Here is a 115,343-nt window from a genome sequence, read left to right as displayed (position 1 = left end):
TAGCCGTTGCTTAAATACAGCCTTTTTTTACCTTCCCCTGTTTTGGGGCTGTTTTTCATAAAACAGCCCCAAAACAGGGGATTTTATTTAAGTGGCTTCGCTTTTATACCCAAACTGTTCTGTAACAATTGCTGTCTCTGCCCTTCAGCAGAATATGATACAGGAATCCCGTAGAAGCAATTTATCTGACTTAGTGCACAGAAAGTCAGCTTTTTAAAACCTAAATGTTGAATTTTTGGCTGGTTCTGCTGAAAAAAGGCTCCTTTTTCTCCAGACCGTTAAAAAATGGCCTCTGGGGAGCTAAGATTTTTTCGCCCTGCTTTTTCACAAATTCAAAATTTAAGCATTCAAAAAGATCAATATTTTATTAATGTAACAGCACAACCCTTCTGACTATAATATATTATCAACCTAACAAGCGTTTTGGTATCATTATTAAAAATTTAAACTTGTTTCTTTAGGAATTTATTTTCAAATTACTCTTTCACCCGACTACAAACAAGACAAGAAAGAGTAAATGAATCAGGCTGATGAGTTGAAAAAAGGGCTGTATACGCCCGAATTAGAGCACGACGCATGCGGGGTTGGATGTGTGGTAAACCTGGATGGGCAGAAGTCTCACGCCACCGTGAAAGATGCGCTCACCATGCTCAAAAACATGGAGCACCGCGGTGCCACCGGCAGCGACCCTGAGACGGGAGACGGCGCCGGAATTCTGGTGCAGTTACCGCATGAGTTTTTCAGAAAGGAACTGGCGGAGTTTGCCATTACCCTTCCGGCTGAGGGCAGCTACGGTGTGGGCATGGTTTTCTTTCCGGCGGTGTATGAGGTACGCGAGAAATCAAGGAAGATCCTGAACAACTGCCTCCGCAAGCTTGGCCTGAGTTTGCTGGGGTATCGTCTGGTGCCGGTAAACGGCCAGGTGCCCGGCCACGGGGCCAAAGCCGTGGAGCCGTATATTGAGCAGGTGTTTGTGCAGCCGGTAGACCCTACCATCAAAGGCGAAGACCTGGAGCGCAAATTGTTTGTGCTGCGCAACCTCATCAGCAATGAAACCAAGAAAAACGTGCGCGGTGAAAACGGCCTGTTTTACATTGCCTCTTTCTCCAGCCGCACCATTATCTATAAAGGCCAGCTCAAGACTGATCAGTTAGAGAAATATTACCACGACCTGCGCCACCCGGAGTTTAAATCGGCGATAGCGGTGGTGCACTCACGCTTCTCTACCAACACCTTCCCTAACTGGCGACTGGCCCAGCCGTTCCGGTTTATTGCCCACAACGGCGAGATCAACACCATACGCGGGAACGTGAACAAGATGAAGTCAAAGGAAGCGCTTATGTCTTCCCCCCTCTTCACCCAGGAGGAGATGCAGTGGCTCATCCCTATCACCAACCCCGAAGACTCTGACTCGGCCAATCTAGACGCCTTGGTAGAACTGCTGACCTTGTCTGGAAGGCCGTTGCCGCATGTGATGATGATGCTGGTGCCAGAGGCCTGGCAGAACAATTCCCACATGGACACCTATAAAAAGGCGTTCTATAAATTTCATGCGTCGTTGATGGAGCCCTGGGATGGCCCCGCCGCTCTTTTCTTCACAGACGGCACCCAGATTGGCGCCACCCTTGACCGTAACGGCCTGCGCCCAGTGCGCTACTGCCTCACCAAGCAAGGCCGCCTGATTATGGCCTCAGAGGCGGGTGCGCTGAGTGTTGACCCCAAAGATGTAGTCAAACGCGGCCGTCTGCAACCGGGCAAGATGCTGTTGGCAGACATTTCTGAAGGGCGTATCTATGAGGACGAGGAAATCAAAGCCAAAGTCTGTAATGACAAACCCTACTTTGACTGGATTCAGAAGAACCGGGTCAAACTGCGTCTTCGGCCAGAGCCCAAGGTGTTGTTGGAGCCCTGTTCCCCAGAAGAACTGCGCCAGCGCCAGAAAGCCTATGGCTACACCCGGGAAGACCTCAAAATGATTGTGGAGCCCATGGCCGCCACCGGGTATGAACCGGTAGGCAGTATGGGATCAGACACACCGCTGGCGGTTCTCTCGCAGCAGAGCCAGCACGTTTCCAGCTATTTCAAGCAGTTCTTCGCGCAGGTGAGCAACCCGCCTATTGACTCTATACGGGAGCGGTTGGTCATGTCTCTGTTCACCCGCGTGGGCGAGTCTCTGAACATCTTAGATGAAAGCGAGGCGCACACCCACCAGATCCATATCTCCCAGCCCGTGCTGGACCCGGTAGAGTTCCAAAAGCTGGTGTTCCTGAAAGAGGAAGGCTTTGAGCACCAGACCATAGACGCCACCTTTTCTACAAGAGAAACCGGCAACCTGCAGCGGGATATTGACCGCATCTGTGCTGAGGCTGAGGCCGCCGTACGGGCGGGCAAGAAAATCCTGATCATCTCCAACCGCAATGTGCAGGAGCAGCGCGCGGCTATCCCTTCACTATTGGCCGTGGGTGCCGTACACCACCACCTCATTGAGAAGCGCATCAGAACCAAGGCGGGTCTGGTGGTAGAGGCCGGTGACGCCTGGGAAACCCACCACTTTGCCACCATCATTGGCTACGGGGCCAGCGCGGTGTATCCGTTTTTGGTGTATGACACCATCAAGAGCCTGCATGACCAGCAGAAGCTGGACAACACGCAGCCGTACACCCACTACTTCCAGAACTTTATCTACGCGGTAGACAACGGCTTGCTGAAAATCCTTTCTAAAATGGGAATCAGTACGCTGCAGTCTTACCAAAGCTCTCAGATTTTTGAGATTCTGGGGTTAGGTCAGGAGGTGATTGAGAAATGCTTCAAAGGCACCACCAACCGCTTAGAAGGCTTGAACTTTGAGGACCTGGAGCGTGAGGCTCTGACCAAACACCAAAGCGCGTACCCAGACCTGGAGAACCTGCTGGAATCTGGCGGTTATTACCAGTGGCGCCGTGACGGCGAAGAGCATTTGCTTACGCCCAAGGTGATTCACCTCCTGCAGAAGTCTACCCGTCTCAATGATTACCTCTTATATAAGGAGTATTCCAAGTCCATACGGGAGCACCAGCAGCAGACCACCATCACTCTGCGTAACCTGTTTGAGTTCCGTAAACGGCAGTCAGTGCCGCTGGAGGAGGTGGAACCGGTTTCGGCCATCTTGAAGCGGTTTGCTACGGGTGCCATGTCGTTCGGGTCCATCTCGTATGAGGCACACAGCACGCTGGCCATTGCCATGAACCGCATTGGAGGCAAGAGCAACAGCGGCGAGGGCGGCGAAGACGAGGCCCGTTACATCAGAAAAGCCAACGGTGACTCTGAGATTTCACGGGTGAAACAGGTGGCCTCCGGCCGATTTGGCGTCACCAGCCATTATTTGGCCAATGCCGATGAAATACAGATCAAAATCGCCCAAGGGGCGAAACCTGGTGAGGGCGGACAGTTGCCCGGCCACAAGGTAGACCACTGGATTGCCCGTGTGCGCTGCTCTACACCCGGCGTAGGCTTGATTTCGCCGCCGCCGCACCATGACATCTACTCCATTGAAGACCTCAAGCAGCTGATCTTTGATCTGAAGAATGCCAACCCAAAGGCGCGCATCAACGTGAAGCTGGTGGCGGAGGCTGGGGTGGGAACCATCGCCTCGGGCGTAGCCAAAGCCAAGGCAGATGCCATCATGATCTCAGGTGCAGACGGCGGAACGGGCGCCAGTCCGTTGAGCTCCATCCGGCACACCGGGTTGCCCTGGGAGATTGGCTTGGCGGAGGCGCACCAGACCTTGCTTAAAAACAACCTCCGTAGCCGCGTGGTCTTGCAAACCGATGGTAAGATTCTCACCGGCTATGATCTGGCGGTTGCCACGCTTTTAGGCGCCGAGGAATACGGCGTAGCCACGGCGGCCCTGATTGTGGAAGGCTGTATTATGATGCGCAAATGCCATCTGAATACCTGCCCCGTAGGCATTGCCACCCAAAACCCCGAGCTGCGCAACCTCTTTACCGGAGACCCAGACCACGTGGTGAACCTGTTTACCTTCCTGGCCATGGAGCTGCGCCAGATCATGGCCTCTCTGGGCTTCAGAACCATTAATGAGATGGTGGGTCAGTCACAGGTGCTGAAAATCAGAACCGATCTGAACCACTGGAAACTCAAAAATCTGGACCTGTCGCCTATTCTGCACCAGGAGTACATCCCCAGAAATGTGGGTACCTACAAGCAGATTGAGCAGGACCACGAGATTGCCAAGGTACTGGACAAGAAATTGATCAGGGACCTCAAGAAGGGCAACACTGAGACAGAGTACCGCATCATCAACGTGGACCGCTCGGTGGGCACCATGCTGTCGTATGAGATCTCCAGAAACTTCGGGAAACATGGCTTGCCTGAAGATTCTTTCAAAACCACGTTCTATGGTTCTGCCGGGCAGAGCTTTGGGGCGTTCCTGGCTCCGGGTGTCACGTTCAGATTATTCGGCGAAGCCAATGACTACTTAGGCAAAGGACTTTCTGGCGGAAAACTGATCCTGCAGCCGTTCAAAGAAAGTGAGTACCTGGCGCACGAGCACATCATCACCGGCAACGTGGCCTTGTATGGCGCCACCTCAGGCAAAGTCTACATTAACGGCATGGCGGGAGAGCGCTTCTGCGTGCGCAACTCCGGCGCTGAGGCGGTGGTGGAAGGCATTGGCGACCATGGCTGTGAATACATGACCGGCGGCAAGGTGCTGGTGCTGGGTGAGATTGGGAAGAACTTTGCGGCCGGTATGAGCGGCGGACAAGCCTACCTCTACGCGCCTGAACCTAGCCACGTGGAGCAATGCAACCTGGACATGGTGGCACTGGAAGAACCAGACACTGATGATCTGCTCTGGATTGTGCAGAAACTGCAGGAGCATGTGTCCTACACCGGCAGTGTGCTGGCCAGAGAGTTCCTGGATAACTGGGAAACCCACCGCCACCACTTTGTGAAAGTAATGCCGCATGACCTCAAGAAGGCCCTGCAAGTAAAAGAAGCTGAAACCGAAAAAGCCTTGGTATAATGGGAAAGCCAGATGGATTCTTAAAATATAACCGTGAGGTGCCTGGCACCCGCGACCCGAAAGCACGCATCAACGACTCAAACGAGATTTACCTTCCGTTTCCGGAAGACAAGACCAAACAACAGGCTAGCCGCTGCATGGACTGCGGCATTCCGTTCTGCCACAACGGCTGCCCGCTGGGTAACCTGATTCCGGATTTTAATGATGCGGTGACAGAGGGGGATTGGGAACGGGCGGTACGCGTACTGTACAGCACCAACAACTTCCCGGAGTTTACCGGCCGGGTCTGCCCCGCGCCCTGCGAAAGCAGCTGCGTACTGTCTATCAACAAACCGGCCGTGGCCATTGAACACATAGAAAAGTCTATTGCAGAGAAGTCGTTTGAATTGGGCTTGGTGAAACCGCAGCCACCAGCCTACCGGACAGGTAAGAAAGTAGCCGTAGTGGGTTCCGGCCCCGCCGGACTGGCCGCCGCAGCCCAATTAAACAGAGCCGGCCATAAGGTAACCGTCTATGAGAAAGACGAGAAAGCGGGGGGCTTGCTGCGCTACGGCATTCCTGATTTCAAGCTGGAGAAATGGACCATTGACCGCCGTTTGGCTATTCTGGAAGAGGAAGGCATCAAGTTCAAGCTGAACCGCCGTATTGGCGAAGATACTACCTTAAAGAAACTGTACCGCAAGTATGACGCGGTGCTGCTGTGTATTGGCTCTTCTAAACCGCGCGCCATTGCCATTCCGGGTAACCATTTGAAAGGCATCCATTTCGCCATGGATTATTTGGGTCTGCACAACCGCCGGGTAGACGGCACGCCCATTGCCCCAGAAACAGACATTAACGCCTTTGGCAAGCACGTACTGGTGATTGGCGGCGGTGACACCGGTTCTGACTGCGTGGGTACCGCCAACCGTCAGTTCGCCAAATCTATTACACAGCTGCAGTACCGGTACATGCCCAGCACAGAGCGGCACCCTACCAATCCGTGGCCTGAGGTAGCTACTACCCTCTCTTCCTCCTCCTCGCATGAGGAAGGCTGCGAGCGTAGCTGGGGCTGGCTGAACAAAGAATTTATAGCGGATGAAAACGGGAACGTAAAAGGGCTGCGCGTGGTGGAACTGGAGTGGAAAAACCAGTCTGAGTACACTGAGAAACCTAACAGCGAGAAAATACTGCCGTGTGATCTGGCCTTGATCGCCATTGGCTACGAGCGCCCGGAGCATGATGCGTTTACCGCCAATTTCAGGTTTGACCTGGACCGCCGCGGTAACTTTAAGCTGAATGACTGGCAAACCAATGTGCCCGGTATCTTCTCGGCGGGTGACGCCTGCCGCGGTCAGTCACTGGTGGTTTGGGCTATCTCTGATGGCCGCGAAGCCGCCCGTGCCATTGATGTCTATCTGATGGGGGATTCTGAACTTCCGTCTAAAGAACTGTCAAAGTACCAGCTGTTTTAGAAAAACTAGTGCCCAGAGACTGGCACTACAAGACTCTCCTTAGTTGCTTGAGCCCCGTTCTTACCATAAGGTGAGGCGGGGCTTACTTTTTAGCCGCCTCCTCGGCAGTATGGCACTGCAGCCACTGTTCCATCTCATCAATAGACTTGAAACAGGTCACCTTCTCTGGGAGCGCGTCTGCCGGGAAATATTGCAGCATGGCCCCGCAGACCAGAACCTGGCGCAAGGTTGTTTTCTCCACCAGCTCCTCCAGGTATTCTGAAATGGGCACTTTAAACACAGGCGTGGTGAAGACTGAAAACACGTAGTCGGGCTTAAACTGCTTCACCGCCCCCAGCAGGTCACAGAACGGCAGGTGCTGCCCCAGGTACAGCGTAGAGAAACCCGCAGACCTGAACAGGTAATGCCCAAAGAGGAGCGCCACCTCATGCAGTTCCCCCTCCGGCAGGTACAGCACAATTCTGGGCGCCGACTTGTCCTGCTGAACCGGCAAGGCATCTATGGCCACCAGCATCTTCTGCCTGATCAACTGGCTCATAAAATGCTCATGGGCGGGCGTAATGTTAGCGGTCTGCCAGAGCAGGCCAATCTTACTCAGGAACGGGTACACCACCAGCCGCACTGACTGTTGAAACCCCAACTGCAGAATGGCCCGGCTCAGCACGCGCTCAAACAGCACCTCGTTCAACTCCACCATGGCCACAATGAGCTGGTTGATGAACTGCTCCTGCCCCAGCTCGTTCTCCGTGAGCTTCAATACCTCCTCGGCTACCTGCGTGGGCGGCAGCTGCGCAATTTTAGAGATTTTATAGCCTTCCTGGTACAGCAGCGCCACGTTGAGCAGGTTCTTCAGGTCAGCGTCATCATAGTAGCGTATGTTGGTGGCCGTGCGTTTAGGCTGCAACAGTTGGTAGCGCTGTTCCCAGATGCGTAATGTGTGGGCTTTGATGCCCGAAAGATGTTCCAACTCTTTGATGGAGTAGTGCGCCACAGGAGAATGGTTAGAAAGAGAATGTAAAGTTAACGCTTCCGGCGGGCAATGTGAAAGAACTTGGGGTGAACCCACAGCATCCCGAAGGATTCTGAGCCATCTTTCCCCTTTGTTTTATGGTGCACCTTGTGCGCTATGTCCAGGGCGCGCAGGTACGTGTTGGAGGCCTTTCTGAAAATCTTGACCCTGCGGTGAATCAGCAGGTCATGCACCAGAAAATACGCCGCCCCGTACATCGAGATGCCCACCCCAATCCAGAACCGGTAATCAAACGTCTCTGAACCGTAGATAAAGCAGAGCGCCGCAATCACCCCATAAAAGCAGAAAGACAGGTCATTGAGTTCAAACACATGGTTGTGCGGTTTGTGGTGCGACTCGTGAATGCTCCACAAGAAGCCGTGCAACACATATTTGTGCACCGCCCACGCCACCAGTTCCATGGTTACAAAAGTCCCTAATACAATCGCCGTGTTCGTCAGCATACTCATTCAACCAACAGGTTACGGTAATGTTTAAACGGTTTGCCTATTTTTCATCGGCCTACAGGCAAAAACTCCCCAGAAGAGATTAACGTACGCCTCACAGTTTCTGTTTCCGGCCTGTTTTCTGCAAAACAGCTCCAAAACGGCAACTGAGCAACAGGTCGTCTTTCTATCCTTACTTCCCAATTCTTACTTCCTCTTGCAGGTGGGGCGTGCCCCTGCGGGTCGGGCTATGCGCTGCAAGTCCTCGCTCACGCTGCGGGCTTTCCGCTGCTATCCCTCACGCATGCTCGGCAGGGCGCATTTCTGTTTTCGGCCTGTTTTCGGAAAAACAGGCCGAAAACGCAACGCCTTTGCCCGGGCCACGGTCTACTGCGGCACCGGGCAAGTACACGGCAGCTGCGCCTAAACACGTGCGGGTGGCTACACCGGTAGCAGGAACTTTAAGTTCCTGCCGGTTTCTATCACAGCATAAAGGCAGCGGGGGTTATACCTGCTTCAGGGGGAGCAATATTCCAGTTTCACCACGTTAACGGCTGCTTGTCCAGGAACGACTGAATGCCCCGCTGGCAGTCATCTGTGGCCCGGGCAAAGGCGTTGCGTTCAGCGGCGTAACTGAGGGCGTCTTTCAGCGGCAACTCCTGCACGCGGGCTATCATTTCCTTGGTGACTTCCATAGACTGCCCCGAGTTCTGCACGCACAGCTTGTGGGCCAGGTCTTTCACCGTCTGCGCCAGTTCCTCTTCTGGCACCACCGCATTCACCAACCCAAACTCCCGTGCCCGCTCCGCAGAAATGAGGTCGCCGGTCAGGAGCAGTTCCTTCGCGCGGGCCTCGCCTATTTTCCGGAGCAGAAAAACCTTGACAATGGCGGGCAGAAACCCAATCTTCACCTCTGTGTAGCCAAATTTGGCCCCGGGCACGGTATAGGTGAAATCACAGACGGTGGCCAGGCCGCAACCGCCGGCAATGGCATGCCCGTGCACCTGCGCAATGACTACTTTCTTGAGCGTGTAAATCTGGTAAAACAGCTGCATGAGGTGCGTAGAGTCTTCCAGGTTCTCCTGAAAGGTATTCTTCTGCAGTTGCTGCAGGTACTCCAGATCTGCGCCCGCACAAAAGACCGGCCCCACCGCCTTCAGAATGATAACCTTGCATTCCTCATCATTCTCTGCATGGTCAAACGCCTTCTTCAGCTCGGTGACCACCTCGTCATTCAAGGCGTTCCGTTTCTCAGGTCGGTTCAGGGAGATATAGGCAATCCGGTCTGTGCATTCATAGGTGATGTACCGGAGCGGGAGCATTTGGGCAGTGGTGGTGGTTGTGGCTGTCATAGTTCTTTGTACGTCTGGGTAGCATTGAAAGATAGAAAAAGATCCCCGCATTTGGTTCATACCAACCGCCAGGGAAATTAAAAGTCACAGCAGGTATGGCACACACGCAGGTTCTGCTTTACCTGGGAGACGGCACCAAATTTCTGTTTTGGGCCTGTTTTTTCAAAAACAGACCCAAAACGGGTAGGGCAACGGTTTCATCTGGAGCCAGTAAACCGGCAGGTACGCCATATTCCCTCTGGTTCTAAGTGCCGGGAAAAGCAAGCTCAGGTTGTACTTATACTTCTCTGCCCTGCTGGCTATCTTCAAGCGAGACAAAACTATACATAAATGGTCATTGCCACAGGAAACCTCAATCTTATTGGACCCTCCGTGCCTGGAAAACTGCCCCACATTCCTCAATTTTCCTCCCCAAATTGGGGAATTTATCCACAGATTCAAAAACAGAAGCTCACCTCAACCCCCTTCATAACCACCTCATAAACAATATCTTACATCACACCTTGCTGTTTTGGCACGGCAATGGCAACAAAGGAGGCAAGATCATTCATCAAACCTTACTTAACCACGATTATGAAAAAAGTTATCTTATCAGCCTTCGGACTTTTTGTTTTTGCCACTGTATCTGCCAATGCCCAGACCGCCCAAACCGCTGCAGCCGCGCAAACTACTACTGCAGCCCAGGACAACAAGACCCCGGTAAAAGTAGAAGAGCTGCCTGAGGCGGTTAAAACGGTGCTTTCCTCAGACGCATCCCTCAAAGAGTGGACCCCTACCACCGCTTTCCTGGTGAAAGAAGGCGAAGGCAAAGAGTATTATGCCATTGAGATGCAAAAAGGCCAGGAGAAAGGAGCCATTAAACTTGACAAGGAAGGAAACCAGGTAAAATAACCTGCCCTTGCTTACGTTAGACAGATAAAACTATGAAATAAAGAAAGCCGGTAAATGTCCGGCTTTCTTTATTTTTGCTGTTTTAGGACAAGAAGCAGGCATGGCGCACATTCTACTGGTAGAAGATGATCTTACGTTCTCCCTCATTCTGGAAGGGTTCCTGAAGAAACAGAACTTTCAGGTAAAGGTTACGCACCGGCTCAAGGATGGACTCAAAGCCCTGCAAGAACAGCCCTATGACCTGCTGCTGGTTGATTACCGGCTGCCAGACGGCATTGGCCTTGACCTCCTGAAAGAATGCAAAGCCACCGCCCCCTCCCTGCCGGTGATCATGATGACCAGTTTTCAGGATGTGGGCACTGCCGTGCGGGCTATGCGGCTGGGTGCCTTTGACTACATCACCAAACCGGTGAACCCAGATGAGCTGTTGATGGTGCTCCAGGAGGCGCTGCAGGCTAAAACGTCAACGGCCCCTTCCTCCCCTTCTCCTGTCACGCCAGCCCCTTCTTTCATCACAGGCACCAGTGAGGCCGCCCAACGCCTGCAAGAGATGATACAACTGGTGGCCCCCACAGATATGTCAGTGCTGATACAGGGGGAAAGCGGCACCGGGAAAGAGTACGTGGCCAGAACCACCCACCAGTACAGCAAGAGGGCAGACGCGCCTTTTGTGGCCATTGACTGCGGCGCCATCTCAGGTGACATTGCCAACAGTGAGCTTTTCGGGCACGTGAAGGGCGCGTTTACCGGGGCGCTGCAAGACAAGCAGGGCCTCTTTGAGGCCGCGCAAGGCGGCACGCTTTTCCTGGACGAGATAGGCAACCTGAGCTATGAGATCCAGATGAAGCTTCTGCGGGCGCTGCAGGAGCGGGTGGTGCAGCCCCTGGGCTCTACCGTGTCTGTGCCGGTGAATGTACGCGTGATTGCCGCCACCAATGATGACTTGCAGACCAGCGTCAGAAACGGCGATTTCAGGGAGGACCTTTTTCACCGGCTTAATGAGTTCAGCTTGAAAGTACCGGCCCTCCGCCACCGCGGCGAGGACCTGTTTTTGTTTGTGAACTACTTTATTGAGCAGGCAAACCGGGAGCTGGACCGAAACGTACAAACCCTGTCTGAGGGCGTGACGGCTATTTTCAGCCAATACCCTTGGCTGGGAAACCTAAGGGAGCTTAAAAACGTGGTCAGGCGGGCAGTGCTGCTCTCACCAGATGAGGTCATTCACAAACAGGCTTTGCCAGATGAGATGCACCTGCTCTACCCCCAGTCTGCTCCCAAGCCAGAAGGCCCGGACCTGAAAGCCTTACAGGAGGCCAATGAGCGGGAACTGATTCTGAAAACCCTGCAGGAGGTACGCTATAACAAGTCAAAAGCCGCCCGCCTCCTGAACATTGACCGCAAAACCCTTTACCATAAGCTGGAAAAGTACCACCTGCTGGGGTAGTGCGTTTTTGGCCTGTTTTCAGAAAAACAGGTCAAAAACGCCCCTCACCTCCTGTAGCCAATGTAAGGTGCACGCCCAGAGACGTCATCTATCAGGAAACCGCTTCTTGTGTCGCCCCCAGTTGCCGCCGGGCGGCGTCTTTCAGGCCTAACACCTTCTGCACCAGTGCATGAATGCGGGGCTGCAACAGGGGCAATGGCTCCTGTTGCTGGAGCGCCCCTTCCAGCTCCCTGAGCTGCCGGGCCAGTTCTTCGCCTCCCAGTTGACCGGCCCGCCCGGCCAGCCGGTGCAGCTGCTCCCGCACCGGCTCCCGCTCCTGGGCGGCCAGCGCCGAAACCAGTAGCTGCACATCCTGTTCCGTCTCAGAGACAAACTGCTGCAAGACCGCCCGCAGGAGCGCCTCCTCCGGGCCCAGCATGTTGCGCAGCGCCTCCAGGTTAAGGGCGGTTTCGCCCACAGACGCCGCCTCTCGTTTAAAATCAAGGGAAAGCGGAAGGATTTTACTGCTCACCAGCGCCACCAGCTCCTGCTCCCTGAACGGTTTCATCAGCAACCCGTCAAAGCCCTGCGCCAGAATGGAGGCCCGCTCCTCTGGCAGCGCCTGCGCCGTAAGCGCGAAAATCTGCACGTCTGCTGGTATTCTCGCCCTCAGGCTCCGGCACAGGTCTATTCCGTTCAGGTGGGGCATTCTGATGTCAAGCAAAACCAGTTTCACGTCTTCCTCCCATTTCTGTTCCAGCAGTGCCTTGGACTGGGAGGTACAAAAATGCGGGAAGTGGTGCTTCTGCAAGATGGCGCCACACAGTTGCAGAATGAACAGATCATCATCTACCACCAGCACTTTGCCCGCTTTTGCCAATTGCTTTACTTCCTGAACGGGTGCGGCCTCTGCTACCGCGGCCCCCGCCGGTACCCCAACCAGTGGCAGCTGCACCCTAAAAGCGGTGCCTTCGCCCGCTACGCTCTGCACCTGCACGGTGCCCCCCTGCCCTTCGGTTAACGCTTTGACAATGCTTAAGCCCAGGCCGGTGCCGCCGTGGGTGCGGGCAACGGCGGCATCTGCCTGCCTGAAGGCATCAAAAATGGTCTCTAGCTTATGGGCCGGAATCCCGATGCCGGTATCTCTGACTTCAAAGCACACCATAGCCGCATCACCGGGATGGGTGCCGGACACGGTGAGTGTCACCTGGCCAGCCTCTGTGAATTTTATGGCGTTCCCCAACAGGTTAAACAGGATTTGCCGCAGGCGGAAGGGGTCTCCCACCAACTGCCTTTGGCCCTCCAGTTCATACACCAGCACAAGTTTTAGAAGCTTTTTACGCGCCGGCAACTGCATGGCTTCTATCACTTCTGTTACCAGCTGGTGCAGGTTGAACTCCCGCTGCTCAAAAGAGAATTTCCCAGACGAGATGCGGCTGTAGTCCAGTACCTCGTTCACAATGTGCAGCAGGTGCTCTGAAGACTGATGAATTGCCTCCACGGCCAGCTTAGAAGGTGTTTGCTGCGCTTTGATCTGTTCTGAAAACCCTAAGATGGCCTGGAGCGGGGTCCTGATCTCATGGCTCATATTGGCCAGGAAGCGCTGCTTCACCTGCCCCAGCTGCTCGGCTTCTTCTTTGGCGGCAATGAGTTGTTTGCGGTATCTGTTGCTGCGCGAGATGTCCAGGAAGATGAGAAAGACCAGCAGCATAGCCCCCAGCGAGAAGACTATCATAATATTGTCAATTCGGGCAATACTTTGATTGACCACGCCCATGGCGGCCTGGTTGGTACGGCGCACCGCGGCCAGCTCCTCTTCTTCCAGGGCGCGCAGCATCCCTAACAGCTGGGTATGCAGCTGACTGTTGGCGGTGAGCCATTCCATTTCCCGGTTCAACAGTTGGGTGGTGCGCTGATGGTGCTCCTGCTCCACCTTGCGCATCATTTTCTCCACCTTCCAGAGGGCGCCGTCTTGCCGGGCTATAGACAGCGTATCTACCTGCACCTGCAGTTCCTCTTCTACCTGCTTTAACGCCGGGGGCAGCCCCTCGCCTTTACGCCCGCCAAACAACCGGCTGAAAAATGACGGTTTCTGTTTTTTGGGCGCCGCCTGCCCTTCTTCAGTAGGCACCAGGGTGGTGGTGGTGATTTTCTTGCTGGCGGTGACCACCGTGCTGTCAATCTGTGGCTGGCTAGTGGCAATGACCTTGGCAATAGACCTGATGCGCCGGGAGAGGGCCTCGTTCTGAATCATCTCGGCCCGGAGTTGCAGGTACTTGCCGTACAGGCGCTCCCGTTCCAGCAGTTTGGCCTGCAGGGAGTCCAGGAGTTGCAGCTGCTGGGGGTTGCCGGTCCGGTAGTCTCTCAGGGAATCCAGCGTGCGCTGAATCTGGTCTACTTTCTTCCTGAACACCTCCTGCGGCTTTTCTGGGCTGCGGTTGGCGTGCGTGCGCTGTAACTGGTCTAACTGGGTAAGGCTTTGAAAGAGGGAGTTGACCGTGCGCAGCTTCTCATTGGGGGCTGATACTTCTTCAACGGTCAGTAGAATTTCCTGAAAGCCCTTTTGCGTAATGGTCCAGGACATGAGCACGGCCACCGCACCCAATAGCACCGCCGCAATTATTTTGCCCCTGATGGAGTGCAGGGAGAATGTTTCTTTTACGTTGGGCATGCTGGTGTTGGGTTAGTGAATGAGCCAAAACGGCCTGCCTAACCATAAAAGTACAAAATTTCTCCCAAACCGCCCGGCCAACCCACCCGTACGGGCGCTATGGCAGCCTGATGCACCATGCCCCATCCTGCTCCAGCACGTGCACCCGGTACCCCGCCTCCGTCAGCTCCTGTCTTCTGCGTTGCACATAGTTTCTGGAGTTGGTCTGATCCAGCACCACTACCCTGGTAGTCATCACAGCCGCCAGTTTCTCTACCGGGGCCCAGACGTTGTGCTGCAGCACCACAGCCTCTACGTTAACCGGTTGGGCCAGCGCTTTAGGTAATTTATTCAGCCAGAGCAGACGTTTCCCCTGCCACACCACCAGCCGGTTTCCGGGTGGGGTCACGTGTACCGGCACTTGCTGTTTTTGACCTGTTTTCTGGAAATCAGGCCCAAAACGCACCTCTTCCCGCACGTCCCGCGCCCACCACAGCGGCTGCACCTGGTACGCAAAATTCTGGGGCTGGGCATAGAAGCCCGAATCTGCCAAGAACGTCACCTGCCTGCCTTGCAGAATAGAGGTGGCACTGCTCTTTCTCACGCTATGGATCACCAACTCCTTCTTTCGGCGCAGCCGATGGGCCTCTGCCAATTCTGTACCGGAGAGGAACGCCAGGCAGAGGGTTGCTGCTGTGAGCCAAGACAACTGCCTGCGCAGAATAAATAACACCACCGCTAGAACCAGGAGGTAGAGGGCCAGCACCTGGCCGGGGGTAATGACAAATCCATCCAGCACAGCCGTGGGCCACTGTTCCACCAGATGCAGCCCTTCGTTCATGAGCCACAGGATTCCCTGCAACACCTTTGCCACCCATGTTGCCAGGCCAGGCACAGGCGAAAGCAGCAGCAAAAAGATTCCCACCCACAATGCCCCGGTGGCCAGGGGAACCGCAAACAGATTAGTGACCCCAAAGTACAGCGGGAACTGGTGAAAATAATAGAAGCCTAACGGTGCCGTTGCCACCTGCGCCGCCACTGACACCGTACCCAACTGCCAGAAAAACCGCACCACCCTGTTCCCCGGCTCCCAGACCCTGGTGAGGAGAGGTTGCAGAAGTACAATTCCGGCCACCGCCGAAAAGGACAATTGAAACCCTACATCAAAAAGCAAGTTTGGCTCCAGCGCCAGCAGAACCATGGCTGCCACACTCAGGGAATTCAAGACGCTGGCTTTTCGGTTGAGAAGCATCCCGGCTTCTACAATGGTGAACATGGTGACCGCCCGCAGCACAGAGGGGGCCAGCCCGGTAAGATAGGCGTAAAACCACAGAAACAGGATGAGCGCAAGCCCTACCACCACCCTCCCCTTCCGGCGTGTGCGCAGGGGCTTCAGCAGGAAGAACAGCAACGCATAGAAGGTACCCACGTGCAGCCCGCTAACGGCCAGTACGTGCATGGTACCCGTGCGGGAGTAGGTATTGCGCAAGGAGGGGTCCAGGTTATCTTTTACCCCTAAGACCAGGGCCTGGGCAATGGCCAGTTCCCGTTTCTGGGGAAGGTAAGTAGCAAACGCCTCTTCCATGGTTCTGCGTAAACGGTAGCTGAGTGCTTTGAGGGCAGATGGGGGATCAGAACCCGTAATGAGCAGCCGGTCTGGCGTCACATACACCTGCCATTGAATGTGCTTTCGGGCCAGGAACTGCTGATTGTCAAACTGGAACGGATTGGCGGGGGGTGCCGGCTCAGCTAAGGAGCCTTTCACCAGCAGCTGGTGCCCGTACCGCAGTGAGTCTGTCTGGGGGGAGCGGGCAAAAAACAACGCCACTTTCCCGTGGGCGGGCTCCCACTTCCCGTTAACCTTAATTGCCGACAGGCGGCCAACGGTACTCACGGTATTGGGCTTTACCGCCACTCCTTCTACCAAGGTTACCTGAGCGTGCGAAACAGCCTCAGGAGCAACAGGTAGCGTTTCTGGCCTGTTTTTGAGAAAACAGCTCCAAAATGAAAGCGCCGTTACCATTAGCAGGCCCGCCACCCCTGCCACCCGGCGGCGCCTTGTCAGTGGTTTCTTCTTCGCATACCACCAGGCCCCCAAGAACAGGAGCACGAAAAAAGCTGCCCCTATCCCCGCAAAGGGAACATGGGGACCTGTGGCCTGGTACAGGAGAATGCCCAGAAGAAAGGCCCCCAATGGGCGCATAGTTCCGGTGACAGCAATTCTAGGCATTAGACTTAGTACCAGTATGTTTCATGTCTCTGCAGCGTTGTTGCATTCTCTGCGGTGTACGTGCTGTGCCGAATTGGGATAATGAAATTTGGTTTGGGAGCGGGTTTGTGCTTTATAGATTTTGCGTGAAAGGAGTTTTTTGTACGCATTCCGTTCCCCTTCAAAGGGGGACGGAATGTGTATAATTTCCGCTGTTCAGGATTTGTAATCCTGAACGGAAGTATCTCGCGGACTTGTAATCCGCAGCGGTGGTGACCCAAAGGATACATAATGGGGATTACAAATTCCCACATACGTGTTTCCGGATTGCAAATCCGGGAGAGCGACTTCCCATTTGGTAGAACTTAACAGGTACTCATGCACCCTCGCCCTTGTAGGTGTTCTCATAAACAAGCAGAATAGCCACTTTTAATAGGTTTGTTAGTCATAACAACAGAAGAGCAGACAGTTTCTACAAGTGCTTCGTCTTTTGGATTGGGAAAGCCTTCCCCCAAAAGAAAAAGTGTGTTTTCAGCCTGTTTTCTGAAAAACAGGCTGAAAACACACTTTCTGTTCTGAGGCAGATTCGCTTACTGATTAATCTTCATGGCGTCTGAAGTTCTGGCGGCGGCGCGGGGCGTCCTGGTTGTCAAAGTCACCGTTCTTCTCCCGCTCCTCGCGTTCTTTCTGGCGCTTGTCGTCAAACTTGGTGTAGGCTTCCACAATGCTTTTCACCAGGCGGTGACGCACTACGTCCTCGGCCTGCATCTCTACAAAGCCAATGCCTTTGATGTCTTTCAATACAGTCATGGCCTCAATCAGACCTGAGCGCTGGTTGCGCGGCAAGTCAATCTGGGTGCGGTCACCGTTGATCATCACTTTAGACGTAGGGCCCATACGGGTCATGAACATCTTGATCTGCATGGGCGTGGTATTCTGTGCCTCATCCAGCAGCACAAAAGCGTTGTTCAGGGTACGTCCGCGCATGTACGCCAGGGGCGCGATCTCTATGATTTTGTTCTCATAGTAGTACTTGAGTTTCTCCACGGGGATCATCTCCTCCAGCGCGTCATAGATTGGCCGCAGGTACGGGTCTACTTTGTCCTTCATGTCGCCGGGCAGGAATCCGAGGCTTTCACCGGCTTCCACCACGGGGCGGGAAATGATGATTTTCTTCACCTCTTTGTTCTTGAGCGCGCGTACGGCCATGGCCACCGAGATAAAGGTTTTACCGGTACCGGCCGGCCCCAGGGCGAACACCAGATCGTTCTTAGCCACGGCCTCCACCAGTTTGTGCTGGCTGGGGGTTTTGGCTTTGATCACGCCTCCTTTGCTGCCGTACACAATCACGTCTGGGCTGGTGATGACCACATCGTCCTCAAAGTCGTTGTCGGCGGTCAGGAATTTATGGACGCTCTTATCGGTGATTTTGCCGTACTGGTGGTAGTGCTCAATCAGCGAAGAAAGGATCTCATGTATTTTGGTAATCTCAGGCGTCTGGCCCTGGATTTTAATCTCATTGCCGCGAGATATAATCTTGCTGCTGGGGAAAGCGGCGGCCAGTTGTTTTATGTTCTGGTTCTCCAGACCCAGGAAATCTATCAGGGAGATGTTCTCTAGGGTTATTGTTTTTTCTACCAAAGGCGAAGTTGTTTAAATCAGTTTGTGCGTGCTTCTACTGAAATTGTAGTAGTTTTGTTATGCGAGTTAATCCAAATTTGCCTTTTGCGCTGCAAAACGTCTCAAAGCATGTTTAAATTTGTCTTTTGCGCTGCAAACGGGTATCTAAAGAACCTGTCTTCGCCTTTTCCTCGCACCATAGCGCTGCTATGCTGCGAGAAAATCGCTATAGAAGAACCTTTCGCTCCCCGTTTTCGCTTGCAAAATCAAAATGTAAACAAGCTCTCAGCAAGAACCTGCGTTCACGCTTTTCTGGCACCGTAGCGCGTCTACGATGCTTTAAAAACCTTATGCGCAGAACCTTCCTTTGCCGTTTTGCGTCTGCAAAATCAGAATTTGCTCTACCTCTAAGACAAATATAGAAAAACTAAAGTTCTTTTGACTGACCGTTCCCCATGGGATTTCTCACCTTTTTATCTGACTTCGGGACCATTGACCATTACGTGGCAGCTGTTAAAGCTAAAATTCTGACGCTCAACCCTACCCAGGTCATTGTTGACATCTCGCACCACATAGATCCGTTCAACATTGCCCACGGGCTGCACGTGATCAACTCAGTGTACAGAGACTTCCCCGAGGGTACGGTGCACCTGCTGGCCGTAGACACCCATGGCAGCAAGAACGGCCGCTACCAGGTGGCCCGCTACAACGGGCACTACTTTGTCTGCGCAGACAACGGCCTGCTGTCTCTGTTAACCGACGGCGACCCGGAGCAGCTGGTGGACCTGCCGGAGCAGCCGGAGTCTTCTTCGCCCGCGCGGGATATCATGGCGCCTGCTGCCGTAGCGCTGGCCAACGGCGCCAGCATGGCCGAGGTGGGCGAACTCGCCGATGGCATGCTCCAACGCATTAACCGCCAGCTGCGCCTCAACGACCACAACATTATTGGCCACGTGGTGCACGTAGACCATTACGGCAACCTCATCACCGACATTACCCGAGACAGCGTTGACGCCATTGGCCACGGCCGAAAATCTTCTATCCATTTTAACCGGGAGGTCATTGACCGGATCAGTACCCGCTATAACCAACCCAACGAAGGCGACTGCGTGGCCCTGTTCAACCGTCAGGGCTTCCTGACTATTGGCATCAACAAAGGCCACGCCTCTGAACTGTTGGGCATGTACTTTGACTCACCCGTAGAAGTACGCTTTGCCCCAGACCCGGTGGAGTAATTAAGAATTGGGAAATAGGAATTGAGAATTTTTTCTTGCATTTCAATTCACGTTTTCGGCCTGATTTGGCCAAAACAGGCCGAAAACGCAAACTGCGGAGTTCCTTCTCCCTCTGGGAGAAGGGTAGGATGAGGGAAATCACGGCTCCCGTTGTAAAGACTACGGCTACGCCGAAGCAGAATGATATTTTAGGTTTGGGGAGGATGGGAATAGTTTTTGTTTCATAGCTCCTGCGGCCCCCTCACCCTAGCCCTCTCCTCCAGGGAGAGGGAACACTGCTTTTGCGTTTCCGGGCTGTTTTGGCCAAAACAGCCCGGAAACAGACGTTCAAGGAAAAACTAATTCCTAATTAAAAAATGTTGATACGAATAGTCAGAATGACGTTTCTGGAAGACAGGGTGCCGGCGTTTCTGGAAATCTTCAAAGCGTCCAGAGAGAAGATTGCCGCTTTTCCCGGTTGTCAACGGGTGGACCTGCTCCAGGATTACCACCTGCCCCACGTGTACAGCACCTACAGCCTCTGGGACTCTGAAGAAGCCCTGAACAACTACCGCAAATCAGAATTGTTCGGCTCTGTCTGGAAACCCACCAAGGCTTTGTTCTCTGAGCCCGCCCAGGCTTTTTCTTTCAAGCCCGCAGCCGTCTAGTTATTTATTTTTCAATAACACCGTCAGCAAATATGGGTTTCCGGCTTTTGCTGGCCGCTTTTCCCCTCTCTAATCATTCTCTAATCTGGCTCTAATCAACCTATAATACGGGTACTCTAGTTTTGGGCATTCTTCAAAAAAAGAATTACCCATGAGAGTACCCATTTTTCTATTTGCGCTGGTTTTGCTGAAGTGTCTGCTCCAGCCAGTTTCAGCGCATTCAACTGCAGGACGTACCGTTCCCGCCACCGCCCCTGCTGACTCCTTGCGCCTTACCCTGGCGCAGGCCGAGCAGCTGTTTCAGGAGCGCAACCTGCCGCTGCTGGCGCAGAAATCGGCGATTGAGGCTTCCCGGGCGGCTATTCTGCAGGCCAAGCTGTTTGAGAACCCGGTGCTGACGGTTGACCAGAGCGTGTACAACCCGGAGAACGGCAAATACTTTGATGTGAGCCGCAACGGACAGACGTTCCTGCAGTTGGAGCAGCTGGTGTACCTGGCGGGCAAACGCAACAAGCGGGTGCAGGTAGAACAACTGGAGACGCAACTCACCGAGCAGGATTTCTTTGATTTGCTGCGTACGCTCAGGTTCACGTTGCGCACCAACATGGTGGAGCTGTATTACCAGCAGCAGGGCCTGAAAATACTGCGGGAAAGAACGCAAACCGTGCAGCAACTGGTCACGGCGCTGGAGGAACAGTACCAAAAAGGCAATATTCCGCTCAAGGAAATCACCCGCCTGAAAGCCCTGCTGTTCCAGTTGGGCAACCAGCAGCTGAGCCTGCTCAATGAGATAGAGGAAACGCAATCTGAACTAAGGCTGCTGACCCGCACCCCCGCCACTACGGTGCTGGTCCCAACGCTGGAAGAGAACACCTTAAACGCAGCCACACCCACTCAGCTTACGTTCAGCAAATTGCTGGAGACGGCGCAGGAGAACCGCTATGACCTGAAAGCCGCCCAGACCGTGGTGCAGTTACAGGAGGCGAACCTGAAACTACAGAAAGCCATGGCTGTGCCCGACATCACCATCAGCGCCAACTATGACCGCCAGAGTAACTTCATCAGGAACTATACCGGCGTAGGTTTTTCGCTGCCGCTGCCCCTCTTTAACCGCAACCAGGGTAACATCAGAATGGCGCAGCACCAGATAGACCAAAGCCAGCACCTACTGGCACAGCAGCAACTGACCGTGGAGACCGAGGTGATGCAGGCGTTCAAAAAAGCACAGGAGGCTCAGCAATTCTACAACTCCTTTGACCCCAACTTCAGAAGTGATTTTGACCGGCTCTTAGATGGCGTTACCTCCAACTTCATGCGACGCAACCTCAGCCTCATTGAGTTTCTGGATTACTACGAGACCTACACCGAGAGCATGACCCAACTGCTGGAGCTCAGCACCAACCGCCTGCGCGCCCTGGAGGAAATAAACTTTGCCGTGGGCACCCCTGTCATCACCTATTAAACCTATCCTCTGTGAATACCATGAAAAATAAGATAACCACGCCGCTTCTGTTCTCTCTGCTCACGGGCTGCACCTTCTTCTTTGCCTGCTCTGAGGAAAAAAATCAAATTCCCAGTGCTGCGTTGGCAGATAAAGAGCTTTGCCTCACTGATACCCTTTCCCAATTGATTAAGCTGGATTCGGCCCGGATGCAGAACGTGAACAACCAGCTGCAGCTGGTAGGCAAGATTGCCTTAGATGAGAAGAAGGTCTTCAAGATTTTCCCGCTGGTGGGCGGCCATGTGCAGAGTGTAAAGGTAGAGTTAGGCGATTACGTGCAGAAAGGACAGACACTGGCCGTGATTAGAAGCAGTGAGATAGCCGAGTTTGAGCAACAGCGTATTGCGGCGCAGTCTGCGTTGCAGGTGGCCCAGAAGAACCTGGAGGTGGCCAAAGACATGGCCAAGTCTGGGTTAGTCTCTGAGCAGGATGTGCTGGCGGCGCAGCGGGAAAGAGACATCGCCCAGGCCGAGGCCCAGCGCATGAAACAGGTCTTCAGCATTTACAGCATTGGCAAAGGGTCTGAGTACGTGGTAAAGGCGCCCTCTGCCGGGTTTGTGGTGGAGAAGAACGTGAACGCCGACATGCAGATTCGCTCAGACAATGACACCAACCTGTTCACCATTTCCAGCATGAATGAAATCTGGGTCATGGCCAACGTTTTTGAGTCTGACATTGCCAAGGTGAAAGAGGGCTACGCCGCCGAGGTGACTACCTTAAGTTATCCTGACAAAGTCTTCCGGGGCAAAATTGACAAAATCTTCAATGTACTAGACCCCGAGAGCCGCACCATGAAAGTGCGGGTACGCTTGGATAATCCTGATTTCTCACTTAAACCCGAGATGTTCGCCAACATCAGAATTGAGTACCCCGAAGACAAACAGCTTATGGCCATTCCTGCCCATGCGTTGGTGTTTGACCAAAGCAAAAACTACGTGATGGTGTACCGTAAGCGCTGTGACGTGGAGCAGCGAGAGGTGAAACTATACCAGACCATGGGGCAAACGGCCTACCTCACCAGCGGCATTGAGGCAGGCGAGCAGGTGGTGAGCAAATACCCGCTGCTGGTCTACAATGCCTCCAAAGCAAAATAACTTTTCCTGCGCCAATTGGTGGGAGCGTTTTCGGGCTGTTTTCTGAAAAACAGCCCGAAAACAGAATAAAATAATGCTTGTGACCTTGACTTCTTTTCAGCTGGACTCAAGGCACTCATACAATCTGTAAAGACATTTTCCAGATGAATTCTTTTATCAAAAATATCATTGCATTCTCGCTTAAGAACCGGTTCCTGGTCTTTTTTATGACCATTGGCATTGTGGTGGCGGGGGTGATAAGTTTTATGCACACGCCCATTGAGGCGTTCCCGGATGTGACCAACACCCGTGTGCAAATTATTACCCAATGGCCCGGCCGCAGTGCCGAGGAAGTGGAGAAGTTTGTGACCATTCCTATTGAGGTGGAAATGAACGTGGTGCCAAAAAAGACCAGCCTGCGCTCCATCTCCCTCTTCGGGCTGTCGGTGGTGACCATGATTTTTGAAGACGAGGTAGACGATTTCCATGCCCGTCAGCTGGTGGCCAACCAATTGGCCACGGTAAACCTACCGGAAGGTGTAGACGCCGAGATGCAACCCTCTGCGGGGCCCACCGGCGAGATATTCCGCTACACCCTTGAAAGCAAGACCAAGGATGTACGCGAACTAAAAACCATTCAGGACTGGGTGATCGACCGCAAACTGAAGGGCGTGCCAGGCATTGCCGACGTAGTGAGTTTTGGGGGAGAAATAAAAACCTACGAGGTGAGCGTAGACCCCAGCCTGATTGGGAAATATAACATCACCGCCCCAGACGTGTATGAGGCCATTGCCAAAAGCAACCTCAACGTGGGTGGTGATGTGATTGAGAAAAACGGCCAGGCCTACGTGGTGCGCGGCATTGGGCAGCTCAACAACATTAATGAGATTGAGAACGTGATGGTCACAGACCGGCAGGGCGTGCCGGTGCTCATCAAGAACGTGGCCACGGTGGCAGAATCACACCTGCCCAACCTGGGCAACGTGGGCCGTGACGAGCAAACCAATCTGGTGGAAGGCATTGTGGTGATGCGCAAGAACGAGAACCCTAGCGAGGTGCTGGCGGCCCTCAAAAGCAAAATCACTGAACTGAACGATGTGGTACTGCCCGATGACGTGAAGATTGTGCCGTTCTATGACCGCTCTGACCTCATTGGTTTCACCACCACCACGGTGACCCACAACCTGCTGGAGGGCATTGTGCTGGTGACCGTGATTGTGTTCCTCTTCATGGCCGATTGGCGCACTACGCTCACCGTAGCCATCATTATACCGCTGGCGCTGCTCTTCGCGTTTGTGTGTATGCGCCTCAAAGGTATGTCGGCCAACCTGCTTTCTATGGGGGCCATTGACTTCGGGATTATCATTGACGGGGCGGTGGTGATGGTGGAAGGACTGTTTGTGGTGCTGGACAAGAAAGCGCATGAGCTGGGAATGCCCCGTTTCAACGCCTTGTCAAAACGCGGCATCATCAAGAAAACCGCCGTTGACCTGGGTAAGTCCATCTTCTTCTCCAAGCTTATCATAATCACCGCCTTGCTGCCCATCTTCGCGTTCCAGAAAGTTGAGGGGAAAATGTTTTCGCCACTGGCGTACACGCTGGGCTTTGCCTTGCTGGGTGCACTGCTTTTCACCCTTACGTTGGTGCCGGTGCTGAGCAGCATGCTGTTGAACAAGAATGTGCGGGAGAAGCACAACCCGTTTGTGAACTTCATCAACAAGTATGTGTTCAAAGGCTTCTCGTTCACCTACCGGAATAAAAAAGCCAGTCTGGTAGTGGCCATGGTGGTGATGGGTGTGGGACTGCACCTGTTCAAGTTTCTGGGCTCAGAATTTTTGCCGCAGTTGAACGAGGGCGCGGTGTACGTGCGGGCCAGCATGCCTATGAGTACCAGTCTGCAGCAGTCGGTGGAGATGACGGAGAAGATACGCAAAACCATCGGCGCCTTTGACGAGGTGAAACAGGTGATGTCGCAGACCGGTCGGCCGAATGACGGCACCGACCCTACCGGCTTCTTCAACATTGAGCTGCACGTAGACCTCAAGCCCAAGAATGACTGGCAGCGCAAGATTTCTAAGGAGCAGCTCATTGACGAGATGCAGCAAAGGCTGGCTTCATACCAGGGCATCAGCTTCAACTTCTCCCAGCCCATTATGGACAACGTGGAGGAGGCCGTGTCTGGGGTGAAAGGCTCCATGGCCGTGAAAGTCTTCGGGGATAACCTGCAGCGGTTGGAGGTGCTGGGCGACAGCGTGTACAGCGTGCTCAATAAGATTGAGGGAATTGACGACCTGGGCGTGATTAGCCTCATCGGCCAGCCCGAAATGCGGGTAGAGCTGGACCAGCAGCGCATGGCTTCTTACGGAGTCTCCCCGGCAGATGCCCAGGCGGTGATTGAGATGGCCATTGGCGGGAAAGGCGCCAGCAGCCTCTATGAGGGCGAGCGCAAGTTTGACATCAGAATCAGGTACCAGCAGGAGTTCCGGAACAATGAAGCACAGCTGGCGAACCTGCGGGTGCCCACCAGCCACGGCGGCAATATCTCGCTCAACGAGATTGCCAAAATCAGCACCGTCACCGGCCCCGCTTTTGTGTACCGCGAAGACAACGCCCGCTTTATTGCCGTTAAATTCTCGGTACGTGGCCGTGACCTGGGTAGCACCATCAAAGAGGCGCAGGAGAAAGTAAACCAGGCCATTCAGCTGGACAAAGGCATGCACCTGGAGTGGAAAGGCGAGTTTGAAAACCAGATACGCGCCACTGACCGGTTGATGCAGGTGGTACCGGTGAGTCTGGTACTCATCTTCCTGATTCTCTTCGCGCTGTTCGGCAATGGCCGTGACGCTGCCCTGGTGATTCTGAACGTGCCGTTTGCCCTCATTGGCGGTATTCTGGCCCTGCTGCTCACCAATACTAATTTCAGTATTTCGGCGGGGGTTGGGTTTATCGCCCTCTTCGGGATTTGCGTGCAGAACGGCGTGATTCTGATTTCAGTGTTCAAGAAGAACCTGGAGGAACAGATGCCCCTGATGCAGGCCATTAAAGAAGGCGTAGCCGAACGTACCCGTCCCGTAGTCATGACTGCCATGATGGCCGCCATCGGGTTGGTGCCCGCCGCCCTTTCCACGGGTATTGGTTCAGAAACCCAGAAACCGTTGGCCATAGTGGTGATTGGCGGCCTTATTAGCGCTACCATTCTGACCCTGCTTATTTTCCCGCTGCTCTTTGACAGCGTGTACAAGAGAACACTCAGACAGAAACAAACCAAGTACCGCAGGGTTCGGTTAGAAGAAGCCGTTCCTGCCTAGTTTTAACAGGTTGAACAGTTCCATTGTGTTTCAGCGCGTTTGTTTTGAGTGAAAGGAGGTGGTTTTTGGCCACCTCTTTTGTTTTCAGCCAACTCCTGTTTTCGGCCTGTTTTTAAGAAAACAGACCGAAAACAGGAAACTCTCATCCTTAACTTCTCCGAAGTTATGAGAAAGAAAAACGAAGCCTATTAACCCTGCAATGGCCACTTAGTGATAGTATAGCCTTATTAAGGAATTTTTAAAAAAGGCAAGGAAGTAACTTCCGCACCAGAGAGATTCCAGGAAATCTGAAATTGGAACAGCAACGGGAATTAGAGGCCTTTCTTACGGAATAAATTTGGAATAAACCTGAGAACTGTAAAAGTGGGAGCCAAAGGCTTCTGTTCTACAGTTAGCTGCCGTTTTCAGCTTGTTTTTCTAAAAACAGTCCGAAAACGGCAGCACCATTATATTCACCGAAAGAAGAAGCTGTTACATTGATGGCAACAGTAAAATAACGGTTGTTCCTTTACCTAAAGTGGAAGACACTTTCACTTCCCCGCCATGCAGCCGCAGCACCTTTTCTACCATGGTCAGTCCTATGCCGGTACCCATTCGGTCACGGGCATTCTTAGCACGGTAGAAAGGCTCCTTTACCCGGTCTATTTCGGCTTCCGGAATCCCGATCCCCTGGTCCTGCACGGTTACCGTTAGCAGCGTTCCCCGCCAGGACAGTGACACCTGAACCGGCTGGTGGTCTGAGAATTTTGAGGCGTTCTCCAGTACGTTTTTGAAGGCTATCTGCAGAAGACTCCGGCTGCCTAACACCGTCAACCGGTCTGCGTCTGGCGGTAACGTGGAGAGGTCAACCTGAATCTGGTTCTGCGGCAGGGAATAGGTCAGCTCCACTTTTACTTCCAGCAGGACTTCATCTACCCGAACGCGCTCTTTTCTAATCTCCTGTTCATCAAAGCCGGTCTGGGCCAGGAGAATCAAATCAGTGGTGAGTTTTTCCAGCCGGTCTGTCTCTTTCTGGAGCGTTTGCAGAGACGCTTTGTAGTCAGCGGGCGTTCGGTCCTGCATCAGGGTAACTTCCAGCTCGCCGCTGATGGCGGTTAACGGGTTACGGAGCTCATGGGAGGCGTTGGCGATAAAACTTTTCTGCATGTAAAAAGACGTATCCAGGCGTTCCAGCATCTGGTTGAAGGTATGGACCAGTTCACCAATTTCATCACGGGCGGGCCGCTCCTTCACCCGCAGGTGCAGGTTAGACGCCCTTATTTTGTTCACCTCCTGCACAATGGCAACAATGGGTTGCAGCACCCTTCGGGCGAAGAAATGACCGGCTGCCACCATCACCAGGCAACCCAGCAGCACACTGATGATTAACACCTCGCGCAGGTTCTGCAGTTTACCGGCACCGGTGATGTCCTGGGCAATGACAATGACATAGAAATCACCTTCATTGTCTTCATACCAGAGCCCCACCCCCTGCTGCCCCTGCTGCCAGAATTCGGTTTCGCCCTTGGTTTTTATCTGCTCAAAGACCTTAGGCGGAACCGCCAGACCGGCGCTATCTGAGGCCACGTGCAACTGCCGGTTATGGTCATAAATGGCGAACCGCTCCTCTGAGAGGCTTTGGAAGAACTTGCGGCGGGTTTTCTGGAGCCGCTGCGCACTGAATTCGTCCTGCTCCAGGTACATCTGCGCCGCCACAATGCCCCGGTCCATTAACCGCTGGAAATACTGCCGGCGGGTAAACTGCTCTGCCACCAGATAAATCACACTGATGATGACCACGAGAATGACCGTGGTGAGGCCGGCAAACGTGAGGGTGAGTTGGTTTCTGAAAGTCATACGTTCTCCGGCTCCTTCAGCATATAGCCCATGCCCACCACCGTGTGCAGCAGCTTAGCGGGAAAGTCTTTGTCTATCTTGTTGCGGAGGTAGTTCACGTACACATCTACCACGTTAGAGCCCAGGTCAAAGTTAAGGTCCCAGACGTTTTCCAGCAGGTCTACGCGGGAAAGCACCTTGCCCTGCTTTTTCAGGAAAAACTCCAGCAGGGCGAACTCACGGGCGGTGAGGTGGATGGGTTTTCCGGCCCGGGTCACTTCTTTGGTATCCAGGTTCATGGTCAAATCTCCGGCGTGCAGCAGATGACTGGTAGTCACTGGTTCTGCCCGCCGCGCCAATGCCCGCACCCGCGCCACCAGCTCTCTGAACTTGAAGGGCTTGGGTAAATAATCATCGGCCCCGGCTTCCAGACCGTCTACCACATCATCTGTGGTGCCCAATGCCGTGAGCAGCAGAATGGGCGTGCGCAGCTGTTCCTGGCGCAGCTGCCGGCACAGGTCCAGCCCGCTGAGGTGGGGCAAGATCACGTCCATGACAATGACCTGGTACTCGTTCTGCAGCGCCAGCTTTTTACCCGTGTTGCCGTCATAGGCCACCTCCACCTCAAACGTCTGCTCCTGTAAGCCGCGTTTGATAAATGCGGCCACGTTGGGCTCATCTTCAATGACCAGTATTTTCATGTTTTCTGATACGCTTGTTCTTTCCCCCTTATCCCACTCCCCTGCAAACCTGTAGCAAGCCCAAGGTAAAATTACGCAAATAAAGAGAGCAAATGGCTGCCTGTTAATGCACAGCCAGCAGGACGGCGACTCTTTTTCCTTTAAGTCTTTCTGTGCCATTGGGGTAGTGGGTAGGCCGCCAACCACATTGGATCAGAGGGTTGGTTATCTTCCGCAAGCGGATGGTTGCGCCTGCAGTAGCTGGTGTTTCCCTAGTATAGTCCTGATTTAAGAAAAACAGGCCGAAAACGGCAGCACAAGCAGATGCCTGCCCCAGAACCAACTCTTTAAGAACCTCTGGCGAAAACATAGCTAATGGTCCCTTATATCACAAGTCAACCAGCGCCTCCTTTGCTCCGCCGCAAGATTTTCAACCAGCCTCAAGGTTCTGCATCTATATAGTAAAGAACTAATTAAAACGCATCATCGTTTTTATCTATCATATCATCTTTATTATCGATTTGAACAATAAGCTTTAACCCGGCAATTTTGGGCCATGATTTATTTTACTAAACCCAAAATGCTTAGAAAACCCTTACTCTTATTAACCTTCCTGGCTGGTAGCCAGCTGGTTTTTGCGCAGAAACCCCTTACTACCAATACCGGCGCTCCGGTGGGGAACAACCAGAACTCCAGAACGGCTGGTGAGAATGGTCCGGTGCTGCTGGACGATGTGCATCTGATTGAGAAACTGGCCTCTTTTGACCGCGAGCGGATTCCCGAGCGCGTAGTACATGCCCGCGGGGCCGGTGCCTTCGGGGAGTTTGAGAACTACGCCGATAACTCTGCCTTCACCAAAGCTTCTCTGTTCAACACGCCGGGCAAAAAGACACCGGTATTTGTGCGCTTCTCTACCGTGGTGCACGAAGCCGGTTCTCCGGAAACTCTGCGTGACCCACGGGGTTTTGCCGTTAAGTTCTATACAGACCAAGGCAACTATGACCTGGTGGGCAACAACCTGCCGGTGTTCTTCATTAGAGACGCCATCAAGTTCCCAGACATGGTGCACTCGTTCAAGCCGTCGCCAATCTACAACCGCCAGGACAACCACCGCGTGTTCGACTTCCTGTCTAACCAGCCCGAAAGCACCAACATGCTCACTTACCTGTACCAGGATTTGGGTATTCCGGCCAACTTCCGGCAGATGGATGGTTTTGGGGTACACGCCTTCAAATGGGTGAACGCCAAAGGCGAAGTGACCTATGTGAAATACAAGTGGACCTCGCAGCAAGGCGTAAAAACCCTGACTTCGGCGCAAGCCGCCCAGGTGCAAGCCACAAACCACAGCCACGCCACCCAAGACCTGTACGCTGAGATCAACAAAGGCAATTTCCCCGCCTGGGAGCTGTCGGTGCAGATGATCAAGCCCGAGGACCTGGACAAGTTTGACTTCAACCCGCTGGACCCTACCAAGATCTGGCCAGAGAACATCGCGCCGAGCAAAAAGATTGGCAAGATGACCCTGAACAAAGTACCAGACAACTTCTTTGAGTCGGTGGAACAGGCTGCGTTTGCGCCCGGCACCCTGGTACCCGGCATTGAACCGTCAGAAGACCGTCTGTTGCAGGGCCGCGTGTTCTCGTATTTTGACACGCAGCGCTACCGTTTGGGCGGCAACTTCCAGCGTATTCCGGTGAACGCCCCTAAAGTAGAAGTGAACAGCTACAACCAGAACGGCGTGTTGAGCAACCGCACCACGGCATCAGACGTGAACTACCAGCCCAGCACGGCGCACCCGTCTTTCACAGATAATGCCCAGTTCCACTACTCTACCCAGAAGATAAACGCCGAGACCATGCAGCGCGCCATCAGCAAGCAGAACAACTTCCAGCAAGCCGGTGACCTGTACCGTTCCCTGTCTAAAACCGAGAAAGAGCACCTCATCAGCAACTTGGCCGGCGACATGAGCCAGATCAGAAGCAAAGAAGTGCTGAACAAAATGGTGAGCTATTTTTACCAAGCCGATGCCGATTATGGCACGCGCCTCATCAAGGCCTTGAAACTGGACAAAACCCAGGTACAGGCGCTTACTTCCAAATAATCTACTTTACCATACAGAACAAGCCGGGTGGTTTCTGCCCGGCCTGTTCCACGCTTTTCACCTAAGATGCAACACACGTGAACACACTGCAGGCCCTTTCCCTTTCGCACCAGACGGCTGCTGTCCAGTACAGAGAGGCGCTCCAGTTTACTGACGCAGAAGCGGCTGCCTTTCTGCAAAGCCTACAGGAAAAAGCGTTGGTGGCGGGAGCTGTCCTGGTGACTACCTGCAACCGCACCGAGGTTTATTTTGAGGCAGAAGGCCCCTCTACCGCGCAGGTGTTGGAGGAACTGTTGGCGTTCAAAAAGATTGGCAACTCAGAGGTTTATCTACCCCTGTTCCAGCACTTCACTCAAAGCCAGGAGACGTTCCGGTACCTGCTGGAAGTGGGCATAGGTTTGCGCTCGCAGGTACTAGGCGACCGCCAGATTATTGGCCAGCTCAAAGAAAGCTACGGGCGAGCCAATGAACTGAAGGCCACCAGCCCCTTGCTGCACCATGCTTTCCAGTCGCTGTTCAAAACGCACAAACGCGTGCACAATGAAACGTCTTTCAGAGCGGGCGCTTCCTCGGTGGGCTACGCGGCCCTGGAACGGGTCACCGATTTCTTCCCGCGCCAGAGCCTTGCCCAGAAGAACCTGCTTATCATAGGCTCCGGCCAGTTGGGCACCGATGTAGCCAAGTATGCCGCCTCCTTCGGGTTTACCCACATCACGCTTACCAACCGCAGCCAAGAGAAAGCCGAGGCTCTGGCCGCCACCGTCAATGGTCAGGTGCTGCCCTTTGAGTCATTGGAAACGGAGTTGGCCCGGTTTGAGGTGATGATCTCCTGCGTGAGCGGCGGTCAGGTGATTTCCCTGCCTACGCTGCAAAACCTTCCGCAGAAAAAACGCGTGCTGCTGGATTTGGCCGTACCGCTCAGCATTCCCGCCGAAGCGGAACTGGTACCCGGCATCTCCCTGGTGAACATGGACGACATCACCCGCCGAACCCAGGCCGTGCAGAAACTGCGTGAAATCTCCATTGCCGATGTGCAGCGGATCATAGAAGAAGAGGCGCAGGAATTTGAAGCCTGGCTGCAGGATATACCCGTGGCCCATACCCTGCAGGAGCTGAAACGCCTGTTGGCCCACGTGGTGGAAACCGAAGTGCAGCACCGAATCAACAGCTCAGGCGACAAAACTCCTTCCCCTGCGCTGGCGAGCACCACCTTGAACCAGTTGCTCCGCAGACCTGCCGGTATCCTGAAGAGCACCCAAGGCTCTGACAGAAAATTGCTGCTGGAATCATTGCAAACCTTGTTTCAACTTGCTTAAAGCGCAGTTCATCTTTAACTCAACAGAAGGCGGTTTGCCCAAGCCTCCATCTTCGCCACTTGATTTCTGTTTTTAACCTATTTTTAGAAAAACACCGTGAAAACGCTCATTTTAAAACTTTGCTTCTTCTTATTACCCGCGGCCGTCTTCGCCCAGAACACAGATTTGATCTCTGCCGCCAGAACCGGCGACGTAGCAGCTATTCAGCAACTGCTCCAGAACAAAGCCGATGTGAACGCCACCGATCCCAAAGGCTTTACTCCTTTGATTATTGCCGTCTATAATGGCCATGCCGAGGCCGCCGCTGCGCTGCTTAAAGCCGGGGCCAACGTCAACCACCAGGATCTGACCGGCAATACCGCTTTAATGGGAGCCGCTTTCAAAGGCGAACTGGCTATTGCCCAACTCTTGCTGGAGCACAAAGCCAACCTGAACCTGCAGAACGGCAACGGCGGCACCGCCCTCATGTTTGCGTCCATGTTCGGGCGCAATGAGCTGGTCAAGCTGTTCCTGCAAAAAGGCGCCGATGCTTCCCTCAAAGACCAGCGGGGCCTGACCGCCCTGGCCTTAGCTGAGCAACAAGGCAACGTAGAAGCGGCCGCTTTGCTGAAGAGATAAGCTTAGACCACTTAATAAAGCTTCAACAGAATGCCGCGGCTTATGCCCGGCATTTGTTGTTCATCTGTCATCAGAGGAAGTGATTTTCCGTTTTTGGCCTGTTTTTTCAGAATCAGGCCAAAACTGGAACAAATTGGCGGGAATGGAGTAATTTTACCCGGTGCCGCCCCAGTGTCACCTGTCTTTCACAACCTGTACCAAAACTGAGTAGCCCATGAACTACTTCCACTTCTATGACCTGCCGGAAAGCTTTCTGCCCGACGAGAAAGCCATCCAAACCAAATACTACGCCCTGAGCCGCGAATATCATCCCGACTTCTACACGCTGGAACCGCAGGAAAAGCAGCAGGAGATTCTGGAGAAGTCCACGCTCAACACCAACGCCTACCGCACGCTCTCCAATTTTGACCGCCGCATGCAGTACATTCTGGAGCAGCACGGCCTGCTGGAGGAAGGCGGCCAGAACGACCTGCCGCAGGATTTCCTGATGGAGGTAATGGAGCTGAACGAGCAGTTGATGGAGCTGGAGATGGACTATGACTCCATGACCTACAAAGTGGTGCGGGACCAAACCGAGCAGATAGAAGGCGAGCTGAAGGCTGAAATCTGGCCGGTGCTGGAATCTTACTCAACATTATCTCCTGAGGCACAGGCAGAAGCATTGAAGCAGGTAAAAAATTACTACCTAAAACAGCGCTACCTCTTGCGTATAAAGGAATCATTGAATAAGTTTGCATCCTCTTCTGACGAATAAAGCGTTTAGCGCCTCATTTTTCAGAATCTACCGAAAAGTAGCATTTGCCCAGGTGGCGGAATCGGTAGACGCGTTGGTCTCAAACACCAATATCTTCACGGATGTGCCGGTTCGACTCCGGCCCTGGGTACTCAGAAGCCTTGTAAACGAAAGTTTGCAAGGCTTTTTTGTTTTCAGATGATTTGATTGTAGCGTCGTTACCCTGTAACGACGTGGTTCTACACAGCAGTAACTGGATCTGCTTCATTGAACCGTACCATACATTTTTGCCCCTTTTTTGCTTTGGATATGGGCCTATTTTTGGATAACCGATTTTGTTGCATGGAGACACGTGGTTACAGGGTAACGACGCTACATTGCAGTTTCTATTCGGTATTAGGTTTATAGAACCGGTCTTCCTGCCATTTAGAAGGGTTATTCAAAATATAATTTTCAATGAGAAGTAGCTCTCGTTGATTTCTAATGATGCGGTCATGAAAACGAGGCTGCCACCCGAACGGCTCGGTACTCACACTCCTGATCATTTTAGTGCAGATGGATTTGTAAAAGCCTATAACATGGGAGATAGAACCTGCTTTAGGTGCTAAGTTGGCCATAAACTCGTTTTTACCGGTAATGCCATTATACGGCAAGGCCTTATTGTCCTCTAAGGTGGAACCATCACGTAGAATTCCCTCTAGTCCCACTATTCCATGCACATGGTTTGGCATCACTACAAAATCACCCAGAAATAGATGAGGCATATGCTTTGGCAGATCAAGCCAATAATCATGGGCAATCTGTCCCTCATCTGACAAAACCATTTCCCCGTTTACTACTTCGCCAAAATATGGATAACGGTCTTGCGTGCAAATCGTGATGAAATATAGTCCTTCCAACCGATAGTCATAGCCCTTTAAACGGCGGGCGCTTTTGCTGAACATATCAAATTTGGCCATAAAAGGATAAACGAAAAGGGCAACCAACCGTTTTCAGCCGCCTTTTCTAAAAGGGGCTCAAAAACAAAAATGTAGCGTCGTTACCCTGTAACGACGTGGTTCTACGCAGCGCTGACTGTTATATTTCATTAACCATTCTTTGAGATTGAAAACGTATTTTTTCCCATGATAAAGCAATGTTCAAAAAGAGATGGGTTTGTTTCATGGAACCACGTCGTTACAGGGTAACGACGCTACATTTATGGGAAGGGCACTTGTAGAATTATTATCCATATAGAATATTGCCGTATAAAGCAATAAACCATACACCCCTCCCATGAAAGAGAACGGCTTGCAAAGATACCTGAGCGCTCAGGAAAGAGACTACGAGGTGGCGCTGGCTGAGATCAGGAAAGGACGGAAACAAAGCCACTGGATGTGGTATATTTTTCCGCAGATACAGGGGTTGGGCTTTAGCGAGATGTCCAGATTCTACGCCATCAAAGACCTACCCGAAGCCGAGACATTTTTGCAGCACCCGGTTTTAGGCAGTCGGCTAGTGCAGATTTGCGAGGCCCTTCTGAAACTGGAAAGCAAAGACGCCCACCGCATCTTCGGGAGCCCTGATGACCTGAAACTCAAATCGTCCATGACGTTGTTCGCCTCTTTACCAGCTGCAAACCCTGTTTTCAGTGAAGTGTTGGAGAAATTTTTTAACGGAGGGAAAGACGAGAAAACGGTCCAAATTCTTCGCGCACAAGCTTAAGCCAAGAGATTCACTTCAACTAATTCTTAGGATAAAACTTTAGTAAGACCAATGTGGATTATCATTGCCCTTGCTGCGTGTTTTCACCAGCAAGCGGAAATTAGGTTACGTCTGGATGGTTGACCCTTAGGAACACCAACAATGGCGGCTGGCTTATCAATGATGCTGCTTTACTAAACAGGTGCAATGTTTCCTATCTCCGCCTGAAAGAATCTTGTGCGAATACCAGGAAAGCAATATCTGGCCTTCTTTGCTTTTCGCTACTATGATCAAACATGGCAAAAGTAATGGTATATTTAAATCCGCTTACTTAGGACGCACGTAATGGGCCTATCAATCTTTCATAAAGATGACTTCTTCACCTCTGCTACATTATCATTGAGGTTCCAATCAATCAGCAGGTGATTAGGGTCAATGCCCACCTGCGCGGGTTTCCTTGGTACCGTGACCGTTATGGTCTGCTTTTTAGAACGGATGAGGTGCTTCTGTAGGTAAAGCGGTTTGCCCAACTCCTCTCCTGCTTTGGCGGGTCCAAAAATTCCTATTTCTACCCAATCCTTTACAGGAAGTGCCTTCTCCAACCCTTTCTCATTTACTAACGTCTTATTCGCTTGCACGTTGATTGTCACTTCCCAAGCACCTTCTTTCGTCTGTTTCACAGTAGCCTGGTTCGCCTTAAGGTCCCAGAAGGTGTTGGCTTTGAAGAGGTCGTGGAGCAGGTACTGGAGCGAATCTGGGGTGGCCGCTTCCAATTCCTGGTAAAGGTCAAGGGAAGTGGCGAACGGAACTTTGCCTGGCGGGTGCTTTTGGAGCAAGCTTCGGAGCGCGCCGTTTACCCGGTCTTTGCCGATGTACTGGCTCAGCGCATACAGCGCCATAGGACCTTTGCGGTAATTTTGGTACCAATTATCAGCCTGCAGCAAAGGTAAGGCTGCTTTCGTTTTGGGATTTTCGTACTCCTCCGTCAAAAAGCTTATCAGCTTCTTCTGGTGCGCAGGCCCGTATTTTTCCTCCAGCATACCCATGGCAGAGTACCAGGCAAGGCTTTCGGTAATCAGGCCCGCGCCTTCCACATACGCTTGCTTCAGCTGGTTCCCCCACCACTGGTGCGCAACCTCGTGCGCCACAACGGCCGTCACCAAATCAAAGCCCCGCTCATCCGCTTCCGGGTTCATCAGGAAAAAGCCTTCCTCCGCCGTGATGTTGATGGGCGCGGCGTGGTTCCCGAAGCCGTACCCAGCATGCGCCACAAACCGGAGCTGGCGGTGCGGGTAAGGGCCGAATTCCTTCGTATAATAGTCCAGCGAAGCAATTGCGCTCTTTACCATTCGTGCCGGGTTCTCGGTACGCCCCGGCGGGTAGAAAATCTGGATGGAGGCCTCCTGCCCCTTACCAGTTAATGGGCTTTGCCATTTCCCTTCCTGCATTGCGTAGATAGCCGAGAAAAAGGCGTATTCATTCCGGATGGGTGACTCTGTGGCGTAATGGAAGTAGCGGCGGCCGCCTTTGGTCCAGGTCCGGCGCAACGTGCCCGGCGCCACCACCTGTTGGTTGGCCTCGGTACCCACAATGGCTTCAAAGCTGATTTGCTCTGGAAACGGAGCGTACCGACGGGCAGTCACATCGTAGAGCGAGGCAGTGGCGGGCCGGGGTGCCAGGCCATTAGCTTTTCGGGCGGCAGCCTCATCTAATTCGCGGTACGGTTGATAGCCTATGACGGGGAGCCACTCCAGATTCCGGAAATAAATTTGGTTCTCTGTTACCTCCGCATCGGCTCCGCTATTAGTGAAGCCCTGCACTTTATAGTTTACCTGAAAACGGAGGTGCAGCGAATCCCCGGGGGGCAGAGGCTTAGCCAGGGCGTACATACGGAAACCAGGCTTCTCATCCAGGAGCACTTGCCTGGCCGGCCTGTCAAAGTGAAGCACATTTGTTTCAACGCCCGCCCCCGGTGCCAGATGCACTGAGTCAATGGGCACCTGGCTCTTATTCACCAGCAGGTAAGTGCCTGTAATTTCCACCTTCCGCCGGGAAGGATACATTTCTACCTGCAAGTTTACACCGGTCAGCAAAGGCTGGGGCACGTTCTGGAACTGTTTATAGCGTAACTCATAAGCTGCCCGTTGCGCTGCTAAGCTGGAAGAGTTGACGTAGTCATGCCGCATGTTGGTGTTATAGAAGATATAGCCTCCCAACAGGAGAATGCCACCCACCGCTACAGCCGTCGTCACCGCCGTTGACCGGGTAAAGCGATGGCGAGCCAACTGAAGTCGCGCTTTCAGACTCTGTTCCCGGCTCCGGACCCAAAGCAGCCTTGCCACCACCGCCAGCAGCAGCGCCCACGCCAACCAATAAGCTTTAAACCACAGCCACGGCGCCACAGAATTGGCAAAGCCACCCATGGTAGTGTTGGTCCACTTCGGGCTTTCCCCGAAAATTAGGAGCTTGTGCTCCAGACCTAAGTTAGAGGCAAACATGAGGCAGCCGAAAATAAGCAGCATCACTAAATGCCCCAGGTACTTTTGATTCACCACCACGTGCACCACCAGCGCCAGCAGGGCAAAGAGCAGACATTCTACCAACTGAAACCCGAAAAGCACTTTCAGGTATAGACCTACCTCTACCTCGGCTCCGCCTATGCCAGTTTGGGCCAGAATTCCGGAAAACAGCAGGAAAACGAGGCAGACCACCAGCAGGAGACCCACCGCTAAATACTTGCTCAGGAAAAGCACCCATTCGGGCACCGGGGCCGCGTTAGAAAGCTGGTGGAGGCCGCTTTCCCGTTCGCGCCAGACCAGCTCCCCGGCGTAGAAAATAACGAGCAGGAAAATCACCATCCAGAACTTTCCGGGCCCGGTGAAAGGGGCAGCCAGAATGGTTAGCACCTGGTCAGTTCTGGGCAGCATAGGAACGCCCTTGTTCTTTAGATTTCCGGGCATCGCCAGACCTATCACCAAGGCAATAAAGCCCAACAGCAGCAGCCCCGATTTGCCTTTTGCCAGGGCCCAGAAGGAGTTAAGCGTGATAAGCTTTAACTGATGCAGGTGGGTTTTAAAACCGAAGTTCCCCCGACCCTTCGGCAACGATTCGGCTTTTTGCCAGGTTAACCACGACAACGCAGCTTCTGTGGTAGTGGGCTGGAAGGCCTTCTTCCGTTTCTGACCTGTTTCTGGTAAAATGAACTGAAAACGGAAATAGGTAAGCGCGAGCATGCCCATCGCCAGGCCCAACCAAAGGATACGATTTGCCAAAAATGCCCCCTCCAGTTTCAGAAGTCGCGTATTCATTTCCAGGGGGCTCCATTCAAGGCTTAAATGGCTTAGCACCGGCGTAAAACCCATGGGGTCAACAAGTGTCCCCCAATCTACTGGGCCTTTTATCACGCCCAATCCCTGCCCCACCCCGTAGGCTGCCACAAAAAGAAGAACGCCACCCAGGTAGCTGGCCATGGCTTTTCGGGTAAGTGCCGCCAGTGAGAACTGGATTGCCGTGGCAATAAAAGCGTTGGGCAATACCAGAAAGAAATAGGAACTGAGGTAGGCCGATAGCCGGAACGGACCCAAAATTTCTGGCTCTATCCCCGTGCAATAAATGGTCAGGAAGATACTAGCCGGAATAGCCAGCAGCACGAGTACGTTGAGCAGAAGGGCTGCCAGGAAACGCCCACCCAGGTAGTCTCTTTTGCTGGCGGGCGAGGTGTACGTGAGGGAGAACATGCGCGTCTGCACATCCCTGGCCGCCGCATCGCCCGCTACCGCCCCGCTCATCAACAGCCAGAAAACGCAGCATAACACGGTAACGGCCGCAATAACAATGGGCGCATTGAGCAAGACATACCCTTCCCGCGCATCAGAAGCGTAATTGGCCGTAAGAAACAGGTACGCCAGCACGAACACGACCGCACAGTACCCCCAGGTAGAAACCTGCCTTAGTTGGTACGTAAACTCCAGGTGAAAAATCTTCCGAAACTTCATGGCTGTACCACCTCCACTTCTTTCAGCGTTGCGTGTTGCCCAAACACGCCAGTCATGGCGCTGAAGTACACATCTTCCAGGTCTGGGGATACGGGTTCAAAACCGCTGCCGGGCTCCACTTGGCTATACACATGCACCTGGGTGCGCCCACCCAGGGACTTGGCAGAAATAACCTGGTGCTCCTGCGTTACAGCAGATAGCTTGTTTTTCACAATCAACGAGCGCCATATCTTCCCTCTCAGAGAAGTCACCGCCTCCTGCGTCTGCGCCTCCAGCAGAATTCTGCCTTTGTTGATGATGGCCAGGTTGGTGCAGAGTTCAGACACATCTTCCACGATGTGGGTGGAGAGAATCACCACACTGTTTTCGCCCAACTCACTCAGAAGGTTCAAAAACCGGATGCGCTCGGCAGGGTCCAGTCCGGCCGTGGGTTCGTCCACAATCAGGAGCCTGGGGTTGCCCAGCAGCGCCACTGCCACCCCGAAACGCTGCCGCATGCCGCCCGAGTAGCCGCCCAGTTTCTGTTTGCGCTTGTCCCAGAGGTTGGTTTGTTTCAGCAGGCCCTCTGTCACTTCTCTGCGGGAGGCCCGGCTGGTAAAGCCTTTCAGCACGGCAAAGTAATTCAGCAATTCCTCGGCGGTGGCTTTGGGATATACCCCGAAATCCTGCGGCAGATAACCGAGGCTCTGGCGCACTTCCTCCTTCTGGTTCACCACATCCAGTTCTCCTAAAAATATCTGCCCCTGGTCGGGCTCCTGCAGCGTAACCAGGGTGCGCATAAGTGTTGATTTCCCCGCCCCGTTGGGCCCCAGCAAACCGTACATGCCGGGCGGAATAGTCAGAGAAATGTTCGTCAATGCCTGAACGCCGTTGGCATAGGTTTTAGAGACGTTCCTTATCAGCAGGCTCTCGGTGTGGTTTTCCATATTTTTCATGCTTGGGCAGTTGAATTTCACCAATGGTTGATTTTCTTCTAGCTTTCTGTTTTTGGCCTGTTTTCTCAAAACAGCCCTAAAACAGACGTATCGTTGTCATTAGAAGTCGGCTTCGATAAATCTACCTTCTGTGTCATCCTGGAAGGATCTTGGTTGCGGACGGTAGTATCTTATTTTGAAAGCTATCCTAGTTCGCCCACAAGATCCTTTCAGGATGACAAAAGGTGAGGTGTACTATGTATTACCTTCCATTTTATTGGGGGAAGAGATGGAATGAGAATCCTTTCCCGCTCCTTTCTTGGGTAAAAGAACCGTCTTCCTAACAGAGCACAAAAACTGATATGCAGCAACTAGAAAACAATCGACGAAGGGCGTCTTTTCCTCTGTGAGAGCACTGGCAGGTTGGGGGTAGCTTTTAGTAGATTGAGAAAAGGAACTGGTCGAGTAGAAGTGCAGGGGCTGCGGGGAAAAGGTATCTTTGTTTTATGCAGAGAGTCAAAAAAATCTTCCGGCTGGTTCACCTCTTCGTCTGGCTTCTTTTCACCTTTTTGGTGGGCCTGCAATTGTACGCTGATGGGCTTTCTTACTGGCTTCCCTTAACTACAGGGTTTATTCTGACGGCTTTGTTTGTTTTTTACAGCCACTTCCATCTCCTGACCAAATACTTAGGTAAGAAAAAGAGAAGGGAATATTTTCTAAAGCTGGCAGGTATTGTATTGACCAGTCCTTTACCTTTCGTAATTCTACATCCTAAAAATTCTGGCACATGGGATTTTTTCCTTGGATACTACCCCATAGTTGTCATTACGATAGTACCCATTTTTCTCTTTCTCAGCTGGCTGGCCCGGGTTACCGAGACGCTGGTGCTGAATACCATCAGAAAAGAGCAGCTGGAGAAACAGGCGGCAGAGACAGAATTGCACTACCTGAAATCGCAGATAAACCCCCACTTTCTGTTCAACACCCTCAACAACATCCATACGCTGGTTTACAAGCAAGCCCCCACTGCCCCCGAAGCCGTTTTGCGTCTTGCCTCCCTGATGCGCTACATGATTTATGAGTCCAACGCGATCACAGTGCCGCTACCTAGGGAGATAAACTACCTGCAGGATTATATAGGCTTGCAGCAGCTCCGGTACAAAAACTCAGCAGTGGTGGACCTGACCATACACGGCGTGCCGGAAACCTGTGAGATTGCCCCCCTGCTGTTCATTCACCTCCTGGAAAACGCATACAAACACAGCCCCGCGCGGCTGGAACCCGGGGCTATAAAGGTGAGAATGGAAATAAAAGCCAATACGCTTACCTTTCAGATTCAGAACCCAATAGGGAGTAACCAGAAAAAGATGGAAGTGGAGGAACCCGGTGGTATAGGATTGGCCAATGTCCAGAAGAGGCTGCAAATACAATACCCAGGGCAGCACCGCCTGGAAATTGTCAACTCTGGTGAAACTTTTACGGTCAGTTTAGAAATTAACGGTACCCACACGCATGTCCATGAAAGTGAAACTCAGCTGCTACATCATTGATGACGAGCCCTTGGCCCAAGAGATTCTGGAAGAGTACGTAGCCAAAGTACCTTTCCTGGAGCTGAAGGGCTCCTTTATGAGTCCTATGGAGGCGGCGGAAAACCTGAAAAGGGACAAACCTGACCTGCTTTTCCTGGACATCAACATGCCGGACCTGGACGGCCTCAGCTTCATTCCCTTGCTGAACCCCAAACCCATGATTATCCTGACTACGGCTTACGACCAGTATGCACTTAAAGCCTTTGAATTGGAGGTGAAAGACTACCTGGTGAAGCCTTTCTCCTTTGAGCGCTTCTACAAAGGGGTGCTACGGCTGTACCAGGAGCATAGCGCCAGCCAGGTACCTGCTAAAAAAGAAGCAGCAGCTGAGCCTAAAAACGACCCCGAGTACCTTTTCCTGAAGGTGGGCCACCGCATTCAGAAAGTCGCCACAAAGGACATCCTTTTCATTGAAGGTATGAAAGACTACCTTCGGGTGCATACCGCCCAGGAGAAGATCATGACCCTCACCAGCTTCGCCAAACTGGAGGAGTTGCTGCCCCCTCAGAATTTCGCCCGCGTGCACCGGTCTTTTATGGTAGCCATTGACAAGATTGACCACATTGAGAAAAACAGAATAACCATTAGAGATCAGATGATTCCCATCAGTGATACGTATGCTGAGGCTTTTTACAAAATTCTGAAGGGATTTCAATAGATATAAATCCCATTTTGGAAATTAACATTTAGTTACCTGTTCAATTCTAGGGCGCGTTGACAAATAGTGAAATATTTTTCTCAGACGCGGCGGTGGACGCGCTGGGCAACCCGCTGCGGATCGTACTCACGGCGGGGCAGCGAGGCGACGCCACCCAGGCGCAGGGGCTGGTGGATGGCAACCGGCCCGGGGCCGTGCTCGCAGACCGCGGCTACGACTCGGACACCTTCCTGGGCTATGTGCGGGAATTGGGCGCAGAGGCCGTGGTCCCCTCCAAAAGAAACCGCCTGCAGCAGCGCGAAATCGACGAAAACCTGTACAGGGACCGAAACAAGGTGGAGTGCTTCTTCAACAAACTCAAGGCATACAGGCGCGTGGCTACCCGCTATGAAAAAACCGCCGACTGCTTCGCCGCTTTCATCTACCTGGCATCAGCCATGATCCTGCTCCATTAATTGTCAACGTGCCCTAAGATAATTAAACTTTGCCGTGAGCGGCATTGGTCTTTAGGTCAAGAGATTGGTTTGGTCTCTTATAATGATACTGCCGTCAAAGAGGTTCTCGAGAATGGAATCATAGTGATCAGTACAGATTTTGCGAAGATTGGAGAAGAGGCGGCCAAAGCTATTTTGGAAAAAAGTACAGCCCATACACGCATACCAGCCAAAATAATTTTAAAGGATTCTCCTTGATCAACTCTTAATTACAAATAGTTCTGCAGGAGTGGCTTTAAAAATCAAAGTGGAATCATAGGCTTGATAAGCTACCAATATTGATTGATAAAACCTTATTCCTGATATTTAATCTTATAATTAATTCTACTCTCTATTCAAGCTATTAAATCTAGCAGCAGTAACATTTAATGGACTTTGAATAGTAAAAGAACTATTGAAAGGAAGATTCCCAAACTGGTTCTAAGGTATTTAAGTGCTTTGCCTAAATGAGCTTCAACCGTTTTCTCAGATATGAGCAGCGCTTCAGCCACTTGTTTTTGAGAATATCCAAGCTCCCTACTTAACCGATAGACCATCTGGCATTTTTCAGGCAAGCCAGCTACTAACTTCTGAAGCCGGGCTTGCAATTCTTCAAATTCCAGCCACTCCTGGGTAGAATTATCTTCTATACTTAAAGAAATTGATGTAAGATGGGAATATTGGCGCTCCTGCTTTCTTTTAGCTAAAACCTTTATTACTTGATACTTGGCAGACACAGCAAGATAGCTATTCACAGAAGATGTTATAATAAGATCTTCCCGTCTCTTCCAAAGTGTCACAAAAATATCCTGCACCACCCCTTCTGCCTCCTCCATGTCATGGAGCTTGTTCACAGCTAGTAATAATAATTTTTGCCAGTACCGGTTATATAACTCGGCAAAAGCCCCCTCATGTTGCGTTTTCAATAACTCAACCAATTCTTCATCTGTGAGTAGGCTGTAGTTTGTTATCTCCATCACTGGTAATCCTAAGATCTACTAGTAGGGGAATAGCAGATCAAACTTAAATTAGATTAATTGAAATCTTCATTTTTCATTTTTAAATTAATAATTATTTAACTAAAACACAACATATATTTTTTAACCAGTATCAAACTAAGCCAATACTAGCTTTCCTGTTTTTTAAAGATTGGTCTTTCGCCCATCATTATTTTTGTAAAAATGAAGCCTCAAAGCACAAAAAGGATTAGAAACACCTATAAAATAATTTCAGAACCTCATAAATATCTTTTTTTTGATCCTCAGCTTTTTTCCAGCCTAAGCGCAAATATTTAATTCAGGCTGAAAGAGACTCAGAGCTTGTTTAAACTTCTGTTTTGCAGGAATAACGGGAGTGAATGGTTCTGGCGCAGTAGCTTTTATGGGCTGAGCAGCGCAATGGTGGGGAGATAGGATAAGTCCTGGGTCTTTTATTGCCTGTTATGCAGTGCCTGCTCTCACCTCTTTCAGTTTAAATTGTCTATATACCTACTTTCAGTCATTTTCAACTAGAACATATGTTTATCTTCTGGCTTGAAGTCACCTTATAAATACCTATGTTTTGCTTTCAGTATTTTACATGACAAACAAAGTCTTCTGTTTTTGGCCTGTTTCCATAAAAACAGGCCAAAAACAGAAAAAGTAAACTTATTTTGAACCATTTATGAGACAGCTTCTTCTCACTGTTAACAAACAGAAAACAACTAGTTTAGCGCATATATTTCTGAACTGTCATAAATTGCATTGAAGAAGAGCTTATAGGTGCCCCGAGGCTGCCCTCTGAACTGGGGAGGGAAAGCAAACAAGACTATTTTGCCTTGCCCTCTTTTTACTTGTACTACGGCAGCTTGACCGGTTATTTTCTCCTCTCCTAAAGCCCACCCGCTCATTAACAGGTCTTTGTTGGCATAGCTAGCAACCACTTCAACCTCCAGTTTTACCTTTTCCCGCATATCTCCTTTCCCCAGGGGAGCTGTTTGACTTTTATCCAATGTATAAGCCCGGCTTTTATTAAAAGAAACTGCCGCAGTTTGTGGCATGCCGTAAGTTAGAGCAGACTTCTTATCAATATTAATTTTTAAAAGGGATCCAGGAATGTAGAAGTCTTTGGAAGGGACTTTGTCTACAATGTTCTTAAGCGGTAACTCAAATTGTTCAACGGCAAAGTCACTGGCTGCGTCAAATGTGATAAGGCTTCCACCTTGCTCAACATAGTTTTTAAGGGCCGTGACACCTGCCTTACCCATACCGCCTACATATTCTTGAGGCATATCGCCTGCTTTATACCCATTTAAGATAGCGGCCTTCTCCTGGTCTGGAATAATAATAGTCTGGTACAACTTTAGATCCTTCTGAACCAGGTCTTTGTCATGAAGGGTATCAACGTCAAAAGCATATTGCTCCAGCAGCCATCGTGTCCACCCTTCATCCATACTGGCCCTCCAGGATTTATAGATACCCACGCGCCCGGGCTTCAGCTGTTTAAGAGGAATCATGGGAGAAGCCTGCAGCCCAGTGAATTGAAGCCCTAATTCCCGCGCCAGGGACAAAACTTTGGATCTAACTCCAGAGGTATTCTCTATGAGATAGGTACCTGCCCCAAATCTCTGTTTTCCACTTGTAAAACTTTCTTTTGCTATACCTACAGTTGCACCAGACTTCAATAAAATATTTATTGCTTTTACAGCAGCGTTTTCATTGGGGGAAAGGGCAAACCCAAACGAAGCTTTCCCAAGTACCTGGCCAGGAGTCACGGCGGCCCTGCCTTTGATTTCTTCTGTAACAGCAGAGAAAGAACTTGGAATTTTATCCACCTTTACCCCCATTTGCAGGGGCAGAGTCCAGCCTGCTATATCATATGGCGCATCTGGCGGGCCACCCGGGTACTGTCTCAAATCAGGGTAAACCTGTCTTTCCAGTAAGTCTACCACGTAAGGCCTGAATGCCTGCGCGCAGTAAACAATGAAAGATCCTGCGGTGTACTTGATTCCATTAGCAGTGAAGTCTTTGGAGGCTTTCTGCACCTCAACTCCCCCCATGCGAAGAATATTCACCAAGTTGACAGCCTCTCCCTTGTCCCATTGCTCCGCCGGAATTATATATGCAAAGCCCCCTTCTTTCCCTTGGACCGCATCTTTCCCCATTTGGTAAATGTTAAAGAGATACTGCTCTTTGCGAGTGGCTGCCAGATCTAACACTGCCATGGTACTTACTAACATATAATCTACCGCATCTCTAAAATGAGACTCCCCTCCTTCCCAGGGGTCAGCGTAGAAAATACTGGTTCCATCTGTAGGAACACCTCTGATGGTTTTAGGTTTAGATTCCTTTTTATAAGTCTGGGGAGTGGGTGAAGGTTGTGCCGTTTCAGTAAGAATTCCTATCTGATTGTGAAAGTAGGGGACTGTGCGCATACCACCGTTCCACCACATGTCAAAGCTTACCTGAGAGATAACACCTGGCATTTTATTCATGGCAAAACGGTTCGCCATGGCTACTCCTACCTGGTTTACTCCCGTAGTAACACCCGGGTGAATGTTAGGATTGACCGGATTGGCAAAAGGCGGAATAAAAATCCTAGTCCAGGCCGGGGCAGTTTGATGATGATTGTAAACGATCTGCGGAAACCATTGCTCATATAATTGTTTAGACACCGCCTGCGTTTCCGGCATATTGTTCATGAACCAATCCCGATTATTGTCATGCCCCACATAAGGGTGGTACAACCACGGCGGATTGGTAGTTTCATGGGGAGTTCCCAACATAGATCTATACCAACTGGTCACTATGTCCAGCCCGTCTGGGTTCATATTGGGCATAACCAGCGTCACCACATTTTCCCTAATCTTTTGCATTTCGAGAGTTTCCTCAGTCACCATGCGGTAAGCTAGTTCAGGAATCATTTGGGCACAGGCTTTCTCAGAAGCATGCAACCCGGCGTCTACCCAAACTATGGCTTTGCCAATGCCCGCCAGTTGTCTGGCAGTTGCTTCCTCAATTTTTGCCTTGGATAATTGTTCACTAATTGAGCGCCATTGCTCCAACTGTTGTAGATTTTTTTCAGAGGAAATGAACATCAGCATTAAAGGCCTTCCCTGTACAGATCTGCCAATTTCTACCATCTTTACCCGGTCACTGGCGTTGTCTAAGCGGCTGTAAAAGTCTAATGTCTGAGCATAATCTGCCAGTTTGTAATCGGCCCCTGGCTCAAAACCAAACACATCTACGGGTTTAGGAATTTGAGCTACAGCCCTTAGTTGCCAAAGCAGCAGACAGCAGCAAATAAATCCTGTGAGGAAGGTAGGACGAATAAAGTTTTTCATATTCTGCATTGCATCACTAATAAAGGATAATCTAGATAAATAATTTGCTTAGGCTTTGCGTTGGCAAACCAAACTTTGAAAGCTTAACATGGCCAAGAATTTACCGGTATATCTTCTGTACAAAATTTTACCACCACAAAAACGCTTTCATTTTAATTGGCAAAGGGCAAGCCCTTTGCCAATTAAAAATGGTATGTAAAGAAGATTTCTCCAATGTGCATCGCTTGCCTCTGTTTATGCTGAAATGCGATTGTGACAAATTTCTTTACCTCAACAGCATCATTCTTTTTTGCTGGGTGAAACTGCCAGAAATAGGAGCCCTTTCAATTAAACGTAGACTTTAGGGTTTCAAAATTTATCTTTTCACCAGAAGGGAAAGCTCTCCTTGATGTTGGTTCCCAATACAGTAGGCTGCCCAAGGGCATTGGGTTCATTTATCTAAAGCTTCTGTTTTGAGCCTGTTTTTTAAAAAGTAGCTCCAAAACACAAAAAGCGTAAAAGTCGCTGGCTAACGTAAGTACTATTGCTCTACAACTCAATAGAGCACATCTGGTTCATAACTAAATTGACCTCTAAAGGCATGATCAATACTGTTAGCTGCCTCACCCTTTTCTTCTAAAATGACAATGACCAAACGGAATGTACAGAAAAGCCTCCCCTCTGTTTTTGGCCTGTTTTTCTAAAAACAGGCCAAAAACAGAATTCAGCTATTTCTAGATGCCTTCATTAGATATACCTCAAACTGCAAATTCAAATTAATAGCCTAAGGCAGTATCATCACCACGAGGGTCTGCCCCTCCCTCCCATGTACCATTGGGCAGCCGAAGAATTCCCTCTACCCTTCCGTAATTCGCCCTTGTTTCTAACGTATGTCCCATTTTTTTCAATACTTCCCTCACTTCGGGGGTAAACGCATTGGCTTCCGGCGACACTTTATCCGGTAACCACTGGTGGTGAAATCTTGGTGCACTTACCGCCTGCTGCATGGTCATGGAATGGTCAATGACATTAAGTATGGTTTGAAAAACGGAGGTAATGATAGTTGACCCTCCTGGTGTTCCCACTACCATGAAGAGTTTACCGTCTTTCTCAATAATGGTAGGAGTCATGGAACTAAGCATTCTCTTCCCTGGGGCTATGGCATTGGCTTCACCACCTACCAAACCATAACGATTAGGCTCCCCCGGTTTTGAGCTAAAGTCATCCATTTCATTATTCAGCAGAAACCCTGCCCCCTCTACTACTACTTTTGAACCGTAGGGTCCATTTAATGTGGTAGTGACAGATGCCGCATTTCCCCATTGGTCCACTATGGAGTAATGGGTAGTTTGATCACTCTCCATGGCTAAAAGTTTTCCGGCACTTAACTCGTCAGAAGGGGTGGCTTTGTCCATGGACATTGATGCCATTCTGGAACGCAGATATACCGGGTTTAACAAATCAGCCACTGGTACTTTGAAGAAGTCAGGGTCACCAAGATACGCGGCTCTATCTGCATATACCCGCCGTTCTGCTTCTACCATCACATGTATGGTTTTAGGTTGCTGCCAGCCCCAAGTTTTTACATCATAAGGTTCTACCATGTTCAATAACTGGAGCAGGGCAATGCCCCCGCTGGAAGGCGGAGCCATGGAAATAACCTTATAACCTTTATACATTCCGGATACCGGGATACGCCAGACAGATTTGTAATTCTTTAAATCCTGGTGCGTAATGATTCCGCCGCCACGTTTCATTTCTTTGATAATCAAATCGGCTGTCTCTCCCTCATAAAAGCCAGCTCTTCCCTTATCCCTAATGCGTTCTAAAGTTCGGGCCAGGTCTGTCAACGGCAATACATCACCAGCCTTCCAAGGGGATTCTCTCACCAGATGGGTAGTAAACTTATTTGCCAGTAAAAATCCCTTCTGGCTTGCATTAAGAGCCTTTGCTTCTTTTTCAGTAAGCACAACCCCTTTAGCGGCCAAATCAATTGCCGGCTGAATGAGATCGACAAAAGGCAGTTTGCCTAGCCTTTTATGCACCTCAATCATGCCGTCTACCGCCCCCGGCACACCCACTGCCAAATGGCCTAAAGTGCTGGCTCCGGGAATAATTTTACCCTGGGGATCTAAATACATGTCTGCTGAGGCGGCTCCAGGGGCTTTCTCTCGGTAATCCAGAGCCCCTGTTTCCCCGTTGTTTTTCCTATAGACGAAAAACCCTCCACCGCCAATGTTACCAGCTACTGGATACGCCACCGCCAGGGCAAACTCTGTGGCCACAGCCGCGTCATAGGCGTTGCCTCCTTTTTGCAGAATGGCCAAGCCTATCTTAGACGCTTCTGGGTGTGCACTAACTACCATGCCTTTCGCACCAATAGCCCCTCTGTTTAATTGCATAGAGGTTTTGGCTTTGTCTGAGAAGGTACAGCCTACTTGCTGCCATAAAAGCAGCACAAGAACCCAAATGATATTTTTTTGATTATTCATGCCTTAAAACAAGCTACTTTTAGAGTATTAAATTTATCTGCCTGGTCAAAAGAAATAGATTAAAAGAAAGGATTAAACTTGGTTGCCTCACCCTGTTGAGAGTTTTCAGCTTCCGGCCTTTCTCAACCTCTTCAGGTAACAAGGCCTGTATTTGTGTTTTTGAGCTACTTTTTGAAAAACAGCCCAGAAACAGCCCCTATCCCAAGATACCAACGGACGCTGGCCCCGAAAATGAAAAGGAAACACTTACTAAGACTTTGCTATTTTGCCAAATCCATGGCGTAGTGCAGCTTCATGTATTCCAGAATTGCCCTCGCGATTTTTCCACCTGAAGATTGCCGTAGGGTGGCTGTGTTTCTAACATTTGGCCCCGGGGTCTCTAACTGGATGGCCGAGACAGGCCCTCCCAACTTTGAGGAGCCGTAGGCAGAAGTACAATATCCGCCATTGAAATATGGATCACTATTGGGGCTACGGTCTCCCGCTCTATTGCTGGGAATGGCTCTCAAACCTCTGTTTTGGAGCAAAGCTCCAAAACTGTTGTCACCATTAATTAACTGAGAGAAAGAATAAGCTGATTCTTTTGAGATGGAAAAGATGCTAGACTTATTTGCCAGTTGATTAATCTGAGTGTCTGTACTGTTTAACTCAGCAGACGTTAACAGGTATCCTACTTCTATTCTTGCAATATCATGCCCGTGCCCATGCATATCTAAATACAAGCCCTTTCCCACATGTTTAGTGACAAGGGTACGAGCCATGATGATAAAGTTATGGTAATCATTCCAGGCAGTCTTTGCGTCTTCATGCGTTAGATAGGCCTCAGCCAGAGATCTGTTAGGGTCTAATTTTTTACGGCTCAGTTCATTTATAACCACATGAGGTCGTAAGCCCGTTAATGCTTTAATAGAATCAGCCATTCTTAAAGTAAGATCAGTAGCATAGATATCTCTGACCACTACGCCGTCTTGTCTGTCTGGAATATTGGCAGGCGCAACAGTACCATCATGAGGAGAGGAAAGAATGATAGGGCAGTTTAAATCCCCAACATAAATTTTAGTATAGTTCTTATACCCAGATAAGACAGCTCCGGGTTTATAATCAGCCTCAGCATACCCGCTGTCAGAATCAGTCTTGGTGACATCATCTGCTTCTTTCTTACAGGAAAAGCAACAGGAGATACTTATCCCCAAAACCACAAACAAGCAATTAAATCTTTTCATTCTCATCTTAGATCATGCATGTAAAGATTAAAACATGCCTCTCAGAGTTCAACAATTTGCCCTGAGAGGCATGTTTAGATTAAGGGTTCTGGATCAAGTTAGGGTTCACATTCATTTCTTCTCTTGGGAAACGGAACTGCCATCTGATATCACCTGCCGGCACGGGAGTAGTAACACCTGTAGTAGCTAAAGCGGAAGTTGCCCCGGTACCGCTTCTGTTGAGTTCACTGTTGGTTCGTTTCAAGTCTGTAAACCTAAAGCCCTCCCCCCATAATTCTACGCGCCGCTGTATCATGATTTCTTCAATAAGATCAGCTCCTGTTTTGGTTGATTTTACATAAGACGGATTGCGGTTGACAGCTAAAGGAAATAGAGCAGTCTGTGCTTCTTCACTTCTTCCGGCACGGGCATGCGCTTCTGCCTCAATTAAATACATCTCTGCGGCGCGCATAAAGGGAATATCCCCAGATGCCACCGCTGGATTAGCTGTCACAAACTTCTTATGCATATAGGCCCTTCTTACCGCTGATACATCTGTCTGTCCAGTGGCAGCATTAATAACCCCCGGAAAATTCACAGCATCAGCTGCAGTACCATTCCACCAGAGCTTTTTACGCACATCTGTAGAAGCCAAAGCATTATACAACTTCGTATTGATTTTTTTAGGATTAGGCCTAGTATGAGAAGAACTTACGTTAGATGACATGTACACAAACCAGCCACCATACGTAGGGACTTGGGTATCTAATTGCCGTGCCCCCCACATCCATTCTCCCTGTACCACCCCACTGCCCATGTTGTTAAACCCACTCAGGTATTCAGCATTTGTCATTAATGTATAGCCTTCACGGGCTTCAGCGGCATACTTAGCGGCATTGTCCCAATCCTGCATAGTCAATGCCACACGGGCCTTAATCCCTTTCACAGATTTCAAATGCAGGTGTGTTTTATTGGAAGGTTCATTTGTGCTGACTAATAAGGAAAGCGCCTGGTCAAGATCAGTATTCACTTGCGCATAAACCTCTTCTACCGTAGCTCTGGCCTGGGGCTCAACTGAGTTCTGTGTCATAATAGGTACCCCAAGCTGAGCATTGGGGGTATTGGTCTTATCATACCTAATACCATACAATTGCACCACATTAAAATGAGCCCAGGCTCTGAGCGCAAGCGCCTCTCCCTTAATGGCATTTTTATCTTTGATATCACCAGGAACCTCGTCAATGTTATTGATAATTAAGTTCGTGTTGGCAATGATTCTGTAATAGAAGCGGTAGGCCCATTCATTTACAACCCCAGTCTCACTCCTGTGGTCTGTCCACCTGTGCGCGTTTCGGAAATAGGTGGTGCCAGAGGCAGAATGCACAATGTCTTCCCCCATAAAATCAATGTAGATCATCATAGAAGTGTAGCCATCTCTTGTTTGGCTACCGTCTTGCTGCTTGTAAAGGGCAGAATAAATCCCATTTAAAGCTACCCGTGCATTTTTGGTAGATTCAAAAGCGGTTGATTCAGCGGCCTTATCAGTTGGGAATGTATCTAGGAAATCATCACTGCAGGACGTAAGCATAACTGCAAATGCCAACAGAAGGTAAAATCTATATTTTAAATTTTTCATGTTATAACTGCGTTAATTAAAAGGAAACATTCAAACCCAACGTGACGGTACGCGAAGGATCATAGGTATAAGAAGGAGCACCTGTATAGGTTTGGGTTGGGTCCAATCCTGGTCTAATAGATTTTATAAACAGATTCTCCCCACTCAAATACACTTTGGCATTTTGCATTTTAAGCTTAGAAGCAAATGCTTTGGGCACATTATAGGCAAGTGTGGCGGTCTTAATGTTCAGATACGTGGCATCATCCAGGAATCTATCACTGGCAGACATGGTAGAGTTAGCAACAGATCTGGCAGGTATACCTGTCACATCCCCAGGTTTTTGCCAACGGTTTAGCATGTCTACATGCACAGCACGGCCATAAAAACCAGTCGTCATTAGATCCTGATAGTCACTGTCAATGATCACTCCTCCCAACTGGTATTGAATCAAGAAATTTAGAGAGAAGTTTTTGTAGGTAAAGGTGTTTCTAATGCTACCGTAGTAATCTGGTATAGCACTTCCAAAATACCCAAACCGGGCATTACCAGAAGCAGTTGTTACTGTATCACCGTTTTCAGCTAGCTTCCAGTTTGTAGAACCAGATGACCTTATCAAGTCCATATCAGCCCAATATAAATTTGAGCCCGTAGTTGGGTCTATTCCGTACCAATCCCTGGTCCAGAAATCATATCTGGAGCCGCCAACTTCCCACTTTTTAGTTCCATTGACAAACCCATCATAACCTGGGGGTAACTTCTGAATACTATTTTCTAACGTACTAACGTTCAAGGTGGCATCCCATCTGAAATCCTTGGTTTTCACTGGCACGAAATCAAGCTGCAACTCAACCCCGCGGTTCCGGATGCTGCCCACGTTAATCACCCAGCTAGGCACACCGGCAGTAAAGGGTAAATTCTGGTCAAAGAGAAGATTATCTGTCTGGCGTTGGTACACTTCAATAGTACCACCTATCCTGCTTTTCAACAGGCTAAACTCAATAGCTGCGTCAAGGCTTTTGGTGGTTTCCCAGGTAAGGTCTTTCTTTTCAACCTTTGAATAGAGCATGCCTGGTTCCGCCCCGTTATTCCATCCTAAATCATATAAGCTCGGCCACCCGTAATAAGTGTCAATGGCATCATTCCCTGCAACTCCGTAAGCAGCTCTGAACTTTAAGAAATTTACCCAATCTATACGAAAAAAGGCTTCTCGGTCAATGTTCCAGGCCACCCCGGCTGACCAGAAATTACCCCATTTGTTTTTTTCAAAAAATCTTGAGGAAGCATCACGCCTTAAAGAGGCAGAAATAGAGTAACGCCCGTCATAGTTATATTCTACCCTAGACAGATATCCTTCTGTTCTATAATCTGTCTCATAAGATCTTAAACCCGTAATTGTAGTGAAATTATCAAGCACGTTGGTACCTTCTACAATCATGCCGGAAGCCCCCATGGAGTTGTTGTCATAATTGTAGCTATAGCTTTCATGGCCGGCTAACACATTGATGTCATGCTTGCCAAATGATTTACTATAAGTAAGCAATTGGTTGAAGTTAATATAGGTAGAAAATGTATTCAGCCTGGAGACTCTCCCCTGCATTCCTTTAGCATCTCCCACCTCTGGGTTGTCAAACACGTTCTGCTTTAAGCTATTAAGTGTCACCGAAACATTAGAGGTAAAGTTGAAATTTTTAAGAAAGTCAATTCCCACAAATGTTCTACCTGTGATAGAATAGCGTTTTCGGTTGTTTTGGTTCAGCAAAGTTTCAGCCACTACATTCCTGCCAGGGTAGAGAATACGGGTATCACTCATGTCGTATTTTTTGTTACCATTTCCATCTAAAATGTATTCTCCGGTAACCGGATCATGCTCATGAACAGGATAAATGGGACCCATCATTAAATCCACCAGAAACGGGTTTTCATTAATGCCACTAGATTCATTTGAGTAATTCTGTGTGGACATGTTAGCGGACAGATTTACCCCAGACTTCAGCCATTTATTTGGTTTCATATTTACATTAATGCGGCCAGAGAAACGTTCAAAATCAGTCCCAATTAACACGCCTTCCTCATCTAGATAGCCCAAGGAAACAAAATAGTCACTGTTGGTATTGCCGCCACTGTAACTCACATTATAGTCTCGCCGTCTACCTGTTTGTTTCAGGGCTTTCTTCCAGTCTAAATCATCTGGGTAAAGCAATTTTGCATTCGGGTTGAAGGTGCCATCAGGAAACACGATTTGGTTAGCAGGAACATTAAAAGGATTATTCCGCAGATACTCTTCTGATGCTACCTTCTCAGATGCAATGGTACCAGCCAATAGCATGTTATCTGGAGTCCATTCTTTATCTTTCATGTTCTCGTTCCTGATCCCTTCCCACATTAATACAAAATATTGTTCAGCGTTTACGGTTTCATAGTCAGCTAACGCCCGGCCGCTCACCCCTTCTGCCAGTTTTACATTAAGAGAGCTACGCGTTTTGCTTCCTTTCTTAGTAGTGATAATAATCACTCCGTTAGCACCGCGGGAACCATACAAGGCAGTAGAGGAAGCATCTTTCAAAACAGAAATACTCTCAATGTCATCTGCATTGATGTTACTGATGGGAGCTTCATAAGGAGCCCCATCTACAACATATAAGGGATCCATGGCCAGGTTCATAGAACCAAAGCCCCTGATGCGCACATCTGGCCCCTCTCCGGGTTGACCGCTTCCTGCATTGGTTTGAACACCTGGGGCAGCCCCGGCTAAAGCTGTATTGATGTTGGTGATGGATCTATCCTGAATATCTTCACTGGTGATTTTTGCAACCGAGTTGGTCAGGGTTCGTTTTTGAGCAGTACCATAAGCCACTACAATTTGCTCTATCTCTGTGGCTTCTGCTGCCAAAGCAATATCAATGGTAGCGGCGCTGGTAATTGAAACTTCTTTCTTCTGATATCCCACAGCGCTAAAAACCAAGGTTTCTGCTGAAGCAGGAACGTTTAAAGAATATTTGCCGTCTATGTCTGTTGAGGTGGCGACAGTAGTACCTTTTACCAAAACAGTTATGCCAGGAAGAGGTTGATTGTCTTCACTGCTGGTCACCTTACCTGTTATGGTTCTGGTCTGTACTTGTGCACCTACTTCTTTAGGGCTTGCCACCGCCGCTGAGGCTGCTTTTAACTTGATCGCAATAATCTTATCCTGAATAGAATACGTAAATGGCTGTCCCTTAAAAAGCTCCTGCAAAACATCTTCCAGCTCTCTGTTCTGGAAATTCACAGTAACTGGTCTTACTTTTTCTAATACTTCACTATTGTAAATAAAGAAGTAGCCGGTTTGCTTTCTAATTTCTTTTAGAATTGAGGTGAAACTTGCATTCTTCTTAGAAAGCGTGACTTTTTGCCCAAAGGAGGCTGCCTTTACCTGTAAGACCAGTACCAATAGAAGCATGCCTGTGAGCTCCATAAATCTGGTTCGCTTCTTTATTGTTTTTTTACCTATGGAAGCCCTTGAATTCCTAAGATAATTCAAATAAGCTCTGGGGCTTTTGAAGTGTAAAAATGCTTTCATTTGTTGTTAGTAAAGGGTTAGAATTTCAAAAAATAGTAGTTGTCAATAGCTGAACAATTTCAAAGTACGGGCATAGCTTTCCCTTCCCCCTTCACCCGGTGGGGTTTCGCTTTCAAAAAAAGCTGCCAATGTCTATATGTAAATTGCTAGTTTCCTTTCTTGTGCACCAAAACAGTTCGGCCTGAAATTTCAAACTCAACACCACCCGTCATTTCAAGAACCTCCAGTAATTTTGACACATTTTCTTTTCTGGGAATTACTCCGGTAAACGCCAAAGCAGGAACGGTTCCCTCGTACACCACCTCCACATCATACCAACGCTGCACTTGCCGCATAACCTGTTTCAGGTCAGACTGCTCAAACAGAAAAACACCATTCTTCCAGGCAGTCACATCTTCAACGTCTACCTTCTTCAGTTTGAATCCTGCGCCTCCATACTGATGCACAGCCTGCTGTCCAGGCACCAGTACTTGTTCTTTTTCAGCCTGAGTCACCTGCACAGAACCTTCCAACAGGGTAGTCTCCAGCACCTTTTCATCTTGATAGGCCATCACATTGAAGTGAGTCCCCAATACCTTCACTTCTACCTCACCGGCCTCTACTTTAAAGGGCATGGCTGTATTTCTGGCAATTTCAAAATAAGCCTCCCCTATGAGTTGAACTTTCCGCTCTTTACCGGTAAAAGCTGTTGGGAACCTAATAGACGAGGCTGCATTCAGCCACACTTTGCTACCATCTGCTAGCACAACCTGGTATTGCCCCCCCCTAGGGGTGCTCACTGTATTATAAACTACTTCGTTGTTGTTTCCTTTTACACCTTGGTTATAAGCCAAGGAGCCATTCATTTTTATAACCTTTGCTATTCCCTGCTCCAGCTCCATTCCATCTCGGGATTCTTCAAGAACAATAACCTGACCATCTGCTAGCGTCAATAAAGCCTTCTCTCCACCGGCGGGAACATCGTTCTTGTACCGCAAATGCGGCTTTGTTACGGCCTTTATACTACTGCCACCCTCTTGTAATAACGAGAAGTATGCCCCTACTGACACCAGCAGTAGAGCAATGACTGCCGCCGCACTTATCCAGGTTGCCAGAAATGTTTTTTTCCTACTACTTCTACTTTCCTTCTCTTGGTTGATAGACTCTTTGATAGCATGAAAGATTTTAGCTTTATGCTCTGCCTCACTCTCAGCATAATAAGAAGTTACTGTTACAGGAGCATCCTGATCAGTATGATACCAAGTAGAGAATTCTTGTTCCTCTTCAGGGGTGATGGTACCATTCAACCATTTCTCAGCCAGATCCTGGTATCTCTTATTTCCTTTTTTGGAATTCATTTATTGCCTTTTATTATAAGTACCTTAACATGGAACAATCCCTTAGTCACTCTTCCACTTTTTTTGCCTCTTTTCAATTAAACATGAAAGAGTATATTTTACTGAGGTTTCAACATCTTAAGAAGTAGCATTCAAACTGCTTGTGGTATTTTTAGAGCACATGAAATAAGAGAAACTGTTCCTGCTCCCAGGAACTCCTCCTGCCGCTCAGCAGTGGCTGTCTCGTCATAACGTTGTACGCCAATTACTTTTCAGTTCATACCCCCTACTATTTATAGATTAAACTGGAAGGGTTAGTTTTTCTTAAACCGGCATGCGCACTATCTGACTTGTATAATCTTTAGACTTGTTGCAGATATTTTTCTCCTTTCGTTCTGATAAAAATATAACTGATAAGTTCATTTTAACTCTTCAGATAAAAGTTATAATTGGCTGTTAACACATCCTCCTTATCATTTTTACTATCAGGGTTATCCCCTTACTCCACTTTACTACATCAACATTCCAAAACCCTGTTTATAGCCCGTTTTCAGGAAAACAAGTTAAAAACAGAACGAGGGTAAAGTATTTTTCCTCACACCCCCGCCTTTTTTGCTAAAAAGGCTCACTCATGCCCCATGCTTAGAATTACTCAGGCACACTGTTTCCCTTATCAAGCCCTCAGCTTCATCAAATGATATATATCACTTTTCCTACAGAGCATGTACAAAAAACTTTTGCTCCAGATACAGAATAATTATATATTTGCAGCTGCATTCCCTATGGCAGCCAAAGATGCTTATTTCTTTGGCTACCGCACCACCACACTATGAAAATAAGCTAGCTTAGAAAGCCCCCACTCTCTGGCTCACCCCTTTTATTTACTATTATTTTTTAACCCATGGTGAGTATGGGAAGGCTGTGCATGGCCTTGCTTCTTGTTTTCATGTTCTCCTGCCAAGGCGAGAATAATGACATTATGCCCGCATATCCTCTGGAGGAGGGGCTCATTGCTTTTAGTTTTCTGCAAGAGAATAACCAAAGGCTACCTGTTGATAGTAAGGCCAGCCTCACAGGCACCCGCATCTCTGTCAACTTGCCGTCTGGCATTCCCAGAGACAGCCTTATTGCCGCCTTCACCCCCAGAACACCGGGCAGTAAAGTGTACATAGGCAACACCCTCCAAACCAGTAACACCACAGCCAATGATTTTTCTGCGGAGGTCGTGTACAAAGTGGTTTCTGAAGACGGAAGGATATCACGGTACCGGGTGGAGTTTAACTCCCTGCACACAGAAATAGATGAGGCCATGGAAGCGGCTATAAAACGCCACAACCTGCCTGGGGTGTCAATTGCCATTGCCAGAGGCGACAGACTGATCTTTTCTAAAGGCTACGGATATGCCAACCGGGAATCTGCAGAATTAGTCTCCACCGGCAGCCTCTTCCGGATTGCAAGCCTTTCCAAACCTATCACCAGTGCAGCCATCCTCCGGTTAGTGCAGGAGGGAAAGCTCTCTTTTTCAGACAGGGTGTTTGGGCCAAACGGGATACTCACGGGAGACTACCCCTCCCCACCGGCCCGCTCTAACATTGACCTCATCACCGTGCGGCATTTGCTGGATCATACCTCCGGCTGGACAAACAACCCAAATGACCCCATTTTTGCAGACCAGTCTCTGTCAGCCAAACAGATAATCAGTAACCAGATCAATGGCAGGCCTTTAGAGCATCTTCCGGGCACAACCTACTGCTACTTTAATTTAGGCTACTGCATTCTAGGGAGGGTGATTGAAAAAGTCACAGGCAAAAGCTACTCCCAGTATGTGCAGGAAACGTTTCTGCACCCTTTGGGCATCTCAACCATGCGCATTGCCGGAGACACAAAGCGCCAGCAGGTGGCGAACGAGGTAAGGTATTACCAAAACGAACAGAACCCCTATTCCTTTAAAATGGCCCGAATGGATGCCAACGGGGGCTGGATAGCCACCGCCGAAGACATGGTAAAATTTATGGTGTTGGTTGACACCCGCAGCCCCCAATGCCGCCTGAGCGCACAACTGCTGGAGAGCACCTATTTTGGGTACCCTAACTGGAGCCACTTTGGCTCCCTGCCCGGCACAACCTCGGTCATGACCAGGCTGAACAATGAATTCAGCTATGTGGTTATGGCCAACTCCAGAAATAACAATTCCCCCTCCTTGGTTGCGGAGGACCTGGACAGAATTATAAAGCACCTGATCTTGACCAAAGAAGACTGGCCTGCCGTAGCTGGAACCTAGAGAAAATGCAGAAAGGCAACCGCTTCTTTTCTAACAGTTGTTCAATGTACTGACTACAGCCATTGATCCCCTGTCTTCTGCTGATACCAGATCATTTTTCTGTTTTTGAGCTGTTTTGGCCAAAACAGCTCAAAAACAGAAAAGCTACCCCACCACTCTTTCTGTTTCCTCAGCAAGCGTTTACTTAGCCTTGGGTTTGATAAGAAATCAATCGCAAACGTCAAGGGCAGTATGCATGTACAGGTTTCCTGAGACGCTCAAAGCATAACGTGCTCTTAGAAAAACCCAGAGAGAATGAAGGCGAAAGCGTAGAAAAATGAATACAAGATTATTCTTGAAGAAAGGCAGTGAAAAGCTACTCAAGAACCATTCTCCTTCACCTCCCCCCCTTTAAATTCTAAGTATGCTGGCTGGCTGTTTATGGCCTGTTTTTCAGAAAACAGGTCAAAAACAGCATTGGCTATACTCACGACTCCCTTCCCTTTGGTAACAGCTAAAACCTTCTTTCACGTACAAGGTTAATCTATAGGTGACCAGCTCTTATTCCCTTCATGGATTTGCGGGTGCTGTAAGGGAGACAAATGCCTTGCCCTTTGCAACCAGGCTAACCCTATGAGGCAAGCGCTTCGGTCAATGAGCTTGTTTACATTTTGATTTTGCAGGCGAAAATGGGGAGCACAAGGTTCTGGCGAAGCGATTTTGGAGCAGCATACGCCCCGCTATGGTGCGAGAAAATGGCAAAGTCAGGTTCTTTTGATATCCGTTTGCAGCGCAAAAGGGAAATTTAAACATGCTCTAATATAAAGATGTCATCCCCTAACCCAGTACTATGAAAAATTTTGGCTTTTCTGTTTTAACCCTCTCTCTGGCGGCAGGTTTGGGCACCGCCTGTAGCCAGGAGGCGTCTACTGCCCAAAATCCGTCTTCCGGTAACTGCACGCCGTTAGAAACCCGTACGGCCAACGCGCCAGACCAGAAGCCCGCCTTTGCCGGTCAAACCCGCGCGTGCGCCATTACTTCCACAACGGCGTTTCAGGTAGAGACGTTGGCAACCGGCCTGGAAAAACCCTGGGCGGTAGAACCTCTCCCAGACGGTGCTTTGCTGGTAACCGAAAAACCCGGCCGCCTGCGCATCATTTCCGCCACCGGACAAGTGGGGCAGCCTATTACGGGGGTGCCGGCGGTTGACGCCCGCGGCCAAGGCGGTCTGTTAGATGTGGTGCTCAGCCCTTCCTTTAGTACAGACCGAACCATCTTCTGGAGCTATTCTGAGCCGCGCAACGGAGGCAACGGCACCAGTGTAGCCCGCGGCGTGCTGTCTCAGGACAGAACGAGTCTGAGTCAGGTGCAGGTCATCCTCAGAACAATGCCCACCTTCAACGGTGATAAGCACTTTGGGTCACGTCTGGCTTTTGGCCCAGATGGGAACTTGTATGTTACTATGGGGGAACGCTCTGAATTAATGACCCGGCCCCAGGCGCAACACATGGACAGCCACTTGGGCAAAATCCTAAAAATCACCCCTTCCGGGGCGCCGGCCCCAGACAATCCTTTTGTGGGGCAGGCAGGAGCCTTGCCAGAGATCTGGACGGTGGGGCACAGAAATGTGCAGTCTGCAGCTTTTGATGCCGAAGGGAAACTCTGGGTGGTAGAAATGGGGCCGCAGGGCGGAGATGAACTGAACCTCATCCAGAAAGGCAAGAACTACGGCTGGCCCTTGGTCACCTACGGTGAGGAGTACTCTGGTAAACCCGTTCCCAATGCCGTGACCCAGAAAGAAGGGTTTGAGCAGCCCGTTTACTACTGGGACCCTGTGATTGCCCCTTCTGGTGCGCAATTCTACACCGGTGACGCGTTCCCGGAGTGGCGCGGCAGCTTGTTTGTGGGAGGCCTGAAAGACAAGCGGTTGGTGAGGCTGAAAATTGAAAACGGGAAAGTGACCGGTGAGGAGCACCTGTTGGCCGACCGTGGCCAGCGCATACGGGATGTGCGGCAAGGGCCAGACGGCGCCTTGTATGTGGTGACTGACCAAAGCAACGGCGAACTCTGGAAAATATCTCCCAGATAGTGCCCCCCCCTACGAGTGGCAGGAGGAAAAAGCACCTCCCCTTCCCCTAAAAGACAAGTAACTGGCAGTTTCTGTTTCCGGGCTGTTTTTCTGAAAACAGCCCGGAAACAGAAACTAACTTTCTGCTACGTTCACAAAAACGTTGAACGTTGAACCTACCCCAGGTTTACTCTGCACGTTCACGGCCCCTCCTAAGGCTTCGGCCTGCATTTTTACCAGATACAGCCCCAGCCCTCTGCCGGCTACATGAAAGTGGAAGCGTTTGTAAAGGCCAAACAGGTTTTTCTCTTCTTTCTCCAGGTTAATTCCCAGACCATTGTCAGAGACAGAGAGGCAGAGCAAGTTTGACGCTTCTTCAAGCCGTGCCGTCACTTTGATGTCTAGCGGCCTTTCCAGAGACCTGTATTTCACGGCGTTGGTGAGCAGGTTGCTCAATATACTGTTCATGAAGCTCCGCACGGAGATGATCTCCTGGATTCCGTTCAGATCTATGGTCACGTGCTGGTAGCTTTCATTGGGCAGACTCAACAGGGCTTGCTCTACAATCTCTGGCAGACTGATCTTCTCCCGTGCCTCTAACAACCCTCCCTGGAGGCTCAAGAGGTCGTTGAGGTCTCTGATAATGGTATCTAACCCCTTCGCCGTATGGCGCAGCTTGTCTGTCACGGTCAACTGCATCTCCCGGTCTTCTGTGCCCATGAGCAGTGAAGTCAACCCCAGCACGTTCGCCACCGGCGACCGCAGGTTGTGTGACACAATATACGTAAACTGCTCCAGGTGCCGGTTACGCCGCAGCAACTCGTCAGTGAGCCTGACACGCTCCTCTTCGGCTTTTTTCTGGCCGGTGATCTCCGTTTCAATGACTATGAATTTCTTGGCGCCGCCTGAGTGCTCGTCAAGAATGGGGGTGACGTCCAGTTTAGACCAGTACACCTCCCCTGATTTGCTCATATTCTCTACCTCCTGCACAAAAGGCTTTTCAATGGCTAGCTTCTCTCTGATAGAAAATACATTGGCCCGGGTTGCGGGGCTGGCTAAAAAATCACCGGGCTTGCGCCCCACCACCTCTTCTAAGGTATAGCCCGTCAGGCGGGTGAAGCCGTCATTGACCCATTCTATTCTGGCTTCCTCATCTGTGATGTAGACCGAGTTCACCGTTTTGCTGGCCACCAGGGAGAGCTTTTTAAGTTCTGCCTCTGCCCGCTTACGCGAATTAATCCCTTTGACGTAGACAGAGAACCCTTCTTCTGACGGATACACCGTTACGCTCAGCCAGCTGTTCAGGTACGTTGAATATTCCTCAAAATGAATAGGCGCTCTTTTACCAACTGCCCGCTGAAACTGCCGGTAAAAAGGCTCAAATATGGCAGGGTCATACACCTCGGTAATTTTACGGCCTACCAGATCCTCTTTGCGGGCTTTCATGGTTTTTTCAAACTCTGGGTTCACATAGGTGAAGCGCCATTCCTGGTCAAGGGTGAAAAAAGCATCTTTGATACTCTCCAAGATGTTGTTCAGCCTTTTTGCCGTCTCCTCTAAGAGCAGCTGCTGCCGTTTCACATGCGTGATGTCTTTGGCCAGCCCGTGCACTCCCACCACTTCGCCATCAATCAAAATAGGTATCTCCGTAAAGGTGTAGAAAACCTCCTCCTGGTTAGCGTTGAGCAGGGATGATTCTGTGGTGATGGCCTCCCCCCGGAGCACTCTCTGGAATTGCCGCTCATTGTGCTCCACATAGTCCAGCTGCGCAAACTCGTTGAAATGCCTGTTCAGGATTTCCTCCTCCGGCATTTGCATGAGCTCTACGGCCACTTTGTTCACAGAGGTAAAACGGCCGTTGGTGTCAAGGGAATACGCCACATCTGGGTTGAAATCAAAGAGGGACTTGTACATCTTTTCGCTCCGCTCCAGCTGCCGTTGGGTTTGCAGGCGCTCGGTCACATCACGGGAGTTGACAATAATGCCGTTGATAGTGGGATTATGAAAGCAGTTGACCGCCCGTGACTCCAGCCAGCGCCACGCGCCACGCCGGTTTTTACACCTGAAGGGACTGAACAGGAGGTTTTGCCCGTTTAACACCTGCCGGTGTTGCTCCAGCAGATGGGCTACATCATCTGGGTGCACCTGGGTAAAGGCATCCATACCCACCAACTCTTCTGGCGCATACCCTAACACATTCTTGACACTGCCGCTCACAAATTTAAACACACCTTTTTCATCAATCACGGCAATCATCTCAAAGCCTTCCTGCAAAAGGGCCTGCAGACGGCTCTCGTTTTCTAACCTGATCTCTTCTGCCGGAATCATAGAGGTGATGTCTCGGGCAATGCAATAGACCTTACCGGCTTCTTTCACCAGTGAGGAGGTCCAGGACAGGTAAACCATACTCCCGTTCTTATGCAGGTAGCGGTTTCTGAAATGGTATGTAACTTGGGTTTGCTGTAACTCCTGGGTATCTCCCTGGGTAGAGGTGATGTCTTCTGGATGGATAAACTCCCGGTAGTGGCGGCCTACCAATTCCTCTGAAGAGTACCCCAGAATTTTCTCACATATTTTATTGATGTGCAGAAGGTTCCCATCCAGGTCAAACGTACAGATCATGTCCACTGAATTCTCCAGTACCTGCTGCAAGTCAGTGAGGGCAACTTTTAAAGTTTCCTGCTGGCCCACTATCTTCTCCTGCGCCTCCAGCGAGGGCCTGAGATCTTTGAGATACACACTGGCTACCGCCTGGCCCCCTGGCCCAAAGAAGGTTCTGGCGTTCACCTTTACCGGGATTCCCCCTTCCACCGGGTGCAAAAGGGAGAGTGTGTCTGAAAAAGTACCATCAGCACCAAAGGCTGTGGCTATGGAAGGGAAACCGCCACCAGAAAACGGGAACACCGCAGAAACCCCCTCCTGCAGAAGGGTGGCCCGGGGTTTTCCCGCCAACTCTTCCAGGGCTTTATTCACATACAGCAGTTCGCCCTCCCCGGCTATTAAAAGCATAGGTTCCATGCTATGCTCTAGCAGTTCCTGAAAATACAATAACGGCAAGGGTTCCTTCTGTAGGCCTGGGGCTGCAATTTCAGCAGCGGCGGCTAATGTCTCCTCCATATAGGTGCTCTTTCTCCAATCATTCCGCCACTAAGGATCTAAGGCAGTATCCATCAGATGCTTCTGTAGGCAAAAATACAAAAAGGGGGAGCATACAATATACTAAATTTTCATTAATAAAAGGTAGAGGGGGGGGCAACCTCTGGTTAGGGCACAGGCACCATCAGCGACTCAAAGGCTACGCCTTAAAAACCATGTTCCCTGTTTTAGGCCTGTTTTCTGAAAAACAGGCCTAAAACAGGAAGAGCCACCTGCTTGCAGGTGGCTCTTCCTTAGATAAGGGGTTGCAGGAAATTACTCCCCTTGGTTGTATTTACCGTTAAACTTCTGATACAGGTACTGCTGCTTATCCGTGAGGTTCAATTGGCGGCCTTGAATAAAGGCGTGGCTCACTTTGTTGGTGCGCATGTCCAGCAGGTCTCCCTCAGACACGACCAAGGTAGCCTCTTTCCCCACTTCTATGGACCCCACTTTGTCCTCAACCCCTAGAATCTTGGCGGCATTATAGCTCACTGAGGCCAGCGCCTGTTCCTTAGGCAGCCCAAAAGCCACGGCGGTTCCGGCAATGAACGGAAGGTTACGGGTCCCGTGCAGGCTGGCGTCATAGTCCAGGCAGAAGAGAATGCCGGCTTGGTGCAGAAGGCCCGGCATCTTGTACGGCAGGTAGACGTCATCTCCGGCACGGGCAGGCAAGGCATGCACACCAGAATAAATCACCGGAATGTTATTCTCCTTCAGGAAGTCAGACACCACCAGCGCATCTGCCCCGCCCACTATCACCATGTTCTTGATGCCTGCCTTCTGGGCGAACCGTACCGCTTCTACCATCTCCTTGCCGTAGTTCACATGAAGGAAGAGTTTTTTGCTGCCGTCAAACAAGCCGGTCAAAGAGGCCAGTTTCAGGTTCTCCTTCTCCCGCGCCTGCTGCTTGTACACAGAGGCATCTGCCAGAAGCGTCTCTAACTCCTGCAACCCTTGCTGCCGGGCCTGCTTGCGTTGTGCCGCCGCGGGGCTTGTATCGCCGCTCTGCAACATGGCCGGCCAGCGCAAATGCAGCCCTCCGTCTGCTTTCACCACGGCGTCTTCCCAGTTCCAGGCATCTAGCTGTACCACAGAAGAAGAACCAGAGATCAACCCTCCCACCGGGGTCACCTGCGCCAGGAGCACGCCGTTGTTGCGCAACGTAGGAACAATGTCTGAATCTGTGTTATACGCCACTACTGACCGCACATTAGGGTTCAGCAGCCCTACCTCCTGCTGGTCTAGGGTAGCCCGCACTGACTCAATCTCTACCAGGCCAATCTGGCTGTTGGGCTGAATCAGGCCTGGATAGATATGTTTACCGGCTGCGTTAATGGTTTCATAGGCGGTGCCTGCGGCTTTAAAACCAGACGCCGGGCCGGCGTAGGTGATTTTACCGTTTTCAAAAGCAACGGTAGCTTTCTCCACCACCTGCCCGTTGCCAACGTGCAGGGTGGCACCGGTTACCGCCACCGCCTTTGTTTGCTTAGCTGCTGGCACCGGAACCTGCGCCCAGGCGGTTGCCCCTGTCAGCAGCGCAGCAAAGAGCAGCGCCGCCTTTCTCATTTTATATGTTGTCTCCACGGAGTTGTATATCAAGTTCATGTGGTTGCCTCCTTATTTCTGACCGTACTCAGACTCATACAGTACTTCCTCAGCGCCATTGTCTACATCTTCACAATGCAGTACCTGCCCAAAGCGGCGGCCGGATGGGGCCGACTGCGTCTTCTCCCCTTTGGCTTTGGCGGCCAGCATCTTGTTGATCAACCGCAGACGCTCCTTCTCCTGTGCCTCCTGCAAGGCTTTGTCTGTTTCCAGGTCAAAGTAGGCAATGCCGTCTACAAAGGTCTTCTCAGGGCGCGCGTAAATAGAGAGCGGGTGTTCGTTCCAAATCACCACATCAGCGTCTTTTCCGGGTTTCAGGCTGCCTACGCGGTTGTCCAGGTGCAGCAGTTTAGCCGGGTTCAGGGTCACCATTTTCAAGGCGTCCTCTTCAGAAACACCACCGTACTTGATGGTCTTGGCGGCTTCCTGGTTCAGGCGGCGGGCCATCTCAGCGTCATCTGAGTTAATGGCCGTGGTCACACCCACGTTGTGCATGATGGCCGCGTTGTACGGAATGGCATCTTTCACCTCCATTTTATAGGCCCACCAGTCAGAGAAGGTAGAAGCGCCTATGTTACGGGCCTTCATCTTGTCTGCCACTTTGTAACCTTCCAGAATGTGGGTAAAGGTGTTCACCCTGAACCCCATCTGGTCTGCCACTTTCATGAGCATGTTGATCTCAGACTGCACATAGGAGTGGCACGTGATGAAGCGCTTGTCATTCAGGATCTCCACCAGCGCCTCCAGCTCCAGATCACGGCGCGGTGCGGCGGTTTTGGCTTTCTTAGATTTGGAGAGCTGGTGGTAGTCACCCCAGGCTTTCTGGTATTCCTTTGCCCGTTGGAAGGCATCTACCATCACCTGCTCCACGCCCATGCGGGTCTGCGGAAACCGCACGTTGTACACGGGAGACCGGTTGGAGTGTTTCACGTTTTCGCCCAGGGCGAATTTGATGAACGGATCTGCGCCCTCAAACATGAGTTTCTCCGGCGCCTGCCCCCAGCGTAATTTAATAATGGCACTCTGCCCGCCAATAGGGTTGGCTGAACCGTGTAATAACTGCGACGTAGTCACGCCGCCAGCCAACTGGCGGTAGATGTTCACCTGCTCATGGTTCACCACATCAGACATGCGCACCTCAGCGGTCACCGCCTGGGTACCTTCGTTCACGCCGTCTAAGGCAATATGGGAGTGCTCGTCAATGATACCAGGGGTGACATGTTTACCGGTTCCGTCAATCACCTTGGCCCCGCTGGCGTTCAGGTTCTTCCCCACCTGCGCAATCTTGCCATCGCGCAGCAGCACGTCTGCGTTCTCCAGCTTGCCTTCCTTCTCATTTGTCCAGACGGTGGCATTCTTGATGAGGACGGTTTCTGCTTTGGGCAGTGCTGTTCGCCCAAAGGCGGCAAATGGGTAGACCATGCTGCCCAGCTGCACCGGGTCACTGGCTTTGGTCCTGGCTGAGTCACGTTTGGCCTGCTGGGTGGCCGCCTCAGACAAAAGCGCTGTCCATTTCACCATCTGGGCGTCTGGCAGCTGCGCCTCCCCCTGAAAACTCTTACCCGTGTACCAGCCGGTCAGCCGTATGTTTTCTTTGCTGTTCTTAGCCGGGGCAAATGCAAAGGTGAGCATCTCGCCGCTCATGGTCAGAGAGCCTTTGATGGTGTCTGGGGCTACCACTTTTAAGTCTGGCTTTTCGGGCGTGCCCGAAATAATCAGTTTACGGTCTGGTTGGGAACCAATTTTCAAGGTGTACACGCCCCTGAAATCTGCCGGGGTCTCGCTGATTCTGTACTCCTGCCCCTGCACCCAGTTGGTGAGCAGCAAGGTAGTAGGCTCAAACAGTGAGCCAGAAGTCACCACAAAGTTTGCCTGCCTGCCTTCCTGCAGCGAGCCCACATATTTCTCAGCCTTTACCAGCCGTGCCGGGGTCAAGGTCAATGCCTTTAGCGCCTCCGGCTCAGGCAGCCCGTGCTGAACCGCCTTGCGGAGGTTCGCCAAAAACTTACTTTTATCCCGCAGGTCAGCCGAGGTAAAGGCAATGGTCACGCCTTCTTTGGCCAAAATAGCCGCGTTGGCCGGGGCCATTTCCCAATGTTTGAGGTCATCCAGCTCAATGCGGCGGGTTTCATACGGGTCTTCTACATTGTAAGGGTCTGGGAAGTTCAGACTCAGAATGAACGGGGCCTTGGTGTTCTTGATCTCCGGGAGCATCTGGTACTCATCTCCGTTGCCTTTGAAGATGTACTGGTACCCGAACTCATCACCCACCTTGTCTGCCCTGACCGCATTCAACTTGTTGCTCACCTCAAAGATCTGCGGCAGGCGGTTGGCCTCTGTGAATGCTTTGAGGGAAAGGTTCTGCTCCTTGTCTGGGTTCTGCAGATTCCACTGCGCATCCAGATACGTCTGGCGCAAAAGGGCAATGGCCCCCATCAGGGAGTTAGGGTATTCCTGGGTAGAGGAGCCGCGGTCAAAAGACAGGGCACTGGCGGCTTTGTCCAGCAGTATCACCTGGTTTTCGCGCTTGTTGGCCAAGGAGACCAAAGCCGCCGTTCCGCGGGCAATTCCGTCTTGGTGCACAGAGAGTACCGCGCCGTAGCCCAGCTTTCTCAGGTCATCAGCGGCCTTGTTGTCTACCTTGAACAGCTCTACCGCGTTGGTTTCTGGCCTAATGGCCTGGTTCCAGTTGTAGGCTCCCTCTTTCTTAGACTCGGCCTGCGGCGGACTGCCGTAGCTCACCGCCTGACGGCTCACGGCAGGCAGGCCATAATTGCTGTACGGGTCTACAAAGCCGGGGTAGATGGTTTTGCCTTTCAGGTCAGTGACCATGGCTCCCCTGGGAATAGACACTTTGGTGCCTACAGCCGCCACTTTGCCGTCTTTGATGACCAGCGTGGCGTTTTCAAGTTTGGTTTGGTAGTCCACATAGATGGTGGCATTGGTGAACGCCCTCAGGCCGGTGCGCTCATCATACACCCCATTGCGCGGGTACGTCTCCTGCGCCCGGCCCTGCAGCGACAGCGCCGCCACCGCCAGTACGGAGAGAACAATTTTCTTCATGGGTTTAGTAATGTTTGTAGGGTCTGGTGATAGTTTGAAGCACGGAAAGTACGAAAGCAACCGCCTAAAAAAAAGACCCTACCCCACAATCTCTGTTTTTGGCCTGTTTTCAGAAAAACAGGCCAAAAACAGCCCGGTAGAATGACACAAAAAAAGCCCGCTGCCTAAGGGGCAGCGGGCTTTCAAATTACAGGTTGAGAAGAAACTACAGGTTGTTTTCCTTCCGGATCACGCTGTGCTTCTTGCCATACGTGAAGTAAATCACAACACCAATGGCCATCCAGCCCAGGAGACGGTACCAGGTTTCGGCCGGCAGACCGGCCATCATGCCCACACATACCAGAATACCCAAAATAGGCACCAACGGCACCAGCGGGGTTTTGAACGGACGCGGACGGTTAGGCTCTTTTACGCGCAGGTACCAAACCCCGGCACACACAATCACAAACGCCAGCAGGGTTCCAATAGACACCAGGTGCCCCAGTTCATCTACAGAGAACGCCCCGGCTACAATGGCACAGATGATACCGGTAAGAATAGTACTTACGTGCGGGGTTTTGAACTTAGGGTGCAGTTTCCCGAAGATAGGAGGAAGCAGGCCGTCATTGGCCATGGTAAAGAAAATACGCGGCTGGCTCATCAACATCACCAGCATGACAGATGACAGACCGGCAATGGCGCCAATCTTGATCATATCCCGCAAAAAGGTATAGCCAGTTTTCTCAATACCCACGGCAATAGGCTCAGCCACGTTCAGTTGGCTGTAGTGCACCATGGCGGTCAGGATACCAGACACCAGAATGTAGAGAATGGTACACACCACCAAAGAACCCAAAATACCGATAGGCATGTCTTTCTGCGGATTCTTCGCCTCCTGGGCAGTGGTAGAAACGGCATCAAAGCCAATGTAGGCGAAGAAAATCACCCCGGCGGCTCTGATCACCCCACTCCAGCCATACTCCCCAAAACCACCTTTGTTCTCAGGCAGGAACGGGGTCCAGTTGGCAGAAGCTTCCTCTGGGTGCCCCAGCAGGTATTTGGCACCCGCCAGAATGAACAGGATCACCACCCCTACCTTAATGATAACGGCAACGTTGTTGAATCTGGCAGATTCACTCATGCCGCGCACCAGCAAAATGGTTACCAAAGCAATAGCCACTGCCGCTACCAGGTTAAACACACCGGTGGCGTGGGGCAACGTGGCAATGTCAATGCCTTGTTCCAGCAGAGAGGCAGACAGCTGTTCTGTAATACGCACCCAGGAATTTGTGCCCGGCAGCTGCACCATCTCCACCCCGGCCGCATTTGACCACTCTGGCGGAATGTTAATATTTAGGTCCCGAAGGAAGGACACCACGTACCCAGACCACCCCACCGCCACCGTGGCGGCCCCAAAAAGGTATTCCAGAATCAGATCCCAGCCAATGATCCAGGCAATGAACTCCCCCAGTGTGGCATAGCCGTAGGTGTAGGCAGAGCCGGCAATAGGAATCATAGAGGCAAACTCAGCGTAGCAAAGACCGGCAAACGCACAGCCAATACCGGCTAAAATGAACGCCAGAATGATAGCGGGTCCGGTGTATTGGGCGGCGGCGCTACCGGTCAGCACAAAGATTCCCGTCCCAATGATAGCCCCAATTCCCAGCGCTACCAGGTTCCCGGGGCCAAGTGTGCGTTTAAGGTTATGTTCCCCCTCAAGGAAGGCGTCTGCGCTCAGTTTGTCTATGGACTTCCTGGCGAAAAGTTGGTTTGCCATAAATGCGAAAAAGTTAGGGATAGTTTGTTTTTAGTTCGTTTGTAAGAAGGCTTGAAGGGGCTAATATAAGTACTTTTCGGTAGAAGCCATGCAGGCGGCGGCTTTTGGCCGCTATTTTCTGGCACCTGCCCAACTCCCCCGCCCCCCTGTTTTTAACCTGTTATTATAAAAATAAGCCAAAAACAGAATTCCGCAGCACGGCCAGGCACCACAATTGGGAGGGCTTTTGTATCTTCGGGGAAACAAACCATGACAGCAGCGGCATGAGGGTATTACACACGGCAGATTGGCATTTGGGGCAGCGGTTGGCCAACCAGGAACGCACCGAGGAGCACCGGCTTTTCCTGAACTGGCTCTGCCAGACCATCTGTGACGAGAAAATTGACCTGCTGCTCATGGCCGGAGACGTGTTTGACACCGGCTTCCCCTCCAACACCGCCCTCAAGCTCTACTATGATTTCCTGCGCGAGGTCAAAGACACCTGCTGCCAGGAGGTAGTGATCATTGGGGGCAACCATGACTCTGTCTCTACCCTCAACGCCCCCGCAGACCTGCTGCGCCACTACAAGGTGCACGTGGTAGGCGGCGCCCCCGCTGACTGCAAAGACCAGGTCATAGCCATTGCTGGGGCAGACGGCCAACCGCAGCTGGTAGTGTGTGCCGTGCCGTTCCTGCGCGACAAGGATGTGCGGCTCTCGGTGCCGGGTGAAACAGCTGAGGAGCGCGAAGCCCGCCTCAAACAGGGCATCTGCGACCACTACGCCCAGCTGGTGCCGCTCATACAAGAGTATAAGCAGCAAGGCATTCCTGTCTTAGCCACGGGGCATTTGTTCGCCGCGGGCAGCAGCGCCTCAGACAGTGAGAAGGAGATTCATGTGGGCAACCTAGGCCAGATTGCGGGAGACCAGTTCCCGGCAGAGTTTGACTATGTGGCCTTGGGGCACCTGCACCGCCCGCAGGTGGTAAACAAGCTGCCGCACATCCGCTACAGCGGCTCCCCCATCCCATTGAGTTTTTCAGAGGTGACAGATAAGAAGCAGGTGGTGATTCTTGATATTGAAGACGGAAAACTTGCCCGCCTTCATGAGAAACCCGTTCCCTGCTGGCGTAAACTGGTGCGTTTCAAGGGTACGATTGAAGAAGTATTCCCCAAAATCCTGGCTTTTGACAACAGCGGCATGGCCTACCCGGCCTGGGCCGAAGTGCAGCTCCAGTATGAACACAACCTGCATGAACAGACGGCCAAGCTGCAGGAGGCGTTTTCCCTGCAACCCAACGTGCAGCTGCTCATTCACCGCCCACAGCGTACTATTTCCACCCAAAGCCTTGACCAGCAAATTGCGCCTGAGCAGGATTTGGCTGACCTCAAGCCCAAAGAGGTTTTCCTGAAGAAATGCGAAGAGGCGCTGGATCTGGAGACGTATCAAGATCTGCTGAGCACCTTTGATGAACTGCTGGAGCTTATGCCGCAGAAAGAAGAGGAGGAGCCCGTGCGCCATGCGCTTGCCTGACACCCTGGATTCCTGTTTTCGGGCTGTTTTTCTGAAAACAGGTCAAAAACGGCTTTCCTCAAGACACCAGAACTTTCCCGTTTACAAGCCCTCTCAGTGTCTTCCAGACCTGGGCGTGCGGCGCCAGTGCGCCATTTGCCAGAGCTCCTGGTAACCTGTTTTATCCCTCCACTCAGAAGATCATTGTGTGCCCAAACGGAGTACGGGCGCGGTGATTGCCTTTCTCTTCTTTTCTGTTTTGGGGCTGTTTTTCTGAAAACAGCCCCAAAACAGAAAAGAAGAGAATAACATGGCTATTCTTCCTTCAGCCACACATCTGCATACTCAAAGGCGTGCCGCTGGAAATGCCTTTTTACAAAGGGGCAAAAGGTGAAGACTTTGAGCTGGTGCTCACGGGCGTGGGCCACCATGGCATCAATGAGGCTGGTTCCCACGCCGCGGCCCTGGGCGCTTTCCAAAACGCCGGTGTGGTAAACAGACAGCACGCCATTCTTGATATCCACGATCATTTCAGCAATACGCTCACCGTTTTCTTCCAGGGCAAAGGCGTCTTTGTCCTGGGGAATGTATGTAATTGAGTTCATTGGCTTTATTGTTTAGCTACCCCTCCAAAGCAAAGGTATTTAATTTCCATGAAGTAGTCCATGCCATATTTAGAGCCTTCGCGCCCAAAACCGCTTTCCTTGATGCCCCCAAACGGGGCCAGCTCAGTAGAGATGAGCCCTTCATTGATGCCCACCATGCCGTATTCCAGGGCTTCGGCCACGCGCCAGCACCGGTTCACATCGCGGCTGTAAAAATAGGAGGCCAGTCCGTACTCGGTGTCATTGGCCATCTGGATGGCTTCCTCCTCGGTTTTGAACCGGAAGATAGGCGCCACCGGCCCAAACACCTCTTCGCGCGCAATGAGCATAGCTGGGGTGGCATTGGCCAGAACGGTGGGCTGGAAGAACAGCCCCTCTATCTTTTCACCGCCGGTGGTGACGGTGGCCCCTTTTTGAACGGCATCCTGGATGTGCTCCTGCACCTTTTTCAGCGCCTTCTGGTGAATCAGCGGCCCCACCTGCACCTCTTTGTCTAGCACGTTCCCGGTTTTTAAGCCCCGCACCGCCTGCGTAAACTTCTCCACAAACGCCTCATACACGCCCTCCTGCACCAGAATGCGGTTCACGCAGACGCAGGTTTGCCCGTTGTGCCGGAACTTAGACACCAGCGCCCCCTGCACCGCCGCCTCCAGGTCAGCATCTTCAAAGACAATAAACGGGGCATTGCCGCCCAGCTCCAAAGACAGTTTCTTGAGCGAAGAGGCGCTCTGCTCCATCAGGATTTTGCCTACGGGGGTAGAGCCGGTGAACGACAGTTTCCGCACCTTCTTGTTCTCACACAGCTCCTTGCCCACCTCGCTGCTGTTAGCCGAGGTCACGGTGTTGTACACGCCTTTGGGGAAGCCCGCTTGCTCAGCCAGGTACGCAATGGCCAAACCGGTCAGGGGGGTTTCTGACGGCACCTTCACCACTACCGGGCTGCCGGCGGCCAGGGCCGGCCCCACCTTTCTGGTGATCATGGCCAGCGGGAAGTTCCAGGGCGTAATGGCGGCCACCACCCCAATAGATTGTTTGATCACCACCAGGCGGCGGTCTTTGGAGTGGGCCGGAATCACATCGCCGTAGGCGCGTTTGGCCTCTTCAGAGAACCACTCAATAAAGGAGGCCCCGTACTGTACCTCACCCAGGCTCTCAGTCATCACTTTGCCAGATTCAATGGTCATCAGGTAGGCCAGTTCCTCCTTGTGCTCTACCATCAAGTCATACCACCGCCGCAGCAGGGCAGCGCGTTCTTTGGCCGTCCGGTCCCGGTAGGCAGGCCAGGCGGCAGAAGCGGCATCAATGGCTTTTTGAACATCAGAGCGGTCCAGGTCTGGTACCGTGGCAATGACTTCGCCGGTGGCGGGATTGGTGACTTCAAAAGTTTTCCCGGAGGCGGCACCGGTCCAGATGCCGTTGATGTATGCCTGGTTTTTAAGCAGATTGGTTTCTTTCATAGGTAGGTTGTCATCAAAGTTCCAGCACTTGCTCCTTTAGGAACTGGAGCGGGTTGGGTCCTAATCTAAACGGTGACAGCTAAAGTAGCGTAACGTTTTAGAGCTATTTTTTAAAAAACAGCCCCAAAACAGTATTACTGGTATAACTCTGAACGTTGAACCGCACCACTTCCCCTCAATTTCCCTTCCCTGCTTTTGCGTTCTACCGTTGTTTCCCCTATCTTACCCTAGAAGGTCAGTCTATCAGAATACATTATAGACAAAATGAATAACTATATAATCATTATTGATTTGATTGATAGTAACAAACCCCAGACCTTTGAGTATAAGAAAGAGCAGCTGGGGCAGCAACGCCCCCCATTCGTCTTTGCCAGAGCCCCCTTTCAGGACACGGCCTTTGGTTTTGCAAATGCTTAAGTCGCGTACGTAAATACACTTTCATTCATCCTCAAACACATCTATTGTATGGTGAACGACAAAAACCAACCTAACAACGGCCAGTCGCAGAACGGCAACGGCGAGGGAAACAATACCCTTACCACCCGCCAGGGCCACCCGGTAACCGACAACCAGAACATCAGGACCCTGGGGAACCGGGGCCCGGCCACGCTGGAAAACTATTCCTTCATTGAGAAGATCTCTCATTTTGACCGTGAGCGGATTCCTGAGCGCGTGGTGCACGCCCGCGGGGCCGGGGCACATGGGGTGTTTGAAGCCTACGGGAAAGTTGGGGATGAGCCTATTGCCAAGTACACCCGCGCCAAACTGTTCCAGGAGAAAGGAAAGCAGACGCCTGTGTTTGTGCGCTTCTCAACAGTTGGCCACGGCGGTCACTCCCCTGAAACCCTGCGAGACCCGCGCGGGTTTGCGGTGAAATTCTACACCGAAGACGGTAACTGGGACCTGGTAGGGAACAACCTGAAGATCTTCTTCATCAGAGACGCCATGAAGTTCCCGGACCTGATCCACTCGCAGAAGCCAGACCCGGTGACCAACATCCAGAGCGGCGAGCGTATCTTTGACTTCATTGCCAACACGCCAGAGGCCACGCATATGGCCACATTCCTGTTTTCGCCGTGGGGCATTCCGGCCAACTACCGCCAGATGCAGGGTTCAGGCGTGAACACCTATAAATGGTACAACAAAGACGGGGAGTCTGTGCTGGTGAAATACCACTGGGAACCGTTACAGGGTATCAAAAACCTGACCCAGGCAGAGGCTGAGGCCATTCAGGGCAAAAACTTCAACCACGCCACCCAAGATCTGTTTGAAGCCATCAAGGAAGGAAACTATCCGGAATGGGAACTGTGCGTGCAGATCATGAGCGATGATGATCACCCTGAACTGGACTTTGACCCGCTGGATGACACCAAACTGTGGCCGGTAGATCAGTTTCCGTTCCTGCCGGTGGGCAAGATGACCCTGAACCGCAACCCGGTTGACTACTTCAATGAAGTAGAGCAGTCTGCCTTTGGAACCGGCGTTTTAGTTGACGGGCTGGCGTTCTCAGATGACAAAATGCTGCAGGGCCGTACCTTCTCCTACTCAGACACCCAGCGCTACCGCGTGGGCCCCAACTATCTGCAGTTGCCCATCAACGCGCCTAAAACGCACGTGGCCACCAACCAGAGAGGCGGCCAGATGTCGTTTCACACAGACTTCGCCGAAGGCCAAAACCCGCACATCAACTATGAGCCCACTTTCCTGGGCGGTTTGAAAGAGGCCACGCCCGCAGGCAAAGACTACGCCCCCCGCTACGAAGCCGCCAACCTGGTGCACCAGAAGATTGACCGCACCAATGACTTCAAGCAGGCCGGTGAAACCTACCGCAACTTTGAAGACTGGGAGCGGGATGACCTCATCAACAACCTGGTCAACACCCTGGCTACCGCTGATAAGCGTATTCAGGAGAAGATGATTGAGCACTTCACCCTAGCTGATGAGGACTACGGCCGCCGGGTTAGAGAAGGGTTGGCCAAGACCTCCAAGTCTATGGAGGACAAAGGCCCTAGCGGCGCCACCTCCCCTAAAGAAGGAGTGGAAGACGCCAAAAACAATTCCCACTCTGCGAAACCCTATTAATTTCTATTGGTTCCCTTCAAAAGCCACTCCTCCCGGGGTGGCTTTTTTTGTGAGATAAAGCTGTAAAAAAGAAGCCTCCTTTACTTATAATCAAACTTCTGTTTTGGAGCTGTTTTTCTAAAAACAGCTCCAAAACAGAAACTGGCGCAGACGTTTGCAGGTCCTCTAGGTGCAACGAGGTCTTTGGAGCAGGCGGTAAAGTAGTAGCCTGTGTCAAAGTCAGGCATGCGTAATGGAGCCCACCCCTGCCCCTCCCGGGAGGGGAGTGATCTGGCCTGCGCGGAACAGCAGGTGTCAACATCCCCCTTCGCCCCCTTCAAAGGGGGAGTATCGGAGTGAGTCCTGAGTCTTGAGTCCTGAGTCCTTTCTTTTCGCCCTAGGCACTTTAGTACGAATGAAGCAGCTACGCCTGGTCTCGCCGCCGCGCCGCGAGGGCAGCCAGAGACCGCCCATCATCAGTAGGCACGAGTCTGGAGACTCACGCCAGCGCGTGAGTATAGAAGGCACGGAAGTATCTTCCGCGCCATAGAGAGGCAGAAGAGAGAGCTATAGAAGGGCAGAGGTAATGTGAAGCTGCCGCCTCATGGAAGCTGGAAGCTTCCGCTATTATAGGTCCAAGTTGGAAACTTGAACCAGAGAAAGCGGCAAACAAGCAGCAATGAACAATCAACACTTCTACTGGTGGCACCTGGGTTAATTAGCACTTCTGCCCCTGGCTGATGTGCGCAGCACGGGCTCGCCTCAGGCTAGCGGGACAACAACGGTTACCTGCAGAGGCAGACAGAGCAAGCAAGGAAGTAGCAGGAGAGGAACCTAAACCAGTCCTGGGGGTGAGCGCCTCTGTTAATACGGTGCCGCACCAGCGGCAAGGCCGGAGGGCCTAGTTTTAACAGCAGTGCTCACCGCCAGGACGGGGCCCCGCGGCCGTGAGCGCTTACCGGAAAAGATGAAACAATACAGCTCGGGAGGCACCGGAGCAAACGCCAAAGCCTGGGGAAACAGCAGACTACGGCAGCAGCCCAGCCAAGGGAACAGCAGACCACGTATTCCTAAAATAACGGCACTGCAGCAAGCGGAAAAGGCAAGGGAAACAGCAAACCACGCATTCCTACACCTGCTGCAACAACAATAAAACAGAAAAGCTTTAGAAACCCTGCTTTCCACCGCACGGCCAAGGCAACAGAGCAAGTTTCCTCCAAGAAAGAAGCTCCTAAAAATGAAGCAAAATCGTTTCCTTTGTACAAGAAACAGCTCCACCCATGCAAAAACAGGACCTCACCGCAACCCACCGCAGAATAAAACCCTACATCCACCGCACCCCGGTACTGACCTCCCGGCTTCTCAATGAGATTGCCGGGGCAGAACTGTATTTTAAATGTGAGAATTTCCAGCGCATGGGGGCCTTCAAAATGCGGGGAGCCGTAAACGCGGTCCTGCAGCTATCTGAGGAGCAGAAAGCCCGGGGCGTGGTGACCCATTCCTCAGGGAACTTTGCGCAGGCACTGGCCCTGGCCGCGCAGAGCATTGGCGTGAAAGCTTACATTGTCATGCCTCAGAATGCACCGCAGGTGAAAAAAGACGCCGTGCGTAGCTACGGGGGGGAGATTATTGAATGCGCCTCTACCCCCATTGCCCGGGAAGAGCGGGCGGCGCAGGTGGAACAGGAAAAAGGGGCCTACTTCCTTCATCCGTCAAACGACCGCGAGGTGATTCTGGGGCAGGGAACGGCGGCGCTGGAACTGCTGGAGGAGCAGCCAGACCTCGCCTACCTCTTCTCCCCCGTGGGCGGCGGCGGACTCATTGCCGGCACAGCCCTGGCGGCCCATTATTTTGGGAAGGACTGCCAGGTCATTGGGGGTGAACCCTTCGGCGCTGATGATGCATACCGCTCGCTCCTCAGTGGCCAGCTTGAAACGAACGATACCACTCACACCATAGCTGATGGCCTGCGCACCCAGTTGGGGGATATTAACTTTCCCGTGATCAAAGAACATGTCACCAGAATCATTCGGGTAGAGGAAGCCGAAATCACCGCTGCCATGCGCCTGCTCTGGGAACGTCTGAAGGTGATTATTGAACCTTCCAGCGCCGTGGCGTTGGCGGCCCTGCTGCGGGAGAAAGATGAGTTCAAGGGCCAGAAGATAGGCGTGCTGCTCTCCGGCGGAAATGTAGACCTGAAGAATCTTCCGTTTTGAGCCTGATTTCAAAAAAACACTTTTCAGCGCCCGTTTCACTTTTGAGTTTGCGGGCCATACTTACCAGCGGGCGGTTCTGGCAAAGAATTTTGGAGCAGAACAGCAGCGCCATGGCGACACAAAGAGCAACCACAGGTTCTTCGTCAATTGATTCTGAGTGAAAAAGACAGCTAACCCCATGCTCAACACAAGACCCCACCCCAGTTCACCCACCGCTGTTTTTAAACCATTTTTTGCCCTTTAGGAAGGCATCTTTCGTACTACTGAATTCAACCTTGATCTAATCTAAAACACAAAACTATGATAGAAACCAAAGGATACGCCGCTTATGACCCAAACCAGCCGCTGGCTCCCTTTAATTTCAACCGCCGCGAAGTAGGGCCGCATGACGTTCTCATTGAGATCCTGTTCTGTGGCGTGTGCCACTCAGACCTGCACACGGCCAAGGCCGAATGGGGCGGTACCCAATATCCGGTAGTACCTGGCCACGAGATTGTAGGCCGCATCACCAAAGTGGGGGACCACGTGCAGAAATTCAAAGTGGGCGACCTGGCCGGGGTAGGCTGCATGGTAGACTCCTGCCAGACCTGCCCCAGCTGCCATGAGGGGCTGGAGCAGTACTGCGAGCAAGGCTTCACCGGCACCTACAACAGCCCAGAGAAAGGCATGGACACCCCCACCTACGGCGGTTACTCCAACCAGGTGGTGGTTACTGAGAACTTCGTCCTTAAGATAAGGGAAGACCAGGACCTTGCCCGGGTAGCCCCGCTCCTTTGCGCCGGCATCACCACGTATTCGCCGCTGCGACACTGGAATGTGGGCCAGGGCCACAAAGTAGCCGTGGTAGGCCTGGGCGGACTAGGCCATATGGCCGTGAAACTGGCGGCCTCTATGGGGGCTGAAGTGACCGTACTCAGCACCTCGCCCGGGAAAGAAGCCGATGCCCAATCTCTGGGAGCCCACAAATTTGTGGTTACCAAAGACCCGGAGGCTCTGAAGCAGGTGCGCGGCTACTTTGACTTTATCATCAACACCGTCTCAGCTAAAGTGAGCCTGGACATGTATGCCAGCCTGTTGCGAAGAGACGGCACCATGATCCTGTTAGGTGTTCCGCCTGAGGCCCCGGAACTGCATGCCGGCACCATGATCTTCGGGCGGAGAAGCATTGCCGGCTCCCTCATTGGCGGCATAGCCGAGACCCAGGAGATGTTGGATTACTGCGCCGAACACGGCATTCTGTCTGATGTAGAAGTCATTGACATGCACCAGATCAACACCGCCTATGACCGCATGCTGGCCGGCGATGTGAAATACCGGTTTGTCATTGACATGGCTACCTTGGAGCATGTGAATGCTTAATTGATCAATTCATTTTTTTACAGCAGCGCCTGCTTCATAAAGAAGCAGGCGCTGCTGTTTTTGGCCTGTTTTTCAGAAACTAAGCCAAAAACAGGTTAGATTTTTGGGCATAGTAGCGGAGGTTTTCTAATGGTTGAGGAGAAGTTTGAATCTGCCGCCGCCGCAGGGGCTATGTGTAGGCTGAAGTTCCCATGGCGGCGGCTTTTTGATGCTGAGTTTGGTGACTGCCAGTTGCCACTGCCACGGCAATGCGCAGTTTGCGGCTCCCTTGGCTCTCCCGTTTGCTCCGGTGCGAAATCCCATTGCTGTTGCATTGCCTCCGGTAAGCGCTCACGGCCGCGGGGCCCCGTCCTGGCGGTGAGCACTGCTGTTAAAACTAGGCCCTCCGGCCTTGCCGCTGGTGCGGCACCGTATTAACAGAGGCGCTCACCCCCAGGACTGGTTTGGGTTCCTCTCCTGCTACTTCCTTACTTGCTCTGTCTGTTTCTGCAGATAACTGTTGCTTATCCGCTAGCCTGAGATGAGCCCGTGCTGCGCACATCAGCCAGGGGCAGAAGTGCTAATTTAACAGAGGTGCCACTGGCAGAAGTGTTGATTGTTCATTGCTGCTTGTTTGCTTACTTATTGCTGCTTATTTGTCGCTTTCTCTGGTTCAAGTTTCCAACTTGGACCTATGGTGGCGGAAGTTTTCAGCTTCCATGAGGCGGCAGCCTCACATGACCTCTGCCCTCTATGGCCTCTCTATGGCGCGGAAGTTTCTTCCGTGCCTTCTAACGCCAGCTGATACTCCCGCGCTGGCGCGAATCTCCGGAGTCGTGCCTAATGATGATGGGCGGTCTCTGCCTGCCCTCGCGGCGCGGCGGCGAGACCAGGCATAGCTTTTTCATTAGTACTAAAGTGCCTAGGGCGAAAAGAAAGGACTCAGAACTCAGGACTCAGGACTCACTTCAATACTCCCCCTTTGAAGGGGGCGAAGGGGGATGTTGACACCTGCCGGTCCACGCAGGTTAGATAACTCCCCTCCCGGGAGGGGTTGGGTTGGGTCTCACGCATGGTAAGTTATTTCCCCAACCGAAGCCAAATCTCATGCTTGACTCTGAACTCAAGACTCAGGACAACCTCTAAACCTCCGGAGCGTCCAGAGACCAGCAAACGTCTGCGCCAACTTCTGTTTTCGGGCTACTTTTCCCAAAACAGGTCAAAACCAGAAACCGCCGACTTCAAAAGTTCAACATGGCGGCGTACACGCCTTTCACCACTTCCGCCATTCTATTAAAGTCAAGGGTATCAATGGTGTCGGTTTTCTGGTGGTAGTGGGGGTTTCTAAGGAAAGAGGTGTCATTGATCATGACCGCCTGGTACCCATGCGCCCAGTAGTTGCGGTGGTCAGACAGCGAAACGCCGGGCAAGTCGGGCGGGGCGGCAATAGACTGCACGTCAACGCGTGAATGTTCTTTCATGAACTGCTGTACCCGCTGCACTGTCTTCTCCTGCCCCTGCCGGCCCACCACCACAATAAAATTACCGGTGGTGGGGTACATTTTTTTCATAGATGCATGCTGGAACTCCTGCGAGTTGGGTTTGTCTGTGAAGTACCCTATCATTTCCAGGCACAGCATCAGCCGTACGTCCACCTTGTCCCGCTTCAGGGAAGCGGCGTGTACGGCACTGCCCATTTTCTCAGTGGCAAAATACGGCGGCTCCTCAAAGTTGAAGGCCACAAAGTCAATACGGTGTTTGAGCTCCGGTTGCTCTTCATGCAACACCCGCGCCAGTTCCAGCAAACCGGCCACCGCGCTGGCATTGTCATCGGCCCCCGGGGTGTCACCGCACACGTCATAATGCGCCCCCACAATCACCCGCTCCCCTTTTTCCGGCCCCGCCGAAAGCATGATATTCTCAAAGCCCTGGTGCAGCCCCTGCTTGCTCACCCGCCCACTCAGCTTGCAAAACTCCTGTTCCACGTAGGCGGCCGCTTTCCTGAGGGAGGCCGGGTGCCCTATGCTGCGGGGCGGATGCAGGGTGGTGAGGTAGTGCACATCTTGGTATAGGCGGTCGCGTTGAACAGGCATGGGGGAAGCGAGGTTGGTTACCTTCCTTTTACTGTTTCGCCCTAGCGGGGTTACCGTGCCCAGCCACGAATAAATACTCAATATTCTCCGGTTTGCAGTTGGGGAAACAGATGGGAGTACCAACCGGTAATCAACTTCCCGTTTCCCTCCCCGTACCTGAGGGGGAAGACCGTTCCTCCTATGAAAAAAATCATTCTCCTGGCAGTTCTCTCCAGCCTCTTCTCGTTTGGCGCATTTGCGCAGGAAGCAGCCCCCGGCTTTGAAACCGACCGCCCCAACCGTACCGAAGCCTCCACTTGGGTCGCCAGAGGCTATCTGCAGCTGGAAACCGGCTATCAATATGAGAAAAAGCGGCAGTCTGGCACGGAGCAAAGGAGTTGCCTCTACCCGCAGGCGCTCCTGCGGGTGGGGCTCCTAAAATCAGCAGAACTCCGGCTGGAGGCCACCTACCGCCAGGAAGACCAACGCATGGCCGAGCAGCCGGAAGAACAGGAGAAAGGGCTGAGCACCGTACGGGTGGGAACCAAGGTTAATGTGGTAGCGCCAAAGGGGGCTGTCCCTGAAATATCTGTTTTGGCAATGGCAGAACTGCCTTTGGGGCATGGTTCGTTTAAACCCAGGCATCTGGCACCTGACCTGAAGCTCCTCTTTACCAATGACCTCTCAAAGAAGGTGAAACTCCAGTACAATACCGGCTTCCGGCGCGAAAAGGAAGAAAACACCATGCTAGACCAATTCCAATACTCGGCCTCCCTGAGCTGGAAGATCAGTGAGAAACTGAGCGTGTTTGACGAGTTTTTCGGGGACAAAGTACCTGGCCACCACGCCCAAAACTATCTAGACGGAGGGGTGCAATACCTGCTTTTGCCCAGTCTACAAATAGACGCACTGGTGGGCACAGACCTCTCTGCGCATGCTGCAGAGGTCTTTGTGGGCGGCGGTCTCAGTGTGCGCTTGCCAAAGTAAAGACTGGCTGCGCCGAACCCTAAAAAGTAAGTATGATCTTAGGGAAGCCCTCTTCGCATGGGCCGCTGTTTTAGGCCTGTTTTCTGAAAAACAGGCCTAAAACAGCGGCCCATGCTCGCACAGTTAAAAGGAATCTTTATATTAGAACTTCCTTAAATGATTTTATAATACGAAATCGTTTCCCTGGCACCTTTGACCCCCACCCTATGCTCCTTGAACCAATAAGTATGGATGTGCTGCAAACCTCCCGCCTTACGCTTTGCCATCTGAACCCGCAAGATGCCGCGTTCATGTTTGAGCTCATGAATGACCCCTCCTGGATCAGATACATTGGCGACCGTGGAATCAGAACGGTGGAAGATGCGCGGGCTTACATCCAGAACGGCCCTATGAACAGCTATGAGCAGAAGGGATACGGCTTTTACCTGGTGAAACTGACCAAAGAAGACCTGCCCATTGGCATCTGCGGGTTGGTAAAGCGGGAGTTGCTGGAAGATGTAGACCTGGGGTATGCTTTCCTTCCGGCGCACACGGGCAAAGGATACGCCGTAGAAGCCGCCTCTGCCGTGCTGGAATATGCCATGACCACCCTAAACTTTCAAAGGGTACTGGCCATTACCACCCAGGATAACCAGCGGTCTATCCAGCTGTTAGAAAAGATTGGTTTAAAGTATGAAGGCACCGTAACACTGCCTTCTCAGCAGGAGGAGCTAAAACTGTTTGGCACCACCTGAAGGGCCACAAAAAAAGCCCCCGCACCACTTCTTTCAACGTGGCACCGGGGCTTTGGCAAATATGCTCTGAAATTTATCTTACCTGCACCGGATGGTCTTCCAGCTGGGCGTAAAAGAGTTTCCAGGCACCTTTGTCGTTCTTTTTCCAGATCAGCACAAAGTTTCCTTCGCCTTCACCGCGGGGCAGCTGCCGGTCAGTCGGGATCACGTCAACGGTGAACGTACCGCCTTCAAAGGCAATGCTGTCATCTACCCCAGTGGCCACCGGTGAGATTCTCAGGTTTTCAATAGAGCCCAGGGTTTCACGCACCCATTTCTGAGAAACTTCTGATTTGCCGTTGAAATGAACCTCCCCCTGCACAAAATGCACATCTTCTGCTAAGAGAGTGTCTAACTGGGCAGAGTTTCGGCTGTTCCAGGCACCAATGAAGGTCTGGTTCAGTTGCTGCACATTTACAGGCTCCTGCTTCTCTGCCGTCTTGGAACAGGAAGAAAGAAAGGCGACCAAAGCGATTATGATCAAATACGGTTTCATAGTATAGGTTTTAAGTTTGATACCACTCATACTCCCTTTGAATATTAGGAGTTTCAAATATTATCAGTCTTTTATCAAAAACGCCCAGGTTAAGGAGCTTGGGCGTTTTTGACAGGGGTTGGAAGTAAAGCCGGCTTACCAGCTTTTTCTTCTGTACTCCGTGTTGGAATATGGTTTTGAATAGTCACCATAGTCTTCATTGGGCAAGAAGCTCAGGTTGTTCATGCTCATGATCTGCGGCTGACCGGCGGTATAACCCGTCATCATAGCTGGGGCGGCCGGCGCGGCAGCTTTAGCTGATGAGCTGGCGGCTCTTTTAGCGGTACCGGCAGAACGGTTAGAAGAGCTATAGGCGTAGGCTCTGTTGGCCGCCACGGTTCTGTTGAACTCCGCCTGTTCCTCAGCAGCTTTTTTCTTCTGCTTGTTGTCAATGATCTTACCAATACCGTACCCGGCACCGGCACCTACCACACCGCCTACAACACCCCCAACGGCACGGTTTCTCTTATTGATAATGGCCCCGGCGGCAGCACCAGTACCGGCACCAATCACGGCACCTTTGGCTTGCGGACTCCACTTTTTCTTTTCTTGTGCTTGTACAGAACTGCTTAACACTACTGCAAACATCAGCACCAGGCTTAACATTACACTTACCTTTTTCATAACAGTTTCTTTATAGTGAGAGAAGTTTTTTACTCTGTTGGCGTACTAAACCCAAGTACCGTGCCAACTTTTAAATTTCGTTCCGCAACCCTTTTAGTCGCTGTAGAGGATATTCCAAGTTCCGTGCCAAACTTTCAAGCAGGTACTGAACCCGGTTTTCAAAGCCTTATACTGTTACTTGTCTATTTTAGATGCTTCTTTTACATTAGAGTCTTTAAGATGTTTAGGTAATCAACCCTTTCCCCCTTCTTAGAGCTTGTCTAAATTTTGGTTTTGCGAGCGAAAATGGGGAGCGAAAGGTTCTGACGAAGCGTTTTTTGAGCAGCATACGCCCCGCTATGGTGGGAGAAAAATGCGATATCAGGTTCTTTTGATACCATTTGCAGCGGAAAAGACAAATTTAAACATGCTCTTAAACCTATGGAAAAATATGCCCTCTTCGGGAAAATGATGGCGCAGCCCGGCAAGCGCGAAGAACTCCTCACCCTCTTAACCCAAGCGGCCCAGCTGGTCGCCACTGCCCCGGGCTGCCACCACTACATCGTTTACAAAGACGCGCAGCACCCAGACTGGATCTGGGTGAGCGAAATCTGGGACAGCGTAGAAGACCATGATAATTCCCTGCAAATTGAGGGTTGCAGAGAGTTGATCATGCAAGCCATGCCGCTTCTGGCGGGCAAGCCCGAAAAGATTGAGCTGGCCGTGGTGGGCGGCAAGGGCATTTCCTAACCGTTACGGCCTCCCCTGCTGCCTTTCTACACACCCCTGTACCAGATGAACCTCAGAAAACTCTGCCTGCCCGTATTGCTGCCTTTGCTGTTTTTGGCCTGTTCTGAGAAAAACAGCCCAAAAACGGCCTCGGCCGAAAACCTGAACCAGCTGGCCGCGCAGTACGTGCGGCTGGGGCTGGAGATTGGCCAGTATGACCCAGATTTTGTGGATGCCTATTACGGGCCAGACTCGCTCAAACCAACCGCGCCCAAGCTTCCCGTGTTTCCTAAAGACACACTTCTGGCGCGGGTGAACCGGCTGCTCACCCAGTTCCAACTATATGAGACCCAAGAAACGCCAGACAGCCTGCGCACCCGCGCGCACTGGATCTCGCAGCAACTGGTGGCGTTTGGGCGGCGCATCAGGATTTTCGCTGGCGAGTACGGCACCTTTGACGAGGAATCAAAAGACCTTTTTGGCGTAGAGGCGCCGCACTTTGCCCCGGGCACCTTCCCAGCCATGGTGCGGCAACTGGACAGCCTTCTGCCCGGTAAGGGCACGGTGCAGGAGCGGTACCAGAAACTGGCCAGCCGGTTCCATATTCCCAAGGAAAAACTAGACACCGTTTTCAAAACGGCCGTGGCCGAAGCCCGCCGCCGCACGCTTCAGCATTTTCAACTGCCCGCGCAGGAGTCTTTCACCCTTGAGTATGTCACCCAAAAACCGTGGTCGGGTTACAACTGGTACAAAGGCAACCTGCAGAGTGTCATTCAGGTGAACACAGACCTCCCCAAGAGTCTCAATGACGCCATCCTGTTGGCCTGCCACGAAGGCTACCCCGGGCACCACGTCTATAACGCCCTGCTGGAAAAGCACCTCTACCAAGACAAAGGCCACGTGGAAATCTCCCTGTACCCGCTGTTCAGTCCGCAGTCGTTCATCGCCGAGGGCAGTGCCAACTTCGGGGTGCAGGTGGCCTTTCCGCCTGCTGAGCACCAGCGGTACGCCCGTGAAGTCTTGCTTCCGCTGACGGGAATGGACACTACTAACCTGGCGCTTTATTACCAAGCCTCAGCCCTTATGGGTAAATTGAATTACGTGCGCAATGATGTAGGCCGAAAACTGTTGGCAGGAGCCATCACCGAAGCTCAGGCTGCCAAACAGTTGATGGAGGAAGGTCTCTATGAACAGGCCTCGGCAGAGAAGTCGGTGAGCTTTATTCAAAAATACCGCAGCTACGTGATCAACTACAACTACGGGCAAGACCTGGTGCAGCAGTACATTGAAGCCCAGGGCGGCACCCCTGAAAATACCCAGAAACGCTGGCAGCTGTTTGGGGAATTGCTGAGCAACCAGATCACGCCGGGTGATTTGAGTAAGAAGGTGAAGTAACTATTTGCCCTGATTTTTTTCACAGCCATGCCTGCTCTTTCTAAGGTGCAGGCTTGGCTGTTTTGGGGCTGTTTTGAGAAAAGTAGGCTGAAAACAGAAATTGCGCCTCATCCGCCAGCCTTGCGCATTTAACGCAATTGCGTTATCTTGTATAGACAAAGCCCAAGGTCATGCTAAAACTCACTTCTCTCCTGCAACACAAGTACGCCAAGTATTTTCAAGTAGCGCTTGCCACTTATTTCATCTTCCAGTTTGGGGTACGGGTAGGTGAGTTTTTGTTTTATGTATTTAATCATATCTTAGCTTAACTACTTCCTCAAAAGTTCATTTACTTATTGAAGCAGTTAGATTCTCCATTAATCTTATTTCTTTCTTAACATTATTAAATTACAAACTAAATAATCAACTTAAAGTTCAAAGCAATGGCAGAAAACAAGTTACAGTCAATGACAGAGATATTCAATGAAAAATTTTTCAGAATTCCTGACTACCAAAGAGGCTATTCATGGGGGGAGAAACAATTAGAAGACTTTTGGGAAGACATTATTAATCTAAAAGATGACAGAGTTCACTATACTGGACTTCTGACTGTTGAACCTATTCCTCGGAGTTCAGTTGAAAATTTAGAAAAATGGCAAGATGACATGTGGTTCTTTGATCGTGAATTAAAAGCATATTATTTAATTGATGGCCAGCAAAGGCTTACAACTTCAATCATATTACTCAATGAAATACTAGGACAGTATAAAGATGAAGAAGATATAAATTTTAAAACAAAAGATCATTGGAGAAATAAGTTTCTATTCCAAACTTATAAAAACTCATACAAATCGTATATTTTCGGTTATGAAAAAGACAATCCAAGTGATGAGTTTTTTAAGACAAAGATTTTAAATCAAGAATCTTCAACATCCGACAAAGTCCCTGAACAAACACTATATACTTCAAACTTAAATTTTGCAAAAAAATTTTTCAACAAAAAACTCGAGAAACTAGAAACAAACGAAATTGAAAACATCTTTAAAAAAATTACAAGCAAAATCAAGTTTAATTTTTATGAAATAGATGATGAATTAGATACATATGTTACTTTTGAAACAATGAATAACAGAGGAAAACCTCTATCAACCCTAGAATTACTAAAGAACAGATTAATATATCTATCAACTTTACTAGATATTGATTCTTCATTGAAAGCTCGGCTAAGAAGTGATATCAATGAAACTTGGAAAACCATATATGAATTCTTAGGCAAAAACAAAGACAACCCACTTGACGATGACGACTTTTTAAGGAATCATTGGATTATGTATTATACATATGACAGAAAAGAATCAGATTCGTTTGCTAAATTTCTTCTAAATAAAAGATTTACTGCAAAAAATGTACTACAAAAAAATTTGAAATTCAATGATATAAAGGATTATATTGACAGTTTATCTAAATCAATAAAATCGTGGTTTTACTTGTTTAATGTACAGTACTCAAACTATAGTGATGAAACAAAGGAGTGGATACAAAAATTAAATAGGTTAGGCATGAGCGCTTTTCCTCCCCTTTTTATGGCTGCATTAACAAAATGCAAGGAAGAAGAGTTTCTACCACTATTAAAAGCTGCTGAAAAATTCATATTTTTAGTATTCAGGCTTTCACAAAGACCTTCTAACACTAAAAATAGCCACTTTTACAGGCTAGCAAATATGTTCTATTTTGAAAAAGACTATTGGGGTTACGGAGAAACGGACATAGAAAAAGTAATTAATGATATCAATTGGAATACCTTTGGATCAGATGAAGAATGGGGGTGGTTTGACTTAGGTAAATTCAGAAGCTACATTCAGGATCAATACAAAAAAGGAGAAGGTTTTTACAGTTGGAACGGATTAAGATACTTTTTATATGAGTACGAACTAAATCTTCAGGAAAAATCTCGAGGAAATAAAAAAGTTAAATGGAGCGATTTCAACAGAAGAAAGAAAGAAGATACAATTGAACATATCTATCCACAAACTCCTACTGATGATTATTGGAGAAATCAGTTTAAAAATTTTAATAAAAAAGAAAAAAACATCCTTTTACATAATCTAGGAAATCTTGTTTTATTGAATCAGTCGAAGAATTCTGAGTTACAAAACAAGTCTTTTAACTTTAAAAAGAAACATTTAAATAAAGAAGGAGATGAAGTTGGTTTTTACAATGGGTCTTATAGTGAAATAGCAATTTCATGTTATGACAACTGGGGAGCAGAAGAAATAATTAAAAGAGGGCTTGAATTGCTTACCTTTATGGAAAGAAGATGGAATATAAGTTTCCAAGAGTGGGAATTAGACAAAAAAGATTTATTACTATTGAACTTTAGTATTGAAAAACCAGAAGTACTAGAACTTTGACAATCCTAAAGGCCAGCTTCTTTAATTAAGAGGCTGGCCTTTCCGTTTCCAGCCTACTTTTCCCAAAACAAGCCAAAAACAGAAACCCCACTTCTCCTCCCCTTCCCCAAAACCTGTTATCTTTACTTTCTCGCAAAGCGTACCTCCCGTGAAGATAACCTCCGTCCGTTTCTGTAACCTCAACTCGCTGCAGGGCGAGCATTGTATACCGTTCAACCAGCCACCTTTGAGCGAGAGTGGGCTGTTTGCCATTACGGGGCCTACGGGCGCGGGCAAGACCACCATTCTGGACGCCATCACGGTGGCGCTGTACGGCCAGGTGCCCCGCCACGGCCGCGACGTGGCCGAAATCATGACCCGCCACACCGGCGAGTGCTGGGCCGAGGTGGAGTTTGAGGCCGAGGGGAAAGCGTACCGCGCCCGCTGGAGCCTTCGGCGCAGCCGCAGCAAGGCAGACGGCAAGCTACAGAGCCCCGTCATGGAACTCATTGATGCCGCCACGCAGGAAGTGCTGGAGAGCCGCCTCTCTGAGACCCGCCAGCGCATCATTGACCTCTGCGGACTGGATTTCCAGCAGTTCCTCCGCTCCGTGATGCTCAGCCAAGGCGATTTCACCCGTTTCCTGAAGGCCAGCGAAAGCGAGCGCAGCGAACTCCTGGAGAAACTCACCGACACCCGCATCTACTCCCAGATTTCCATGGCCGCCTATGAAAAGGCCAAGGCCGAAAAACAGAAACTGCAGGACATTGAGCAGCGGCTGCAACTAGACCAACTGCTGTCTGAAGAAGACCGCACCGCCCTGGAACAGGAAACCCTTCGGCTGAAAGCCGAGGCCCGCCTGGCCCAACAGCAGGTACAGCAGCACCTGCAACAGCAGACGTGGCTGGAGAACCTGCAGAAGCTCACCCAGAAAGAGACGCAGCTGAGCAGCCAACTCGCGCAGGCGCAAACCCAGCAGCAGGCCGGGCAGCTCAACCGCGAGAAACTGCAACGGCACGAGCAGGCCCAGCCGTTCCAGAGCGAACTGGCGCGCCTGCAGGAAGTACAGCGCCAGGGTGAAACCGTAGCGCAAGCCGTCTCTACATTGCAACAACAGGTGCCCGTGCAGGAGCAGAAGGTAGCCGCCCAAACGCAGGCCACCCAAATCGCCCGCACCACCCACTCGCAGGCGCAGCAAACCCTCATAGAGGCCGAACCGCGCCTGGACCAGGTGCTGCAGCAAGACTCGCATATTAGCGCACAGCAGGCCCAATACACCAAAGACCAACAAGCCGTCACGCAACAGCAGCAGCAGGTGCAGCAGCTTTCCCAACAACAAATGCAACAGCAGAATACCCTGCAACAACTGGTACAGGAAGGCAAGCAACTGAACGACTGGCTCAAAGAACACGGGTTGGACGAAGAACTTTCGCAGATGCTGCATGACGGCAGAGCTGAATATCGAAACTTGCAGGAGGTGCAGAAACAGCAGGAGAAGCTCCAGAAAGAGCAGGCTGTTTTTAGCTTAATTTCAGAAAAAGAGGCCGAAAACGAAGCCCTTACCAAACAGCAATTAGCCGCCACCGAAGGGCAACTGCAAGCCCAGCAACAGCAACTTTCTGCGTTACAGGAACAGGCCACCGCTGCCCTGCAAGGCCAGGAGCCCGAGGCGCTGGAGCAACTCTGCCAGCGCCTGCCCAGCGTGTGCAGCCAACTGGAGAAGCAGCTGGACCTGAGCAAAACCTACCTGCAGCAGGAGGCCCGGCGGCAGGAGTTGCAGGCGCAACTGGCCAAAATCACCCAAGACCTGCACCAGCAGCGCACCAGTCTCGGGCAAACTCAAACCGAGCGGGAACAGGCGCAGGACAAGCTCAAAGACCTGCAGCAGATTGTGGACCTGCAGCGGCAGATTCAGAAATACGAAGATGCGCGCGCCCAACTGCAGCCCCAGCAGCCGTGTCCGCTGTGCGGCTCCACGCACCACCCGCTGGTAGAGGCGCACCAGCCGCAGACCTTAAGCGAGGCCGAGCAGAACCTGCAGCAGCAGCAAACCATAGTACAGCGCCTGGACGGGCAGGAGCGGGAACTGGCCGCCGCCGTGCATCGCCTGGAACTCGCCGAGCAGCACACGCAGGAGCAGGTCACCCAGATTGCAACCTACGTTCAACAGCTGCAAACGCAGTTCGCTGCGCTAAATGCTGCCCTGGAGCTGGCCCATGAGATTGCCGTCTCAGACTCCATTGACCGCTACTGGAAAACCCGCAAAACCGAATTGCAGCAGGCCACCGCCACCTTAGAAAGCCTGCGCGGCCTCCGCACGCAGCTAGACCAAGCCCGCGCCACTGAGCAGAAAATACTCAACGAGCAACAGCGTTTTCGGCATGAAATGGAAAAAACAGCCCAAAAACGGACGCAGGCCGACACGCAACTGGCGCAACTGAAAACCGAGCTGGATGATGTAGCCGAACAGGCCAAGGTGATTTCCGAGACCCTGCAAGGCTTCTTCAGCACCTACGGCCTCACCTACTCGGGTGCCAACGGCGCAGAATTGCTGGCGCAGCTTGAGACGCGCAGGCAAACGTATGAGCAGAAAAAGGCGCTGCTGCCGGAGCTACGCGTCAACTACTCTGAGGCCAAAGCCGCCGCTGATAATGGCAAAGCCACCTTAGAAGAAAAGCAGACCGAACTCACCCAACGGCAAGCGCACCTGCAAACCGCACAGGAACAGCTGCAGGAACTCCGCCGTCAGCGGAATGCCCTGCTGCCAGAAGGCGTGCAGCCGCAAGCGGAAAAACAACGCTTACAACAAGCGCTGCAACAGGCGGCACAAGCCCTGCAACAATCAGAAGCTGGTTTGCAGCGCGAGCAGGAGCAACTGAACCTGCTCACCCATCAACTAAGCCAAAAACAGAAAGAACAGCAGGCGAGCCAGCAAGCGCAACAGGAACTGGAGGCGGCGCTGCTGCAGAAAATTCAGCCGTTGGGGTACGCTTCTTTAGCGGAATTGCAAGCCTTGCTGTTGCCAGAATATGAAGCGCGGCAGCTACGGCAGGAACAGGAGCGCCTGCAGAAAGCCCTGCATGAACTGGAGCACAGCCTTGCACAATGCCGCGTAGAGTACCAAACCGAGAAAGAGCGCCACCTCACCGAGTTGACATTGGATGAACTACAGCCGCTCCTCCAGACGCTGGAAGAGGAGAAAAACCAGCACCTCACCCAGATGGCCCGCCTGGAAATGCAGCTGCAGCAAGACTCTGATTTACGCGAGAAGCACCGCCAACTCACCCAACAGCTAGATGTGCAGAAAGGCGAAGCTGAGCGCTGGGCCCGGCTCGCCAACCTCATCGGCTCCGCCGATGGCAAGAAGTTCAGCAAGTACGCCCAAAGCCTCACGCTGGCGCGGCTGGTGGAACTGGGCAACCGCCACCTGCACCGCCTCAACGACCGCTACCGCATCTTAAAGAGCAATGAAAATGAGCTGGACCTCCAGATTCTGGACACCTACCAAGGTGATGCCGTGCGGTCGGTTAACTCATTGTCTGGCGGCGAAAGCTTTTTGGTGAGCCTTGCTTTAGCTTTAGGTTTATCAGACCTCGCCAGCCACAAAGCCCAGATTCACTCGCTGTTCATTGACGAAGGCTTCGGCACGCTGGATGCTGACACGCTGGACATTGCCATGGACGCCCTGGAAAGCCTGCAGGCCAGCGGCAAGATGATTGGCATTATCTCGCACGTAGAAGCCCTGAAAGAGCGCATCAGCACGCAGATTGTGGTGGAGAAACTGGCGGGCGGTAGAAGCAGTATCAGAGTGGAGAGTGCCGTGGGAATGGCCGTGTGATTTTTTGACCTCGTAGCGTCCAAGAGGACCTGCGAGCGTCTTCTTACAGCGTTGGCATAGACGCTCGCAGGTTATGCAGACGCTACGAGGTCTTTGGAGCAGTCGTATTTTGCGGGAAATCTGTTTTCGGCTTACTTTTCAGAAAACAGGCCAAAAACGGGAGTCAACCCTAAAGTATAGAGAAGCGAAAGAAGACACTAGGAAACCGAAGATAAAATTCACCACTTCTCAGGAGCAGGATGATAAACGGGAGTTTTAGCTTGGCAAAAGTTTTGAGGAGCGCTTGGCAGAGGCTTTCAGGTTAAATCAAAAGGTATACTGGGAGTTTTATTCCCAACCAAACCCACAGATGCCCAAACGCACCAGACTCTTTATAAAACGGGAAGATGAGACGCTAGAGCAATTCTTCGCCCGCAAGAATGCCTCAAAATAGCCATGCACTTAGTAAATCATTTCCTTATCTCTTATCCATCTAACTGATTTGAAAAAGTACAAGCAGGCCTCTGCCAGACCCAAAGATCTAAATGACCTGGAGCACTTCCCAGAGGTTTGATTTTTGTGGCATTTATTTGAGAACAATAGCTCCCAACTTTTCCCCAACCTTAGAGATTACGAACAAAACAAGCCGAAGGCAGACCTTGCATGAAAAGCTGTCTGTTTTCGGCCTGTTTTCCAGAAAACAGGCCGAAAACGCTACATCTTCTCGTCGTGCTGGGACTGGTCAAGGCCCAATTGCTCCTCTTCTACAGACACGCGGAGCGGTGAAATCAGGTTGGTCACTTTCAACAGAATCCAGGATCCGCCGAAGGCGAAAACAGATACCCCCACCAGCGCCCCCAGCTGCACCAGAAACAGCTTGGTTTCCCCAAAGATCAAGCCCTGGTCCGGTATGGCGGGGTTCACGCCTTTACTGGCGAACACACCCGTGAGCAGCATGCCCACCATTCCGCCCACGCCGTGGCACGGGAACACATCCAGTGTGTCATCAATGCTGGTGCGGGACCTGAAATCTACCAGCAGGTTACTCACCACAGAGGCAATCACGCCAATGGCGATAGAATGCGGCAAGGTTACAAATCCGGCGGCGGGCGTAATGGCCACCAGACCCACCACGGCACCAATGCAGGTGCCCATGGCTGAGGGCTTACGGCCTTTCACGGCGTCAAAGAAAATCCAGGCCAGGGCGGCTGCCGCCGAGGCCGTCATGGTGGTGGCCAGGGCCGTGGCCGCCAACGCATTCGCGCCCATGGCCGAACCCGCGTTAAAGCCAAACCACCCAAACCATAGCAAGCCCGTACCCAGTAGCACAAAAGTGATGTAGGCCGGGTTGTGGTTCGCCTCGCTGCGGCGTTTCAGGCAGATGGCAGACGCCAGTGCCGCCCACCCCGCTGACATGTGCACCACCGTTCCGCCCGCAAAATCCAAGACACCCAGCTGGAACAGAATACCCTGCGGGTGCCAGGTGGCGTGGGCTAGCGGGGCGTAAATGAAAAGGAAGAACAGCAGAATGAAAATGGTGTAAGAGGTGAACCTGATACGCTCTGCGAAGGCACCCGTAATCAAAGCCGGCGTAATGATGGCAAACTTCAGCTGGAACATGGCAAACAAGGCCAACGGAATGGTGGGTGCCAGTTCCCAGGCGGGGCCGTCCAGCACGTTCCGCATCATGAAGAAGGTGGCGGGATTCCCGAAAACACCCCCAATAGAATCGCCAAAGGCCAAGCTAAACCCAAACACCACCCAGATCACCGACAGCATAGCCATACAGATGAAACTCTGCAGCATGGTTGAGATCACGTTTTTCCGGCTCACCATGCCGGCGTAAAAAAAGGCCAGCCCGGGCGTCATGATCAGCACCAGGGCTGCGGCGGTGAGCATCCAGGCGGTATCTGCCGGGTTGAATTCTCCCTGCGCCGCCCCTTTGGGCACAGACGGGAATACAAAGGTGAGAACAACGGTGATCACCAACAGAAAGAAGGGAATCTTAGAAAGCTTAGTGGTCATGAAAGGTTTTGTTTGCAGGTTAGTAGTTTATAGGCCAATACTGAAAATTCAGTAAAAATTTAACATCAACAAAAGCATTAACCTAAAATATTTTCAAACAATCCTTATTTCTGCTGTCATTTATTAAATACACATTAAGACTTTTTTAAAGTGAGCGTCTGTAGCCAACCTGATTTACAACTTTCCATAATTCTGGCGGCTAAATTTTAGCAAAGTAGTAACTATCAAGCCCTTCAGGGCTTTAGACCAGGTTCAGCTTTTTTTGCCTTGCAAGTGACCTCTCAGGTTTCGGTCTTCGGGCGTTTTACATCTTTGTAAGGCAGCCAAGCACGTAAGTGCCGGGCTTTATACTATACATTTCTCTCCTCTCTGTCCTCCTGGAAGGATCTTGTGAGCGAACTAGATTGTCTCATAAGAAAGCGAACCGCCGCTTGCTACTAAAATTCTTCCAGAAGGATAAAAGAGGAGAAAGGCATCTGGAGCGAGGTAAACTGGTTAACGTTCGCTTATACTTTGAATTCCGCAGGCGGAAATATAGCGATAGGGGCTTCTAAAGTGATTTTAGAGCAGTAAACGAACTCTCCTGGTGCGAGGTCAGGCCCTTTTTTAGGCCCGTATGCAGCGCAATAGACACAGTTAAACCTGCTCTAATAAAAACTGCTGCGGCACCGGTTACAGAATCAAAACTGGTTAGCCCCTTAGCCGCAGCAGACTTTGCCATAAAGAAAGAACTTGGATTAGAGGAAAGTTAAGCGTCCTGTTTTCGGGCTGTTTTTCAGAAAACAGCCCGAAAACAGGAAATGAAACCAGCAGGTTTGCGGTGGTACTTCATATCATTCCCGCTATTTTTGCCGTATCTCCTGTAATCAAAACTTCTCCCTTATGCGTTCTGGTCAGCTTCTCTTATTAAAATGTTGGGTATGGCTGTTTCTCTTTGTCTCCTGCCAGCAGGCGCAAAAGCAAGAGCAGCAACCGGAACCCCAGACGGGCAACGGCTACAAAGTCATTGCCATCAAAGACGGCGACACCATTGAACTGCTAAAAGACGGGAAGCCGCTGCGGGTGAGGCTCTACGGAGTTGACGCCCCTGAGAAGAACCAGGATTTCGGGACCAAGTCCAGAATGTACACCTCTGAAATGGCCTTCGGGAAATATGTGCAGCTGGTAGAGCACAACCTGGACCGTTACGGCCGCACCGTGGGGGAAATTATTCTGCCTGACGGCCGAAACCTGAACGAGGAACTGGTCAGGAACGGCTTTGCCTGGCATTACGTCGCCTATTCTAAAAGCAAACAGCTGGCCCAGCTGGAAGCAGAGGCAAGAGCAGACAAACGTGGGCTTTGGGCCGGGCCTTCGCCGCAGGCGCCCTGGGAGTTCAGGAACGGGAAAAGGAAAAAAGCCGCAGCGGGTAAAAAGCAGGAACAATCAGATATCAAAGACACTGCACAGCCGGGCAGCGCGGGCCGTGTCTTTATCTGTGACAGTAAAAGCGCCAGCACGTACCATGTGCTAAAAGGGTGCCGCGCCCTGGCCTCCTGCAAAAGCGAGGTGCGTACAATCACCTCTGCCCAGGCAGCAGTTAAAAACCGCCACCCCTGCAAGGTCTGCGCCCAGTAACACCTGACAACCACTCCCCTTTTTGCTGGGGCTGCCCCAATCTCACACTGCACCGTTTTCTGTTTTCGGCCTGTTTTTCTGAAAACAGGCCGAAAACAGAAACGTCCCTCCCCCAGCAGCCAATGCTACCACTTTTATCTGCCAACAGGGGGCAACACCTGGAGTTATGTATGTTTGGCTTTCAAGGTGATCAGGACTACGGCCAAAACCAGCAAGACACCTGCCACTAAGGTTTGATACGTAACAGTTTCATTAGCCAAGGCCCAGCCCAGCAACACCGCAATTACGGGGTTCACGTACGCATAGGTAGAAACCTGCGCCGGCGGGGCCACCCGGGTGAGCCAGCTGTACGCCGTAAAGGCCACCAACGACCCAAAAACCACCAGATAGCCTAGGGCCAACCAGGATTTCAGGTGTACCGCTTCCCAGTGGGTGGTCTGCCATTCGCCAGTGGCAAAACCGGTGAGCAGCAGCAAGCCCCCGCCGCACAGCATTTGCATGCCCGTGGTCAGGATGGCGTTGGCCGGCAAGGCTGCTTTGGAAGAATACAACGAACCATAGGCCCAGGCGCCGGCGGCGAAGAAAATGGCCGCCCCTCCCAGGAGGTCCACGCCGCCGGTGATTTCCCAGGGGCTCACCAACACCAGCATGCCTACTATGCCCAGCGCCAGCCCCAGCAAAACCCCGCCGCTGGGGCGCTGCCCAGATTTGCCTACCCACTGCAGCAATACAACCCACAGCGGCTCAGTGGTAACCAAAAGCGCGGCAATGCCAGAGGCCACCCGCTGCTCTGCCCACACCACGGCGCCATTGCCTATGAGCAGCAACAGGGCCCCTATGATGGCGGTGTTACGCCAATGCAGACGCGTGGGCACCGGCGCCCCCCGCCACCGGGCAAAGGAGAACAAGAGCGCCCCGGCCAGCAGAAACCGCGCCCCCGCCATCAAAAACGGCGGCAGCGTTTCAATGGCGAAGGCAATGGCCAGGTACGTGGAACCCCAAATAACATAAATCGCGGCAAAAGCCGCGATTTTAAGCCAACCGGTGGCACCACAGGAAACAGTTGTAAAAGGCATGTGATTTTATTCAGCGTCAGCGTGCAAAACTAACAGAGGTAATTTGGTTTGGTAGGTCAATTTTTCGGCCAGGCTCATTCTGAACAGGTCTTTGAAGAAAGACCGGCGCTTCTTGAGAATGGCCAACATGTTGCTTTGGGTACTGCTCAGGTATTCTTTCAACCCGGTTTCCTCATCTGGGTGCACCACCTCCTGAAAATGCACGTTCAGGTTGCCTAAATCGGTTCTGATGCGCTCAATAAACGCTTTGGCCCGGTGGGTAGACTCGGCGTCGGCGCTTTTGCTCACGTGCACCACCTCTACCTCGGCCTGAAACACGGCCCCCAGCGCCAATACCTGCCCCAGGGCCTGCGAATCTTCGGGCTGGTAATCTGAGGCATAGACAATGCGGTGTATCTCAGGGAAAGTGGCATTAGAGGGGATGGCCAGTACCGGGCACTTAACCTGGGAGATAACGCTCTCTGTGTTGCTGCCAATCAGGATTTCCTCCAGCGCATTGCCGCCGCCGGTGGTTCCCATCACCACAAAATCAAACCCTTCCTCCTTCACCAGACGCTCTACGGCATCGGCCAGGAAGGCTTCCTGCACTTTAGAATCTATGACAAAATTGGCCCCACCCAGTTGCCCAAACAGGCCTTGCAGGTAAAGGGAAAGAGAGTGCAGCTTGTCACTGGCAATAAGGCGCTGCTCGTCCAGCACCTGGGCCGCCATCATGGCAGACTCAGAGGTATCCATGATAGGGAGGTGCAGCACGTGCAGCAGGGTCAACGAGGCGCCGGTGCGCTGGGCTATGTGGGCCGCATATTCGGCGGCTTTATTAGACGTCTTGGAGAAGTCAACGGGACAGATTATCTTTTTCATAGTTTCAAGGATAGATGGTTGCCCAAGTATACGGCAACGGAACCATATTAAGAAACGTGCATATTCTGTCTGGGTTCTGTTTGGGGAATGGCGGGCTACTTTCTTTTCTTTTCCTGCACAATTTCCTCCAGCCACGCCTCTGCGTCTGCCACGTTATCAAAGATATTCAGGGGGATTTTACTTTCCTGGGCCATATCAATGGCATAATCACTCCCGGACTCGTTGAGCCGGTGAACTTCGGCCACATGAGCCAGACCGGCGTTCAAGGTTTTGCGTTGTGCCTCCAGGTGCAGCCATCTCACCTCAGGCGAATGCTCTTTGGCCTCCCTGATGTCAGATAAAATGGTAAACCCAGGCTGCACCAGCCTTAACGCCAGATCCCAATGCTCCAGGTAGTGAGAAACTTCGGTTTCACCTCCCCAGCCACCACAAATGTTTAATAAAATCCTATTCTTCCCCTCGTCTACCTTTATGGTGTAGTACGGGTTTTGTGCAATTTTTACCATAACAGAAACAGTCTTCTGCAGATGCACTATCCTGTAGGTGGGGGGAACCGTAGAAATGCAAACTATTTTATATTGAATTTATTGCATAAAGTTATGCACCAATTGCACGCACTACAAGACACGCAACCATTATTTTTTTGTACTATTGAGGTTAAACTCCCTTACTTCTGCCCAAGTCCAATACTTTTTGGGCTTTACCTCTCTAAAAACCTCTTCTAAAAAGGCAGAAACCTCCCGTACCATTTGCGCTGGTGTCAAAGATGAAGAATAGACAGGCCGCTCCTGCGGATTGCCGTACCGCTGGGCTTTGCTTAACTCCTGCCCCTGCAGCCTCAACAGAGGCCCGGTGTCTGTGGGACCGTCAGCGGCCCAGCTTCGGCCAGAGGTTTCCAGGGAGTTCAGGTGCCGGGCCAGTGGCCTCAGGTCTGGCCTGGGCAGGGTGGGCCGGCTGGCAATATCTACCCAGGTGGTGTATTTGCACTCCACCTCATACCGCTGGTCTTGATAACACGCCAGTACTATGTCAAACCCAGCGGTACGGCTGAACAGAGCATAATAATGCACCGGCTCAGGGGTCTCCAGCACTACCAGGCCTAAGGCGGGCAAAGCTGTCAGGTTTGTTTCTGGACCGTGCATTTGTGCGTGCCTTTGCATTACCTGCTCAAACTCCGGTTGCCAGAGGGTGCGGTATTCTTGAGGGTGCAATAGCACCTCTGTAAACGCCTGCAGAAAGAACTCAAATTTGGGAATTGACGCCACCACCTCATTCTCCTCCAGCTCATAGGCGCCAAAGGGTGGGTAAAAACGGCTTTTTTCCTCGGCATTGATCCAGCAGACCAACTGAAGGGCCTCCTCAGCATGAGGCGCTGACAGGTTCAGTTCCCTGAAATCTCCAATAATGGCCACCTGCCGCAGCAGCTCTTCATGCTGCCCTGCTAAGACTGGATTCAACAAGGCCCAAACCCCCACCAGGGCATCTATGTCAAAGTGGTTGGCGGTGGCGCGGTGGTATTTTTTTAGTTCCGGCCAGTCCTGCTTAAGGGCCTGGAGCACCATACCGGCGCTGGTATCTTCCCTCAACTCATCAGGGACGGGCGCACCCCGCCAGTGTGACAACACCAGACCGTTAGGGTGAAAACTATCAACCACCACCGCGGGGGTCTTCTTAAGTTCTGGAAAGGGAAGATAGGAATAGGCCATGCGCAAAAATAAGTACGTTTTCTGTTTTCGGCCTGTTTTCCTGAAAATAAGCCAAAAACAGAAACTAAGAATATTGGTCACGAACCCTTACGAAGCAAATGACTGGTATTTCCAACAGAGCTCCCCTTTCTAAAGCTGGTACTATTGAAGGCCTACCGTCTCTCTGAAAATTTTTTCTCAATATCTCACATGCCGTTGAACTCCTTCCCTTTATTCTTGGTTCGCCCTTCAACTCACTCCCTCAGCTATCTATCTAATCATTAATACTTTAGTTTATGGCAGCTAATGTTTACAAAGCCAAAACCCTGACCGCCTTTCAAGTCTGGATGCTGGTGTGGGCGTTCTCCATCTTCTGGAACTCCGCGGCTGTTGCCCAAACGACACCATCTTTCCAAGCCGGCGATTACCGCACCACAACCGCAGGAAACATCAGCCAGACATCTGGCACTGCCCAACTGGAGCAGCTCTCTGTAGACGGAGCATGGCAGCCTGCCGCCTACCCCCTCCCGGTGACCTCCACCCTGTATGCCCCACATGCGTTGCAGATTGCAGGGCCCCTTGAGGTAGCCAACCTGGTGGTAACAGCTGCAGCCCCCGTGACCGTGCTTGCCAATGCCCACCTCCGCACTACCGGCAGATTAACAGTTTCCCCTTCCGCCCGTCTGGTGCTGCAGGGCGAAGTAGACAACCGCGGAACGCTCCAACTCCAGGCAAACAGCACGCTCCTGATCCAGTCACCAGGCTACCAGGCGGCTTCTCCCCTTTGGGCGGGCATTGAAGAAATAGACGCCACTTCTGAGGTTAGAATTGAAAATGCCACCGCCAGCGCCCTCCTGCTCTCTGGCAGCCACCTCACCACGCAACCCCACGGTTTTTGGTTCGGGAAACTGACTATAGCACCCGCCTCTGCTGTAAACTGGCAGTTAACAAACACCAGCGGCTCTATCACGGCCCAGACGGCAACCGCAGTATTACCAACCGGCTCCACCCTTACCCTGGCGGCCGGGATCTCCCTTTCCCTGCAGTTTGGGCAAGGTCTCTCTCTCACCGGCGGCACTTATTTTGTCCAAAACCAGGCTAGTGGAACAGCCAATCTTTCCCTGGCCGGAGACCTCGCTCTGAGCAACGCCAGCCTTACCCTGAACCAAACGGCCAGCTCCGGCGCCACCACGTTGGTAGACCTCAAAGGCCATCTCACCCAGGACGCCGGCTCCACTATCAACAACAGCAGCACGGTTACCACCAGCTCCAGCGCAATCAGCTTTACCGGCACCAGCTGGCAGGAAATTGCCGCCGCGGGGTCTGTTAACCATGTTTCACTGGGGGTGAAGCCTGGGGCGCAGGTACGGCTCAAGCAGCACCTGAGGCTTAATCCTTCCAACTCTGTTTATGCGGGCACGTTGACCGTAGAGAATGGCGGCACCTTAGATTTTGGCACAGACGCGAACGGAAACGGTTATTCAGTTCAGGGCCAGGGTTATTTCAGGTTAGAGCAGGGCGGGACACTGTTGATCACCAGTGCCCAGGGAATCAATGCCACTGGTTTGGCCGGCAACGTGCAGGTTACTGACAGCCGTCGCACCTTTAACCAGCTGGCCACGTTTGTCTATAGCGGCACCGTGCCCCAGCAAACGGGGAATGCCTTTACCACCACGGCCAATGGCAAAATCATCATCATAGACAACCCCACGTCTGTCACTCTTACCCAAAGCACCGGTATTTCCAGCAACACCACCCTTTCCGCCGGTGGCGGAAAATTGGAGATCAGACAAGGGGTGTTGATTGCCACCCCCACGGCAGACATTACCAGCTCCGGTAAATTGGTTATGACGGGCGGCACGTACCGTATTGCCATGACTGGCACCACCGTTCCGCTATTATCCGGGGCTTACGAGCTAACGGGTGGCAGCATTGAGCTGGCGGGGAACGGCGATCAGACACTTAGGGGGAAAACTTACCACCAGCTCATCATCAGTGGCAGCAACACTGCCGGCGTCAATGCCAAAACCATTTCCACCACCACTACCGTCAACCAGAAGCTAACTATTCTGCCCCATGCCCTCTTTGATACTGGAAATAAAACTTTGAAAGGTGACGGCGGTTTGACCATGACAGGCGGTTTGCTGCGCTTAGGCAAAAGCAGCGGCACCTTGCCAGAACTTGCGGGCAGAAATGAGCCTTATCAGCTGACCGGCGGCACCATTGAGTTTTACGGCACCACCAACGGCCAGAGCCAATCGCTCAGGGGAACGTATGGCAGCTCCCAAAAGATCACGTACCATCATGTAACCTTGACCGCCACTGAGGCCAATACGCTCAATGAAAATGGCAACCAGCTGCTCAGCGGCAACCTAGATGTCACAGGTACGCTCACGGTCAAGGCCCCGGCGGTTTTACAGATTGCCAGCAACCGTGCCATTGGAGGGTCAGGCAGTTTTGTGTTGGAGGCCGGCGCAACCTTGCTTTATGGCTCGCCTCAGGGCATAAAACAAACGGGTACCACCACTTCAGACGGAAATATTAGGGTAATTGGCCCCAGAAGTTATTCTACCCAGGCCAGCTACGGGTTTGTGGGGAACTCAGAAATGGTCTCAGGAGACGGCCTTCCGGCAACTGTAGCCAATTTACTTGTGGCTAAAACCGGGTACGGCGTTACGTTGACCAATTCAGTGGCGGTGAGCGGGGTATTTACCATGAAGAGCAGCCTCTTTAAGACTGGAGCCAATGAGCTTGCCATTAACAGCACGGCCCCTGCCGCAATAGAGTTGGCAGATCCTGCCTTTTACATTCTGGGCAACCTGAGACGGGCCATGGGCAGCAGCGGGACGTACAGCTTTCCGGTGGGCACACTTAACGGCAAACGCCAGCTGGATATTCAGACCAATGCCTTGGGCGGAAACGGGTTCCAAAGCCTGCTGGTAAGTTTTCAACCCCTCACCCATCACCAGGACACTGATCTGCAGGTGACAGAAGCCGGCGCCACCTACACGCGCATAGAGCCAGAAGGGGTTTGGGTAGTAGAACCCAATACCCAGCCCACCAGCGGAAGTTACACCGCCTTTGCGTACCTGAACGGGTTTAGCGGCCTCATAGACAATGCCTTTGCTCTGCTGTTACGCCCGCTTACGTCTACCAGTGGCAAAGACTGGAATACCGGCGGCGGCACCTTAGACGCCCCCAACAAAGAAGGCCGAACCTTGGCCAGCGGCTATGCCAAGCGCAACTTTATAAATCAGTTTGGGCAGCTGGCCATAGGCAACCTGGAATCTACCCTGCCTGTTTCCTGGCTGCACGTGAAAGCACAGCGGCAGCAACAGCACGTGCTCCTCACCTGGGCCACCGCCTCTGAGACCAACAATGACCGCTTCGAAATAGAATACTCCCTTGACGGAAGGCAGTTTACCCAAGTAGGGGCTTTGCCTGGGAGCGGCCACTCCACCACTATTCAACGGTACCAGTTCCTGCACCCCAACAAAGACCATCACGTGGGTTATTACCGCATCAAGCAAGTTGACTATGACGGGCAGTTTGAGTTCAGTAAGGTGGTCTCAGCAGAGGCTGGTGCGGCACCCAGCGTTTCCGGGCTCCAGCTTTACCCCAACCCCAGTCAGGAAGTCCTGTACATTTCAGGTGTAGACCTGGCTCCAGACGCAGAGATTGAGATCATAGACCTCAGCGGAAGAACCGTACAGCGCGTGATTCCCGTGTTGGGAGGAACCGTGGCAACCATTCAGGTAAAGCACCTACCGGCCGGCACGTATCTCCTTCAGCTACGGCAGGAGAAGCAGGTTCAACGGCAGCGGTTTGTGAAGCAGTAACCCGTTTATGGGCTGTTTTTCTGAAAACAGGCCCAAAATGAACCAGCCCCCATGAGTTCCAACAACCCATGGGGGCTTTTACTGGCTTCTGCAATGGCTGTGGTAACGTTGAACAGCGACACACTATGCCCCGGCCAGCCTATCAAAATCGCCTACGCCGTCTCTGTTGCTGTCTTTTAAGGGGTGAACCTCCGGGCTGTAGAGCACACTGTTCTTATACCAAAGTTCCTCGTTACAATCATGAGCGGTGTTCTGGGCAAAAGCTGAGGGACCCAGGAGAAATAGGCTGAAAAGGTAACTAACCGTAAAGTCTTTTCAGGGCAAAAAGCTTTTGTATCCTTTCGCATTCACCTTGGAAGAAGGTTGGGCCTACCCGTTAGAACTGAATATATCACTACCAAATCTGCCTCCACTGCCTGCCGTTTTGGGGCTGTTTTTCAGAAAACAGCCCCAAAACGCAAAAAGGGAGCACTGTTAACCAGCGCTCCCTTTTATATCTTAGCAGGGTGTTAAAATCAGTCTCTTACAAAAGTTGCACCTTAATACGCTCTCCCCGCTTTGTTCTCCATGAAGTTCACAAAAGCACGGTTTACCACTTTCATACCGCCTGGAGTGGGGTAATCTCCGGTGAAATACCAGTCGCCTAAGTGGTTGGGGCAGGCTTCATGCAGACCTTCAATGGTCTGGAAAATCACCTGCACCTCCGCTTTCACATCGGCGGCTTTCACTATCTCGGCCACTTTGGCGCTCACTTCCTCAGGGGTGAACTGCTGGTAGAGTTCCTGCACAAAGTTTTGCTCTCTGGCGGTGCCGGAAGCCAGGCCTGCCACACACTTCTGATATACCTCTTCGGCCAGGCCTTCTTTGCCTTTGTCTTTCAGGAGGCCCATCATGGCCCTGAAGGCCACAAACTCCTTCATCTTAGACATGTCAATGCCGTAGCAGTCTGGGTATCTGATCTGGGGGGCGCAGGAAACCACAATGATTTTCTTCGGCTCCAGCCGGTCCAGCATTCTGATAATGCTTTTCTCCAGGGTGGTGCCGCGTACAATGGAGTCATCTATCACCACCACCGTGTCAATGCCTTTTTTCACCACGCCATAGGTGGTGTCATACACGTGGGCCACCAGGTCATCACGGGAGTTGTCATCTGTGATGAAGGTGCGCAGTTTGGCATCTTTGATCACCAGTTTCTCAACCCGGGGCTTAAACGAGTAGATCTTGTCCAGTTTTTCTTCATCAACCCCGGCCTCAGTAATGGCTTTGCGGCGGTAGCTGCGCAGGTAGTCTTCCATCCCGTCCATCATACCCAGGAACGACGTCTCAGCGGTGTTGGGGATATAGGAGAAGACGGTGTTCTCCAGGTCGTATTTCACGGCCTCCAGCACGGTGGGGCACAGCAGTTTCCCCAGCGCCTTCCGCTCGCGGTAGATCTCAGGGTCATTGCCGCGGGAGAAGTAGATGCGTTCAAAGCTGCAGGATTTTTTCTCCAGGGCGGGCAGCACCTCTTTTTCGCTGGCTTCACCGCTTTTGGTCACAATGAGGGCACAGCCGGGAGACACCTCCTTGATCTGGTCATACTCTACCCCGAAGGCGGTTTTGATGGCCGGTTTCTCTGAGGCCACCACTACCACCTCCTCATCTACATAATAATACGCCGGCCTAATGCCAGACGGGTCGCGCACTACAAAGGCGGCGCCGTAGCCCGTGAGTCCGGCCATGGAATACCCCCCGTCAAAGTCTTTGCAGGCCCGGCGCAGCACGCGCTGCAGGTCCAGGTTGTCTTCTATGAGGCGGGTGATCTCCTGGTTGTTGTTGTCTGGCTTGTAGTAGTCAAACAGACGCTGGTTTTCCTCATCCAGAAAGTGGCCAATCTTCTCCAGAACCGTCACCGTATCAATCTTCTGGCGCGGGTGCTGGCCCAGGTCAGTCAGCACGTTGAAGAGCTCGTCAACGTTGGTCATGTTGAAGTTACCGGCCACGGCCAGGCTTCTGTTGCGCCAGTTGTTCTCCCTGATCATGGGGTGGCAGTTGTCTACGCTGTTCTCACCGTGGGTCCCATAACGCAAATGGCCCAGGTACACATCGCCTAAAAACGGCAATTGCTCCCGGAGCCATTCAATGTTTTGAGAATCTTTGGGGTTGCGGCGGCGGCACTTGTTGTACTTGATGCTGATCTTCCCGAAGATGGCGTCAATGGCCTTGGTCTTCACGGAGCGGTAGCGGGCAATGTACTCGGTGCCGGGCTTGGCGTTGATGTTGATGCTGGCAAAACCGGCGCCGTCCTGGCCGCGGTTGTGCTGCTTCTCCATGAGCAGGTACATTTTCTGTACGCCGTAGAGGGCAGTGCCGTATTTTTCAACGTAGTATTCTAAAGGCTTTCTGAGGCGGACCAAAGCTATTCCGCACTCATGCTTTATGGCATCACTCATTCTACAGATGGTTAAGAAGGGGGAAAACACGGGTTCAGTGGTTTCCGCGGCCATTCTGCCCTCAAGGCAGAACGGAGATGCAAAGTAAGCCTAAAAACACGTACCCTTCCAAGGGAAAAACTAATTTATGTGCGGTTTCATTCCCTGTAGGCGAAAGAAAGTCAGCCGTGGCCGGCAAACACCTGCCCCACCGTTTCTGGCTTCTGTTTTTGGCCTGCTTTCCTGAAAGTAACCCAAAAACAGCGCGGTTTCTGGAAAGTGCGCGCGCCTGTTGCCTACCTTTGCCGCCATGAGCCAAAAAGTGAGGGTACACGCGGCGCTGTTTCTGGTGGCGCTGATTTACGGGGCCAACTACAGCATTGCCAAAGAAGTCATGCCGGCCTATGTGCAGCCGTTCGGGCTGATTGTGATCAGGGTGGTGAGTGCGGTGCTGGTGTTTGGGGCCATCTCTGCGTTTGTGGTGAAAGAGAAGATTCAGAGCCGGCAGGACTGGGGGCGGCTGGCGCTCTGCGGCTTGCTGGGGATCACACTGAACCAGCTGTCTTTCTTTGCGGGGCTGAACCTGACCTCGCCTATAAATGCCTCCCTCATCCAGACGGTGTCACCGGTGGTAGTGGTGCTGCTGTCTGCGTATCTGCTCAGGGAACGGCTGCAGGCGTACAGGATGGTGGGCATTCTGCTGGCCGGCCTGGGGGCCATGCTGCTCATCTCAGGCAAGGCGGGCAACACCCAGGGGCACGTGCTGGGTGATTTGCTTATTCTTTTCAATGCCGTCTGCTTTGGCGCTTTTCTGGTGCTGGTGAAGCCCTTGATGCAGCGGTACAATCCCATTACAGTGGTTAGCCGTATATTTCTCATTGGCGCGGTGGGCGTGCTTCCGTTTGGGTGGCAGCAGGTGCTGGAGCCGGCGTATGCCACATTCCCGGCCAGTATCTGGGCGGCCATTGCGTTTGTAGTGATCTGCATGACCATTCTGGCGTACCTGCTCAACGTGTGGGCCATGAAATACGCCAGCCCGGCGCTGGTGGGCGTGTACATTTACCTGCAGCCGGTGTTTGCCATCTTCATTGCGGTGGGGCTGGGCAAAGACGTTTTCACCTGGCAGAAGGCGCTTTACGCCGCCATGATTTTTGGCGGGGTGTATTTGGTGAGTAAGCCCAAAAAGGCGGTGGCGTAAGCGGGAATGGGTACAGATTTTGTTGTTTCGTTTGCACCAAGTTGCCCAAACGGGTGTTCTTGGCTAAACCTGAACTAAGGAGATTATGCTGGAAGAAACGGCACCGTTTGATGCAGATGCGCTGCATCACCTTTTTCTGCAAGTAGAGGCGAAAGACGCCACTTGCATGCTGAACGTGGCGGGGCACCCGCTGCGCATCAGGGAAGTGATTTTCCAGATGGTGGAGAACGGGTGCCGCGTCTGCAAGGTCACCGCCGACCAGTACAACACCTTTATCTATGACAAGGAGGTAACTGAGATTTATGATTACCTCACCACCATTATCAAAGTAAAGACAATGGTGGGGTGATGTCTGTTTTAGGGCTGTTTTTCAGAAAACAGCCCTAAAACAGACATCACCGCGGCCTGTTGACCAGCAGTTTTACCTTTCTCGCCTCCAGTACCATTACAATCTTTGTTTAAACCAGTTTTCCCGCTGTTTACCTTCGTAAACTACAACTTCAACAACTGGTAAAGACCATGAAAGATCTGAAGATAACGTTGATCATGCTGTGTTCTGTTTTCGTGCTGGGCGGGAGCGTGGCAGACGTACAGGCACAGGACACCAAGAAAAAAGAGAAGAAAGGCTGGAGCCGTAAAGCCAAAGGCGCACTGATTGGAGGGGCCGGCGGGGCCGCCGCCGGCGCAGCGGTTGGCGGCGGCAAAGGTGCCGTGGTAGGCGCTGCCGTGGGTACCGTGACCGGAGGCGCCATAGGCCGAAAGAAAGACAAACAGAAGGACCCTAAGCGCTACAAGCAGTACAGCAAAAAAGACAATGACTAATGATTTGCTGCATGAAAAAGAGAAGCCCGTTCCCTTAAAAGGAACGGGCTTCTCTTTTTTTTCTATTAAGGTTTTCTGTTTTGGGGCTGTTTTTTTGGAAACAGCCCCAAAACAGAAAACCTTTTTTAATACTGGCCAGCGCCTTCGCCCTCAGAGGGAACGGAGTTGTTGTCCTGCTTTTCCCTTTCCGGCTTTTGGGAGCGGTTGTTCCCAAACCGGTAGCTGAACCCCAGGTACACAAGCTGGCTCTGCGGTTTATAGCGGCTGGTCTCCTCAAACGTCTTGACTTCCCCCCTATTCCCGAAGCTGTAGGAGTCAAACCGCATGGTGTCAAAGATGTCCTGCACCCGCAGGATAATGTTGCCTTTGCCCTTGAAAACTTCTTTGCGGGCACTCAGGCTGGTGGTGAACATGCCAGAACGCTCCCCCTGCACCATCACCGTAGGCGACCGGTAATACAGAGACAGCTGTACCTCTGTCTTGTACGGCAGCGTGACGTTAGAATTGAGCCTCCCGGTCCAGCTCACCCGGCTGGCGTTGGCCACCCCCCGGCTGCTACTGTTGATGGAGTAGTTAAAACCAGAGGCGTTGGCGTTGAGCCGCAGCCAGGAAGTGGGGTCGGCGCTGGCGGTCAGCTCCACCCCATAAGACTGGCCGTCTGCAAAGTTCTGGTAGGTGGCAAAAGAAACAGACTGGTACACAGGGTCATCACGGGTTTCCCGCAGCTGCTGCACCACATTTGTCATTTTGCGGTAGAAAACTGTTCCGGTCACGGTGGCGTGATCCCAGAACCGCAGGTAGTTCACCTCATAGGAGTCAATAAACTCCGGGTTCAGGTTCGGGTTGCCCTGCCGCTGGTTGTACGGATCAGAGATGTCCAGGAACGGGTTCAGCTGGCGGGTGCCGGGGCGGTCAATGCGGCGGCTGTAGCTGGTCTGCACCTTCTGCTCCTCTGAGAACTCATAGGTCAGGAACAGACTGGGGAACAGGTTGAGGTAATCCTGTTTGTTGCGTTTACGCTGCGTTACCTGGTTGGTGATGATGTTGGTCTGCTCCAGCCGTGCCCCCAGCTGGTAGCTGAACTTCTTGAAGACATTGCCATAGTTCCCGTACAGGGCATGCACCCACTCATCATAGACAAAGTGGTTGGTTCGGCCCAGGCTGTTTTCAAAAAAACCGGTTCTGGCATTGAGGTCAAACGCCCGCACATCTGAGTCTTCGCGCTCAAAGGTGGTGCGGTAGCCGGCTTCCCACTTGCCCTTCTCCCCAATGGGGTTCACATAATCTGCCTGAAGAGAGAACTCCCGCTCCTGCTCCAGCGCATAGTTCTGCTGTACCGTGGCCGGGGTTAACTGGCTGGGGGAGCCATCTGCCTTGTAAAACCGCCAGCCGAATTCTTCATACCCCGGCTCGCGCTCCACGTTGAAGACGGCATCTGCGGTCAGTTCGCGCCCCGCCTCCTGAAACGTTTTGCGGTAACTGAGCGCGTACTCCCAAAGCCGGCGGTCTTCGTTGCCAGCAGAGTTTCTGAGAGAAGTGCTGTCCAGGGACTGCGCCGGGTTCAGATAGCGGTAGAAGCTGGTGCTTTCATTGTCACGGTAGCCGAAGCGGTACAGCACAGACCCTGTCAGGCTCTGGGATTCTGTAAGCTGGTAATCAGCCCCAAACCTGAGGTTATGGTTCCCGAAGGTATAGGTATTGCGGGACTCCTGCGCCTGAAACGGCGGGTTATCTGTATAGTTGGTCCTGAACTGGCGGCCGGTGCCCTTTCTGATGTCATGCCGGAAATCATAGTTAGAGAACAGGTTCAGCTTGCCAAACCGGTAGTTGAGGTTGAGGGAGGTGTTGTAGCGCCCACCCAAACCGGCGTTGGCAGAGGCCATGCCGTTGAGCCCGCGCTGTTTCTCTTTTTTGAGGATAATGTTCAGTACCCCGCCCGTACCGCTGGGGTCATATTTACTGGACGGGTTGGTGATCACCTCTACCCGCTCAATGGTACTGGCCGGGATCTGGTCCAGGCCCAGGCCACTGAGCGCAGAGGGTTTGCCGTCAATCAGGATGGTGATGTTGGAGGTGCCGCGCATACTTACCGTCCCTTCCTGGTCAACCGTCACTGAGGGCACATTCTGCATCACGTCTACCGCCGTGCCGCCTACCGTAGAAAGGTCCTGCCCCACATTGTACACCCGCCGGTCCAGGGCATACTCCACCTGCTCCCGCTGCCCCACTATCTCTACGGCCTGCAGTTGGGTGCTGGCAGCGCGCAGCTGAATCACCCCCAGATTTGCCTTCGGCTTTGCCGAAGTAAGCACAATGTTGGGGACTACCCGGGTGGCATACCCTACAAATGATATCTTCAGGGCATATTTCCCTTCCGCCACCGGCGAAAGGGTGAAGCCCCCGTCTCCCCCTACCAGCGTACTGGCTACAATTGCTGAATCTGGACCTGACAGCAAGGCAGCCGTGGCGTAGCCAATGGGCTGCTTAGAGGCGGCGTCTTGTAATGTACCGGTAATGCTGCCCTGCGCCCGGGCAGATTGGCTGCTAATTTTGAACAGGGAAAGGAGTATGAATAGGAATAAGAACTGTTTCATGCGGGGGAATAAAATGGGAAGCGTATTCAATCTTACTTAGATAAGAACGGGTAAAAGCGGGGTTGTGACATGTGGGCCTCCAGGTTTCTAGCCCCTAAAACCCCTAAACCTCTCCTACTCATACGCTAACGGTAATCATAACAGGTGAAACTGGTTTCTGTTTTGGAGCTGTTTTTCTAAAAACAGGCCAAAAACAGAAAGGCCCGGACAATGGCCGGGCCTTTCATATTCTATGTAAGAACTTACAGGTGGATTACCTCGCCGTAGGCGGCGGCTGCGGCTTCCATCACCGCTTCTGACATGGTGGGGTGCGGGTGCACGGCTTTGATGATCTCATGGCCGGTGGTCTCCAATTTGCGGGCCACCACTACCTCGGCAATCATCTCGGTTACGTTGGCGCCAATCATGTGTGCGCCCAGGAACTCACCGTACTTGGCATCAAAGATGACTTTCACAAAGCCGTCTTTCACGCCGCCGGCGCTGGCCTTGCCAGAGGCAGAGAACGGGAATTTGCCCACTTTGATCTCGCGGCCCATCTCTTTGCACTCTTTCTCTGTGTAGCCCACAGAGGCAATCTCAGGAGAGCAGTAGGTACAGCCCGGTATGTTTTTGTAATCAAGGGGCTCTGGGTGATGCCCGGCAATGGCCTCTACGCAGATGATTCCTTCAGCAGAGGCCACGTGCGCCAGGGCCGGACCTTTCACAATGTCGCCAATGGCGTACACACCCTCTACGTTGGTCTTGTAGAAATCATCAGTGATGACACGGCCACGCTCTACGGCTACGCCCAGTTCCTCCAAGCCCAGGTTCTCAAGGTTGGTCTGGATGCCCACCGCCGACAGCACCACGTCTGCCTCTACGGTTTCTTCGCCTTTGGCGGTTTTGATTTTCACCACGCACCCCGCGCCAGACGTGTCTACTGACAAGACCTCTGAGTTGGTCATGATGTTGATGCCAGCTTTCTTGAACGATTTCTCCAGTTGTTTAGACACCTCCTCATCTTCTACGGGCACAATGTTGGGCAGGTACTCCACAATGGTCACCTCAGTGCCCATGGCGTTGTAGAAGTAGGCAAACTCCACCCCAATGGCTCCGGAACCCACCACTACCATTTTCTTGGGCTGTTGCTCCAGCACCATGGCCTGGCGGTAGCCAATGATTTTCTGCCCGTCAATGGGCAGGTTGGGCAGCTCACGGGAACGCGCGCCGGTGGCCAGAATGATATGTTTGGCTTCGTAGATTTCGGCTTTGCCGTCTTCTGCTGTCACTTCTAACGTGCCTTGGCCTTTTAATTTGCCGTACCCGGCGATATGGTCAATCTTATTTTTGCGGAACAGGAACTGGATGCCTTTGCTCATGCCCTGGGCTACCCCGCGGCTGCGGTTCACCACGGCCCCGAAGTCAGCAGAGGCTTCGCCCACGTTGATGCCGTAGTCTGACGCGTGCTTGATGTACTCAAACACCTGCGCACTTTTCAGCAACGCTTTGGTGGGAATACACCCCCAGTTGAGGCAGATACCGCCCAGTTCGGCTTTCTCTACCACGCCTACTTTCATACCCAATTGCGATGCGCGGATGGCGGCTACGTACCCGCCTGGGCCGCTGCCCACCACTATCAAATCGTATTTTGATGCCATGTGTCTGGATGTAAGGTTTTACTTCAGGCAAAGCTACATCATAAACCCGCTTTTGCCAAGTTTCTACCCAAGAAGCCGTTTTTGGCCTGCTTTGGAAAAAACAGGCCGAAAACGGTACCGGACACTTTATAATGAGTTGCCTATCTCCTATATTCGGTAGTGCTATTACGTTTATCCGCCGGAAACGGGATGTAAACCGTATGTTTAGGTACGGGTATAGGGGTGATAAATGTATTTGTGACGGTTATTTGGTAGTTGGCAAAAATTTAAAACATAATTTGACTTGGGAAGACAAGTAAATTTCTTCTTGAACAAGGAAGACCAGACCTACTTCGATAACTTGCTAGCGACTTGGGAAAACCTTGTGTTTATAAACGATATTTCACTAGATGGAGAAGTCGCAATTATAAGTGACAGCCTACTTCTAAATGAATCTGAAGACCTAAACTTCTATCTTGCTCGCAGAGAAGACCTAAATGACATTCAGCTTAAATTTTTACCAAGCCAGTATTATTGGTATGTGGATTCCCTGCAATCCCCAGTTATCAAGTACAGTAGGTGTTACTTTACCGACACCATGATAAGAAGAGGCAGACTGTGGTTCCAGCCAGGGGCTTACAAAGACTCCGAGTGGATTGATAAGAACCAGGATTTCGTAGAATGGGCCGACACTATCATCAAAAAAATAAGGCGCAAATTAAAGAGATATAAACACCAGAAGGGTGAATACACATATTCAGAGTATGTTGGCGAATCAACCCTAAAATGGGCTCAAGAAAATAATGCTGAGATTCTAAGTGGAGGCAATGAACTTGCTATAGAAAAAGAATAAGAAAAACTTTTGCCAACATTGTGCATATGGCATACTACGGCCGACGGCCTTGCACGCCACATGCACGAGGCCGTTAGCAAACATTAAATAAACGAAAAGAAAAATATCTCTAGTTTTTATGGCTTCCTTCTTCAGCGACAAAAAATCAAGCACTTCACCTCAGAAAGCCTTCAAAGAATCTAACGATACAGCCGTATTTACGACGAAATTTGTATTGGATGACAAAAAGGAGATTACCTATGTTACACATGAATCAGATGACGGAGCTTGGCAATTCTTCAGCGACGATGAATTTATGGATTTTGAGAAAGTAGCAAAAGTTGTCGGACTTGGGGAAATTATAGAAAGGGATAGAACAGTTTTAGAATTAGCTGATATGCCCATCGGACATTATGCATATAGAAAAAATATCTCCGACAAGTGGACTGTCCAAAGACAAGAAGAATAAAAAAGCGTACTTAAAAAGAAAAACGTTTGCTAACAAGGTGTAAACGCCAGCCATCGGCCGACGGCCTTGCCCGTCGCTTACACTAGCCGTTAGGGCAAATTAATAAGAATGAATAAGCGATTATATATTCCTGTATTGGCAGCTTGTGCCTTCATAGTTTCCTGCCAAGGCAATAAAACAGAAGAGGGCAAAGCGGTAGCACCTGTTGAGGTAATCGCCACCCCGTCCCCTATTGCCGACTCCTCTTCTGACCTACAAGCATCCTCACCTGAAATAGAAGATAAGTCAATCACGGTAAAAGAGACGGATACCATCAGCCTCAAGGGTTACATCCTCCACTTCTCACCTTCACAGAAGACGACTTTCCCCTCAATCTTTGATGACTTCAAGGAGAGGCAGCGCGTCTCAAAGGGAATGGACTATTATGACGGAGTTCAGGCGGTGGAGAAGATGCTCCTAGCCAAGTGGGCAGACCTTTGCAGCGTCAAGGACTCCATGCTTGTCCTGAAACTGGACAACGGGAAAACGGTAAGCCTCCCACAGTGGGACAAGGAGAAAGAGATGGGCCACAACCTGGAGCACTTCTTCCCGCGCCAGAACTATTACCTGGTGCATGTCCCGTTCACTGAGGGAAACACCTGGCTGTTGGTAAACAAGAAGAACGGTTTCAAGAAGTATATATGCGGGCTGCCTTACTTCTCACCCGACGGGCAATCCGCCATTACAGCCAGCTATGATTTAGAGGCAGGCTACAACTTCAACGGAATGGAGTACCTGAAGGTGCAGGGGGATTCGCTGGCAGAGGAATGGAGGCTGGAAATCGGGAATAATTGGGGCCCTTCGAACATAAAGTGGTCTGACAATTCTACTGTTCTTGTGAAAAGGAGAACCTTTGAGGAAGAGGTGAACCATGCACCAGGGAAAAACCTAGTATCTAAGCTGGTAGTGACTAAAAAATAACTTGCCCTAACATGAACTCTGTTAAAAGTCAATAAAATCAGGCGGAGAATCTTTTAAAATCCGGCTGATAAGGTACACCTGAATGCACAATGGCAAAAGCC

General features: G+C 51.5%; 75 protein-coding genes and 1 tRNA gene (1 of these 76 running past the window's edge). 40 read left to right on the top strand and 36 right to left on the bottom strand.

What is annotated here, in order from left to right:
- From FHS90_RS04765 to FHS90_RS04755, 3 genes are all read left to right on the top strand, one after another.
- Window positions 1-3, top strand: the end of a protein-coding gene (locus tag FHS90_RS04765; RefSeq protein WP_153042813.1) for a hypothetical protein. The gene continues 477 nt to the left of window position 1, outside the view; only the last 3 of its 480 coding nucleotides appear in the window; its start codon lies beyond the left edge, outside the window; it ends in the stop codon at window positions 1-3.
- 514 nt (window positions 4-517) lie between these two features.
- Window positions 518-5,023 carry a glutamate synthase large subunit gene (gene gltB / locus FHS90_RS04760; protein WP_377047796.1) on the top strand — a complete coding sequence of 1,502 codons (4,506 nt, stop codon included), beginning with the start codon at window positions 518-520 and terminating at the stop codon, window positions 5,021-5,023.
- Window positions 5,023-6,477, top strand: coding sequence for a glutamate synthase subunit beta (locus FHS90_RS04755; protein WP_066838834.1), 1,455 nt, complete (start codon window positions 5,023-5,025; stop codon window positions 6,475-6,477). The genes gltB and FHS90_RS04755 overlap by 1 nt, the downstream gene beginning before the upstream one ends.
- Window positions 6,478-6,559: 82 nt before the next feature.
- On the opposite strand, the gene FHS90_RS04750 is transcribed toward FHS90_RS04755, so the two are convergent.
- The 3 genes from FHS90_RS04750 to FHS90_RS04740 form a co-directional block, all read right to left on the bottom strand.
- Entirely contained in the window at window positions 6,560-7,468 is a 909-nt protein-coding gene (locus FHS90_RS04750) for a MerR family transcriptional regulator (RefSeq protein ID WP_066838835.1), read from the bottom strand.
- A 29-nt stretch (window positions 7,469-7,497) separates the two neighbouring features.
- Window positions 7,498-7,950 (bottom strand): sterol desaturase family protein, encoded by a 453-nt coding sequence (locus FHS90_RS04745; RefSeq protein ID WP_343049586.1) that lies wholly within the window; start codon window positions 7,948-7,950, stop codon window positions 7,498-7,500.
- Between the two features lie 521 nt (window positions 7,951-8,471).
- Window positions 8,472-9,284, bottom strand: coding sequence for an enoyl-CoA hydratase/isomerase family protein (locus tag FHS90_RS04740; RefSeq protein WP_066838842.1), 813 nt, complete (start codon window positions 9,282-9,284; stop codon window positions 8,472-8,474).
- A gap of 573 nt (window positions 9,285-9,857) precedes the next feature.
- Here FHS90_RS04740 and FHS90_RS04735 point away from each other — a divergent pair.
- Together FHS90_RS04735 and FHS90_RS04730 are read left to right on the top strand one after the other, a co-directional pair.
- Window positions 9,858-10,175 (top strand): hypothetical protein, encoded by a 318-nt coding sequence (locus FHS90_RS04735; protein ID WP_066838844.1) that lies wholly within the window; start codon window positions 9,858-9,860, stop codon window positions 10,173-10,175.
- A 100-nt stretch (window positions 10,176-10,275) separates the two neighbouring features.
- A complete protein-coding gene (locus tag FHS90_RS04730; RefSeq protein ID WP_182512119.1) occupies window positions 10,276-11,619 on the top strand; it encodes a sigma-54-dependent transcriptional regulator in 1,344 nt (447 codons plus the stop codon).
- Window positions 11,620-11,710: 91 nt separating this feature from the next.
- Here the strand turns inward: FHS90_RS04730 and FHS90_RS04725 are convergent, their stop codons facing one another.
- From FHS90_RS04725 to FHS90_RS04715, 3 genes are all read right to left on the bottom strand, one after another.
- The gene (locus FHS90_RS04725; RefSeq protein ID WP_182512117.1) at window positions 11,711-14,269 is read right to left on the bottom strand and encodes an ATP-binding protein; all 2,559 of its coding nucleotides are present in this window, start codon (window positions 14,267-14,269) and stop codon (window positions 11,711-11,713) included.
- Window positions 14,270-14,366: 97 nt separating this feature from the next.
- Window positions 14,367-16,451: a ComEC/Rec2 family competence protein gene (locus FHS90_RS04720; protein WP_246386699.1), complete on the bottom strand. Its 2,085-nt coding sequence runs from the start codon at window positions 16,449-16,451 to the stop codon at window positions 14,367-14,369.
- A 603-nt stretch (window positions 16,452-17,054) separates the two neighbouring features.
- Window positions 17,055-18,098, bottom strand: a complete 1,044-nt coding sequence (locus FHS90_RS04715; protein WP_182512113.1) for a PhoH family protein — start codon at window positions 18,096-18,098, stop codon at window positions 17,055-17,057.
- A 434-nt stretch (window positions 18,099-18,532) separates the two neighbouring features.
- Between FHS90_RS04715 and FHS90_RS04710 the strand changes: the two genes are divergently transcribed.
- The 5 genes from FHS90_RS04710 (at window position 18,533) to FHS90_RS04690 (ending at window position 25,841) form a co-directional block, all read left to right on the top strand.
- A complete protein-coding gene (locus tag FHS90_RS04710) occupies window positions 18,533-19,312 on the top strand; it encodes an SAM hydrolase/SAM-dependent halogenase family protein (RefSeq protein ID WP_182512111.1) in 780 nt (259 codons plus the stop codon).
- A 356-nt stretch (window positions 19,313-19,668) separates the two neighbouring features.
- Window positions 19,669-19,959: a putative quinol monooxygenase gene (locus tag FHS90_RS04705; protein WP_066836060.1), complete on the top strand. Its 291-nt coding sequence runs from the start codon at window positions 19,669-19,671 to the stop codon at window positions 19,957-19,959.
- 151 nt (window positions 19,960-20,110) lie between these two features.
- Window positions 20,111-21,421 (top strand): TolC family protein, encoded by a 1,311-nt coding sequence (locus tag FHS90_RS04700; RefSeq protein ID WP_182512109.1) that lies wholly within the window; start codon window positions 20,111-20,113, stop codon window positions 21,419-21,421.
- Between the two features lie 20 nt (window positions 21,422-21,441).
- Complete coding sequence (locus FHS90_RS04695; protein ID WP_182512107.1) at window positions 21,442-22,554, top strand: efflux RND transporter periplasmic adaptor subunit; 1,113 nt, start codon at window positions 21,442-21,444, stop codon at window positions 22,552-22,554.
- 143 nt (window positions 22,555-22,697) lie between these two features.
- Window positions 22,698-25,841: an efflux RND transporter permease subunit gene (locus FHS90_RS04690; protein WP_182512105.1), complete on the top strand. Its 3,144-nt coding sequence runs from the start codon at window positions 22,698-22,700 to the stop codon at window positions 25,839-25,841.
- Between the two features lie 471 nt (window positions 25,842-26,312).
- Here FHS90_RS04690 and FHS90_RS04685 read toward each other — a convergent pair whose 3' ends face one another.
- Complete coding sequence (locus FHS90_RS04685) at window positions 26,313-27,677, bottom strand: sensor histidine kinase (protein WP_182512103.1); 1,365 nt, start codon at window positions 27,675-27,677, stop codon at window positions 26,313-26,315.
- Entirely contained in the window at window positions 27,674-28,357 is a 684-nt protein-coding gene (locus FHS90_RS04680) for a response regulator transcription factor (RefSeq protein ID WP_182512101.1), read from the bottom strand. Before FHS90_RS04680 ends, FHS90_RS04685 begins: the two co-directional genes overlap by 4 nt.
- A gap of 559 nt (window positions 28,358-28,916) precedes the next feature.
- Between FHS90_RS04680 and FHS90_RS04675 the strand changes: the two genes are divergently transcribed.
- From FHS90_RS04675 to FHS90_RS04655, 5 genes are all read left to right on the top strand, one after another.
- Window positions 28,917-30,437, top strand: coding sequence for a catalase (locus FHS90_RS04675; protein ID WP_182512099.1), 1,521 nt, complete (start codon window positions 28,917-28,919; stop codon window positions 30,435-30,437).
- Between the two features lie 77 nt (window positions 30,438-30,514).
- Complete coding sequence (gene hemA / locus FHS90_RS04670) at window positions 30,515-31,753, top strand: glutamyl-tRNA reductase (RefSeq protein ID WP_182512097.1); 1,239 nt, start codon at window positions 30,515-30,517, stop codon at window positions 31,751-31,753.
- A 96-nt stretch (window positions 31,754-31,849) separates the two neighbouring features.
- Window positions 31,850-32,371, top strand: a complete 522-nt coding sequence (locus tag FHS90_RS04665) for an ankyrin repeat domain-containing protein (RefSeq protein ID WP_241499033.1) — start codon at window positions 31,850-31,852, stop codon at window positions 32,369-32,371.
- A gap of 214 nt (window positions 32,372-32,585) precedes the next feature.
- Window positions 32,586-33,125 (top strand): iron-sulfur cluster co-chaperone HscB C-terminal domain-containing protein, encoded by a 540-nt coding sequence (locus FHS90_RS04660; protein ID WP_066836054.1) that lies wholly within the window; start codon window positions 32,586-32,588, stop codon window positions 33,123-33,125.
- 46 nt (window positions 33,126-33,171) lie between these two features.
- Window positions 33,172-33,255 (top strand) — tRNA-Leu (locus FHS90_RS04655).
- Window positions 33,256-33,490: 235 nt separating this feature from the next.
- Here the strand turns inward: FHS90_RS04655 and FHS90_RS04650 are convergent.
- Window positions 33,491-34,063 (bottom strand): transposase, encoded by a 573-nt coding sequence (locus FHS90_RS04650; RefSeq protein ID WP_182512095.1) that lies wholly within the window; start codon window positions 34,061-34,063, stop codon window positions 33,491-33,493.
- 316 nt (window positions 34,064-34,379) lie between these two features.
- Here FHS90_RS04650 and FHS90_RS04645 point away from each other — a divergent pair, with 316 nt between their 5' ends.
- Window positions 34,380-34,808 (top strand): DUF1810 domain-containing protein, encoded by a 429-nt coding sequence (locus FHS90_RS04645; RefSeq protein WP_066836051.1) that lies wholly within the window; start codon window positions 34,380-34,382, stop codon window positions 34,806-34,808.
- A 341-nt stretch (window positions 34,809-35,149) separates the two neighbouring features.
- On the opposite strand, the gene FHS90_RS04640 is transcribed toward FHS90_RS04645, so the two are convergent.
- Entirely contained in the window at window positions 35,150-38,782 is a 3,633-nt protein-coding gene (locus FHS90_RS04640) for an ABC transporter permease/M1 family aminopeptidase (RefSeq protein WP_182512093.1), read from the bottom strand.
- Window positions 38,779-39,708 (bottom strand): ABC transporter ATP-binding protein, encoded by a 930-nt coding sequence (locus FHS90_RS04635; RefSeq protein WP_182512091.1) that lies wholly within the window; start codon window positions 39,706-39,708, stop codon window positions 38,779-38,781. The genes FHS90_RS04640 and FHS90_RS04635 overlap by 4 nt, the downstream gene beginning before the upstream one ends.
- 872 nt (window positions 39,709-40,580) lie before the next feature.
- Here FHS90_RS04635 and FHS90_RS22365 point away from each other — a divergent pair.
- From FHS90_RS22365 to FHS90_RS04620, 3 genes are read left to right on the top strand one after another with little or no spacing between them, the layout of a single operon-like run.
- Complete coding sequence (locus FHS90_RS22365; protein WP_343049583.1) at window positions 40,581-41,246, top strand: sensor histidine kinase; 666 nt, start codon at window positions 40,581-40,583, stop codon at window positions 41,244-41,246.
- Complete coding sequence (locus FHS90_RS04625) at window positions 41,215-41,943, top strand: LytR/AlgR family response regulator transcription factor (protein ID WP_182512087.1); 729 nt, start codon at window positions 41,215-41,217, stop codon at window positions 41,941-41,943. The genes FHS90_RS22365 and FHS90_RS04625 overlap by 32 nt, the downstream gene beginning before the upstream one ends.
- Before the next feature lie 56 nt (window positions 41,944-41,999).
- Window positions 42,000-42,398: an IS5 family transposase gene (locus tag FHS90_RS04620; protein ID WP_182512085.1), complete on the top strand. Its 399-nt coding sequence runs from the start codon at window positions 42,000-42,002 to the stop codon at window positions 42,396-42,398.
- A 404-nt stretch (window positions 42,399-42,802) separates the two neighbouring features.
- On the opposite strand, the gene FHS90_RS04615 is transcribed toward FHS90_RS04620, so the two are convergent.
- From FHS90_RS04615 to FHS90_RS04585, 7 genes are all read right to left on the bottom strand, one after another.
- A complete protein-coding gene (locus tag FHS90_RS04615) occupies window positions 42,803-43,393 on the bottom strand; it encodes an RNA polymerase sigma-70 factor (RefSeq protein WP_246386691.1) in 591 nt (196 codons plus the stop codon).
- Between the two features lie 725 nt (window positions 43,394-44,118).
- Entirely contained in the window at window positions 44,119-46,737 is a 2,619-nt protein-coding gene (locus FHS90_RS04610; protein WP_182512083.1) for a M14 family metallopeptidase, read from the bottom strand.
- A gap of 755 nt (window positions 46,738-47,492) precedes the next feature.
- Window positions 47,493-49,208: a gamma-glutamyltransferase gene (ggt, locus tag FHS90_RS04605; protein WP_377047798.1), complete on the bottom strand. Its 1,716-nt coding sequence runs from the start codon at window positions 49,206-49,208 to the stop codon at window positions 47,493-47,495.
- 260 nt (window positions 49,209-49,468) lie between these two features.
- Window positions 49,469-50,431 carry a hypothetical protein gene (locus tag FHS90_RS04600; RefSeq protein WP_182512081.1) on the bottom strand — a complete coding sequence of 321 codons (963 nt, stop codon included), beginning with the start codon at window positions 50,429-50,431 and terminating at the stop codon, window positions 49,469-49,471.
- Between the two features lie 79 nt (window positions 50,432-50,510).
- Window positions 50,511-52,046: a RagB/SusD family nutrient uptake outer membrane protein gene (locus FHS90_RS04595; protein ID WP_066836037.1), complete on the bottom strand. Its 1,536-nt coding sequence runs from the start codon at window positions 52,044-52,046 to the stop codon at window positions 50,511-50,513.
- Between the two features lie 16 nt (window positions 52,047-52,062).
- Window positions 52,063-55,584, bottom strand: coding sequence for a TonB-dependent receptor (locus FHS90_RS04590; RefSeq protein WP_182512079.1), 3,522 nt, complete (start codon window positions 55,582-55,584; stop codon window positions 52,063-52,065).
- A gap of 146 nt (window positions 55,585-55,730) precedes the next feature.
- Window positions 55,731-56,921, bottom strand: a complete 1,191-nt coding sequence (locus FHS90_RS04585) for a FecR family protein (RefSeq protein ID WP_182512077.1) — start codon at window positions 56,919-56,921, stop codon at window positions 55,731-55,733.
- 958 nt (window positions 56,922-57,879) lie between these two features.
- Between FHS90_RS04585 and FHS90_RS04580 the strand changes: the two genes are divergently transcribed.
- Window positions 57,880-59,181, top strand: a complete 1,302-nt coding sequence (locus FHS90_RS04580) for a serine hydrolase domain-containing protein (RefSeq protein WP_182512075.1) — start codon at window positions 57,880-57,882, stop codon at window positions 59,179-59,181.
- Window positions 59,182-60,010: 829 nt separating this feature from the next.
- Window positions 60,011-61,249 (top strand): PQQ-dependent sugar dehydrogenase, encoded by a 1,239-nt coding sequence (locus FHS90_RS04575; protein WP_182512073.1) that lies wholly within the window; start codon window positions 60,011-60,013, stop codon window positions 61,247-61,249.
- 114 nt (window positions 61,250-61,363) lie between these two features.
- Here FHS90_RS04575 and FHS90_RS04570 read toward each other — a convergent pair whose 3' ends face one another.
- The 4 genes from FHS90_RS04570 to FHS90_RS04555 form a co-directional block, all read right to left on the bottom strand.
- Window positions 61,364-64,345 carry a PAS domain S-box protein gene (locus FHS90_RS04570; protein ID WP_281367868.1) on the bottom strand — a complete coding sequence of 994 codons (2,982 nt, stop codon included), beginning with the start codon at window positions 64,343-64,345 and terminating at the stop codon, window positions 61,364-61,366.
- Between the two features lie 294 nt (window positions 64,346-64,639).
- On the bottom strand, window positions 64,640-65,971 hold the full coding sequence (locus FHS90_RS04565; protein WP_241499038.1) for an amidohydrolase family protein: 1,332 nt from the start codon (window positions 65,969-65,971) through the stop codon (window positions 64,640-64,642).
- Between the two features lie 12 nt (window positions 65,972-65,983).
- Window positions 65,984-69,034, bottom strand: a complete 3,051-nt coding sequence (locus tag FHS90_RS04560; RefSeq protein ID WP_182512069.1) for an amidohydrolase family protein — start codon at window positions 69,032-69,034, stop codon at window positions 65,984-65,986.
- 205 nt (window positions 69,035-69,239) lie between these two features.
- A complete protein-coding gene (locus FHS90_RS04555) occupies window positions 69,240-70,790 on the bottom strand; it encodes an amino acid permease (protein WP_066836203.1) in 1,551 nt (516 codons plus the stop codon).
- Between the two features lie 263 nt (window positions 70,791-71,053).
- Between FHS90_RS04555 and FHS90_RS04550 the strand changes: the two genes are divergently transcribed.
- Complete coding sequence (locus FHS90_RS04550; RefSeq protein ID WP_066836257.1) at window positions 71,054-72,301, top strand: exonuclease SbcCD subunit D C-terminal domain-containing protein; 1,248 nt, start codon at window positions 71,054-71,056, stop codon at window positions 72,299-72,301.
- Between the two features lie 293 nt (window positions 72,302-72,594).
- On the opposite strand, the gene FHS90_RS04545 is transcribed toward FHS90_RS04550, so the two are convergent.
- Both FHS90_RS04545 and FHS90_RS04540 read right to left on the bottom strand, forming a co-directional pair.
- Window positions 72,595-72,885, bottom strand: coding sequence for a GNAT family N-acetyltransferase (locus tag FHS90_RS04545; RefSeq protein ID WP_066836206.1), 291 nt, complete (start codon window positions 72,883-72,885; stop codon window positions 72,595-72,597).
- A 5-nt stretch (window positions 72,886-72,890) separates the two neighbouring features.
- Window positions 72,891-74,342: an NAD-dependent succinate-semialdehyde dehydrogenase gene (locus tag FHS90_RS04540; protein ID WP_066836208.1), complete on the bottom strand. Its 1,452-nt coding sequence runs from the start codon at window positions 74,340-74,342 to the stop codon at window positions 72,891-72,893.
- A 264-nt stretch (window positions 74,343-74,606) separates the two neighbouring features.
- Between FHS90_RS04540 and FHS90_RS04535 the strand changes: the two genes are divergently transcribed.
- The 4 genes from FHS90_RS04535 to FHS90_RS04520 all read left to right on the top strand — a co-directional run bounded on the left by FHS90_RS04535 (window position 74,607) and on the right by FHS90_RS04520 (window position 79,978).
- The gene (locus FHS90_RS04535) at window positions 74,607-74,759 is read left to right on the top strand and encodes a hypothetical protein (RefSeq protein WP_161947754.1); all 153 of its coding nucleotides are present in this window, start codon (window positions 74,607-74,609) and stop codon (window positions 74,757-74,759) included.
- Between the two features lie 48 nt (window positions 74,760-74,807).
- Entirely contained in the window at window positions 74,808-76,424 is a 1,617-nt protein-coding gene (locus FHS90_RS04530; RefSeq protein WP_182512067.1) for a catalase, read from the top strand.
- Between the two features lie 1,259 nt (window positions 76,425-77,683).
- A complete protein-coding gene (locus FHS90_RS04525) occupies window positions 77,684-78,619 on the top strand; it encodes a pyridoxal-phosphate dependent enzyme (protein ID WP_182512065.1) in 936 nt (311 codons plus the stop codon).
- A 300-nt stretch (window positions 78,620-78,919) separates the two neighbouring features.
- Window positions 78,920-79,978, top strand: a complete 1,059-nt coding sequence (locus tag FHS90_RS04520; RefSeq protein WP_182512064.1) for an NAD(P)-dependent alcohol dehydrogenase — start codon at window positions 78,920-78,922, stop codon at window positions 79,976-79,978.
- A 1,220-nt stretch (window positions 79,979-81,198) separates the two neighbouring features.
- Here FHS90_RS04520 and FHS90_RS04515 read toward each other — a convergent pair.
- Window positions 81,199-82,050, bottom strand: a complete 852-nt coding sequence (locus FHS90_RS04515; protein ID WP_182512061.1) for a M28 family peptidase — start codon at window positions 82,048-82,050, stop codon at window positions 81,199-81,201.
- A gap of 180 nt (window positions 82,051-82,230) precedes the next feature.
- Between FHS90_RS04515 and FHS90_RS04510 the strand changes: the two genes are divergently transcribed.
- Both FHS90_RS04510 and FHS90_RS04505 read left to right on the top strand, forming a co-directional pair.
- Entirely contained in the window at window positions 82,231-83,016 is a 786-nt protein-coding gene (locus FHS90_RS04510) for a transporter (protein WP_182512059.1), read from the top strand.
- 206 nt (window positions 83,017-83,222) lie between these two features.
- Window positions 83,223-83,750 carry a GNAT family N-acetyltransferase gene (locus tag FHS90_RS04505; protein WP_241499039.1) on the top strand — a complete coding sequence of 176 codons (528 nt, stop codon included), beginning with the start codon at window positions 83,223-83,225 and terminating at the stop codon, window positions 83,748-83,750.
- A 73-nt stretch (window positions 83,751-83,823) separates the two neighbouring features.
- Here the strand turns inward: FHS90_RS04505 and FHS90_RS04500 are convergent, their stop codons facing one another.
- Together FHS90_RS04500 and FHS90_RS04495 are read right to left on the bottom strand one after the other, a co-directional pair.
- A complete protein-coding gene (locus FHS90_RS04500; protein ID WP_066836222.1) occupies window positions 83,824-84,285 on the bottom strand; it encodes a nuclear transport factor 2 family protein in 462 nt (153 codons plus the stop codon).
- A gap of 135 nt (window positions 84,286-84,420) precedes the next feature.
- Window positions 84,421-84,948 carry a YMGG-like glycine zipper-containing protein gene (locus FHS90_RS04495; RefSeq protein WP_066836227.1) on the bottom strand — a complete coding sequence of 176 codons (528 nt, stop codon included), beginning with the start codon at window positions 84,946-84,948 and terminating at the stop codon, window positions 84,421-84,423.
- Between the two features lie 420 nt (window positions 84,949-85,368).
- On the opposite strand from FHS90_RS04495, the gene FHS90_RS04490 reads away from it, so the two are divergent.
- Together FHS90_RS04490 and FHS90_RS04485 are read left to right on the top strand one after the other, a co-directional pair.
- Complete coding sequence (locus FHS90_RS04490; protein WP_182512057.1) at window positions 85,369-85,677, top strand: putative quinol monooxygenase; 309 nt, start codon at window positions 85,369-85,371, stop codon at window positions 85,675-85,677.
- 45 nt (window positions 85,678-85,722) lie between these two features.
- Entirely contained in the window at window positions 85,723-87,051 is a 1,329-nt protein-coding gene (locus tag FHS90_RS04485; protein WP_182512055.1) for a hypothetical protein, read from the top strand.
- Window positions 87,052-87,224: 173 nt separating this feature from the next.
- Here the strand turns inward: FHS90_RS04485 and FHS90_RS22580 are convergent, their stop codons facing one another.
- Window positions 87,225-87,347, bottom strand: a complete 123-nt coding sequence (locus FHS90_RS22580) for a hypothetical protein (protein ID WP_281367867.1) — start codon at window positions 87,345-87,347, stop codon at window positions 87,225-87,227.
- 126 nt (window positions 87,348-87,473) lie between these two features.
- On the opposite strand from FHS90_RS22580, the gene FHS90_RS04480 reads away from it, so the two are divergent.
- The gene (locus FHS90_RS04480) at window positions 87,474-89,441 is read left to right on the top strand and encodes a DUF262 domain-containing protein (protein WP_182512053.1); all 1,968 of its coding nucleotides are present in this window, start codon (window positions 87,474-87,476) and stop codon (window positions 89,439-89,441) included.
- Window positions 89,442-89,589: 148 nt separating this feature from the next.
- Complete coding sequence (locus tag FHS90_RS22715; protein ID WP_182512051.1) at window positions 89,590-93,258, top strand: AAA family ATPase; 3,669 nt, start codon at window positions 89,590-89,592, stop codon at window positions 93,256-93,258.
- 693 nt (window positions 93,259-93,951) lie between these two features.
- Here the strand turns inward: FHS90_RS22715 and FHS90_RS04470 are convergent.
- Window positions 93,952-95,262, bottom strand: a complete 1,311-nt coding sequence (locus FHS90_RS04470; protein WP_182512049.1) for an ammonium transporter — start codon at window positions 95,260-95,262, stop codon at window positions 93,952-93,954.
- Between the two features lie 882 nt (window positions 95,263-96,144).
- Here FHS90_RS04470 and FHS90_RS04465 point away from each other — a divergent pair.
- The gene (locus FHS90_RS04465; RefSeq protein WP_182512047.1) at window positions 96,145-96,879 is read left to right on the top strand and encodes a thermonuclease family protein; all 735 of its coding nucleotides are present in this window, start codon (window positions 96,145-96,147) and stop codon (window positions 96,877-96,879) included.
- 164 nt (window positions 96,880-97,043) lie between these two features.
- Here the strand turns inward: FHS90_RS04465 and yedA are convergent, their stop codons facing one another.
- From yedA to FHS90_RS04445, 4 genes are all read right to left on the bottom strand, one after another.
- A complete protein-coding gene (gene yedA, locus FHS90_RS04460; protein ID WP_182512045.1) occupies window positions 97,044-97,955 on the bottom strand; it encodes a drug/metabolite exporter YedA in 912 nt (303 codons plus the stop codon).
- Between the two features lie 6 nt (window positions 97,956-97,961).
- Complete coding sequence (locus tag FHS90_RS04455) at window positions 97,962-98,816, bottom strand: universal stress protein (protein WP_182512043.1); 855 nt, start codon at window positions 98,814-98,816, stop codon at window positions 97,962-97,964.
- 95 nt (window positions 98,817-98,911) lie between these two features.
- Window positions 98,912-99,322 carry a hypothetical protein gene (locus FHS90_RS04450; RefSeq protein ID WP_182512041.1) on the bottom strand — a complete coding sequence of 137 codons (411 nt, stop codon included), beginning with the start codon at window positions 99,320-99,322 and terminating at the stop codon, window positions 98,912-98,914.
- 129 nt (window positions 99,323-99,451) lie between these two features.
- Window positions 99,452-100,522, bottom strand: a complete 1,071-nt coding sequence (locus FHS90_RS04445) for a DUF6687 family protein (protein ID WP_182512039.1) — start codon at window positions 100,520-100,522, stop codon at window positions 99,452-99,454.
- Window positions 100,523-100,797: 275 nt separating this feature from the next.
- On the opposite strand from FHS90_RS04445, the gene FHS90_RS04440 reads away from it, so the two are divergent.
- Window positions 100,798-104,340, top strand: a complete 3,543-nt coding sequence (locus tag FHS90_RS04440) for a T9SS type A sorting domain-containing protein (RefSeq protein ID WP_182512037.1) — start codon at window positions 100,798-100,800, stop codon at window positions 104,338-104,340.
- 539 nt (window positions 104,341-104,879) lie between these two features.
- Here FHS90_RS04440 and FHS90_RS04435 read toward each other — a convergent pair.
- Window positions 104,880-106,772: an amidophosphoribosyltransferase gene (locus tag FHS90_RS04435; RefSeq protein WP_182512035.1), complete on the bottom strand. Its 1,893-nt coding sequence runs from the start codon at window positions 106,770-106,772 to the stop codon at window positions 104,880-104,882.
- Between the two features lie 289 nt (window positions 106,773-107,061).
- On the opposite strand from FHS90_RS04435, the gene FHS90_RS04430 reads away from it, so the two are divergent.
- From FHS90_RS04430 to FHS90_RS04420, 3 genes are all read left to right on the top strand, one after another.
- On the top strand, window positions 107,062-107,949 hold the full coding sequence (locus FHS90_RS04430; protein ID WP_182512033.1) for a DMT family transporter: 888 nt from the start codon (window positions 107,062-107,064) through the stop codon (window positions 107,947-107,949).
- A gap of 85 nt (window positions 107,950-108,034) precedes the next feature.
- Window positions 108,035-108,298: a hypothetical protein gene (locus FHS90_RS04425; protein ID WP_182512031.1), complete on the top strand. Its 264-nt coding sequence runs from the start codon at window positions 108,035-108,037 to the stop codon at window positions 108,296-108,298.
- 170 nt (window positions 108,299-108,468) lie between these two features.
- On the top strand, window positions 108,469-108,771 hold the full coding sequence (locus tag FHS90_RS04420; RefSeq protein ID WP_066836255.1) for a YMGG-like glycine zipper-containing protein: 303 nt from the start codon (window positions 108,469-108,471) through the stop codon (window positions 108,769-108,771).
- Window positions 108,772-108,896: 125 nt separating this feature from the next.
- Here FHS90_RS04420 and FHS90_RS04415 read toward each other — a convergent pair whose 3' ends face one another.
- Both FHS90_RS04415 and lpdA read right to left on the bottom strand, forming a co-directional pair.
- On the bottom strand, window positions 108,897-111,365 hold the full coding sequence (locus FHS90_RS04415; protein WP_182512029.1) for a TonB-dependent receptor: 2,469 nt from the start codon (window positions 111,363-111,365) through the stop codon (window positions 108,897-108,899).
- A 242-nt stretch (window positions 111,366-111,607) separates the two neighbouring features.
- Window positions 111,608-113,002, bottom strand: a complete 1,395-nt coding sequence (lpdA, locus tag FHS90_RS04410) for a dihydrolipoyl dehydrogenase (protein ID WP_066839762.1) — start codon at window positions 113,000-113,002, stop codon at window positions 111,608-111,610.
- Window positions 113,003-113,285: 283 nt separating this feature from the next.
- On the opposite strand from lpdA, the gene FHS90_RS04405 reads away from it, so the two are divergent.
- The 3 genes from FHS90_RS04405 to FHS90_RS04395 all read left to right on the top strand — a co-directional run bounded on the left by FHS90_RS04405 (window position 113,286) and on the right by FHS90_RS04395 (window position 115,242).
- Window positions 113,286-113,834 (top strand): hypothetical protein, encoded by a 549-nt coding sequence (locus FHS90_RS04405; RefSeq protein WP_182512027.1) that lies wholly within the window; start codon window positions 113,286-113,288, stop codon window positions 113,832-113,834.
- A gap of 118 nt (window positions 113,835-113,952) precedes the next feature.
- On the top strand, window positions 113,953-114,282 hold the full coding sequence (locus FHS90_RS04400; protein ID WP_182512025.1) for an immunity protein Imm33 domain-containing protein: 330 nt from the start codon (window positions 113,953-113,955) through the stop codon (window positions 114,280-114,282).
- A 108-nt stretch (window positions 114,283-114,390) separates the two neighbouring features.
- Window positions 114,391-115,242, top strand: a complete 852-nt coding sequence (locus FHS90_RS04395) for a hypothetical protein (protein WP_182512023.1) — start codon at window positions 114,391-114,393, stop codon at window positions 115,240-115,242.
- Window positions 115,243-115,343 lie beyond the last annotated feature (101 nt).

The sequence above is a fragment of the Rufibacter ruber genome, from assembly GCF_014138425.1.
In the GTDB taxonomy this organism is placed as follows: Bacteria; Bacteroidota; Bacteroidia; order Cytophagales; family Hymenobacteraceae; genus Nibribacter; species Nibribacter ruber_C.
This window is presented reverse-complemented; position numbering and strand designations above follow the sequence as displayed.

Bases quoted from the DNA above. Each gene is read 5' to 3' on its own strand.
- FHS90_RS04450 (WP_182512041.1), bottom strand. From the start codon at position 99,322: ATGGTAAAAATTGCACAAAACCCGTACTACACCATAAAGGTAGACGAG.
- FHS90_RS04510 (WP_182512059.1), top strand. From the start codon at position 82,231: ATGAAAAAAATCATTCTCCTGGCAGTTCTCTCCAGCCTCTTCTCGTTT.
- lpdA (WP_066839762.1), bottom strand. From the start codon at position 113,002: ATGGCATCAAAATACGATTTGATAGTGGTGGGCAGCGGCCCAGGCGGG.
- FHS90_RS04635 (WP_182512091.1), bottom strand. From the start codon at position 39,708: ATGGAAAACCACACCGAGAGCCTGCTGATAAGGAACGTCTCTAAAACC.
- FHS90_RS04625 (WP_182512087.1), top strand. From the start codon at position 41,215: ATGAAAGTGAAACTCAGCTGCTACATCATTGATGACGAGCCCTTGGCC.
- FHS90_RS04525 (WP_182512065.1), top strand. From the start codon at position 77,684: ATGCAAAAACAGGACCTCACCGCAACCCACCGCAGAATAAAACCCTAC.
- ggt (WP_377047798.1), bottom strand. From the start codon at position 49,208: ATGAATAATCAAAAAAATATCATTTGGGTTCTTGTGCTGCTTTTATGG.
- FHS90_RS04720 (WP_246386699.1), bottom strand. From the start codon at position 16,451: ATGCGCCCATTGGGGGCCTTTCTTCTGGGCATTCTCCTGTACCAGGCC.
- FHS90_RS04420 (WP_066836255.1), top strand. From the start codon at position 108,469: ATGAAAGATCTGAAGATAACGTTGATCATGCTGTGTTCTGTTTTCGTG.
- FHS90_RS04675 (WP_182512099.1), top strand. From the start codon at position 28,917: ATGCTTAGAAAACCCTTACTCTTATTAACCTTCCTGGCTGGTAGCCAG.
- FHS90_RS04485 (WP_182512055.1), top strand. From the start codon at position 85,723: ATGAACCTCAGAAAACTCTGCCTGCCCGTATTGCTGCCTTTGCTGTTT.
- FHS90_RS04470 (WP_182512049.1), bottom strand. From the start codon at position 95,262: ATGACCACTAAGCTTTCTAAGATTCCCTTCTTTCTGTTGGTGATCACC.
- FHS90_RS04440 (WP_182512037.1), top strand. From the start codon at position 100,798: ATGGCAGCTAATGTTTACAAAGCCAAAACCCTGACCGCCTTTCAAGTC.
- FHS90_RS04445 (WP_182512039.1), bottom strand. From the start codon at position 100,522: ATGGCCTATTCCTATCTTCCCTTTCCAGAACTTAAGAAGACCCCCGCG.
- FHS90_RS04580 (WP_182512075.1), top strand. From the start codon at position 57,880: ATGCCCGCATATCCTCTGGAGGAGGGGCTCATTGCTTTTAGTTTTCTG.
- FHS90_RS04555 (WP_066836203.1), bottom strand. From the start codon at position 70,790: ATGGCAAACCAACTTTTCGCCAGGAAGTCCATAGACAAACTGAGCGCA.
- FHS90_RS04585 (WP_182512077.1), bottom strand. From the start codon at position 56,921: ATGAATTCCAAAAAAGGAAATAAGAGATACCAGGATCTGGCTGAGAAA.
- FHS90_RS04540 (WP_066836208.1), bottom strand. From the start codon at position 74,342: ATGAAAGAAACCAATCTGCTTAAAAACCAGGCATACATCAACGGCATC.
- FHS90_RS04700 (WP_182512109.1), top strand. From the start codon at position 20,111: ATGAGAGTACCCATTTTTCTATTTGCGCTGGTTTTGCTGAAGTGTCTG.
- FHS90_RS04595 (WP_066836037.1), bottom strand. From the start codon at position 52,046: ATGAAAAATTTAAAATATAGATTTTACCTTCTGTTGGCATTTGCAGTT.
- FHS90_RS04565 (WP_241499038.1), bottom strand. From the start codon at position 65,971: ATGAACTTGATATACAACTCCGTGGAGACAACATATAAAATGAGAAAG.
- FHS90_RS04535 (WP_161947754.1), top strand. From the start codon at position 74,607: ATGAATAACTATATAATCATTATTGATTTGATTGATAGTAACAAACCC.
- FHS90_RS04735 (WP_066838844.1), top strand. From the start codon at position 9,858: ATGAAAAAAGTTATCTTATCAGCCTTCGGACTTTTTGTTTTTGCCACT.
- FHS90_RS04590 (WP_182512079.1), bottom strand. From the start codon at position 55,584: ATGAAAGCATTTTTACACTTCAAAAGCCCCAGAGCTTATTTGAATTAT.
- FHS90_RS04560 (WP_182512069.1), bottom strand. From the start codon at position 69,034: ATGAAGAAAATTGTTCTCTCCGTACTGGCGGTGGCGGCGCTGTCGCTG.
- FHS90_RS04710 (WP_182512111.1), top strand. From the start codon at position 18,533: ATGGGATTTCTCACCTTTTTATCTGACTTCGGGACCATTGACCATTAC.
- gltB (WP_377047796.1), top strand. From the start codon at position 518: ATGAATCAGGCTGATGAGTTGAAAAAAGGGCTGTATACGCCCGAATTA.
- FHS90_RS04500 (WP_066836222.1), bottom strand. From the start codon at position 84,285: ATGAAACCGTATTTGATCATAATCGCTTTGGTCGCCTTTCTTTCTTCC.
- FHS90_RS04430 (WP_182512033.1), top strand. From the start codon at position 107,062: ATGAGCCAAAAAGTGAGGGTACACGCGGCGCTGTTTCTGGTGGCGCTG.
- FHS90_RS04685 (WP_182512103.1), bottom strand. From the start codon at position 27,677: ATGACTTTCAGAAACCAACTCACCCTCACGTTTGCCGGCCTCACCACG.
- FHS90_RS04515 (WP_182512061.1), bottom strand. From the start codon at position 82,050: ATGCCTGTTCAACGCGACCGCCTATACCAAGATGTGCACTACCTCACC.
- FHS90_RS04395 (WP_182512023.1), top strand. From the start codon at position 114,391: ATGAATAAGCGATTATATATTCCTGTATTGGCAGCTTGTGCCTTCATA.
- FHS90_RS04600 (WP_182512081.1), bottom strand. From the start codon at position 50,431: ATGAAAAGATTTAATTGCTTGTTTGTGGTTTTGGGGATAAGTATCTCC.
- FHS90_RS04740 (WP_066838842.1), bottom strand. From the start codon at position 9,284: ATGACAGCCACAACCACCACCACTGCCCAAATGCTCCCGCTCCGGTAC.
- FHS90_RS04680 (WP_182512101.1), bottom strand. From the start codon at position 28,357: ATGAAAATACTGGTCATTGAAGATGAGCCCAACGTGGCCGCATTTATC.
- FHS90_RS04615 (WP_246386691.1), bottom strand. From the start codon at position 43,393: ATGGAGATAACAAACTACAGCCTACTCACAGATGAAGAATTGGTTGAG.
- FHS90_RS04730 (WP_182512119.1), top strand. From the start codon at position 10,276: ATGGCGCACATTCTACTGGTAGAAGATGATCTTACGTTCTCCCTCATT.
- FHS90_RS04505 (WP_241499039.1), top strand. From the start codon at position 83,223: ATGCTCCTTGAACCAATAAGTATGGATGTGCTGCAAACCTCCCGCCTT.
- FHS90_RS04755 (WP_066838834.1), top strand. From the start codon at position 5,023: ATGGGAAAGCCAGATGGATTCTTAAAATATAACCGTGAGGTGCCTGGC.
- FHS90_RS04575 (WP_182512073.1), top strand. From the start codon at position 60,011: ATGAAAAATTTTGGCTTTTCTGTTTTAACCCTCTCTCTGGCGGCAGGT.
- FHS90_RS04725 (WP_182512117.1), bottom strand. From the start codon at position 14,269: ATGCCCAACGTAAAAGAAACATTCTCCCTGCACTCCATCAGGGGCAAA.
- FHS90_RS04650 (WP_182512095.1), bottom strand. From the start codon at position 34,063: ATGGCCAAATTTGATATGTTCAGCAAAAGCGCCCGCCGTTTAAAGGGC.
- FHS90_RS04640 (WP_182512093.1), bottom strand. From the start codon at position 38,782: ATGAAGTTTCGGAAGATTTTTCACCTGGAGTTTACGTACCAACTAAGG.
- FHS90_RS04465 (WP_182512047.1), top strand. From the start codon at position 96,145: ATGCGTTCTGGTCAGCTTCTCTTATTAAAATGTTGGGTATGGCTGTTT.
- FHS90_RS04570 (WP_281367868.1), bottom strand. From the start codon at position 64,345: ATGGAGGAGACATTAGCCGCCGCTGCTGAAATTGCAGCCCCAGGCCTA.
- FHS90_RS04550 (WP_066836257.1), top strand. From the start codon at position 71,054: ATGAGGGTATTACACACGGCAGATTGGCATTTGGGGCAGCGGTTGGCC.
- FHS90_RS04520 (WP_182512064.1), top strand. From the start codon at position 78,920: ATGATAGAAACCAAAGGATACGCCGCTTATGACCCAAACCAGCCGCTG.
- FHS90_RS04480 (WP_182512053.1), top strand. From the start codon at position 87,474: ATGGCAGAAAACAAGTTACAGTCAATGACAGAGATATTCAATGAAAAA.
- FHS90_RS04495 (WP_066836227.1), bottom strand. From the start codon at position 84,948: ATGAAAAAGGTAAGTGTAATGTTAAGCCTGGTGCTGATGTTTGCAGTA.
- FHS90_RS22580 (WP_281367867.1), bottom strand. From the start codon at position 87,347: ATGATTAAATACATAAAACAAAAACTCACCTACCCGTACCCCAAACTG.
- FHS90_RS04435 (WP_182512035.1), bottom strand. From the start codon at position 106,772: ATGAGTGATGCCATAAAGCATGAGTGCGGAATAGCTTTGGTCCGCCTC.
- FHS90_RS04545 (WP_066836206.1), bottom strand. From the start codon at position 72,885: ATGAACTCAATTACATACATTCCCCAGGACAAAGACGCCTTTGCCCTG.
- FHS90_RS04690 (WP_182512105.1), top strand. From the start codon at position 22,698: ATGAATTCTTTTATCAAAAATATCATTGCATTCTCGCTTAAGAACCGG.
- FHS90_RS04400 (WP_182512025.1), top strand. From the start codon at position 113,953: ATGGCTTCCTTCTTCAGCGACAAAAAATCAAGCACTTCACCTCAGAAA.
- FHS90_RS04660 (WP_066836054.1), top strand. From the start codon at position 32,586: ATGAACTACTTCCACTTCTATGACCTGCCGGAAAGCTTTCTGCCCGAC.
- FHS90_RS04415 (WP_182512029.1), bottom strand. From the start codon at position 111,365: ATGAAACAGTTCTTATTCCTATTCATACTCCTTTCCCTGTTCAAAATT.
- FHS90_RS04645 (WP_066836051.1), top strand. From the start codon at position 34,380: ATGAAAGAGAACGGCTTGCAAAGATACCTGAGCGCTCAGGAAAGAGAC.
- FHS90_RS04705 (WP_066836060.1), top strand. From the start codon at position 19,669: ATGTTGATACGAATAGTCAGAATGACGTTTCTGGAAGACAGGGTGCCG.
- FHS90_RS04490 (WP_182512057.1), top strand. From the start codon at position 85,369: ATGGAAAAATATGCCCTCTTCGGGAAAATGATGGCGCAGCCCGGCAAG.
- yedA (WP_182512045.1), bottom strand. From the start codon at position 97,955: ATGCCTTTTACAACTGTTTCCTGTGGTGCCACCGGTTGGCTTAAAATC.
- FHS90_RS04455 (WP_182512043.1), bottom strand. From the start codon at position 98,816: ATGAAAAAGATAATCTGTCCCGTTGACTTCTCCAAGACGTCTAATAAA.
- FHS90_RS04425 (WP_182512031.1), top strand. From the start codon at position 108,035: ATGCTGGAAGAAACGGCACCGTTTGATGCAGATGCGCTGCATCACCTT.
- FHS90_RS04695 (WP_182512107.1), top strand. From the start codon at position 21,442: ATGAAAAATAAGATAACCACGCCGCTTCTGTTCTCTCTGCTCACGGGC.
- FHS90_RS04745 (WP_343049586.1), bottom strand. From the start codon at position 7,950: ATGCTGACGAACACGGCGATTGTATTAGGGACTTTTGTAACCATGGAA.
- FHS90_RS04610 (WP_182512083.1), bottom strand. From the start codon at position 46,737: ATGAAAAACTTTATTCGTCCTACCTTCCTCACAGGATTTATTTGCTGC.
- FHS90_RS04530 (WP_182512067.1), top strand. From the start codon at position 74,808: ATGGTGAACGACAAAAACCAACCTAACAACGGCCAGTCGCAGAACGGC.